Source organism: Labrenzia sp. THAF35 (assembly GCF_009363595.1).
Lineage (GTDB): Bacteria > Pseudomonadota > Alphaproteobacteria > Rhizobiales > Stappiaceae > Roseibium > Roseibium algicola.
Window position 1 is genome coordinate 3074738 of record NZ_CP045380.1, and the last position, 114341, is coordinate 3189078.

110 protein-coding genes (2 of these 110 running past the window's edge) are annotated in these 114341 nt (G+C 58.6%); 60 read left to right on the plus strand and 50 right to left on the minus strand.

Features of this window, described 5'->3' with window-relative positions:
• The 6 genes in view from FIU93_RS13985 to FIU93_RS14010 are tightly spaced (at most 22 nt apart) and all read right to left on the minus strand, a layout consistent with a single transcriptional unit that may run on beyond the window.
• Window positions 1-1267, minus strand: the 5' portion of a protein-coding gene (locus tag FIU93_RS13985) for a TRAP transporter large permease subunit (protein WP_152505917.1). It extends 32 nt beyond the left edge of the window; 1267 of the gene's 1299 nt are visible here — the first part of the coding sequence; it begins with the start codon at window positions 1265-1267; its stop codon lies off the left edge, out of view.
• Window positions 1257-1787, minus strand: coding sequence for a TRAP transporter small permease subunit (locus FIU93_RS13990; RefSeq protein ID WP_209010364.1), 531 nt, complete (start codon window positions 1785-1787; stop codon window positions 1257-1259). Before FIU93_RS13990 ends, FIU93_RS13985 begins: the two co-directional genes overlap by 11 nt.
• The gene (locus FIU93_RS13995; RefSeq protein WP_152505918.1) at window positions 1787-2812 is read right to left on the minus strand and encodes a phosphotransferase family protein; all 1026 of its coding nucleotides are present in this window, start codon (window positions 2810-2812) and stop codon (window positions 1787-1789) included. Before FIU93_RS13995 ends, FIU93_RS13990 begins: the two co-directional genes overlap by 1 nt.
• Entirely contained in the window at window positions 2805-4379 is a 1575-nt protein-coding gene (locus FIU93_RS14000) for an AMP-binding protein (RefSeq protein WP_152505919.1), read from the minus strand. The genes FIU93_RS13995 and FIU93_RS14000 overlap by 8 nt, the downstream gene beginning before the upstream one ends.
• Before the next feature lie 22 nt (window positions 4380-4401).
• Window positions 4402-5610: an acyl-CoA dehydrogenase family protein gene (locus FIU93_RS14005; protein ID WP_152505920.1), complete on the minus strand. Its 1209-nt coding sequence runs from the start codon at window positions 5608-5610 to the stop codon at window positions 4402-4404.
• Window positions 5611-5620: 10 nt separating this feature from the next.
• The gene (locus tag FIU93_RS14010; RefSeq protein WP_286202432.1) at window positions 5621-6394 is read right to left on the minus strand and encodes an SDR family oxidoreductase; all 774 of its coding nucleotides are present in this window, start codon (window positions 6392-6394) and stop codon (window positions 5621-5623) included.
• Between the two features lie 164 nt (window positions 6395-6558).
• Between FIU93_RS14010 and FIU93_RS14015 the strand changes: the two genes are divergently transcribed.
• The 4 genes from FIU93_RS14015 (at window position 6559) to FIU93_RS14030 (ending at window position 10896) form a co-directional block, all read left to right on the plus strand.
• Window positions 6559-7293 (plus strand): TetR/AcrR family transcriptional regulator, encoded by a 735-nt coding sequence (locus FIU93_RS14015; RefSeq protein ID WP_286202433.1) that lies wholly within the window; start codon window positions 6559-6561, stop codon window positions 7291-7293.
• Window positions 7294-7311: 18 nt separating this feature from the next.
• Complete coding sequence (bktB, locus tag FIU93_RS14020; protein WP_152505921.1) at window positions 7312-8496, plus strand: beta-ketothiolase BktB; 1185 nt, start codon at window positions 7312-7314, stop codon at window positions 8494-8496.
• 195 nt (window positions 8497-8691) lie between these two features.
• On the plus strand, window positions 8692-9699 hold the full coding sequence (locus FIU93_RS14025; RefSeq protein ID WP_152505922.1) for an NAD(P)H-quinone oxidoreductase: 1008 nt from the start codon (window positions 8692-8694) through the stop codon (window positions 9697-9699).
• A gap of 63 nt (window positions 9700-9762) precedes the next feature.
• Window positions 9763-10896: a 3-hydroxyacyl-CoA dehydrogenase gene (locus tag FIU93_RS14030; protein ID WP_152505923.1), complete on the plus strand. Its 1134-nt coding sequence runs from the start codon at window positions 9763-9765 to the stop codon at window positions 10894-10896.
• 130 nt (window positions 10897-11026) lie between these two features.
• Here FIU93_RS14030 and FIU93_RS31580 read toward each other — a convergent pair whose 3' ends face one another.
• Genes FIU93_RS31580 through FIU93_RS31420 form a run of 3 tightly spaced genes read right to left on the minus strand, consistent with a single transcriptional unit; the run spans window position 11027 to window position 12647 of the window.
• Window positions 11027-11464 (minus strand): hypothetical protein, encoded by a 438-nt coding sequence (locus FIU93_RS31580; protein ID WP_209010127.1) that lies wholly within the window; start codon window positions 11462-11464, stop codon window positions 11027-11029.
• Window positions 11461-12219: a helix-turn-helix domain-containing protein gene (locus FIU93_RS14040; RefSeq protein WP_152505924.1), complete on the minus strand. Its 759-nt coding sequence runs from the start codon at window positions 12217-12219 to the stop codon at window positions 11461-11463. The genes FIU93_RS31580 and FIU93_RS14040 overlap by 4 nt, the downstream gene beginning before the upstream one ends.
• Window positions 12216-12647, minus strand: a complete 432-nt coding sequence (locus FIU93_RS31420; RefSeq protein ID WP_173017325.1) for a hypothetical protein — start codon at window positions 12645-12647, stop codon at window positions 12216-12218. Before FIU93_RS31420 ends, FIU93_RS14040 begins: the two co-directional genes overlap by 4 nt.
• 277 nt (window positions 12648-12924) lie before the next feature.
• Here FIU93_RS31420 and FIU93_RS14050 point away from each other — a divergent pair, with 277 nt between their 5' ends.
• From FIU93_RS14050 to FIU93_RS14060, 3 genes are all read left to right on the plus strand, one after another.
• Window positions 12925-13788 (plus strand): glycosyltransferase, encoded by an 864-nt coding sequence (locus tag FIU93_RS14050; protein ID WP_173017326.1) that lies wholly within the window; start codon window positions 12925-12927, stop codon window positions 13786-13788.
• 62 nt (window positions 13789-13850) lie between these two features.
• A complete protein-coding gene (locus FIU93_RS14055; protein WP_152505927.1) occupies window positions 13851-14978 on the plus strand; it encodes a hypothetical protein in 1128 nt (375 codons plus the stop codon).
• A gap of 5 nt (window positions 14979-14983) precedes the next feature.
• The gene (locus FIU93_RS14060) at window positions 14984-15805 is read left to right on the plus strand and encodes a hypothetical protein (protein ID WP_152505928.1); all 822 of its coding nucleotides are present in this window, start codon (window positions 14984-14986) and stop codon (window positions 15803-15805) included.
• On the opposite strand, the gene FIU93_RS14065 is transcribed toward FIU93_RS14060, so the two are convergent.
• The 9 genes from FIU93_RS14065 to FIU93_RS14105 all read right to left on the minus strand — a co-directional run bounded on the left by FIU93_RS14065 (window position 15796) and on the right by FIU93_RS14105 (window position 26083).
• Window positions 15796-16245: a hypothetical protein gene (locus tag FIU93_RS14065; protein ID WP_152505929.1), complete on the minus strand. Its 450-nt coding sequence runs from the start codon at window positions 16243-16245 to the stop codon at window positions 15796-15798. The genes FIU93_RS14060 and FIU93_RS14065 overlap by 10 nt on opposite strands.
• Window positions 16246-16248: 3 nt before the next feature.
• Window positions 16249-18432 (minus strand): glycosyltransferase, encoded by a 2184-nt coding sequence (locus tag FIU93_RS14070; protein WP_152505930.1) that lies wholly within the window; start codon window positions 18430-18432, stop codon window positions 16249-16251.
• A 47-nt stretch (window positions 18433-18479) separates the two neighbouring features.
• The gene (locus FIU93_RS14075) at window positions 18480-20456 is read right to left on the minus strand and encodes a caspase family protein (protein WP_173017327.1); all 1977 of its coding nucleotides are present in this window, start codon (window positions 20454-20456) and stop codon (window positions 18480-18482) included.
• Window positions 20457-20476: 20 nt separating this feature from the next.
• Window positions 20477-21070, minus strand: a complete 594-nt coding sequence (locus FIU93_RS14080) for a hypothetical protein (protein ID WP_077292291.1) — start codon at window positions 21068-21070, stop codon at window positions 20477-20479.
• 593 nt (window positions 21071-21663) lie between these two features.
• Window positions 21664-22827, minus strand: a complete 1164-nt coding sequence (locus tag FIU93_RS14085) for a M20 aminoacylase family protein (protein ID WP_152505932.1) — start codon at window positions 22825-22827, stop codon at window positions 21664-21666.
• Window positions 22828-23643 (minus strand): ABC transporter permease, encoded by an 816-nt coding sequence (locus tag FIU93_RS14090; RefSeq protein WP_062487980.1) that lies wholly within the window; start codon window positions 23641-23643, stop codon window positions 22828-22830.
• Between the two features lies 1 nt (window position 23644).
• Complete coding sequence (locus FIU93_RS14095; RefSeq protein ID WP_023000374.1) at window positions 23645-24373, minus strand: ABC transporter permease; 729 nt, start codon at window positions 24371-24373, stop codon at window positions 23645-23647.
• A gap of 80 nt (window positions 24374-24453) precedes the next feature.
• Window positions 24454-25233: a transporter substrate-binding domain-containing protein gene (locus tag FIU93_RS14100; RefSeq protein ID WP_023000375.1), complete on the minus strand. Its 780-nt coding sequence runs from the start codon at window positions 25231-25233 to the stop codon at window positions 24454-24456.
• A 76-nt stretch (window positions 25234-25309) separates the two neighbouring features.
• The gene (locus FIU93_RS14105; RefSeq protein ID WP_031269084.1) at window positions 25310-26083 is read right to left on the minus strand and encodes an ABC transporter ATP-binding protein; all 774 of its coding nucleotides are present in this window, start codon (window positions 26081-26083) and stop codon (window positions 25310-25312) included.
• A 299-nt stretch (window positions 26084-26382) separates the two neighbouring features.
• Here FIU93_RS14105 and FIU93_RS14110 point away from each other — a divergent pair, with 299 nt between their 5' ends.
• Genes FIU93_RS14110 through FIU93_RS14120 form a run of 3 tightly spaced genes read left to right on the plus strand, consistent with a single transcriptional unit; the run spans window position 26383 to window position 29835 of the window.
• Window positions 26383-27027, plus strand: coding sequence for a TetR family transcriptional regulator C-terminal domain-containing protein (locus FIU93_RS14110; protein WP_152507593.1), 645 nt, complete (start codon window positions 26383-26385; stop codon window positions 27025-27027).
• A gap of 10 nt (window positions 27028-27037) precedes the next feature.
• Window positions 27038-28231: a pyridoxal phosphate-dependent aminotransferase gene (locus FIU93_RS14115; RefSeq protein ID WP_152505933.1), complete on the plus strand. Its 1194-nt coding sequence runs from the start codon at window positions 27038-27040 to the stop codon at window positions 28229-28231.
• Complete coding sequence (locus FIU93_RS14120; protein WP_152505934.1) at window positions 28222-29835, plus strand: 5-guanidino-2-oxopentanoate decarboxylase; 1614 nt, start codon at window positions 28222-28224, stop codon at window positions 29833-29835. The genes FIU93_RS14115 and FIU93_RS14120 overlap by 10 nt, the downstream gene beginning before the upstream one ends.
• A 22-nt stretch (window positions 29836-29857) precedes the next feature.
• Here the strand turns inward: FIU93_RS14120 and FIU93_RS14125 are convergent, their stop codons facing one another.
• The gene (locus FIU93_RS14125) at window positions 29858-31885 is read right to left on the minus strand and encodes a sensor histidine kinase (RefSeq protein ID WP_152505935.1); all 2028 of its coding nucleotides are present in this window, start codon (window positions 31883-31885) and stop codon (window positions 29858-29860) included.
• A gap of 51 nt (window positions 31886-31936) precedes the next feature.
• Here FIU93_RS14125 and FIU93_RS14130 point away from each other — a divergent pair, with 51 nt between their 5' ends.
• The 3 genes from FIU93_RS14130 (at window position 31937) to FIU93_RS14140 (ending at window position 34202) form a co-directional block, all read left to right on the plus strand.
• Entirely contained in the window at window positions 31937-32590 is a 654-nt protein-coding gene (locus FIU93_RS14130) for a response regulator transcription factor (protein ID WP_077292299.1), read from the plus strand.
• A 101-nt stretch (window positions 32591-32691) separates the two neighbouring features.
• Window positions 32692-33345 carry an SH3 domain-containing protein gene (locus FIU93_RS14135; protein WP_173017328.1) on the plus strand — a complete coding sequence of 218 codons (654 nt, stop codon included), beginning with the start codon at window positions 32692-32694 and terminating at the stop codon, window positions 33343-33345.
• A gap of 83 nt (window positions 33346-33428) precedes the next feature.
• Window positions 33429-34202 (plus strand): hypothetical protein, encoded by a 774-nt coding sequence (locus tag FIU93_RS14140; protein ID WP_152505937.1) that lies wholly within the window; start codon window positions 33429-33431, stop codon window positions 34200-34202.
• 420 nt (window positions 34203-34622) lie between these two features.
• Here the strand turns inward: FIU93_RS14140 and FIU93_RS14145 are convergent, their stop codons facing one another.
• Both FIU93_RS14145 and FIU93_RS14150 read right to left on the minus strand, forming a co-directional pair.
• Complete coding sequence (locus FIU93_RS14145) at window positions 34623-36461, minus strand: VWA domain-containing protein (protein WP_152505938.1); 1839 nt, start codon at window positions 36459-36461, stop codon at window positions 34623-34625.
• Between the two features lie 123 nt (window positions 36462-36584).
• On the minus strand, window positions 36585-36995 hold the full coding sequence (locus tag FIU93_RS14150; RefSeq protein WP_075282626.1) for a hypothetical protein: 411 nt from the start codon (window positions 36993-36995) through the stop codon (window positions 36585-36587).
• A gap of 343 nt (window positions 36996-37338) precedes the next feature.
• Between FIU93_RS14150 and FIU93_RS14155 the strand changes: the two genes are divergently transcribed.
• A complete protein-coding gene (locus tag FIU93_RS14155; protein ID WP_152505939.1) occupies window positions 37339-38922 on the plus strand; it encodes a PAN domain-containing protein in 1584 nt (527 codons plus the stop codon).
• A gap of 69 nt (window positions 38923-38991) precedes the next feature.
• Here the strand turns inward: FIU93_RS14155 and FIU93_RS14160 are convergent, their stop codons facing one another.
• The 6 genes from FIU93_RS14160 to FIU93_RS14185 all read right to left on the minus strand — a co-directional run bounded on the left by FIU93_RS14160 (window position 38992) and on the right by FIU93_RS14185 (window position 46185).
• Window positions 38992-40419, minus strand: coding sequence for a carnitine 3-dehydrogenase (locus FIU93_RS14160; protein ID WP_023000387.1), 1428 nt, complete (start codon window positions 40417-40419; stop codon window positions 38992-38994).
• Entirely contained in the window at window positions 40416-41180 is a 765-nt protein-coding gene (locus FIU93_RS14165) for an SDR family oxidoreductase (RefSeq protein ID WP_152505940.1), read from the minus strand. Before FIU93_RS14165 ends, FIU93_RS14160 begins: the two co-directional genes overlap by 4 nt.
• A 1-nt stretch (window position 41181) precedes the next feature.
• Window positions 41182-42099, minus strand: a complete 918-nt coding sequence (locus tag FIU93_RS14170) for a 3-keto-5-aminohexanoate cleavage protein (protein WP_031269089.1) — start codon at window positions 42097-42099, stop codon at window positions 41182-41184.
• Window positions 42100-42211: 112 nt separating this feature from the next.
• Entirely contained in the window at window positions 42212-42994 is a 783-nt protein-coding gene (locus FIU93_RS14175; protein ID WP_152505941.1) for a carnitinyl-CoA dehydratase, read from the minus strand.
• Window positions 42994-45021: an acetate--CoA ligase family protein gene (locus FIU93_RS14180; protein ID WP_152505942.1), complete on the minus strand. Its 2028-nt coding sequence runs from the start codon at window positions 45019-45021 to the stop codon at window positions 42994-42996. The genes FIU93_RS14175 and FIU93_RS14180 overlap by 1 nt, the downstream gene beginning before the upstream one ends.
• 3 nt (window positions 45022-45024) lie before the next feature.
• Entirely contained in the window at window positions 45025-46185 is a 1161-nt protein-coding gene (locus tag FIU93_RS14185) for an acyl-CoA dehydrogenase family protein (protein WP_023000392.1), read from the minus strand.
• Window positions 46186-46262: 77 nt separating this feature from the next.
• On the opposite strand from FIU93_RS14185, the gene FIU93_RS14190 reads away from it, so the two are divergent.
• Complete coding sequence (locus FIU93_RS14190) at window positions 46263-47210, plus strand: helix-turn-helix domain-containing protein (protein ID WP_152505943.1); 948 nt, start codon at window positions 46263-46265, stop codon at window positions 47208-47210.
• 67 nt (window positions 47211-47277) lie between these two features.
• Here the strand turns inward: FIU93_RS14190 and FIU93_RS14195 are convergent, their stop codons facing one another.
• A complete protein-coding gene (locus FIU93_RS14195; RefSeq protein WP_152505944.1) occupies window positions 47278-47640 on the minus strand; it encodes a hypothetical protein in 363 nt (120 codons plus the stop codon).
• 374 nt (window positions 47641-48014) lie between these two features.
• Here FIU93_RS14195 and FIU93_RS14200 point away from each other — a divergent pair, with 374 nt between their 5' ends.
• Complete coding sequence (locus FIU93_RS14200; RefSeq protein ID WP_152505945.1) at window positions 48015-48494, plus strand: sigma-70 family RNA polymerase sigma factor; 480 nt, start codon at window positions 48015-48017, stop codon at window positions 48492-48494.
• A 15-nt stretch (window positions 48495-48509) separates the two neighbouring features.
• Here FIU93_RS14200 and FIU93_RS14205 read toward each other — a convergent pair whose 3' ends face one another.
• Entirely contained in the window at window positions 48510-49412 is a 903-nt protein-coding gene (locus tag FIU93_RS14205; protein ID WP_152505946.1) for a LysR family transcriptional regulator, read from the minus strand.
• Window positions 49413-49500: 88 nt separating this feature from the next.
• On the opposite strand from FIU93_RS14205, the gene FIU93_RS14210 reads away from it, so the two are divergent.
• Both FIU93_RS14210 and FIU93_RS14215 read left to right on the plus strand, forming a co-directional pair.
• Window positions 49501-50070 (plus strand): NAD(P)H-dependent oxidoreductase, encoded by a 570-nt coding sequence (locus tag FIU93_RS14210; RefSeq protein WP_152505947.1) that lies wholly within the window; start codon window positions 49501-49503, stop codon window positions 50068-50070.
• Between the two features lie 8 nt (window positions 50071-50078).
• On the plus strand, window positions 50079-50501 hold the full coding sequence (locus FIU93_RS14215) for a DUF6220 domain-containing protein (protein WP_152505948.1): 423 nt from the start codon (window positions 50079-50081) through the stop codon (window positions 50499-50501).
• A 125-nt stretch (window positions 50502-50626) separates the two neighbouring features.
• On the opposite strand, the gene FIU93_RS14220 is transcribed toward FIU93_RS14215, so the two are convergent.
• Both FIU93_RS14220 and FIU93_RS14225 read right to left on the minus strand, forming a co-directional pair.
• Complete coding sequence (locus tag FIU93_RS14220; RefSeq protein ID WP_152505949.1) at window positions 50627-50950, minus strand: hypothetical protein; 324 nt, start codon at window positions 50948-50950, stop codon at window positions 50627-50629.
• Window positions 50951-51162: 212 nt separating this feature from the next.
• Window positions 51163-51891, minus strand: coding sequence for a S24 family peptidase (locus FIU93_RS14225; RefSeq protein WP_173017329.1), 729 nt, complete (start codon window positions 51889-51891; stop codon window positions 51163-51165).
• 178 nt (window positions 51892-52069) lie between these two features.
• On the opposite strand from FIU93_RS14225, the gene FIU93_RS14230 reads away from it, so the two are divergent.
• The 5 genes from FIU93_RS14230 (at window position 52070) to FIU93_RS14250 (ending at window position 54181) form a co-directional block, all read left to right on the plus strand.
• A complete protein-coding gene (locus tag FIU93_RS14230) occupies window positions 52070-52417 on the plus strand; it encodes a hypothetical protein (RefSeq protein ID WP_152505951.1) in 348 nt (115 codons plus the stop codon).
• Window positions 52417-52833 carry a hypothetical protein gene (locus tag FIU93_RS14235; RefSeq protein WP_077292312.1) on the plus strand — a complete coding sequence of 139 codons (417 nt, stop codon included), beginning with the start codon at window positions 52417-52419 and terminating at the stop codon, window positions 52831-52833. Before FIU93_RS14230 ends, FIU93_RS14235 begins: the two co-directional genes overlap by 1 nt.
• The gene (locus tag FIU93_RS31585; protein WP_152505952.1) at window positions 52830-53153 is read left to right on the plus strand and encodes a hypothetical protein; all 324 of its coding nucleotides are present in this window, start codon (window positions 52830-52832) and stop codon (window positions 53151-53153) included. The genes FIU93_RS14235 and FIU93_RS31585 overlap by 4 nt, the downstream gene beginning before the upstream one ends.
• A gap of 86 nt (window positions 53154-53239) precedes the next feature.
• On the plus strand, window positions 53240-53623 hold the full coding sequence (locus FIU93_RS14245; RefSeq protein WP_023000401.1) for a DUF6362 family protein: 384 nt from the start codon (window positions 53240-53242) through the stop codon (window positions 53621-53623).
• 264 nt (window positions 53624-53887) lie between these two features.
• Window positions 53888-54181, plus strand: coding sequence for a hypothetical protein (locus FIU93_RS14250; protein WP_031269092.1), 294 nt, complete (start codon window positions 53888-53890; stop codon window positions 54179-54181).
• Window positions 54182-54238: 57 nt separating this feature from the next.
• Here the strand turns inward: FIU93_RS14250 and FIU93_RS14255 are convergent, their stop codons facing one another.
• The 5 genes from FIU93_RS14255 to FIU93_RS14275 form a co-directional block, all read right to left on the minus strand.
• Window positions 54239-54787: a GNAT family N-acetyltransferase gene (locus tag FIU93_RS14255; RefSeq protein WP_286202356.1), complete on the minus strand. Its 549-nt coding sequence runs from the start codon at window positions 54785-54787 to the stop codon at window positions 54239-54241.
• Window positions 54784-56007 (minus strand): hypothetical protein, encoded by a 1224-nt coding sequence (locus FIU93_RS14260; RefSeq protein ID WP_152505953.1) that lies wholly within the window; start codon window positions 56005-56007, stop codon window positions 54784-54786. The genes FIU93_RS14255 and FIU93_RS14260 overlap by 4 nt, the downstream gene beginning before the upstream one ends.
• A gap of 64 nt (window positions 56008-56071) precedes the next feature.
• Complete coding sequence (locus tag FIU93_RS14265) at window positions 56072-56599, minus strand: tail fiber protein (protein WP_023000405.1); 528 nt, start codon at window positions 56597-56599, stop codon at window positions 56072-56074.
• Between the two features lie 10 nt (window positions 56600-56609).
• A complete protein-coding gene (locus FIU93_RS14270) occupies window positions 56610-57128 on the minus strand; it encodes a tail fiber protein (RefSeq protein ID WP_152505954.1) in 519 nt (172 codons plus the stop codon).
• An 18-nt stretch (window positions 57129-57146) separates the two neighbouring features.
• On the minus strand, window positions 57147-57659 hold the full coding sequence (locus tag FIU93_RS14275) for a tail fiber protein (protein WP_023000407.1): 513 nt from the start codon (window positions 57657-57659) through the stop codon (window positions 57147-57149).
• Window positions 57660-58268: 609 nt separating this feature from the next.
• Between FIU93_RS14275 and FIU93_RS14280 the strand changes: the two genes are divergently transcribed.
• Window positions 58269-63152: a choice-of-anchor D domain-containing protein gene (locus FIU93_RS14280; protein ID WP_173017330.1), complete on the plus strand. Its 4884-nt coding sequence runs from the start codon at window positions 58269-58271 to the stop codon at window positions 63150-63152.
• Between the two features lie 54 nt (window positions 63153-63206).
• Here the strand turns inward: FIU93_RS14280 and FIU93_RS14285 are convergent, their stop codons facing one another.
• The 7 genes from FIU93_RS14285 to FIU93_RS14315 all read right to left on the minus strand — a co-directional run bounded on the left by FIU93_RS14285 (window position 63207) and on the right by FIU93_RS14315 (window position 70982).
• Entirely contained in the window at window positions 63207-63959 is a 753-nt protein-coding gene (locus FIU93_RS14285) for an ATP-binding cassette domain-containing protein (protein ID WP_152505956.1), read from the minus strand.
• Complete coding sequence (locus FIU93_RS14290; RefSeq protein ID WP_152505957.1) at window positions 63956-65167, minus strand: alanine racemase; 1212 nt, start codon at window positions 65165-65167, stop codon at window positions 63956-63958. The genes FIU93_RS14285 and FIU93_RS14290 overlap by 4 nt, the downstream gene beginning before the upstream one ends.
• Window positions 65168-65181: 14 nt before the next feature.
• Window positions 65182-66135 (minus strand): ABC transporter permease, encoded by a 954-nt coding sequence (locus tag FIU93_RS14295; protein ID WP_152505958.1) that lies wholly within the window; start codon window positions 66133-66135, stop codon window positions 65182-65184.
• Window positions 66136-66202: 67 nt separating this feature from the next.
• A complete protein-coding gene (locus FIU93_RS14300) occupies window positions 66203-67270 on the minus strand; it encodes a substrate-binding domain-containing protein (protein WP_055655587.1) in 1068 nt (355 codons plus the stop codon).
• 137 nt (window positions 67271-67407) lie between these two features.
• Window positions 67408-68463, minus strand: coding sequence for a substrate-binding domain-containing protein (locus FIU93_RS14305; protein ID WP_077292318.1), 1056 nt, complete (start codon window positions 68461-68463; stop codon window positions 67408-67410).
• A 24-nt stretch (window positions 68464-68487) separates the two neighbouring features.
• A complete protein-coding gene (locus FIU93_RS14310) occupies window positions 68488-69768 on the minus strand; it encodes a M20/M25/M40 family metallo-hydrolase (protein WP_152505959.1) in 1281 nt (426 codons plus the stop codon).
• On the minus strand, window positions 69768-70982 hold the full coding sequence (locus FIU93_RS14315; RefSeq protein WP_082444494.1) for an ROK family transcriptional regulator: 1215 nt from the start codon (window positions 70980-70982) through the stop codon (window positions 69768-69770). Before FIU93_RS14315 ends, FIU93_RS14310 begins: the two co-directional genes overlap by 1 nt.
• Window positions 70983-71511: 529 nt before the next feature.
• On the opposite strand from FIU93_RS14315, the gene FIU93_RS14320 reads away from it, so the two are divergent.
• The 4 genes from FIU93_RS14320 (at window position 71512) to FIU93_RS14335 (ending at window position 74714) form a co-directional block, all read left to right on the plus strand.
• Window positions 71512-71994 (plus strand): hypothetical protein, encoded by a 483-nt coding sequence (locus FIU93_RS14320; protein ID WP_152505960.1) that lies wholly within the window; start codon window positions 71512-71514, stop codon window positions 71992-71994.
• Window positions 71966-73546, plus strand: coding sequence for a terminase (locus tag FIU93_RS14325; RefSeq protein ID WP_152505961.1), 1581 nt, complete (start codon window positions 71966-71968; stop codon window positions 73544-73546). The genes FIU93_RS14320 and FIU93_RS14325 overlap by 29 nt, the downstream gene beginning before the upstream one ends.
• 44 nt (window positions 73547-73590) lie before the next feature.
• Window positions 73591-74022, plus strand: a complete 432-nt coding sequence (locus FIU93_RS14330) for a hypothetical protein (RefSeq protein ID WP_152505962.1) — start codon at window positions 73591-73593, stop codon at window positions 74020-74022.
• Between the two features lie 74 nt (window positions 74023-74096).
• Entirely contained in the window at window positions 74097-74714 is a 618-nt protein-coding gene (locus FIU93_RS14335) for a hypothetical protein (protein ID WP_023000419.1), read from the plus strand.
• On the opposite strand, the gene FIU93_RS14340 is transcribed toward FIU93_RS14335, so the two are convergent.
• Both FIU93_RS14340 and ftrA read right to left on the minus strand, forming a co-directional pair.
• Window positions 74711-76327, minus strand: a complete 1617-nt coding sequence (locus tag FIU93_RS14340; RefSeq protein WP_286202357.1) for a radical SAM protein — start codon at window positions 76325-76327, stop codon at window positions 74711-74713. The genes FIU93_RS14335 and FIU93_RS14340 overlap by 4 nt on opposite strands.
• A gap of 335 nt (window positions 76328-76662) precedes the next feature.
• A complete protein-coding gene (ftrA, locus tag FIU93_RS14345) occupies window positions 76663-77664 on the minus strand; it encodes a transcriptional regulator FtrA (protein ID WP_152505964.1) in 1002 nt (333 codons plus the stop codon).
• 80 nt (window positions 77665-77744) lie between these two features.
• Between ftrA and FIU93_RS14350 the strand changes: the two genes are divergently transcribed.
• The 27 genes from FIU93_RS14350 (at window position 77745) to FIU93_RS14480 (ending at window position 102410) form a co-directional block, all read left to right on the plus strand.
• A complete protein-coding gene (locus tag FIU93_RS14350; RefSeq protein ID WP_023000422.1) occupies window positions 77745-78143 on the plus strand; it encodes a rhodanese-like domain-containing protein in 399 nt (132 codons plus the stop codon).
• Window positions 78144-78368: 225 nt separating this feature from the next.
• Entirely contained in the window at window positions 78369-78848 is a 480-nt protein-coding gene (locus tag FIU93_RS14355; protein ID WP_152505965.1) for a hypothetical protein, read from the plus strand.
• Between the two features lie 102 nt (window positions 78849-78950).
• Window positions 78951-79439 (plus strand): hypothetical protein, encoded by a 489-nt coding sequence (locus FIU93_RS14360; protein ID WP_152505966.1) that lies wholly within the window; start codon window positions 78951-78953, stop codon window positions 79437-79439.
• A 108-nt stretch (window positions 79440-79547) separates the two neighbouring features.
• Entirely contained in the window at window positions 79548-80018 is a 471-nt protein-coding gene (locus FIU93_RS14365) for a hypothetical protein (RefSeq protein ID WP_152505967.1), read from the plus strand.
• Entirely contained in the window at window positions 79901-82429 is a 2529-nt protein-coding gene (locus FIU93_RS14370) for a hypothetical protein (protein WP_152505968.1), read from the plus strand. Before FIU93_RS14365 ends, FIU93_RS14370 begins: the two co-directional genes overlap by 118 nt.
• A gap of 325 nt (window positions 82430-82754) precedes the next feature.
• Entirely contained in the window at window positions 82755-82976 is a 222-nt protein-coding gene (locus tag FIU93_RS14375) for a hypothetical protein (RefSeq protein WP_006936041.1), read from the plus strand.
• A complete protein-coding gene (locus tag FIU93_RS14380; protein WP_152505969.1) occupies window positions 82976-84679 on the plus strand; it encodes a portal protein in 1704 nt (567 codons plus the stop codon). Before FIU93_RS14375 ends, FIU93_RS14380 begins: the two co-directional genes overlap by 1 nt.
• Window positions 84666-84980, plus strand: coding sequence for a hypothetical protein (locus FIU93_RS14385; RefSeq protein WP_055655554.1), 315 nt, complete (start codon window positions 84666-84668; stop codon window positions 84978-84980). The genes FIU93_RS14380 and FIU93_RS14385 overlap by 14 nt, the downstream gene beginning before the upstream one ends.
• 2 nt (window positions 84981-84982) lie before the next feature.
• A complete protein-coding gene (locus FIU93_RS14390; protein ID WP_152505970.1) occupies window positions 84983-85894 on the plus strand; it encodes a hypothetical protein in 912 nt (303 codons plus the stop codon).
• A gap of 137 nt (window positions 85895-86031) precedes the next feature.
• A complete protein-coding gene (locus FIU93_RS14395; RefSeq protein ID WP_139314135.1) occupies window positions 86032-86817 on the plus strand; it encodes a hypothetical protein in 786 nt (261 codons plus the stop codon).
• Between the two features lie 278 nt (window positions 86818-87095).
• Window positions 87096-87542, plus strand: coding sequence for a hypothetical protein (locus FIU93_RS14400; RefSeq protein ID WP_139314136.1), 447 nt, complete (start codon window positions 87096-87098; stop codon window positions 87540-87542).
• Between the two features lie 14 nt (window positions 87543-87556).
• A complete protein-coding gene (locus FIU93_RS14405; RefSeq protein WP_075282661.1) occupies window positions 87557-88465 on the plus strand; it encodes a hypothetical protein in 909 nt (302 codons plus the stop codon).
• 378 nt (window positions 88466-88843) lie between these two features.
• On the plus strand, window positions 88844-89881 hold the full coding sequence (locus tag FIU93_RS14410; protein WP_139314137.1) for a hypothetical protein: 1038 nt from the start codon (window positions 88844-88846) through the stop codon (window positions 89879-89881).
• Between the two features lie 211 nt (window positions 89882-90092).
• Entirely contained in the window at window positions 90093-90431 is a 339-nt protein-coding gene (locus FIU93_RS14415; RefSeq protein WP_062488068.1) for a hypothetical protein, read from the plus strand.
• A 21-nt stretch (window positions 90432-90452) separates the two neighbouring features.
• Window positions 90453-91040 (plus strand): hypothetical protein, encoded by a 588-nt coding sequence (locus FIU93_RS14420; RefSeq protein ID WP_152505971.1) that lies wholly within the window; start codon window positions 90453-90455, stop codon window positions 91038-91040.
• A complete protein-coding gene (locus FIU93_RS14425) occupies window positions 91037-93469 on the plus strand; it encodes a hypothetical protein (RefSeq protein ID WP_152505972.1) in 2433 nt (810 codons plus the stop codon). Before FIU93_RS14420 ends, FIU93_RS14425 begins: the two co-directional genes overlap by 4 nt.
• Before the next feature lie 3 nt (window positions 93470-93472).
• On the plus strand, window positions 93473-93973 hold the full coding sequence (locus FIU93_RS14430) for a hypothetical protein (protein ID WP_152505973.1): 501 nt from the start codon (window positions 93473-93475) through the stop codon (window positions 93971-93973).
• Complete coding sequence (locus FIU93_RS14435; RefSeq protein WP_152505974.1) at window positions 93906-95525, plus strand: hypothetical protein; 1620 nt, start codon at window positions 93906-93908, stop codon at window positions 95523-95525. Before FIU93_RS14430 ends, FIU93_RS14435 begins: the two co-directional genes overlap by 68 nt.
• Window positions 95526-95614: 89 nt before the next feature.
• On the plus strand, window positions 95615-97567 hold the full coding sequence (locus tag FIU93_RS31700) for a collagen-like protein (RefSeq protein WP_152505975.1): 1953 nt from the start codon (window positions 95615-95617) through the stop codon (window positions 97565-97567).
• Window positions 97567-98208, plus strand: a complete 642-nt coding sequence (locus FIU93_RS14445) for a hypothetical protein (protein ID WP_152505976.1) — start codon at window positions 97567-97569, stop codon at window positions 98206-98208. Before FIU93_RS31700 ends, FIU93_RS14445 begins: the two co-directional genes overlap by 1 nt.
• A gap of 67 nt (window positions 98209-98275) precedes the next feature.
• Window positions 98276-98491 carry a hypothetical protein gene (locus FIU93_RS14450; RefSeq protein WP_152505977.1) on the plus strand — a complete coding sequence of 72 codons (216 nt, stop codon included), beginning with the start codon at window positions 98276-98278 and terminating at the stop codon, window positions 98489-98491.
• Window positions 98481-98945, plus strand: a complete 465-nt coding sequence (locus FIU93_RS14455; protein WP_152505978.1) for a lysozyme — start codon at window positions 98481-98483, stop codon at window positions 98943-98945. Before FIU93_RS14450 ends, FIU93_RS14455 begins: the two co-directional genes overlap by 11 nt.
• A complete protein-coding gene (locus FIU93_RS14460) occupies window positions 98945-99298 on the plus strand; it encodes a hypothetical protein (protein ID WP_152505979.1) in 354 nt (117 codons plus the stop codon). Before FIU93_RS14455 ends, FIU93_RS14460 begins: the two co-directional genes overlap by 1 nt.
• 7 nt (window positions 99299-99305) lie before the next feature.
• Window positions 99306-99533, plus strand: a complete 228-nt coding sequence (locus tag FIU93_RS14465) for a hypothetical protein (RefSeq protein WP_286202358.1) — start codon at window positions 99306-99308, stop codon at window positions 99531-99533.
• Complete coding sequence (locus tag FIU93_RS14470; RefSeq protein ID WP_023000448.1) at window positions 99530-99784, plus strand: hypothetical protein; 255 nt, start codon at window positions 99530-99532, stop codon at window positions 99782-99784. Before FIU93_RS14465 ends, FIU93_RS14470 begins: the two co-directional genes overlap by 4 nt.
• Before the next feature lie 132 nt (window positions 99785-99916).
• Window positions 99917-100516 carry an NAD(P)H-dependent oxidoreductase gene (locus FIU93_RS14475; protein ID WP_152505980.1) on the plus strand — a complete coding sequence of 200 codons (600 nt, stop codon included), beginning with the start codon at window positions 99917-99919 and terminating at the stop codon, window positions 100514-100516.
• Between the two features lie 748 nt (window positions 100517-101264).
• Window positions 101265-102410, plus strand: coding sequence for a DUF2336 domain-containing protein (locus FIU93_RS14480; RefSeq protein WP_055655513.1), 1146 nt, complete (start codon window positions 101265-101267; stop codon window positions 102408-102410).
• A 6-nt stretch (window positions 102411-102416) separates the two neighbouring features.
• On the opposite strand, the gene FIU93_RS14485 is transcribed toward FIU93_RS14480, so the two are convergent.
• Complete coding sequence (locus tag FIU93_RS14485; RefSeq protein WP_152505981.1) at window positions 102417-103043, minus strand: LysE family translocator; 627 nt, start codon at window positions 103041-103043, stop codon at window positions 102417-102419.
• 98 nt (window positions 103044-103141) lie between these two features.
• On the opposite strand from FIU93_RS14485, the gene FIU93_RS14490 reads away from it, so the two are divergent.
• Together FIU93_RS14490 and FIU93_RS14495 are read left to right on the plus strand one after the other, a co-directional pair.
• A complete protein-coding gene (locus FIU93_RS14490) occupies window positions 103142-103930 on the plus strand; it encodes an extensin family protein (RefSeq protein ID WP_173017331.1) in 789 nt (262 codons plus the stop codon).
• A gap of 73 nt (window positions 103931-104003) precedes the next feature.
• The gene (locus FIU93_RS14495) at window positions 104004-105224 is read left to right on the plus strand and encodes an alanine racemase (protein WP_152505983.1); all 1221 of its coding nucleotides are present in this window, start codon (window positions 104004-104006) and stop codon (window positions 105222-105224) included.
• 170 nt (window positions 105225-105394) lie between these two features.
• On the opposite strand, the gene FIU93_RS14500 is transcribed toward FIU93_RS14495, so the two are convergent.
• Window positions 105395-105835 carry a BA14K family protein gene (locus tag FIU93_RS14500; RefSeq protein ID WP_062488097.1) on the minus strand — a complete coding sequence of 147 codons (441 nt, stop codon included), beginning with the start codon at window positions 105833-105835 and terminating at the stop codon, window positions 105395-105397.
• 183 nt (window positions 105836-106018) lie between these two features.
• Between FIU93_RS14500 and FIU93_RS14505 the strand changes: the two genes are divergently transcribed.
• Together FIU93_RS14505 and FIU93_RS14510 are read left to right on the plus strand one after the other, a co-directional pair.
• Window positions 106019-106783, plus strand: a complete 765-nt coding sequence (locus FIU93_RS14505; RefSeq protein WP_152505984.1) for a DUF2470 domain-containing protein — start codon at window positions 106019-106021, stop codon at window positions 106781-106783.
• 357 nt (window positions 106784-107140) lie between these two features.
• Window positions 107141-107743, plus strand: coding sequence for a DUF1062 domain-containing protein (locus FIU93_RS14510; RefSeq protein ID WP_228872737.1), 603 nt, complete (start codon window positions 107141-107143; stop codon window positions 107741-107743).
• Between the two features lie 115 nt (window positions 107744-107858).
• Here FIU93_RS14510 and FIU93_RS14515 read toward each other — a convergent pair whose 3' ends face one another.
• On the minus strand, window positions 107859-109403 hold the full coding sequence (locus FIU93_RS14515; protein ID WP_209010128.1) for a methyl-accepting chemotaxis protein: 1545 nt from the start codon (window positions 109401-109403) through the stop codon (window positions 107859-107861).
• A 432-nt stretch (window positions 109404-109835) separates the two neighbouring features.
• The gene (locus FIU93_RS14520; protein WP_152505987.1) at window positions 109836-113420 is read right to left on the minus strand and encodes a hydantoinase B/oxoprolinase family protein; all 3585 of its coding nucleotides are present in this window, start codon (window positions 113418-113420) and stop codon (window positions 109836-109838) included.
• 202 nt (window positions 113421-113622) lie between these two features.
• Between FIU93_RS14520 and FIU93_RS14525 the strand changes: the two genes are divergently transcribed.
• Window positions 113623-113865, plus strand: a complete 243-nt coding sequence (locus tag FIU93_RS14525) for a hypothetical protein (RefSeq protein ID WP_152505988.1) — start codon at window positions 113623-113625, stop codon at window positions 113863-113865.
• A gap of 2 nt (window positions 113866-113867) precedes the next feature.
• Here the strand turns inward: FIU93_RS14525 and FIU93_RS14530 are convergent, their stop codons facing one another.
• Window positions 113868-114341, minus strand: the 3' end of a protein-coding gene (locus FIU93_RS14530) for a glycosyltransferase family 39 protein (protein WP_152505989.1). The gene runs 978 nt beyond the window's last position; 474 of the gene's 1452 nt are visible here — the last part of the coding sequence; its start codon lies off the right edge, out of view; it ends in the stop codon at window positions 113868-113870.

Genomic DNA, 114341 nt, shown 5'->3' on the forward strand with positions numbered 1-114341 from the left:
CGGGAAACACGAAGAACGCTGCTCCGGTGAAAAGCATCAGCAACAGAAAGGGGAACACGGCGGTATATATTTTTAGTATTGGCGTGTTGGGGCTGAGTGTTTTCAAGTAGAAAAGGTTGTAACCGAAGGGTGGGGAAATATAGCCAATGCAAAGGTTGAGCTGAAAAAGAACGCAAAACCAGATCGGGTCGTATCCCAGTTGCACGACGATCGGAAAAAATATCGGCAGCACGAGAAGAATGATCCCGACCGGATCCAGAAACATGCCCAGAACAAGTGTCACCACCTGCATGAGCAATATCGTGACCCAGGGCGCGGTTCCCATTGAGCTGAGCATGTTCTGCATGAACGAAATGCCACCACCGCTGCCGTAGATCGAGGTGAAAGCAGACGCTCCGAAAACGATCCAGATGACCATCCCGGTCACCGAGGCGGTGGTGTAGCTGACGTCCTTGACATAGCTCCAGGTGAGTTCCCCGCGCACGGCAACAGCAAGCGTAACCGCCGCGGCCCCAATGGCGGCCGCTTCCGTGGGCGTGGCAATCCCTGCAAAAATCGAAACAAGCACGGCAAGGATAATGAACAACGGCAGGATCACCGACTTGAGCGACGCCAGGCGTTCTTGCAGCGGAGCCCTGGTTTCGATGGTCGGTGCGAGAGATGGGGAAAGTAAGCTTCGAATGGAGACGTAAACTATGAAGACGCTGAGCAGGAACAGGCCCGAGACCATGCCCCCCAGGAAAAGCCGGCCGATCGATTGACCCGTCTGCATCCCGATAAGAATGAGTGTGATCGAAGGTGGGATGAGGATACCGAGGGTTCCGGACGCTCCAATCGTGCCCAGCACGAATTCCCGGTTGTATCCTCTCTTGTCCATGGCGGGGATACCGACCATTCCGGTCGTGATGGTCGATGCGGCGCAGCTCCCGGTCATCGCCGATAGCGTTGCGGCAAAGCCCGACGTCCCCAGGAGCAGCCCGCCAGGCATTCGTCCCGACCACAGATAAAAGGCGTGGTAGAGGTCACCGGCAATTCTGGATTTCGCCAGAGCGACCCCGATGAACGTAAACAGTGGGATCGAAGAGAGCAGGATCGACCACATCCCTCCGAAGGTTGCCGAAACAACCGAATACATGCCGTTCGAGCCATAGATCAGGTAGCCGAAGACAACCGCGGTTCCACCCATGGCGAACGAAAGTGAGACGCCGCTAAGAATGGCGATCAGCACCATTCCGAACATCCCCAGGGTCAAGAATTCAGGCGACATTGTTCGTGGTACTTTCCGTGACGATGTGAGGAGCAATAAGTCTCAGGGCTGCTTTCACGGCCTCAATGACGGCCTGGACTGTGATCAGGAAGCTGCCGGCGAACAGAGCGAGTTTCGGGGGCCACATCGGGTGTCCCAGAACACTGTCGTCCAGTTCGTTGAAGGCCCAGGAATCGTAGAAGAAATTCCAGCCTTCGTAGGTGAGCACCGCCCCCCACAGAAGCAGGAAGGCGAGGTTGATCAGATCCAGGAATGCGTTCCAGCGAACCCTGCCCGGTAGCAGTAGGATGTCTACCCGAACGTGTTCACGTTTGATCAGGGTGTAAGCGCCAACGAGAACGAAGTAAGAGCCGAAAATGCGCTGGGTGTAGCCGTGTGCCCAGGTCGTCGGCTGACTGAAGCCATAGCGCGCGACAACCTCGAAACAAAGGACCGCTATCCCCGCCCAGATCAGAAAACTGACGCACTTGCCGATCGCAATGTTCAGGTCTTCGATCAATTGAAAAAGCTTCTTGAACATCACTGAACCTCCTCGTTGTTGTGTTCGAGGATGGTCAGCGCCCGCTCAGCAAATCTTTCCGCGAGCGGCCCGAGGTGCTCGGCTTCAGCGGCGGCAGCATTGCCAGCTCTTGCTCGGTCGGCGATCCCGACAAAGATGGCAGCGAACCGGAAGAGGGCAAATGCCATATGAAACGGAGCGAGTTCCGATACGGATTTAGCATTTGCCTGATACTCGGCAACGAACTCCTCAACGGAGGGAATGCCAATTTCTGACCAGCTTGTTCCAAGGATGCCGCCGTACTCGTCCGGCGAGGTGTTCCAGGGCATGACGCAAAAGCCGAGGTCGGCAAGAGGATGTCCGAGCGTGGAAAGTTCCCAATCGAGAATTGCTATCACTTTGGGTTCAGTCGGATGGAACATCATGTTCCCGATCCTGAAATCACCGTGACTGATGGAAATCAGTCCGTCGTCTTCGGGACAGGTCTCGCTGACCAGTCTTGAGAGACTGTCCAGAGCCGGAATGCGAGGGCCGGTCGTTTCGTCATACTGTCGTGACCATCGCGATATCTGCCGGCGGAAATAGTTGCCAGGCCGCCCAAAGTCCTCCAGACCGATCTCGGCCGGTCTGACAGCATGAAGACGGGCGAGGGTTCTGGCGGTGTCGAGATACATTTCACGGCGATGTTCGCGGCTTACCCCCGGAAGGGTGCAATCGGAAAACACGCGACCGTCTACCCAGTCCATGACGTAGAAAGGCCTGCCCAGGACGCCGGGATCGTCTTCGAGCCAGAGCGCATTTGGAACCGGCACGCCGGTATTCCCGAGCGCTTTCATCACGCGGAATTCCCGTTCCACCGCATGCGCACCGGGAAGGACCGGTCCAGCCGGTTTTATCCTCAGAACGAGCCTTCGGGAGCCCCATTGCAGACTGTAGGTCGGGTTCGACTGACCACCCGAAATCTGCTCGACGTGGAGAACGCCTTCGCCTGGTATTTTTTCCGCAAGCCAGTTTTCGAGGGCATTCAGATTCAGACCGTTATTCACTTGCCATCTCCTTGACCCTGTCACGCAGGGCAAATTTCTGGATTTTCCCGGTCGCCGTTTTGGGCAGTGTCCCGAACACGAACTTTCTTGGCCGCTTGAAGCCGGCGAGACGGGAACGGCAAAACTCCTCGAGCGATTTGGGATCCGGCGTTCGTCCGTTCTTTGCTTCAACAAATGCCCATGCGGTCTCACCCCACTTGGGATCGGGGGCGGCAACGACTGCGGCAATCAATATGTCCGGGTGCTGGTGCAGGATGGTTTCGACTTCGAGACTGGAGAAGTTCTCACCACCCGAAATGATGATGTCCTTCGCTCGGTCCTGTATCTCGAGGGCGCGGTCCGGATGGACAACCGCGAGATCACCGGTTCGGAAATAACCGTCCTTGAGCACAGCTTCGGTCGCGTCCGGATCGCGGAAATATCCCGCCATCAATGTGTTGCCGCGCACAGCCACTTCGCCAATGGTGACCCCGTCACAGGGAACGTCGGTGCCAAGCTCGTCGACAACGCGGACCTGACCAGTCGTCTCGTGGCGAAAACCCTGACGCGCCAGGATTTTGGATCTTTCGGCCAGGGCGAGATCCGGATCAAATATCGGATCGTTCATCGTGACCGGACCGTATGTCTCGGTGAGGCCATACAGATGAACGAGGTTAAACCCGAGTTTTTCCAATCCGGAAAGCAGGGTAGGGGTCGGCGCGGCACCTCCAGTTCCCACTCTCACGCGTCCCGGAGCCGGTTCTTTCATGTGATCCAGCAGCATGTACAGGACGACCGGAGCACAACTCATGTCAGTAACCTGTTCACACGCGATCGTGTCGACGATGAGTTGAGGGTCAACCTTGTCGAGGCAAACGTGTACGCCTCCCGCGGCCGTGACGGCCCATGTGTGCGTCCAGCCATTGCAATGGAACATCGGAAGTGTCCAAAGGTACCGCGTCTGGCTGGTAAATCCTGCCGCTATCACATTTCCCAGCGCATTCAGGTAAGCGCCGCGGTGGGTATAAACGACCCCCTTCGGGTTGCCCGTCGTGCCTGAAGTGTAGTTGAGCGAAATCGGCCCTGTTTCTTCGCCAACCTCGAGCCGCGTATCCTGCTCATCGAATTGACCGTAGAAGAAGTCCAGCCCGGTTCCGTCGCCAGGGGCATCGCATAAACGGAATACAGGTATGGAACTGTCCGAGAGCTGTCCGACAGTCGTCCCGTCTGCGATCATGAGACGGCTGCCCGCATGTTCGAGAATGTAGGAAATCTCGGCAGCGTTGAGGCGGGTGTTGACAGTATTCAGAACCGCGCCAATCCCCGGCACGGCGAAGTGCGCTGCCAGCATTTCGGGACGATTGTTCAAGATCACCGAGACGACATCGCCCGGCCGCACACCCTGCTTCTTCAACCAGGAAGCCATCCGGAACACCAGGTTTCCGAAGTCTCGATAGTTCCAGCGCAAGTCCCTCCAGACGAGCGCCGGTTGGTCGCTGTGAATTTCGAGGGCTCGCCTCAAAAAACTCAATGGTGTCAGCGGCACAAAGTTCGCAGAACAAGCTGCGAGATACGGTTCGCCAAACATTTTGTCCCTCCCGAAAATGTCCTCAGTCTTCGCTCATCGGCCACGACCAGAACGACGGGCCGCTTTCAGCCTGCAAGCGATTGAGAACCATCTGGTGGACTTCATCCGCACCATCGACGAGCCTTGCTTGGCGCGCGTAGCGGTAAATCCATTCAAGGACCGTGTCCGTGGAATAGCCGCGTGCTCCATTGATCTGGATTGCGGTGTCGGCGGCCTTGTGAAGGAGGTTGGCGACGTGAATTTTCGCCATGGAGACTTCTTTTTTTGCAAAGTCACCCTGATCGAGCGTCCATGCGGCCTTCATGACAAGCAAACGACCGATCTCGATACCCATGGCAAGATCCCCCAATTTGATCTGGGTGCTCTCCCGGTTCGCCAGCCGAATTCCAAAGCCTTCCCGTTCACAGGCGTATGTCCGGGCGATTTCGGTGCATCGCTTCGCAAGACCCAGCCAGCGCATGCAATGCGTGAGCCTTGCAGGGCCGAGGCGCATCTGCGTGATTTTCAGGCCCTTGCCTTCGCCAAGAAGCACACGATCCGCGGGGAGAACCATGTCTTCGTAGACGATTTCGCAGTGTCCACCGTGTTCCTCCGGGCCCATGATCGGAATTCGGCGTTCTATCCGCCAGCCGGGCTCGTCGCGATGGTGAAGAAAGGCGGTCAGACCATGCCGCGGGTCGTCAGATGTGCGTGCGATCGTAATGAAATGAGAAGCATTTTCTGCGCCGGTAATGAACCATTTCCTGCCTCGCAGGACATAGGTGTCTCCACGCTTTTCCGCTGTCGTCAACATCATCTTGGGATCTGAACCTGCGCCAGGATGCGGTTCCGTCATGGCGAAGGAAGAGCGCACCTTGCCTTCGACAATCGGCTTCAGCCAACGTTCCTTTTGCGCGTCTGTCCCGGCTTGCTCCAGGACCATCATGTTTCCGTCGTCCGGTGCAGCGGAGTTGAAAACGACAGGACCGAAGATCGACCGGTTCATTTCTTCGTAGCAAACCGCCATCCCGACCTTGTCCAGGCCTTGGCCCCCGGTTTCCTTTTGCAGCTGCAGGCACCAAAGTCCCTCGGCTCGGGCTTTTTCCTGCAAGGTGAAAAGAGCGGTATGGCCGATGTTGCCATGGCAATCCCATGCGTTCCGGTCGAGTTCTACCGGAAATATTTCCTGCTCCACGAACCGCGCAATTCGCGAACGATAGTCTGCGACGCGAGCTGAAATTCGAAAGTCCATTTGACCTCACCTACAAAGAAGAAACGAGATGTCCGCCGTCGACGACGATGTCGGCGCCAGTCATGAAGCGGCCGTAATCGGACAAAAGAAGAAGAAGCGGTCCGTCGAGGTCTCCGGGGCGGCCGAGGCGACGCTGCGGAATACGCCTGACCAGTGCCTGTCCTGGCTCAGAGGCAAAGAAGTCACTGTTCAGGTCCGTTTCGATGTAGCCGGGGCTCAGCGAATTGACGCGAATTCCGTGTCGCGCCAATTCAAGTGCCAATGCGCGTGTGAGCTGAATGACCGCACCTTTTGAGGCAGCATATGCAGCAACATTGCCGGCAACCCGCGAGCCGAGGATGGAAGCGACGTTCACGATGACGCCACTCCGGCCGTTGGCTTTCATTTCGGCGGCGGCGGTCCGGGCAACGTGAAAGACGCCTTTCAGGTTGGTGTCTATGACGCGATCGAGCGTGTCTGGGTCATGGTCAAGAGCCGGGGCGGAATTCGAGACCCCGGCATTGTTGACGACCAAATCGAATATTTGTCCCGACATTGCCTGCGTGACGGACGTTGACGAGGCGACGTCCATCTCGAGCGGCGTGATCGACGCGCCTTTCTCCGTGAGGTCGGCACATAAGCTTTCCAGGCGGTCCAGGCGACGTGCAGCCACCACAACCTGAACGCCTTGAGCGGCCAGCAAAGCGGCGAAATGAGCCCCTAGTCCAGAAGAGGCGCCGGTCACCAGCGCTTTCTTGCCTGCCAGCCCGGGCCAGGTCTCTCGTTTTCCCAATTCCGTGTTCAAGTGCCCTATTCTCCTATCGAGCGCTCGTTCATTTTCTATCTTTCGAATTCCAACTTGTCAATCGAGCGCTCGCTCGATATATAGATTTGGATCGAACGCTCGTTTTATGCGATTTTTGGTGTGCGCAATCGCATTAACGCCAACGAATTCATGCTGGAGGCATCGTGCCAGTTACAAGTAGACGCTCACCTGATGATCTTTGCCGGTCGATGCTTGAGAGGAATGCCGACGTCATTTCCGTTCAAAAGCCGGATGTTGCACTCAAGAAACTCAAGCTCATCATTTTGGCGGCTCTCAAACTTTCGAACCGCAAAGGCTTTCAGGCAATGTCCCTGCGAGATCTGTCGAAAGAAGCTGGCGTCTCGATGGGTGGTCTCTATGCCTATTTCGATAGCAAGACGACGCTACTGAACATGGTTCTGACCGAGGTTACGAGCTCCGTTCAAACGGTTCTTGGAAATCCGCCGGCAGAAGTGACCGCAGATCCGATCGAACATCTGAAATGGCTTATCGAAGCTCATATCCGGCTGACCGATGACATGCTTCCCTGGTTCAGTTTTGCCTTCATGGAGGCCAAGAACTTTCCGGCAAAAGAGCGCGAGATGGCCGTTGATAGCGAGGAATTGACGGAAAAGTTCTTCGCCGATGTGACTGAGCGTGCGAAGGCCGAAGGAAGGTTCCGAACCGGTGTTACGCCTCTTTTGCCGACATTGATCAAGCCGCTTCTGCAGGACTGGTACGTGAAACGGGCAAAATACAGACGGCGCGGTGTCACGGTCGACGAATATGTCAGGACTGTTCAGAACATCGTTCTGTCGGCCTGTCTTCCAATTGATCAGATTTCTGATCTTACACACACCGACCCAACGGGGGCTGACGCTTCAGGTTCGGCGGGCTAACTCAAACAGGTACTGGTAATGGCTAACAACGCAGTAATCGTCTCTGGCGTAAGAACCGCCATCGGAACCTTCTCAGGTTCGCTTTCCGGGATGTCTCCCACCGATCTCGGTGCCGCCGTGGCATCTGAAGCGATTAGGCGTGCAGGTATTGCCGCGTCGGAAGTCGAGCAAACAGTGTTCGGAAACGTCATCCATACGCAGCCTCAAGACATGTACCTGAGCCGGGTCGTTGCAATGAACGCGGGCGTACCTGACAGCTCCCCGGCCCTTACTCTCAATCGGCTCTGCGGCTCCGGGCTTCAGGCCGTCGTTTCCGCAACAGAACAGATCCTACTCGGTAATGCCGAAGTCGCGCTCGCAGGCGGGGCGGAGAACATGAGCCGGGTGGGGCATCTTCTGACGCAGTCGAGGGCGGGCCAGAAGATGGGTGATGTCGTCGCCACGGACATGATGATCGGAGCGCTGACCGACCCGTTTGGAAACGGCCACATGGGTGTAACCGCAGAAAACATTGCCAAAAAACTCGGTATTGACCGGATCTCGCAGGACACGTTCGCAAGAGACTCTCATCACAAGGCCGCTGCAGCGATTTCCGAAGGCCGGTTCAAGGAACAGATCCTCCCTATGACGGTGAGATCCGGACGGACCGAGAAGACCTTCGAAGTTGACGAGCACGTTCGCGAAAACGTTACCATGGAGGACCTCGCTCGCCTTCGCCCGGCTTTCAAGCCGGACGGCACGGTGACGGCTGGCAACGCGAGCGGGATCAATGACGGTGCGGCCGCACTTGTTTTGATGAATGAAGATGCCGCTCAATCCAGGAATGCCCAGCCGATGGCCAGGATCGTGGCCTACGGACTTGGAGGAGTGGATCCGGCTTTCATGGGGCTCGGACCGATCTCCGCGACAAAGCAGGCCCTGAAACGGGCGGGATTGACGGTCGGCGATCTGGATGTGATCGAATCCAACGAAGCCTTTGCTGCCCAGGCATGCGCTGTTTCATCGGAACTCGGATTGGCATCGGAAAAAGTCAATCCGAACGGTGGGGCGATCGCTCTGGGTCATCCGGTCGGAGCGTCGGGCGCGATCATCCTGGTCAAGCTGCTTTACGAACTGAAACGTATTGGCGGCAGATACGGGCTCGCTACGATGTGCATCGGCGGCGGCCAAGGCATATCCCTCATTGTCGAGAATGCTCGCTAGACTGAAAGTTTCCCGGCTGGAGTAACGCGGCGCAGGTCGCGGGAAAACCATTTCTCACTGAGGTTCTGTGCGGAACCGCTTCTGACGCGGTTTTCCGGCCGGTCTCTTGCGCCTTGCAATCCGGGCTTGAACGCGCCGTCGCCTCCATCTCCCGGCGACGGTAGAAAATCTTCAACATTAAAATCGGAAACAAACATGACCATTACATCGCAAGACCTCATGAAATGTGTCGAGATCAAAACTCCGGGAGCGCCTTCGGTTCTGACAACGGCTTTCAGGGAACGGCCAGTTCCCGGTCCGGGTCAGGTGGTTATCAAGGTGATGGCTTCCGGTGTGAACTACCCCGATGTCTTGCAGCGCCAGGGACGCTACAACGTGCCGCCCGGTGCAAGCGATCTTCCTGGGCTCGAAGTCGCGGGCTATGTCCATGAAATCGGCGAAGGTGTTGACGGTTTCAACGCAGGCGATGCGGTATGTGCACTCACGCCGGGAGGCGGGTACGCCGAGTATTGCCTCGCACCCGTGGAGCAATGTCTGCCTCTGCCGGAAAACGTCTCGATGACCGAGGCTGCGACATTGCCCGAGGTCTATTTCACGCTCTGGTTCAACCTCGCAATGCAGGGCAACCTGCTGAGCGCCCGGAGCCTGCTGGTGCACGGCGGCAGCGGCGGGATCGGAAGTGCGGCAATACAGCTCGCCTCGAGCCTGGGTCTCGACGTCTATACGACAGCTGCGGACGGTCCGGCTTGCGAGTTCTGTGCCGGTCTCGGTGCGAAAAGGGCCATCAACTATCTGGAAGAGGACTTTGTCGCGGTCATCAGAGGGGAGACGGAAGGCCGCGGTGTCGACCTGGTTCTCGACATGGTCGGTGGAGACTATATCCAAAGGAACATGGAGTGCCTTGGCCAGAAGGGTCGGCTCGTCAATCTGTACTATCTGAAGGGCAGCAAGGTCGAAGTCGACATGATGCCGGTGCTGGTGAAAAACCTGACGCTGACAGGCTCCTTGCTGCGCCCCCAGCCTCTTTCCGTCAAAGCCGAAATTGCTGCCGGTCTCACGGACGTGGTGTGGCCACTCTTTCAATCCGGGAAAATTCGCCCGGTCGTGAACAAGATCTTTTCATTGGATAGGGCGTCTGATGCGCACACCTACATCGAGTCTGGCCAGCATTTCGGGAAAATTGTTCTGCAAGCGGATCTCTAGTCATCATTTTTCTATCGAGCGCTCGTTTTTACAGCGTGATCAGGAAATTCGGGAGATACTCATATGAAAATAGAAACGATTGCAATCGTCGGTGCCGGCACCATGGGCGGTGGTATCGCGATTACCTGCTTGATGGCAGGCCTCAGGACGACCGTCGTCGATTTGAGCGAGGAAAATCTGCGCGCGCTGTCGATCAGAATGGACAGGCATTTTTCCAGATTGGTCGACAAGGAAAAGATGACTGCTGATGAGGCACGTGATGCTAGATCATGCCTTTCACTGACGAGGGCTCTCTCCGATGTTGCTCGGAGCGACCTGATCATCGAAGCGGTTTTTGAAGATCTGAGCCTGAAGCGGAAAATATTCTCGCAGCTCGCAGGGGAGTTGCCTCCCAGGTCCATGGTTGCCACGAACACCAGCACACTGCGGCTTGCTGACCTTGCCGATGCGCTTCCCGACCCATCAAGATTTCTGGGGCTGCACTATTTCAGTCCGGCGGAGCATAATCCTCTAGTCGAATTGATTTCCGGTGACCAGACTAAGCCCGAGGTCCTCAGCGCTGCGCAAGAGTTCTTGAAAAGGACAGGCAAAACTCAAATTCTCTGCTCGGATTCAACCGGTTTTGCGATCAACCGCTTTTTCTGTCCCTATACCAACGAAGCCGCTCGATTACTGGTCGAGGGTGTCGCGACAACCGGGCAGATAGATGACATAGCGCAGCGGGCCTTTGACCTCGCACTCGGCCCCTTCGCTGTGATGAACATCGTCAAACCAAGAATAAGTCTGAACGCTGTCGAAAACCTGGCGGCACTCGGCCCGTTCTATGAGCCAGCTCAACCCCTGCAAAAAGTAGGCTCTACCGAGGGCAGCTGGAATATCGAAGACCACGTGCAGCCCGTTCATTCGAGCGTTGAGGATATTGTCGTCAATCGGCTCCAAGCAGCGCTTTTTTTCCCGATTCTTGAAGCTCTGGGTGAAGGCGTAGCCCAGGTCGAGGCTTTCGACCTTGGTGCACGTCTGGCCCTGCGCTTCGGCAAATTGCCGATCGCTACGATGAGAGAAATAGGTCGCGACGCAGTAGAACTGGTTTTGGAGCCGCTTCTTCAAACGTATCGCGCATCAATGCCCAAGGCCGGCCTGAATCGTGTTTTTGAGCATGACTCAGGGAACGGCCAACAAGAACTCGTCTTGGCCTGATGAGGGGGCACGGGGGCGCAGCATGCGAGTTTGGGCCGAAAGCTACATCCTCACAGTTTACCGGGAAAGTCTGCTTGGAAACTTTCGCGCACAAAACCTGTCAGTACGGTTCCGGCCCCATTCCGGTCATTCACAAAAGTCGCAACGGTTCAAAATTTTTATCGTAAAGCAAACGATCCGTTTCGAAGAAACGTCTAGCCTTCAGCGATCTCGTGGGAAAACGTTGCCGATTTTGAGATAGGCACTGCATCGCTCGTCCACTGGTCCACTGAAAGTCTCCAGCGTACTGAAGTTCAACCAGCAACACACTGAAAATCTTCAGTGCGCTGATGGACTGGTCGAATAACGTTTCGAACTCGCGCAACAGATCCGAGACGGAGAATTTGTCCGCGGCGGCGCGACGCTTGAGATTTCTCTTTTCCTCCGTCGTACAGCGCATAACAATCGTCTCGGCGAGGCGGGCCGTTTGCGGTCCGGAGGGGTTCGAAGGGGAGGCCTGCCGCCCCTCGCAAGGTCCTGTGTCGTATGACACGGGTCGCCTTGCTCTTGTCAGATCCGCCGCAGTCATGCTGCTTGCCTGTAGGCTGCTTGCGAGGCCGTTTGGTGCGCGATTGCTGGCAGTCTGTTCAAGAAATAGGACAGGCAGTCCTGCTCTTTGTCCGAGCCATCTTCCGGTGGCCATCGTCCTGGAAGCTGGTATCCGGACGAGCCGTTGACGCTGGTTGTGAGATTGAACCGCGCCAGGTCGGGCAGGGTCTTTTCGGCTAGCCAGGCGTTCCATTCATCGACCTGCTGAGTCTGGATCGTCGGCAGGATGACGACGGGAATGGAGCGGCGGGAAGCGGCCTTCGCGTGCGCCTCACGCGTGTTAGGTTTTTTATTTTTTTCTTTCTCTAAGTTTGGTGGACAGATTTGACCGCCTTCGCCGGACACTTCTGACCGTCTTTCGGGACAGATCTGTCCGCTTTCAGATGAGGCAAGGGGGACAGATTTGTCCGTCTTTTCTCGAAGCTCAGAGGCCTTTAGGATCGAGGCGTCGGTAGGGCAATACTCCGTGTTGTGCCCGACGCCATTCCCGCGTTGAACGCTGAGCCATCCACCGACTTCGAGATCCCGGATGGCGCGTTGGATGGATTTGACACTCTTGCCGGTTGCTTCGGCAATGGTCTTGTAGGACGGCCACGCCTTCTCGGTGTGGCCGTTCACATGTGCGGTCACGATATAGAATGCAACGCACTTCGCATTGTCGTTGATATTGGCATCACAGCTCAGCAGACGCAGCCACTGAAGCTTCACTTCCCGGAATGGACGGCGCTCGGTCATGCGTGCCTCCAGAGACCCGCCTGAGCAGCAATTTGGGGTAAGGCAGCGCGGCAAAGCGGTGGGACAATGGCTTTTGTAAACCATTGAATTCCTTCAGGTAGGTGTTTTGTCCCACCCTTCGCTAAGCTATTGATTTTCTTCAGTTTGGCTAGGCCCTCCGGGCCCACCATTTTTCTTTTCTCCCACTCGCATTTGCCGGCCAAAGAAAGCTGGTCCTCTTCTGCTGATGTGCGGTCCCGAATTTGCTCAAACACCGGCGTCTGCCTGGCGCTGTTGCGGCATTGGGGAGGACCGGCAGTTCGCCGTTCTCGATCACTGGAGCGGCGCTGGACCGGGATGTGGCGCTTGTCGATGCGGGGCTGAATTTCGGTGTGACTGACAACCTCAATATCACTGCCGACTACACCGGCTCCTTCGGTGAGCGCCAACAGGACCACACTTTTGCTGCGAAACTCAGGGCAAGGTTCCAAGGAGGCAGGCATGGGTTTATGCGGTCTTGTCGATCCCGTTAGAAATGGCTGACGGGAACGAAAGATGCCCCGCGATGCTGGACGAGGCCATATTAGGCGCTTAGCTTTAATCGGACGGCCTGAGGGAGCCCCACGGGGGCCACATCGTCGATCAAGTCAGCCACGTGCTGCAACGATGAACGGATGTGTACACACTCGACGGGCTTCATGATCGGGCATGAACGGGAACGTGAGTTTGGCTTCCTACACGCAGGCAACAGGGCATTTCGAGAACGGCGAATTTGCAAAGGCGCAGCATGCCGTTTCCGCCTGCCTGCAGGAGATCTACGCGAATATTCATCGCTTCGTCCTGACAGAAAACCTTCAAAACATATATGGCACGAAGGTTTCGGTGATTGTCGTTTCCCATCGGAGCGGCCTTGAGGTCTGCGAGGTTGGCCGGGGTATCGAAGATTTCATCCGCCGTCCGGACGTTGAATTGATTTTCGTCGGCAATGGGCCCGGAGCCACTGAGGGGGCATCCGGCCCGTATGCCGACAAGGCGCGGCTATTCGGCTTGCCGGAGAATATCGGCTGTTCGGCGGCGCGAAACGTCGGTGCCTACGTGGCGCGGGGGAGCTGCCTTCTGTTTCTGGACGATGATGCATCGACGGGCGTTGCAGATCTTGATCTGCTTGCCGGCACCTGTATCGAGCGCGGGGCCATGGCCGTGCGCGGACGCATTGCGCCGAAGTCCGGTGCCGGATTGACGGGCAACCACTACAATCTCGGTGACAGTCTGAAACCGGCACCGCCGACAACGGAGGGGTTTTCCGCCTGGCAGGCGTCAGCCTTCGAAACATACGGCGGATTTGATCCGCTTCTGGCGGGGCACGAAGGCATGGATCTTTGTTGCCGGATGCTGGGCGAGACGGATGCGAAGCAGTTCCTGTATCAGCCCGGCGCAGTGATGCGTCACGACTATGCCGGAGACGACCGGCAGCGGTTGCAGAAGGTGGAGAAGCTTCAGCTTTCTGACAGGTATCTTGCGTTCAAGGGGATAGACAAGGACCGGGTTGCCGCCGCCTTCAAGGAGGTTGAGAAGGCGGATGCTGTCTGACACGTCAACGAATCCGCCATTCGCACGCGGGAACGCGATCAAGACCTTTCAGGGCAAACTGCATGGATAGGCCTGACGACACCTGGCTGAGCCAGCGCTTCTGTTCCAATCCGTTCGAGCGGATCGAAACCCAGCCGAACCAGGACGTTCACTTCTGTCCCGCAGCCTGGCAACCGGCTGCAATCGGCAGTCTGTCTGACGATCCTGAAACCGCCTGGAACTCGCCCAAGGCCCAGGAAATACGGCGATCGATCCTTGCGGGTGACTTCTCGCATTGCTCCCATCTTGAATGCCCGCGTATCACTGGGGGTGATCTTCCAGCGCGCGAGGAGATCCTGTCGGAAAAAGACCCGTCTCCTGCGGTGGCCTACTATCGGGAGATCATCAAGACTGGCAGGACCCGGCTGGACAAGCCTCCAGCGTGCGCCAGCCTCGGTCACGACCTCAGCAGCAACACGGCCTGTTCTTCGCGAGGGACAAAACCGGTTCAACTGAAAAAATACGATGCCGACCGGCTCGACTGGATCTTCAACGAACCGTACGCGCGCTTTCTGTCCAAAGCTGACCGAATAACCATCGGCCGTGAAGGCGAACCTTTTGCCAGCCGGCATTTCCTGAACTTTCTGAAGACCTATTGCACGGAGATAGAGCCGAGAAAGGCGCTGGACCTCCACACCAATGGCCTGCTGCTGACGGAAGCTGTCTGGAACCGGCTCGATCTTTGGGGGCATGTCGGCAGCGTTCATGTGTCCGTCGATGCCGCGACACCGGAAACCTATAATGAACTGCGGCCAGGCAGGCAGTTGGTTCAGCTCATGCCCAATCTGTCATTTCTCGGCCATTTGCGCAGGCTGAAAGCCATAGACACCTTCCAAATGAAGTTTGTCGTCCGGCAAGAAAACTACACAGAGATGCCGGACTTTGTCCGTCTTGCGCGCCGGGTCGGGGCAACAGGTGTTTTGTTCCAACGGGTTCGCGATCAGCAAGTTCGGGAGGAAGGTGAATGTCCTTCGGTCGACATTGCGGACCCTCGCCATTCTGATCATGAAGCGTTGCAGTTGATCCTCGAAGACCCGGTTCTGAACGCGCAGGACGTCGAATTGGTTGATCTGAAACCTGCCCCACGGCACAGGGACGTTTCCGGGGCAGCGTGCTCAGGCGCAACGCCTGATCAGGTTCGGCAAGGCTGAAGTCCATGGTGCATCATCTCATCCTGCTTTCATCGGGAAGAAGCGGCACGCATCTGCACCAGGCCATGATGCGGAACGGACTTGAAAAGGCTGTCGTTCTTGGCGAGCTATTCAACCCGTCGTCCCCGTATGGTCTTGAAGCCCAGACGCCGGATTTCATCGCAATGCTGGAAGAAGAAAGCGGCATTGAGGTCGACCCGGGCAAGGCGAGAGCGCTGGCCAACTTTTTCAGGGACGATCCGGTCTTCATGCTGAGTGCCCTCGCCAGAGTTTGCGACCGCCTTGGGCATGACTATCTGTGCTATTCGATACTGCCGAAGCAATTGGCCGGCAGGTCGATCGAAGACATTCTGTTCCGGTTTGACTGCTCCTGCACCTTTCTCACAAGGCAGAGGTTTGCCAGATATGTCTCTCTCGTAAAGGCGCGGCAGCTCGGGGCCTGGAAGTGGGTCGATACGACGTCCCTGAAACCGGAAATAACGATGGAAGGGTTTCTGGAAGATGCCAGAGCCACTGACGACTGGTTTCAGTTCCTGTCGGAAAAGGCGCTGACTGCGGGGCTGGACGTTCGCCATCTTTCCTATGGCGCTGATCTCAACCAACCGGCCCGGACCGCCTTTTACAGCCTGCAGCGGAAGTATGAGGGCATCTGCGAACTGTCCGCCTTCGATTTCAGCCTGATCCCGGATTTCAAGCAGGAACGGGAGGCCGATCCTTTCCGGTCGATTGGCAACGGCGAGCACATGCGGGACGCTCTTCATCAAGCCTCCTTGCTCGATTATGCCTTTGCCGAGCCCGCCGTCTTTTCAGCGGATGGTTATGTCTGATCCCCTTTCGGCAGCGATTGAACATAGCCTTCCGGCGAAGTGCCGATGGTGAACTCGAAATCCGGCGACCAGCTCTCCCGGATGCGGGCTATCCGGCGTTCGAGATAGAGGTCCCAGTTGGCCGAGGCACCATAACGGGGAAGATCCGAAGACATCGGCAGGGTTTCGAAAAAGAGGCCTCTGCTTCTAAGTGCGGAGAAGTACCTGGGCGGGCACACGACGACGATCGTTTCAAACTCCGCGAGCTTCTCCAACTGGCTTTTCAGCGCGTTGGACAGGTGATCGTCTGCCTCATCGAGCGCCCAGACAAGCGCGACTGTTCCTTGTCTGCGGTGTTCCGACAAAAGGGCGGCGCTGTGCTTGGTGTTGGTTTCAAGTTTCCGGATGCTGCCGAGGGCAACCCGTAGTCCGATCTTGCGAAGGCTGCGTTTGAAAGACACGGTTCAACGCTCCTCCAGAGGATTTGCGGGAAGCTGAGCGACCGCCTGCAACAGATGCGCAGTCTGCTGCGCACCGTTCCACCAGCCGGACTTTCTGAGGCACGACCGAGCCAGCGATTGGCGGAAATCGGGATCGAGCATCTGCACAAGCTGCTCTCCGATTGCGTATGGATCCTCGGCAGGTGAGGTGAGGTTCCACCCTGCGCGCGCGCCATATTCTGCGCGGGCCTCCTGCACATCCATGATCGGGTTGCTGTTCGGAATGAAAATTGACGGCAGCGCGGCTGCAATGTTTTCGTGAAAGGTATTGTATCCGGCCGCGCAGACGGCAAAGTCGAAGGCTTTCAGATACTGCCCGAGCGGATAGACCTTCCGCATCACCAGGCGCTCATGGAAATCCGCGTGCTCCTCGAAATGAAGCGGGGATCTGACGTCGACCGCGATCACCTGCGGGTGCCTGTCCAGAAACTCCAGCAGACGTGCCCGGGGAAGGGACATGTCGAAATTTGCTTCCGAGCCAAGTTGCACGAGACAAAGGATCGCGTCGTCCGGCAGGTTCAGCGCCCGCCTTGCGGTGGTTCTGTCAAAGAGCTGATCTCTTGGTGTCATCAAAACCGGATCGACCCGTGTGACGCTGTTCGGGTTGGGGCGTGAATAGCCTTCGTCCAGAGGCGCGCAGAGTTCCCCGGGTTCGATGATTGCGTCGAAAAAGCCTTCCCGGGAGATGCTGTTGGGCTGGGGCGTGCGCCAGAGGCCGCGCCGGATCCAGACGCTGGTGGCGCGGCCGTAGCTTTCAACCGCGTCCACGAAACCTGCGTACGGCAAGTTGCCGTCAAACAGTGTGAGGCAAGGCTTGTAGTGGCTGAGCGCCTCGCGCATTTCCTGAAAGAAATAGCTGTTCCAGGCTTTGAAATCCAATTCCAGTCTCTGCCGGAAAGGCCGGAATTCGGCTAGGTATCCCATGGATCTTGCAATTTCGATTGCTTCGGAAAGCGAGAAGAAAACGACATTCGCACGCGGGCCGATCGCCCTGGCGATGGCAAGCTGCCGGGAGAGATGACCGAGGCCGACGCCGTTGGAAGTGATCGTAAGGACGACCGGGGCAGGGGCGGGGCTGCGTGTTTTCGGGGCGGGCAGGGCGGCGACGGAGGGTTCGGCGATTTTTTCGAATTTCGCGGTGAACTGGTCCAGGCCAAACCGCTCCTCCACAAATGTACGTGCCTTTCGGGAGGTCGTTTCATAGAGCTGAGGATCCGTACGAAGCTGGTCATAGACCAATGGTGCTTCGTCCGGCTCGGCATAAAGGCAGGCATCGGAAAAACTGGTTTCCATATAGCGTGGAACGACACAGGGCAGTCCGGTGGCAAGGGCTTCGAGTACACAATATCCGAACGCCTCGATCAGCGCTTTGGAATGGAAATAGCTGTAGATGTCGAGCCCTTGAAGAAATCCGGAAATCGGTCCCTTCGAGAACGGCAGAACCTGCCAGTTGGATGGCAGCTCCTCGAACTGGTCCACGAAGCTCTGCGGCACGCCCATCATGTGGAAGGCAAAGTCAGTGGATTGCGGATAGCAGGTCGTGGCAACCGATAGAGACGGCCATTTGTCGGCGCTGGGGCGACTGTGGCGGCCGATGACCAGAGGGGATTTCGGTTCCCGGGATTGTTTCTCCGGATAGTTGGCCAGATCGATCAGATTGGCCCAGCTACCCTGGTGAACGGCGTGGGACAGGCCGTTCATCAAAAGGTCTTCGCGCACGATCTCGCTCACCGGCAGGAGTTTGAGCGAGTGTCCATACCAGTCGGAGATGAGCGCCGACCAGTGATCTGCCGGAAAGGCACGTTGTCCGTCCCGGTTTCGTATCGTCTGGTGCACGACAAGGTAACAGACATCCGCATCGAAACGGGTTCGGCATTGCACCCGTTTGTCCAGCAAGGTCGGGTGATACAAAAGCGCGACCCTGGACCGCGGTCTTTCGTTCTGCGGAACAATGACGGTGCCGGTAGCCCTGATCTCGGCGAGCACGGATGCGTTCAAGGTCCGGTTTCGGGAAAAAAAGGGGGAACACAGCGGTATGATACCGGCTTTCAGCCCGGCTTGCTTGCAGGCGCGAAGATCATATTTGAGCGATGTGGACGTCCCGCCGGGAAAGCGCAGGTCGGCCAGGTAAAGGACGTCAAATTCCATGTGCCGGTCGGCCCCCCAGGAAATCCATCAATCGATCTTGCCGGAAATCACGATGGGGAGCCACCATAGAGCCGCCAGGACTCCAGTCCGCGGTTGAACAGAGGGCCAGGAACACCATCCAGCGTGCCCTCGTAGTATCCGGCAGACTGCAATCTGGTCTGGATCTCAAGGATGGTATCGCGCGACCAGCTGCGGGCGTCGGAGGAAATCTTCGCAAGTGTTTCGCCGCTGTCCACCGTCAATGCGGACAGCAACAGTTCCGATGCCTTTTGTGGTGATTTGTCGGTGTGGAATCCTTCGTCGTAAATCGCAGCGGCGGCAAGGGCGCCTTCCGCGTATCCCTGCTGCGCGGCCAGTTCGAAATAGGCCGCTGCGTCTTCGGGGGTCTTGTAAATGCCTTCCTTGGCAAAGACGCCCAGATTGTAGGTCGCTCTGGCGGCGCCTTCCGAGGAGGCATATTCCAGAAGGGTAATTGCACGCGGAACGTCGCGCGCGCCACCTGTGCCGTTATAGAGGGAAACTGCAAGGTTGATGGCCCCATCGGCGCTGCCGTTGGCATAGGCGCGTTCGAACAATTCGCGGGCTTTCAGCAGGTCCTTGGGCAGCCCCTGGCCGAGTTCGTAGAGGAGGCCAAGGCTGACGAGTGCCCTTGTGTCGCCTGCAGCTGCTGCCTGCTGATAGAGATCGACGGCAATCTTGGTATCGCCGGCGGCTGCCCGTGCCCGCGCAAGCAGGGCCTTGTAGTGCGGCACATCCGGATAGTCCTTGACGGCCTGCTCGCAGGAATGAATGGCCGCCCCGGAGTTCTTTGCCAGAAGGTTGAGAGAGACGCCCCGGTAGATGACGGTTGAATCGTTCGGGTGTGTGGCGAACCGCCTGCACAGTTCGGATTGCGTCAGATTGTTCGGATTGTCGGGCATCATCTGGGTGACAAGCGTTTTGGCCTGCTCCAGATACTGCCCGTCCGGAAATCGCTCGATGTAATATTGCAGCAGGGCCCGGTTGCGGGAGGCCAGGGCGTTGGACCAAATTTCCTCTTCCAGACTTGCGAGGCCGACCGATGGCGTCGGCAGGACGCCGTTCGTGTCCTTCAGCGCTCTTTCGAGGATCGTTTGCGCTTCATCGACAAACCTGCCTTCCGGATAGCGCTGCAGGTACAGCTGGATCAGCCTTGGATCTTCCTGCTGCACCGACAGCTTCCACAGGCCCGCTTCCAGGTCTCCATCCGACTCCGGGCCCGGCTTGAAATAGAAATCGGGTTTGACCGAGAACTGCACGTAAGGCACCTGGGCGCCACCGGTTTCCTTGCGTACGTTCTGGTTCACGTCTGCCAGCACGGACAGGACCTCGCGGCCGGAGGAGTGCATGTAGGACAGGAGCGCCGTCGCGTAGGGACTGTTGTCACCCGCGCCATCATAGGCAACCTTGCCCGGTTGTGTGGCGTAGCCGATCAGAAACCCGCTGACATCCGGCGGTGGTGCCAGGCCCACTTCCAGGCTCTTGATGCGATCCTGAAACGGGTTGTTCTGGCAGGCGTCCAGGAAGACCATCTTGAAGGCGCTGCTGCGCCCGACAAGCTTGAGCAGCTCATCGAAATGAATGCTGTCGCTGACAAGCGTATCGATGTCACTGATCCGTGAATCAACCGGAATGAGATAGTTCTTGCCCGCCAGTTGAACGCCATGCCCGGCGTAATAGACCAGCACGACGTTCGCGTTGCGCTGGATGGTTGCCTGGGAGAACTCTTCGGCCTTCTTCAAGAAGTCCTCCTGCGTTGCATCCAGGATCAAGGTGACGTCGAAGCGAAGGGTCTGCAGGGTTGCAGCGATACTCTCCGCATCATTACGCGCATTGGGGAGTTTCTCGCCATTGTAGTTGGAATTGCCGACGATCAGCGCCATACGCGTGTCGGGTACAAGTTGCTGGGCTCGTGAGGTTTCAGGTAAGGAAACCGAGACAACGAGTATCAGACCTGACAGAAGCAGGACCTTCTCGAGAAGTTGCCGGACCAAATGCAATTTCATGGTTTGGAACCGCATTCCGCTCAAATTGAAATCATGGACGCCAGATTGACTTCGACCGCCGCGATGGTCTCGGTCAGGACAGCTCGCTGTTGCTGCTGCAGGTTCGTGATCACAGTGTCCTGGGACCGGACGATCTGAATGCGCTGAACCTTGCTGATGCCTTCGCGGACCGCTTCAAGAGCTGCTTCGCCACTTTCGGCCTGCTCGACTTTGACGACCATTTCGCGAACAATCGGCAGGGCCGACTGTGCAACGGCGCTTCCGTTTTCCGCTTCGCGCGCCAGCCGATTTTCCAGATCCTGCAGAACTTCGGTAATGCATCGAACGGGTTCGATACCGCGCAAAACCTTCTGCTTGCAGCGTTCACAGGCGTTGTTGACCCGAACACGGTTGTTCAGGAACCGCTCGAGAATGGCTCGTTCCCGGGCCACGGTTGTCGGTTCTCCATCGCCTTTCGGAATCAAGAAAAACGGTCTGACCGCTTCCTTGCCGGAGCCTGCCTTGACGCTTGGGGATTCGCTTTCGTAAGCGGCGATGGTGATCGGCTTGCCGTTTGGATTTTCCAGCTTGCTGCCTGCGGCTGACGGGTCAAATGACTCATCAAAGGGCAGCATCGTGCTCCTTGAAAAAATCTGCTGTGCGTTCGAAAGCTGCCAGGACGTATTCTTGACAGGATCGTTCAGGGCCTGCGTGCCAGCCTTGGCCGAACTTGTCGCGCCTGTTAGCCAGGCCACCAAAATTGACGCAATAAATGATAGGAAACCGAGCATCTTACGCTTGGTAATCTCTGCCATACTTCACCGAATTTTTAAAACTGACTTAGCGTTCTATGACACTTTCATCAGATAATTGATAAAATTTGCATTGTCGGCGACACACTACATCCTATCAAGTGCAGAGGTTTAGTGAAGCAAAAATTCGCGCCACCGCCTGCCTTGCGATCGGGCTTCCCGCCCAATGGGGCTACTGTGAGAGCTTTAAAGCCGTGGTGACGCGACGTGTGTGCGTTTGAATTTCGCAGGTGAAGCGTATTGCTCCGGCCGAGACGGGTTTCCTATCGCGAAACAACGGGATAGGGGCAGGCCAGGTGACCTGCCCGCTATTTTCGGAATTTTCGTCCGGTGGCAATATGAAGGCGTCTGGCCGGTGAAATTTCACCAGACGCTCCGTTTGCAGGCGGGTTCAAATTGTGGTGATTGCCCCTGCTTTACCTGCTCGACAGGAAATCTTCCGCCAGCTCCACCCAGAAACTCGTGCCGATAGGCAGTATGTCGTCATTGAAGTCGTACTTGGGGTGATGCAGGGGCGGGTCGCGATCGGTTCTGGCAGTGCCGAGCATGAAGTAGCAGCCGGGCCGTTCTTCCAGGAAATAGGCAAAGTCCTCGCTGCCCATGAACGGACGGGTAAGGTCTGTGACTTTTTCCTCGCCGGCAAAGCGCCTGGCAAGGTCACGCAGGTAGCCGGTCTCGGCCGTGTGGTTGATCATCGGCGGATAACCGCGCTCATAATCGACCTCGGCCCGCATGCCGTAGCTGGCGGCCTGTCCTTCGGCGATCATGCGGATACGCCGTTCCAGCTCGTCGCGCACATCCGGTTCCAAAGCTCGAACGGTCAGGCTCATTTCCGCCCGCTCGGGGATCACGTTGCTGGCGATACCGCTGTTGAAGGCACCGACCGTGATCACGGCGGACTGCAGCGGGTGGATGTTGCGCGCGGCGATGGTCTGCAGTGCCATGATGATGCTGGCGCCGCACACGATCGGGTCGGATGCCGCCTGCGGTTCTGCGCCGTGGCCTCCGTGGCCGACAACGGTAATCTTGCACTCGTCGGCAGCCGCCATCATCGGGCCGTCCCGGAAGGCAAATTGGCCGAAGGGCAGGCTCGGGTCATTGTGAAGGCCGAATACGGCATCGCACGGGAACCGCTCGAAAAGCCCGTCGTCCATCATCAGCCTTGCGCCGCCGAAGTTTTCTTCCGCCGGCTGGAAGATCAGATGCACCGTTCCGTCGAACTGCCTGCGTTCCGAGAGAATTTTCGCGGCGCCGAGCAGCATGGCCGTGTGGCCGTCATGGCCGCAGGCGTGCATGACGCCGGGATGGGTGCTGGCATAGTCCGCCCCGGTTTCCTCCAGGATCGGCAGGGCGTCGAAATCCGCACGAATGCCGATGCTTCTCGAAGACGTGCCATTGCGCAGGGTTGCGACAATGCCGGTTTTTGCCAGGCCACGCGTAACCTCGTAGCCCATCGCAGCCAGTTCATTGGCGACGTAGTCCGAGGTCTTGAATTCCGACAGGCCGATCTCGGGGATCGTGTGCAGATGGCGCCTTGTGGCGACGATTTCGGGAAGGAAGTTGGACGACTGAACGGTCATTTACGCACCACGGCTGGGGATACGGTTTTCCAGGAAGCGGAACAGCAATACCAGAATCCCGGTGAGACACATATAGATCAGTGCAAGCAGCAGCAGAGGCTCATATGTGAGATATGTATCCTGCCGAACTCTTGAAATGATCGCATAGACATCGACCACCGTGATGGTCGCGACAAGCGGTGTCGATTTCAGCTGCAGCACGGTTTCGCCGCTCAAGGTCGGCAAGGCACGGTAGATGGCGCGCGGTAGCCAGATGCGGCGGAACATGGTGAAGCGGCCCATGCCAAAGGCACGCGCGGCTTCCAGTTCGCCCCTTGGCACACCGGCAAACGCTCCGCGCATCACTTCCCCCTCATAGGCGGCAAATGACAGCATCAAGGCCGTGAAGCCATACGGCCAGGCCTGGCGCAGATAGGGCCAGAACATCGACTGCCGGATTTCCGGATACTGCGCGAACACCGAGCCGAGGCCGTAGTAGAGCAGCCAGAGTTGCAGAAGCAGCGGTGTGCCGCGGATCAATGTGCAGAAACCACGGGCCAGCCAGGCGAGCGGTCTTGGTCCGGTGACCTGGACAAGGCCCAGGCCTATGGCAAGGAGAAAGCCGACGGCTGCCGTCGAAAACAGCAGAAACAATGTTTCCCAGATGCCGTGGAGGAGCTTCCATTGGTATTTCGGCAACCAGTCCCACCGCAGGAACCAGATCGCGCAGAAGACGATGCCTGCGAAGACGGCAAGCAGGAAGATCCTGTGCGGTTCCAGGAGCCGGCGTGGCGGCGGCGGAACATAGGCGGGCATTGTGATCTTGGTTTCGCTCATCTCACACAGGCCCCGCAATGCCGCGCCTTGCGCGTTTTTCGATATGGGCGATGACGCGGTTCGAGACCAGCGTCAGCGTGAGATACATCACGCCTGCGGCGCAATAGAACAGCATGTAGGCCTTGGTGCTGCCGGCTGCCTGGCGGGTCACAAGCGTCAGTTCCGAGAAGCCGACCACGGCCAGAAGGGCAGTATCCTTGGTGGCGATGAGCCAGAGATTTGAAAGACCCGGAATGGCATAGGGCAGCATGGCCGGCAAGGTGATGCGGCGCAGTGTCTTGAAGGGCGACATGCCGTAGGCACGGGCTGCCTCTATCTGTCCGGGCGGTACTGCCTTGATGGCACCACGCAGGACTTCGGTCGAGTAAGCGCCCTGGACGACGCCGATGACGAAGATGCCGGCGGCTAGGCCGCTGATGTCGACCCTTGGCAGACCGACCAGCATCAGCAGCGAATTCACCGCGTCTGTTCCGGCGTAATAAAGCAACAGGATGAGGACAAGCTCGGGAACGGCTCGGATGACGGTGGTGTAGACCTCAAGCAGGTCGCGCAGGATCGGGCCACCGTAAAGCTTTCCGAAGGCGCCGCCGATACCGATCAGCAGACCCAGGCCAAAACCGCCGACGGCGAGCTGCAGCGAGGCTGCGAAGCCGGCGAGTAGAACTCCGCCCCAGCCCGGTGGCGACAGGGCGAGCAGATCGAGATTGAGAAATCCGGAAGGGGCAGCCATCGGCAGCGGTCAACCTTGCTTTGAAAGTGTCCGCCCGCGCCCGAGGGCGCGGGACGGTTTCCTAAGGGTGATCCGGCCGCTTAGCCGCCGTAGATGTCGAAGTCGAACCAGTTCTTGGAGAACGTTTCATAGGTCCCGTTCTCGCGGATCGCCTTGATTGCGGCGTTGACCTTGTCCTTCAGTTCCGTGTCGCCCTTGCGCAGGCCGACGCCAACGCCGGCACCGAGGATCGCCGGATCGTCCTGGACGTTGCCCTTCAGTTCGCAGCAGGCACCCGCATCGGACTTCAGGAAGGCGTCGAGCGCGATGGCGTCTGCCTGGACGGCGTCGAGGCGGCCAGCGGCGAGATCCTGGTTGGCTTCATCTTGGGTCTGGTACTGCTTGATCTCGGCAGCGCCTTCGCCGAAATACTTCTCGGCATAGTCGGCATGAATGGTCGAAACCTGAACGCCGATGATCTTGCCGGACAGGCCTTCCGGAGTCGCGTCGAAATCGTCACCCTTGGCACCGATGATGCCGGTCGGAGTGTTGTAGTACTTGTCGGAGAAATCGATGGTCTTCAGGCGCTCTTCGGTGATGGACATGGAGCCGATGATCATGTCGATCTTGCCGGATGTCAGGGCCGGGATGATGCCGTCCCAGGCAACTGGCGTGACGACGCAGTCGAGTTTGGCTTCCGCGCAGATCGCGTCCATGAATTCGATTTCCCAACCGATCCACTTGCCGCTGGAATCGGGAGAGGTGAACGGCGGGTAGGGCTCGGCTGCGACGCCGACCTTTACTTCCTCAGCCATGGCGCCGGTGAACGCGGTGGTGGCCAGTGCGGCGGCTGCGAATGCTGTCTTCAGAATATGTTTCATGCTGTTCCCCTGTTTTTTAGACTTCTCATGCCGGACCTTCCGGCAGGACCTCCCCGCGAAACGTCTGCGGGAGGGTCTAGTTGATCGAGCTGATGAATTTCTTCAGCCGCTCCGATTTCGGGTCACCGAACACCTGGTCCGGCGGTCCCTGTTCCTCAATGATGCCGTTGTGCAGAAAGATGACGTGACTGGCGACTTCCCGCGCGAATTTCATCTCGTGGGTAACCAGGATCATTGTCCGCTGTTCACGGGCCAGATCGCCGATGACGCCCAGGACCTCTCCGACCAGTTCCGGATCGAGAGCGGATGTCGGCTCGTCGAACAACATGGCGAGCGGCTGGACGGCAAGGGCGCGGGCGATGGCTGCACGCTGCTGCTGACCACCGGACAGGAAGGCCGGATAGGCATCCTGCTTCTCGTGCAGTCCGACACGGCGCAGCAAGGTTTCGGCGATGCCGACGGCCTCGTCGCGTTTCATGCCCAGAACGTGGATAGGCACTTCAATCACATTTTGAAGCACTGTCATGTGCTGCCACAGATTGAAGCTCTGGAAAACCATCGCAAGCTGGCTGCGAATGCGCTCGATCTGCCTGCGGTTGGCAGGGCGCAGGCCATGGTGGCCGTCGTTTTTCAGGTCGATTGTCTCACCATGGATGGTGACCGACCCGGCGCTGGGCATCTCAAGCATGTTGATGCAGCGCAGAAAGGTTGATTTGCCGGAGCCCGATCCGCCGATGATCGCAATCACGTCGCCCTGCCGGGCCGTGAGCGAGACACCCTTGAGCACCTCAAGAGCTCCGAAACGTTTAAAGAGGTCGCATACCTCGATGGCTGGCGCCGCTGGTTCCATCCTACCGCCATTGCCCGGCCTGAGCCGGTGCACTGTTGTTTCTGTTCCCCGCTGACCTCGTCTTTTTTGCCGGTGCGGCGTCAGCTCTCCGCCCGGTAAGTGTTTTCAGCTTTGCACTTGTCTCGTAATTATTCAACCGTATAATAACGAAAAAATCGATGCCGGTGCGTCAGGCGACCGGAGATCATGGCGGAGGACACAAGAATGGCGCGGGAGGCGAAAGCGATGGCTGCAGCATGGTGCCTGACTTCGCCTGCGAACCCGTCAGTGCGCGGGTTTCTGCCGGTCCGGAGCCTGTCATGAGCCGTCGTCCGTTCCATCGCGCAAGTGAGGCCGAGCGGCGTCAGGATCTTATCAGGGCGACGCTGGATTGCATTTCCGAATTTGGTCTGCGCGGCGCGACCGTTCGTGAAATCGCGGCACGTGCCGGTGTCACTCCCGGCCTGATCCGCCATTATTTTTCCAGCAAGGACCAGATGCTGCAGGATGCCTATCGGGAAGTCATGACCGGAATGACATCCACTGTGGCGGCAGCTGCCGATGGTGATCAGCAGAGCCCCAGGGCACGACTGCACGATTTCATTGTGGCCAACCTGACGCCGCCGGTTGCCAACGCAAGAACATTGTCGCTCTGGGCTGCGTTCATCAGTCATGTGCGCGTCGATCCGGCCTTTGCCGAAATTCACCTTGAGAGCTATCTCGCGTTTCGGTCTGTGCTGGAAACCCTCGTCGCCGAGGTGCTGGCCGAATCGGGTGAGCTACCCGATGCAAAGCGGTGCCGGGAGCTGGCAATTGCGATCAACGGCGTGATCGACGGTCTGTGGATCGAAGGCACGCTGGTAGGTCACCTCTTTTCCGAAACGCCCCTTCCGGGCGTTGCCATCCGGTCCGTCGAGGCATTGCTTGGCGGAATAAGCCTTGCCGCCAAACCACACTCAAACTGAGAGACCGACTATGCGTTATGCGTCGATCACCGACCGCCTTGCCCACCTGGGCTCGGGAAAATGGACTGTCCACATCAAGGCGCGCGAAATGGCGGCTGCGGGCGTTCCCGTTATCGAGCTGACGATCGGCGAGCCGGACATCCTGCCCGACGAAGCCTTGTTCGAGGAAGCCAACCGGGCGATGAGGGCCGGCCGTATCCGTTATTCCAACGGTCGGGGCGAGCCGGGTATCGTTGCTGCATTGACGGAAAAATATCGCAAGCGCCGGCCTGACGTGAACGAGCAGAACGTCCTGTGTTTCCCAGGCACGCAGACTGCCCTTTTTGCGGTGATGCTGGGCCTTGTGGAGGCAGGCGACGCCGTTCTGGCAGGTGATCCGCTCTATGCCACCTACGAAGGCGTTATTGCCGCGACCGGTGCGCACATGGTGCCGGTGCCGCTCCGCCCTGAAAAGGGTTTCCACCTTCAGGCGGAAGATCTTGAGAAGGCAGTCACTCCGGACAGCCGGGTGCTCCTGCTCAATACGCCGCACAATCCGACCGGGGCGACGCTGACGGCTGAGGAAATTGCCGCCATCGGTGAGGTCTGCATCAAGCACGACCTCTGGATCGTCTGCGACGAGGTGTATGAAAAGCTGATCTTTAAGGGAAGTTTCGCTTCCCCCTTCGACCAGCCGGCGCTGGCGGACCGGACCATCGTGGTGTCCTCTATCTCCAAATCTCACGCCGCCCCCGGCTTCCGGTCCGGCTGGGCAATCGGTCCGGAAGAATTCTGCACGCGGTTGCTGGCGGTGTCCGAAACCATGCTTTTTGGCGGACAGCCGTTCATCGCGGACATGACAGCCATGGCGATTGCCGGGAATTTCGATACTGCCGAGCGCATGCGGGAGAGTTATCTGCGGCGGGCGAAGCTCATCATCGGGCATCTTTCCGGACACGGCGCCCTTAAGCCCATGATGCCGGAAGCCGGCATGTTCCTGCTGGTGGATGTCAGTGCAACGGGACTGGATGGTGCCACCTTTGCCGAAAGGCTGCTGGAGGAAAAGCTGGTCGCGGTGATGCCAGGGGCCTCCTTCGGCGATCAGGCGACGAATTTCATCCGGTTGTCGTTGACGGTAGCCGATGAAACGCTTTCCGAAGCAACGGACCGCATCGCGGCCTTTGCGGACAGTCTCGACGACGAGGAGAGCCGCAAATGGGCGTAGTGACCAAAACGGTCGGTGAGGCCCTGATCGATATTCTTGAGGCCAATGGCGTGGAAGCCGTCTTCGGGATTCCGGGCGTGCACACGGTCGAGCTTTATCGGGGGCTGGCTGCCTCCGAAATCCGCCACATCACCCCGCGCCACGAACAGGGGGCCGGGTTCATGGCGGACGGATATGCCCGCGTGACCGGGAAACCCGGTGTCGCGCTGGTGATCACCGGCCCGGGCCTGACCAATACGATCACCGCGATGGCACAGGCCTATCAGGATTCCGTGCCGATGCTGGTGATCTCGGGGGTCAATGCACGTGCAAGCCTTGGCCATGGTCGGGGCAAGCTGCACGAGTTGCCGGACCAGCGCGCCATGATGGCACCGCTTGCGCTGATGACACACACGTTGCTGGAGCCCTCGGATCTTCCGGCTGTCATGGACCGTGCCTTCGCGATCCTGCAGTCGCGGCGTCCGGGGCCGGTCCATATTGAAATTCCAACCGATGTGATGGTGGAAAAGATTGCCGTTGGCGACCTGCGCCCCTCAAAGGCCCGCGGCCCGCGGGCGGCTCAGGCACAGGTGCTGGAACTTGCCGAGAAATGCCGCAAGGCCCAGCGCCCGGCGATCCTGTGCGGCGGCGGTTCCGTTGCTGCCGCAGTCAAGATCCGTTTGCTGGCGGAGCGAATTGATGCGCCGCTGATCACCACGGTCAACGCGCGGGGTATGTTTGCGGGGCATCCGCTCTCCGTTCCGGCCAGCCCAAGCCTTGCCGCCGTCCGCAACCTGCTTGCAGCCTCCGATCTGGTGATTGCGCTCGGCACGCAGATGGGACAGACGGATTACGACATGTATGCCGATGGCGGCTTTCCGGAGCTAGCCGATCTGGTGCGGGTGGACATCGATGCAGACCAGCTTGCCCGGGGGCCTGAGGCTGCGCTGCCGGTCCTCTCCAGTGTCGACCAGTTGCTGGACGACCTTCTGCCGCTGCTTGAAGGTCCTGGTACGGAGGCGGACGGTGCTGCACGGGCCAAGGCTTGCCGAGAGGCGGTTTCAACCTGGTTGAGCCCCAAGATGCAGGCGGAAATCGGCGTTCTGGAGACGATCCGCGAAACGCTGCCCGGCTGCATCATCGTCGGCGACAGCACGCAGGCCATCTATTCCGGCAACTTGTCGTTTGAAGCAGGCCGGCCGCACGGCTGGTTCAACGCGGCAACAGGGTTCGGTGCACTTGGGTATGGTCCTCCGGCCGCGATAGGTGCCAGCATCGGCGAACCTGAAACGCCTGTGATCTGCCTTGTGGGTGATGGCGGGCTTCAGTTCTCGCTTGCCGAAATCGGCTCAGCCAGGGATTGCGGAGCCAAGGTGATTTTCCTGGTCTGGAACAACGACGGTTATGGCGAAATCCGCACCTACATGCTGGATTGCGGGATTGAACCGGAAGGCGTGACGCCATCAGCACCCGATTTTGGCAAGATCGCCGACGCCTATGGTTTGCCGTCCGTGCGTCTTGATGACGTTTCGGAGCTCGGGGCCGCTCTGAAGCGGTTTTCAGACCTGTCGGGACCAAGCCTGATCGAAATCCACGAAACAGGCACGCGCGGGGCGGCCGCCTGACGTGAGACCCTGCGGGCTTTGCTCAGCTTGAGGCCGGCAAGGACAGCCTGAATTGCGTTCCCCTGCCTTTTACAGACTGGCAGGTGAACGCAAGCCCGTGTTCACGCGCAAGGTCGTGACAGACCGAAAGACCAAGGCCATGTCCGCTGGACGTGCTGCCTTTCTTGTAGGCCTTCAGGAAGGTTTGCTGTTCTGTCTCGGTCAGGCCTGGTCCCGTATCGAGCACACAAAGCTCCAGGGCCTGTCCACGGTTACGGACGCCAATCAGGACCTTGCCTTTTTCGGTGTATTTGACCGCGTTGGAGACCAGATTGCTGGCGATGCGCATCAGGACCATGGGCGGCACGGCGGTCTTGCGGGTTGATGTAACCCGTCGCAACTTCAGGCCTTTTGAGATCGCTTCCTCGCCAAACATCTGCTGGACCGTGTCGAGAACAAGCGAAAGTTCGTAGCTTTCGGTTTCCGCCGGTTCTGCGCGGGTGATGGCGATGTCTTTCTTGGCGTGGTCTTCTTCGCCGGTTGGATCGGAGCTTTCGGCTGTCTCTGTGCCATCGTTCCGCGGTGCCGTTTCCGCCAGGTAGGAATTCGACAGGGCCTCCATGTAGTCGAATGCCTCTGCAAGACGTTGGCGAACCGGTGGTTCCATGTGGTCGGCAAGATGGTCGAAGCTGAGCCTCAGTGAAGTGATCGGCTGTTTCAGATCATGGGAAGCGGTCGCCAGTTGCCGCTGACGCAGGCTGGCCAGATCGCGGGCATGCGTGTAATTGCGCTCGGCCACGAGCAGCTCCCGACTGCGCTTTGCTTCCGCTTCAAGGGCAGCGATTTCGGCCTGAACGGCATTTGCGTGTTTGTGGCGCAAGGCAACGATATGGGCGGTCAAACCGGTCATGGTGGCAATCAGCAGGCAGGAGAAAATACCCTTGACCGTGCTCGCAACTGGCAGAATTTCGGTTTCAAGGCCAACGACCATCAAGGCAATCAACCCAACGACCAGCACGGTGCCAAAGGCTGAAACCAGTTCCGAGCTGACATGTGCCGCGCCTTCACTGCGTCGCCAGCTGCGGCCTGCCAGGAAAACGGAAATGAACATCAGCGCCAGCAGCACATAGCCGAAAAACGCGACATAGGTGCCGGGCGAAAAGAAAGACAACCCGAAACCGGCGATCGATAGGGCGGAAAGGGCTGTCAAGCCGATGGAGAGCCTTGTCTCGCGGCCCGCGGTGGAGACAGAGCTGCCGGAGATGACGAAGCCGAGGCCGGATAGGGAGAACAGCAGGAAGAAGCCTGTCGGAGACTGGAGTTCTGGTCTGTCGGGAAAGAAGAACCGGAACCAGAGGCCGTCAATATAAGCGATGAAAGCAAGCCCGAGCCCGAACTGGACGGCGTAGAGCATGCCGATCCAGTTTTTCATGGCCAGATGAAAGCCGAAGAAGAAAATCAGGCAGGAGATCGTGAAGGCGTAGAACGCCGTATGGGTGATGCCGGACGCAAAGGCTGAGGCTTCAAGCTCCACTGGTGTTTCCAGCGCCATCTTGAAGGACTGGAAAGGCCCGAACTTGAAATTGACCAGGAGGGTGACCCGCTCTTGCGGCGCGATGTCGAAGACAGGCGTGCGCAACCTTGTGACCGAGTGGTCTTCCGGTGCGAAGGGTTCGAAAATCGAATAACTGATCAGGCTTTCGGTAAAGCCGCTTTCGCGGATGACATAGGCGTCCAGTTCGCTGACCAGCGGCAGGTCGATCGTCAGCACGAAAGGATCCGGCGCACGGCCATCGTTCAGTGTTGCGTTGACGATCTCGACAGCGGCCCAGGCTTCCGGCGCATAGTTGGTTTCCAGCAGAGAGGCCTTGAGGGTCGGGGAGAATTTGCCGGAGCGGAACCGGTTCAGGATGTCTGCAAGAGATGCTGACGGATCGCTCTCATAGACCAGATGCGGCTTCAGGTCGCCAATCCCCTGGCCGGGCTCGAGGCGCACAGTTTCTGCCCGGGCGATGCCGGTCACGAGAAGGCTGAAAAACAGAAGGGCCCACAGGTGCAGAATTCTGGTCATTTCCCCAAAGGCATGTCAGATAGAAGGACTGCAGCTGCTGGATCGAGAGCCGTGAAAGATCAAAGATATAGTGCCATCATTGCAGACGATCACGCAATCGTTCGCTCGGGTTTGCGCGACGCTCTGGAAAAACCGGGCCTGATCGAACCGGAGGGGATCAACGTGCTGGCGGAAGCCGGCGACGGCCTCAGCGCGATAGCCGAAGTGCGCAAGCAGCGGCCAGACCTCCTGTTGCTGGATGTCTCCATGCCGATGGCGGGCGGCGTGGAAGTGCTGATCGAGGCAAGGCGCTGGTCGAAGGAAACGAGGGTGGTCGTACTGACTGGAATTTCCGCTGTCGGGCTGATATCGGATCTCATCGAGGCCGGGGTTGATGGCCTGTTCTCGAAGGCGTCGGACAATGCCGAGTTCTACCAGAAACTGCCGGGTATCCTGCGCGGACAGCGGCATATTTCGGATGTGTTCCTGAAGATCCTGGAAGAGACGCCCGCGCCGCCGGTTCTGACGGACCGGGAGCGGCAGACGCTGAACCTGATCCTTGCCGGGCGATCCAACAAGGAAATTGCCGAAGGACTTGGCATCAGCGTCAAGACCGTCGACAAGCACCGCACCAGCCTGATGCAGAAGCTGAACGTGCATTCGGTGCCGCAACTGATGGCCAAGGCGCTGAAGGAAGGCATGATTGATCCATCGCGGGAACTTTGACCGGAGAATGCCTGTTCTGGCCGGAATGGGGGATCGGCCCCATGGCCGGCAGTCAGCCGCCATGCGTTACTGCTGCAAGTGACCCGCAAAAGGATTGTGCCATGCGCCCCTGTTTCAGACTTTCAGCCACCTCGCTTGCCGCGATACCCGTTGCCAGCATGCTAATCACGGGCTCGGTCCAGGCGCAGGATGACGGTTTTCGCGAGATCCGTGTTGCTCCCGGCACGGCGGTCGCCGCCAATTTCATGGATGTGCTGATGCCGTTTCTGCAAGGCCATCCGGAGAGTGACGAAGGCAATGCAGCCCTCGACCTGAAGGTGCGCAAGGCTGACAGCGGCTACAGTGTCGATATCGTCATGACCGGATATCTTGATGACAGCCTTTCCGGTGAGCATTACAGGGGCACCGTTGTTCACACGGCGACGGGCGAATGGGAGCTTCTGGAGATGAAGGTCAAACCCTTGTGCGCGCGTGGTGTGAATGTCGGCGGGACATGCACCGCATCAGCAGCACCACCTGCCATGTTCCGGTCTTCCGAAGCCGCTGACGCCCGGTTGATGTGCGTCAGCATTGCGCAGGACGACGTTCTGAATGTACGGCAGGGCCCCGGAACACGGCATGCCGTTACCGGCGCTCTTGCGGCGGGAACCTGTAATGTGGAACTTTCCGAGAGCTGTGAGGGAAGCTGGTGTGAAATCCGTTCGGGCGTGGTGTCCGGATGGGTGAATACCCGCTACCTTGAGCCCGCCAATTGAAAGACATATCGACGAGCCCCATGCCGGTCAGAAATCAGCATCAGCGCAGATCTGCCAAAAGCCTTTTCATCGGCGGCTTGCTGATGTCTTGCGCAACTGTCGCGGTTCTGGCCAGCAGCTTGCCGGAGCCGACATTCCTGGAAAGCGGCAGCAACGACCTGATCCGGTTTCAGAAAGGTGAGGTGCCTGCACCGCCGGTTACGCTGGAGGCCGCCCCTTCAGCTGCTCCGGAACCGGTAGAACCTGCCGAGATGCATGCGCCCGAGCACCGGCTGATGGACAGCGAGGGGGCTGCCGCCGAGATTGCCCCTCCGCCGTCAGCGCGGCCGCAGCCACCGGCGCTTGCACCTGCACCCTCCGACGCCCCATCCTGGACCGACCGCATGAGTCCGGAGTTAGATCGGGCCATCGACCGGACTGCCCCCCAGAGGGAACGGGTTGCGCCAGCTGCAGCGCCGAAACAAAATTCGCAAAAACGGGAAGCCACTGGTGCGGACACTCAAGGCTTGAACTCTGCCATCGAAAAGTCCGCCGCAAGGCGTGCGCAGGAACCGGCTCCACTGGAGGAAGCCGCAGATGCCGATGATGCGATTTCCGCGCGGCTGGTGACGGTCTGCCTGACCAATCCGGACAATGCCAGCGGCGCCAAGGGCTTTGATATCCGGCGAGATGGTCCGCCGCGCTATGTTGCCGATGTCGGCGCGACGGCCTGTGCCCGCTTCGAGCCGACACGCCATACGATCTATCTCTGGAAGACCAACGACCTGGGCGCCCTGTCGCTGATCCTCTCCAGCCGTCTTGATCTGGTCGAGGCAGACGGGACGCAAGTGTCCCTGGACTGGTTGCGGGACCGGTAACCCGCCCGACAGCGCAAACGCGCAGCCACCAGATTAATTCTCGAATGTGTCAGTCGTCCGCAGGGCTCTGGGAATGAGTGGATCCCGGCTCTCGCTCCGCTTGGCCAGGATGACGAGGGAGAAGTTCCCCGAATGTCATCCCGGGCGAGCAGCGCGAGACCCGGGATCGGGGAGGCACAGGCTTCTTTTGTTTTTCGGGTACCCATTTCGCTGACCCTCGGCTCCCCGGTCCCGGATCTTCGCTGCGCTGCGTCCGGGATGACGAACGGAGGGGTGACCATTGGGGGCCATTCGGGGGCTGACCAATTGAGGGCTGTCCAATGGATGGATGGCGAATGGAGAGATGGCCAAGGGAGGGGAGAATAACAAATGGAAACCGGCAGGCGGGCCTGCCGGTTTCTGTGCGGGCGGTGGGGGAGCCTAGCGCTCGGCGACGTCCGCGAGACGGACGAGGGTCAGGAACTCAGACCGGTAGCCGAAGCGATCAGCGCCCTTGTTCTCACTGGCGAGTTTTTCAATCGCCTTGAAATCCCAATCTCCCAGGTGATCGGTGCCTTTCAGCTTCTGCCCGAAGGCGGCAACTGACGCGGCAAAGAGGGTTTCCGACATCGGTATACCGCTTGTATCTGCCATGACCGGCGTTTCGATCAGGGTACTTTCCTTGTCTCCGGGCAGCTTGTAGCGCAGCTTCACGAAGGCGAGTTCACCCGAATAGGAAGCGCGAACAGGCTCGATCTTCTCCTTGGGGCCGTAGCGCAGGTCCGAGAACTTTTCCGCCGGCGAGCCGACAGGGGTGATTTCATAAAGGGCCGTGACGTTGTGGCCCGCGCCGATATCTCCCGCATCGACCTTGTCGTTCCTGAAATCCTCTGTTCTGAGCGCCCGGGTCTCGTAACCGATCAGGCGGTATTCGGCGACAGTTTCCGGGTTGAACTCGACCTGGATCTTGACGTCCTGGGCGATCATGGAGATGGAGCTGACCACCTGGTCCACCAGCACCTTGCGGGCTTCGGACAGCGTGTCGATGTAGGCGGCAACGCCCTGTCCGTTCTGCGCAAGGGTCTGCATCAGTTCATCGTTGTAGTTGCCGCGGCCGAAGCCGAGAACGGAAAGCGCCGTGCCGTTTTTCCGCTGTTCAGTGACATACCGTTTCAGGCTGTCCGGGTCGGACAGGCCGACGTTGAAGTCGCCGTCGGTGGCCAGGATGATCCTGGTCTGCTCGCCGTCGCCGGTCATTGTTTCGGCCAGAGCGTAGGCTCCTTTCAGACCTTCATGACCTGCCGTTGAGCCTCCGGAGGTCAACGCGTTGATCTTTTCCAGGATCCGGCTCTTTTCGGTAACCTTGGTCGGTTCCAGTAGAACACCGGAGCTGCCGGCGTATGTGACGATCGCCACTTCGTCCTCGTCGCGCAGCGTGGACAGCAGCAGGCGGAAGGATTGCTGCAGCAGCGGCAACTTGTTGGCATCGGCCATGGAGCCGGAGGTGTCGATCAGGAACACCAGGTTCTGCGGGGGAAGGTCATCGAGCGGCACCTTGTAGCCCTGGATGCCGACCTGCATCAGCCTGGTGTGTTCGTTCCACGGGGTGTCGACCACGGAAACATTGGTGGAGAAGGGGTGACCGCCCTTTTCGGGCACGGGGTAACTGTAATCGAAGTAGTTGACCATTTCTTCCACACGCACGGCATCCGGGTTCGGCAATCGGCCGCCGGACAGCGTGCTGCGGACATAGGAATAGGAAGCGGTGTCGACATCGACGGAGAAGGTCGATACCGGGTCCGCGCTCGTGCGTTTCAGCGGATTGACTTCCGCGGATGCAAACCGTTCCCGGTCGGCAGGCTGAACGGCTGGCATTGCCGGTGGTTCGGACTGAGCCACCTTTCTCGGGGCAGAGCCGCCACTGCCGGAGGAAAGCGACATCAGGCCACCGGTGGCGGCCTCCGAGCCAATCATTAGTCTGTCCTGAAAAGCCGGGGCCGGGGCCGGGGTCGGGGCGGGCTGGGGGGCTACGGCCGGACGGGAGATGTCCGCGATGACGGAGTGGCTTTCCTCCTGTTTCCTGCGCTGGGTTGTCGAAACCGAGGCATCATCGTCTCGCTCACCTGCAATGTTCATCCGGCCGGCTTCTTCCGCCGGGCTTGTGAGCTTTTTCCCGAGCTCCTGCCAATCGATGGTTTGCGAGGCGATGCCGGCGAAGGCGATTGTCATCAGCGAAGCGGAGCTGATCAGCAAGGTTCTGGGCATGTGTTTGCCAAACATGAGACAAATCCTTTTCGTCGCCCGGAGGAAAGGTCCGGGTGTCGGGGTGATGGGGAAAGGTTGGGTAATGTGCCGGGCAAGAGCCGCGCCCTCACGGCGCGGCCTTGGTGTGTTTGCCGGGTGTTACCGGAACACGATGCGGTAGCTTGCGCCCTTGCGGCAAACCGAGGTGCTGGAGTCCGCGTACCAGGTTTTGAGGAGGTTCCAGCGGCCGTTGGACTTCAGCTTGCGGAACTGGACCCGGACAAAGGTGCTGGCGTTGTTCACGCCTTCCAGGTTCCGGGTGACCTTGTAGGTGCCGCCGTGGGCGATGACGCGGTTGGAAATGTTTTCCGAGCGCCAGCGGTTGGAACCGAGGTCACGGTAATCGAGATCGTAAAGCTGGATCGGCTGGCCGGTGTTGTTCTTCACCGTGATGTTGACCTTCTTGCAGATGTCGAACAGGGCGGCGGCCGGGGTCACGGCTCCGAGGGAGGCAACGCCTGCAATGGCAAGAACGGTGGCGGCTGCTGCGGTTTTGGCAAGGGCTTTCATTGGTCAATTCCTTTCTCTTGAACAATCTCCTTTCGGAGGGGGTATCGATCTTTCGATGAGAGAAAGGTGCCAGAACGAGCGGGGTGTCAGTATGGGGTCGATACCCCAATCGCGCGTCTGGTGAGGCACCTGAAAGCGGGCCGGTCACCGCAACCGGCGGGTTGAAGACACGCTTCGATATTTGGTCTATTGCTGCTTCGTCGCCTGTTTTGAAAAACGATTTCGAGATGACGATTTCATTCCCGGACCGGCCGTACCGGTCGACCTGAGGCCCCGGTTTTTTCGGGTGCCCGATCAGCCCTACCAAAACTATTAAAACGGACTGCCTGGAGAAGGAGTGCCCATGATTTCGAGATGCCTGGTGTTTATCCTGTTCTGTCTTGCCGCAACGGTGGCGAAAGCGGCCGACGTGTTTCCGTCGAACGCGGAAGGCTGCGACTATCATTTGCGGGGTCAGATCGTCTCGGGGGATGCGGAAAAGCTCAAGGTTCTGCCGATCAACTCGCAAGGCATCACGCTGTGCCTCGATAGCCCCGGCGGCAGCTTTGCCGAAGGAAAGCGGCTGTTCGACACGATCTGGGACCAGGATATCGCAACCATGGTGCGTTCGGGAGAACGGTGCGAATCCGCCTGTTCGCTGGCTTTCCTTGGTGGCAGCATGCGGATCGGGACAGCCGTGATCCGCTTTCAGATGCGCTCTTTGCGTCCAGGGGGCAAGCTCGGTTTCCATTCGCCCAGCCTCAACCTGCCGAACGAGAACAGTTACCCTGCCAGCGAAGTCCAGACTGCCTTTGCGATTGCGCTGAAGGCTGCCGAATCCTTTTTCGATATCAAGCTGAGCGAAGAGCACGACGTCGAGGCCATGACGGATTTCCTGTATCAGCGGATCCTCGGCACGCGCCCCGAAAACATGTTCCACATTGAGAGCATCGGCGATGCGGTGCTGGCCAATATCACCGTCACCGGACTGACACCGCCAGCCTCGATTACGGAACGGGAAATCGCAAATATCTGCGACAACGCCTATGCGGCCAATCTGATGGATGGTCGGCCGGGATATACGACCAGTTCACAATACTACGACGAAATCCTGATCGGCGATTCGGATGGAGACCGGAAAGTTGTGCTGACAAGGCAGGGAGAGGACCTGGTCGGCAAGGTCTTCAATTATGATACTCCGAGCAAATTCTCTGCGCTTGGCTGTTCGGTCCGGATTTCTGACGACTGGAAACGGTTCTGGGATACCGATTACAGTCCGCTCAGCGTCCGTTTCGAGCAGTATTCCGTTGGTGACGATTTCGGTGACGGGGAGGCCGAGGAATTTTCCGCGCCTTACTGGTATCTGCTGCCGGCTTCTCTGAAGCTTGACCAGCAGGCCGAAAGAAACGTTGCCGGACAGAATGCAAGTGCACCCGCGTCTGCGCCTGCTGCGTCAGGCGAGGGCGGTTTCGTTCGCCTGAGCGGCTATGATCTTTATGGCGGAGATCTGCCGGATGGCGTGCTCCGCAACATGAGCGCTGAGGACTGTATCTCGTCCTGTAGCGCCAGAAGCGGCTGCGATGCCGTGACCCATGACCGATGGAACCGGATCTGCATTCAAAAGTCCGTCGGTGACAGCAATGGCAGGCTTTATCTTCTTTCCAAGGCCGACACCTATGTGCAGCGGGCTGCCGCCGGGTCTCTCAAACCCAATCTGAGCGTGCCTGTCCAGACGTTCACCAAACAGAACAAGGGCTTTCCCGGACAGCCGGATGAAAGCCTGCAGGCGGGATCGGCCGGCCAGTGCGAGACGCTCTGCACGGAACGCACCTGCCTCGGGTTCAACTGGTCTGCCGGGTCGGGAAGATGCGATCTGTTCGCGCGGCCGGGTGTCTATTCCGACGCCGAAGGTATCGTGGCCGGGTTCATGGTTCAGCCGGCCCAATAGGACCACCCAGTAGGACCGCCCAACAAAACAGGCCCGTCCGCGGTTCCGTTGACCGCGGACGGTGTCTGATCAGACTGCTTTCTGTCCGACGAAGCGGCCGGCACCTTCCGGAAAAGGCAGGGCCTTGTGGGCGTCGGCGAAGGCCTTGAGCTTCTCGCCGACTTCCGCTCCCGGCAGGGAACTGGCGCGGGTGTTGAGATCGACATGGAGCAGAAGGGTCTCCATGGTTGCGGCAAGTTTGCCGTCAGCGTTTTTCAGGAAGTGGAACAGCTGCATCTTCTTGCCTTCCCCCTGGAGCACCTGGGTCGTGACGGTCAGGCGTTCACCCGCCAGAAGCTCGTCCAGGTAGCGCAGGTGATTTTCAACGGTGAAGTAGCTTTTGCCGGACGCGATGTAGTCGGCATCGGCGCCGATCAGCTCCATGAATCGGTCGGTTGCGGCAGCACCTGCTTCCAGGTAGTGAGCCTCGTTCATGTGGCCGTTGTAGTCGGTCCAGCTCTGCGGAATCTGGCGGTCTCCCGTGATCGGCAGTTCAGCCTCCGCCGGTGCCGCCAAAGCCCGTTCATGGGTGTTGAGAACGCCGCCTGCACCGCTGCCGCTTTTCTTTAGCGCTCGCATCATGCCGACGAGATTGTCGTCGCGCAGGCGTTCCAGCTCGCGAATGGAGCGATGGCCGGACTGGGCATCGGACTGACCGGCGATCAGGTCGACCAGCTCGTCGGTGAACTCCGGCACGTCCATCAATTTGGTCCAGGGCCAGGAGAGGCATGGACCGAACTGGGCCATGAAGTGCTTCATGCCGGCTTCCCCGCCGGCGATACGATAGGTCTCAAAAAGGCCCATCTGTGCCCAGCGCAGACCGAAGCCCATGCGGATTGCCTCGTCAATTTCTTCGGTCGTGGCAATGCCGTCCTTCACCAGCCAGAGCGCCTCGCGCCAGACAGCTTCCAGGAACCGGTCGGCAATGTGGGCGTCGATCTCCTTGCGGACATGAAGCGGGAACATGCCGATGCTGCGCAGGACCTCGGCTGCGCGAGCGGTTTCGGCCGCATCACCGACAAGTTCCACCAGCGGAAGCAGATAGACCGGGTTGAACGGGTGGGCGACGACGGCGCGCGCGCCTTCGCTGGTCAGTTCGGACGGCTTGAAGCCGGATGTCGACGAGCCGATGACGGCGGTCTTGGGCGCGAGCTCCGTCAGGCTGCCCAGGACCTTGTGCTTGAGGTCGAGGCGTTCGGGAACGCTTTCCTGCACCCAGTCAGCACCAGCGGCTGCCTCGGCAAGATCTGAATGGAACGACAGTTTGCCTTCGTCCGGCAGGCGCTTGTCATAGAGCGCGGGCAGGCTGCGGCGCGCATTGTCGATGACTTCGCCGATCTTGCGTTCGGCTTCCGGGTCGGGGTCGAAGACGGCAACGTCCCAACCGTTCAAAAGGAAACGGGCGGCCCAGCCGCCACCGATCACGCCGCCGCCGACGATGCATGCTTTTTGGGTCATGGTGCAAGTGTCTCCGTGTGGCCGTCGATGGCCAGGATCTGTCCTGAAATGCGGGCGCCTGCTTCGGACGCCAGAAAGTGAATGGTGTTTGCTACATCCTGGGCAGTGACCCAGGTCTTGAGTGAAACACCCTTGACGTAGCTCTCTCGAATGGCCTCTTCGGTCTCGCCGCGCGCCCTGGCTTCCATCGCGACGACCCGATCCATCCGCTCCCCTTCCACCGCGCCCGGGCAAACCGCGTTGACGCGAATGCCGTGGGGGCCGAGCTCCATTGCGAGCGTCTTGGTGAGGCCGACAATCGCCCATTTGGCGGAGGCGTAGGGCGAGCGGAACGGGTAACCGTAAAGTCCGGCGGTCGACGAGGTGAGCGTGATCAGACCGTGCCCCTGAGCTTTCAGCACTCTGGCCGCCCAGCGGCAGGTCAGGAAGGCTCCGTGGAGATTGGTCGCGACGCAGCGTTGCCATTCCGCGTAGTCCAGCGTCTCGATCGCCCCTGCAGGACCGCCGGTGCCGGCATTGGCGCAAACGACGTCGATGCCTTTCCAGCGGTGTTCGAGGTCGTTCAGGAACGCGGACATTTCCGCTTCGCTGGTGACATCGGCAACAGCAGCGATTGCGTTGCCATTGGCTTGCGAGAATGCGGAAACGGCTGCAGGATCCGCATCACAGATCGCGACGTCGTCTCCGTCTGCCAGGAAGCGTTCCGCAATGGCGCGGCCGATCCCGGACGCTCCGGCCGTGACGAGGACCCTGCGGCTCATGTCAGGCGCTCACCGGCGCGCGTTTGGTCAGGCCAAGTTTTTCACGAACGGCCTGCGGGCCGATGATCTTGGCGCCCATGCCTTCAACAACGCCGACGGCCTTCTCGACCAGCTGTGCATTGGTGGCAAGCACGCCTTTTTCGAGGAAGATGTTGTCCTCGAGGCCAACACGGACGTTGCCACCGGCCAGGATGGAGGCCGCCACATAGGGCATCTGATCGCGGCCGAGGCTGAAGGCCGACCAGGCCCAGTCATCCGGAATGGCGTTGACCATGGCCATGAAGGTGTTGAGGTCGTTCGGCGCGCCCCAGGGCACACCCATGCAGAGCTGCACCAATGCCGGAGAGGCAAGCGTGCCTTCCTTGACGAGCTGCTTGGCAAACCAGAGGTGGCCGGTGTCGAAGGCTTCGATTTCCGGCTTCACGCCAAGTTCGGTCATCATGGCCCCCATGGCGCGCAGCATGCCGGGGGTGTTGGTCATGACATAGTCGGCTTCGGCGAAATTCATGGTGCCGCAGTCGAGTGTGCAGATTTCCGGAAGGCACTCGCGAATATGGGCCATGCGCTCCGTTGCGCCGACCATGTCGGTTCCCTTTTCAACCAGCGGCAACGGGCTTTCCGTGGACCCGAACACGATGTCGCCGCCCATGCCTGCGGTGAGGTTCAGGACCACATCCACATCGGCGGCGCGGATGAGATCCGTGACTTCCCGGTAGAGGTCAAGCCGGCGGGAGGGGGTGCCGGTTTCCGGATCGCGCACGTGGCAATGCACGACGGCTGCCCCCGCCTTGGCGGCGTCGATGGCGCTGTCGGCGATCTGCTTCGGGCTGCGCGGCACATGTGGAGACTTGTCCTGGGTACCGCCCGACCCGGTGACGGCGCAGGTGATGAAGACTTCGCGGTTCATGGTCAATGGCATTTGGTTCTCCTGGATCAGCGACAGTTCAACCGGAACCGATTGAACTGCCGGAAACTGATTGTTTTTAACGTGTCAGGTCATCTTGATGGCGTTCATGCCGACGCAGGATGATCTAGCGGCCCTTCCAGACCGGGTCTCGTTTTTCGGCAAAGGCGCGGGCGCCTTCCTTCTGGTCTTCAGAGCGATAGAGCTTTTCGACCGTTTCGAACTGGCTTCCGGTGATGCGGTTGAGCGCGTCCTGGAATTTCATGTTTTCTGCCTCGCGCACGATTTCCTTCAGCGCCGCATAGACAAGCGGGGGACCGGAAGCGAGCAGCTCGGCCAGTTTCCAGGCTTCCGCCATCAGGTCCTTTCCAGGATAGATGTGGTTGATCAGGCCCCAGCGGGCGGCTTCCTCTGCTTCGATCCAGCGGCCGGTCAGCAGCATCTCCATGGCGATGTGATAGGGAATGCGCTTCGGCAGCTTGATGCTGGCGGCATCGGCCACGGTGCCTGAGCGGATTTCCGGCAGGGCGAAAGAAGCGTGTTCGGCTGCCAGGATAATATCGGCAGACAGGGCAAGCTCGAGCCCGCCGCCACAGCAGATGCCGTTGACGGCAGCTATGACCGGCTTGTTGAGGCCGCGCAGTTCCTGCAGGCCGCCGAAGCCACCCTTGCCGTAATCTCCGTCGACGGCATCGCCACCTGCGGCCGCCTTCAGGTCCCAGCCGGGGCAGAAGAATTTTTCCCCGGCACCGGTCACGATGGCGACGCGCAGGTCCGGATCGTCCCGGAAGTCGGTGAAGACGTCTCCCATAATCCGGCTGGTCATCAGGTCAATGGCGTTGGCCTTCGGCCGGTCGAGCGTGACAGCCAGTATGTGGCCGCGTCTTTCGGTCTTGATGGGGTTTTCCATCAGTTCGCTCCCATTCTTACCAGTGCATCGGCGGCGACGGCAAAGTCCGCACCGCAGAGCAACGGGTTGATTTCTACTTCTTCGACCGGTGCCGACAGAACAAAGCTCTGCACTGCCTGCACAGCTTCAACAATCGCTTCCAGATCGCAAGGCGGCTTGCCGCGATATCCGGTCAGGACACGGCCGATCTTCAGATTTTCAAGGGCCTTCTTGATCTCGTCCTCGCCTGCTGGAACGATCAGCGAGGTGCTGTCTTCCAGAAGTTCGGTCAGGATGCCACCTGCTGCGAGCGTCAGGACGTAGCCGTGAGCCGGATCCCGCACAATGCCGACCAGCAGTTCGCCAAGGCTGGCAGTGATCATCTCTTCCACCAGAAACGACGAGGCCGGCATCCCGCTTGCGGCGGAGTGGACCTCGCATGCCGATTGCAGATTGAGGGCGACTGCTCCGGCTTCGGTCTTGTGGGCAATGCCGGTGCCCTTCAGCACCACCGGGTATCCGATATCTTCGGCAGCCCGTGCTGCCGCTTCCGGACCTTCTGCAAAAGTGCTCGCGGGAACCTTGAGGCCATGCTTTTGCAGCAAGGCTTTTGCCTCGTGCTCGGAAAGAAGGCGGGGATCCGCGACAGCTTGAGGAACCCGGATCGGTTCCGGCGAAAGTGGTCTTGCCAGAAAGGCAGCCGCCTCAATGGCCGTCAGTGCATCGTCCAGCCCGCAGAGAGGCACGAGACCACGCTTCATCAGATCGGCTGCAAAGGTTTCCGGCATGGTTTCGGGGAGCGAACTCAGGATCGCCATCGGTTTGCCGGAAGCTTTCATCGCCGCTTCCACCGGCTCGATCACCTTCAACCAGTCTTCCGGGTCACAGCGATCCATTCTCGGAATATCGAGAATGACGATGCCAAGGGCGATGTCCGCCTGCATCATGGCAGCGTAGCACCGGGTCATGGCCTCGCCATCACCCCAGATGTAGGTGTGGTAGTCGAGTGGATTGGCGAGAGCGACCTTGGGCCCGAGGGCCTCTGACAGCGCGGTTCTTTGCGCGGGAACGAGCGGCGGGAAAGTGATCTGACGGCCGACGGCGGTGTCGGCAATCAGGCTGGCTTCACCGCCCGAGCAGGACATGGACACGATGTTGGTGCTCGGCAAAGGGCCTGCGACGTGGACCAGCTTCAGGGTTTCCAGAAGGGCTGTCAGGCTGCCGACCCGGGCAATACCCAGCCGGTTGAAGAGCGCGTCGGAACCTGCCGTGCTACCGGCAAGGGCGGCCGTATGGGAGACTGTTGCGGCCTGGGCGGCCTCGGATCTGCCGACCTTGACGGCCACGACCGGCTTGCCGAGTGCGTGCGCCTTGCGTGCGAAAGCCTCAAAGGCGGCAAGATCATCGAGCCCTTCGATGTGCAGACCGATGGCGGTGACCCGGTCATCGTCCAGGAGGGCGCTGCCAATGGCGGACAGGCCCGTCTGGGCCTGGTTGCCGGCGGTCATCAGATAGGCAATCGGCAGGCCGCGTGTTTGCATGGTCAGGTTCAGCGCGATGTTGGACGATTGCGCGATGATCGCAACACCGCGGTCGACCGGGGTCAGGCCATGCTGATCCGGCCACAGGGCCGCACCGTCGAGCGCGTTGAGAAAGCCATAGCAGTTGGGGCCGAGGATCGGCATCTCGCCTGCCGCCTCGATCAGGGCGGCCTGAAGATCCGCGCCGTCGGCAAGCTCCCGGATTGCTTCGCTGAAACCGGAGGCAAAGCAGATGGCACCACCGGCGCCGAGGCGTGAAAGCGAGCGGACAATCTCGACCGTCACGTGCCGGTTGACGCCGATAAAGACCGCGTCGGGGGCGGTGGGAAGATCTTCCACGGTGGCATAGGCCCTGCAGCCGTCGATCTCTTCACGGCTCGGGTGGATCGGCCAGAGATCACCCTCAAAACCGGCCTTGCGGCATTCCCTGAGCACGTTCCGGCACCAGGAACCGCCACCGATAACAGCGACCGTGCGTGGCCGGAGCAGGCGTTCGAGTGAGCGCATGGATCAGGCTCCGAGCGGGCGGAAGATGTCGCGGCTGATGATGTGGCGCTGGATCTCGCTGGTGCCATCCCAGATCCGTTCCACGCGAGCGTCGCGCCAGAAACGTTCGATGGGGAAGTCGTCCATCAGACCCATGCCGCCGAAGATCTGCAGCGTCGTGTCGGTGACGCGCGCCAGCATTTCGGTCGCGTAAACCTTGGCACTCGCAATCTCGCGGTTGGCGGGCAAACCCTGGTCGAGACGCCAGGCTCCGGCAAGCGTCAACCAGTCAGCGGCATCGATCTCGGTGATCATGTCGGCCACCTGGAAGCTGACGCCCTGGAACTTGGCGATCGCCTGGCCGAACTGCTTGCGCTCGGCGGCATAGTTTACCGCATAGTCGAAACAGCGGCGGGCGCGGCCAACGCTCATGGTGGCAACCGTCAGACGCGTGGCATAAAGCCATTCGTTCATCACCTCGAAGCCACCGTCGACCTCACCGAGGACCTGGCTGTCCGGCAGGCGGCAATTGTCGAAGTAGAGAATGCAGTTTTTGTAGCCCCGATGACTGACGGAGCGATAGCCGTCGCGCACCTCGAAGCCGGGTGTGCCCCGGTCGACCAGAAAACAGGTGATGCGCTTCTTGGGGCCTTTTGGTGTTTCGTCAACGCCGGTCGCCACAAACACGATGAAGAAATCCGCGTGTTCGGCGCCGGAGATGAAATGCTTGGAGCCGGAGACCACCCAGTCTCCTCCGTCGCGCACCGCCTGGCATTTCATGCCGCGCACATCCGAGCCGGCATCGGGTTCGGTCATGGCCAGCGCGTCCATCTTCTCACCGCGCACGGCCGGCAGAAGGTAGCGCTCGATCTGCTCGCCCTTGCAGGCCATCAGGATGTTCTGGGGACGGCCGAAAAAGTGGTTCAGCGCCATCGATCCGCGCCCCAGTTCCCGTTCCACCAGGGTGAAATCAAGATGGCTCAGGCCGGCGCCGCCCACTTCTTCCGGGAAGTTGCAGGCGTAGAAGCCGAGATCGATACATTTGCGCTTGATCTCCTCGCCGAGTTCGGCGGGCACCTGGCCCGTCTTCTCGACAAGTTCCTCATGCGGGTAAATCTCGTTTTCAACGAAGGACCGGACCGTGGAGACGATCATCTCCTGTTCTTCGCTCAGCCCAAAATGCATCGGAATCTCCTCTTGCCTCAGGCCGACGAGAGTGAGACAAACGGGCTTGCTTCATTGTGCAATTTTGGTTTGAAATCATGCCGATTTCACAAAAATCGAATTCGGTTCGAAAAATCTGCGTGCTGTTGTTCGAAAGCTTTTCGAACCACTGCCTGGCGAATGCGATCGAGCCGTTCCGGGCAGCAAACACGATTGCCCGAAAGCAGCTCTATTCCTGGCAGCACGTGAGCCTTGCCGGAGGGACCGTCACGTCATCCAGCGGTCTGCCGGTGGCGACGTCTGCCTGGTCGGAGGCAAAGCCTGGTGGCGATTATCTCTTCATCATGCCGAGCTACGGTTTCGAGGCTTTTGCAGGTCAGTCAACCGTGCGCGCCTTGAAGGCCGCAAGGCAACGGTTCGGCACGTTGGTCGGCATGGATACCGGCGCATGGCTGTTGGCGGCCGCCGGTTTGCTGGAGGAACGCAAGGCAACGATCCACTGGGATGAACTGACGGGATTTGCCGAAAGATTTCCGGATGTCGATGCAGTGGAGGACCGTTTTGTGCTTGATGGCAACATCTGTACCTGTGGCGGGGCGTCGACCACATTCGAACTGGCGCTGGAACTGATCAAGCGGCATCACAGCCCGATGTTCGCGCTCGAGGTGGCAGCCCTGTTCATGTATGGCGACAAGCTGGACATGCACGATCCGCACAAGCGCCTGTCGGCGGATGCCCTGGTGCGCAGCGCGACTGCGCTGATGCGGCGGACCATCGAGGCACCGATGCCGATTGAAGATCTTGCCCGGCAGCTGAAGGTGGACCAGCGTACCCTGGAGCACCGGTTCCAGCGGGAAATGTCGATGACGCCACTGGGGGTCTACAAGGCGATCCGCCTGCGCGAGGCGCGCCGGCTTGTGGAATTGACCATGCTGGGGATTGCCGAAATTGCAGAGCGTTGCGGCTATCGCAACGCGAGTGCAATGACCCGGGCCTACCGGCAGGAATTCGGCCAGTCGCCGCGCGAGCACCGGCGACGCAGGTAGTTCCGGCTGATAAACGAGAAAGGCCGCGCTAAACGCGCGGCCCTTTCTTCGAAGGTTTGAAAAGACCTTACTTGTGCGGGAAACCGGCTTTTGCTGTACCGTTCCAGTCGCCCTGGAAAGGCAGGATATGCAGCGGCTTCTTTGCCCTGGCGCCCTGTGCCCTTGCACCGGCGACCTGCTGCTGGGGAACTGTCAGCCGCTCTTCGCCATTGTAACTGCCGACAACCGGCAGGATCAGCAGATTGCCACTGCGTGCTTCAGCCAGAGCCTTTGCATTGACGGTCTGCTGGATGCGGACGGAGACAGGCTTGTCGCCATTGAGATCGCCGCGGGTGTCGTCCGGGTCGATGGCGAAGGCGTTGCCCGCCAGTGCGCCGGATACAAAGGCTGCAGTCAGCAGGGTCGACAGAATTTTCTTGGAAGTACGCATGATCTTGCTCCATGTGTCTGTTTAAACTCATGAATGACTGCAGAGCGCTGTTTGCCCCGCAGGCTGTTCATGCCGGGAACAACGACACGAATGCTGATCGGTTGCGGCGGTGGCGGTAATAACATCAACACAAAAACATGAGGCCCCGTGAGAGGGTTCAAGCCTTGCGAGCCGCGTGTTTTGACACCACGCACGCGTTCATCATGATCATTCGGCAAGCGGTGCCCGGCTCACCGACCCGTGAAAGGCGTGGGAGCTGAAGAGGCCGTTTTGCATCTGTTTTTCAAACCGCGATGACAAGGTCTTGAGCGCGCTTCTGCCAACACCGTCACGTCTTACATCTCGTCCAGAAACAGCAGAACAGGAATGTCACGATGGCCTGCATCAAGGACGACTTCACCAGAGACCTTCAGAGCGAAATCCCGCATCTGCGCAGATACGCCCGCTCTCTTACGCGAAACCCTGAAGCCGGTGATGATCTGATGCAGACCTCGCTGGAAAAGGCGCTGCGGCATCACGCCAGCTTCCACTGCGGTACGCAGCTGCGCCGCTGGCTTTTCACGATTGCCCGCAATGCCTATCGCGACGAAAGAAAATGGCTTGCCCGGCGGGGTGACCACCTGCCCATCGAGGACTGGCTTCAGGAAACCCAGGCAGCGCCCGCTCAGGAAAAGCATCTGGAGCTGGAAGACGTTGCCAGGGGCATCGCCGGACTTCGGCCGGAAGACAGGGATGCTCTCGAATTGCGGGTGTTTTCGGGCCTGTCCACCGGGCAAATTGCCAAGCAGACGGGTGTGGCCGTCGGAACGGTGAAAAGCCGGCTCTCCAGGGCGCGGCAGTCATTGTCCGTGTAAGGCAAGCCGCTCCGTTTAGTTGGCGGAAGCATCGCCCAGGAGATCGACAAGAAGCTTTGCGACATGCTGCAAGCCGGTGTCGTTGGCGCGACGCCGGTGCCAGGCCAGGTGCAGGGGAAACCCTGAAACGGGGATCGGTGGCGCGAACGAGATCAGATCGCCTGCGAAGGGAAGAATGCGTGAGGGTAGCATGGCAATCATGTCCGATCCGCGCAGGAGATCGGGCACCATCTGGAAAGATGGCACCACTATACCTACCCGGCGCGTGCGACCAATGCGCGCCAGCTCGCCGTCGAGCGGTGTCCTGATGTCTCCCTTGCCGGAGACAAGTACATGCGGAAAAGCCAACCAGCTATCGAGATCGAAGTTGCTTGCCGCAGGATGTTCCTGTCGCATCGCAACGCGGTAACTTTCATCAAAAAGCTCTTCCCGGTGGAGCTCTTCATCCTCTCCTGGAAACACCGAGACCGCGATATCGGTGTTTCCATCGAGAAGGGCGGTCCGTGCCGCCGGAGCACCACGCCAGGGCTGGAGGACCAGATCGATACCAGGCGCGGTTGCCTGAAGCTGCCTTTGCAGTGAGCCGATGACATAGAGCGCCGGAAAGTCGGTCATGATTATGCGCAAGGTCTGGCGTATGTCCTTCAGCGGAATTGTCTTCGGTGTCAGGAGGTCATCTACTCCTGCCAACAACGACTTTAACGGCGCGCGCAGGGACACCGCCTTTGGGGTCAGGCGCATGGTGCCGTGCCCGCGCTCCAGCAGCTCGTCCGCGAACAGGTGCCGGCAGCGCTGCAAGGCAGCAGACATGGCTGGTTGGGACAGACCTATCCGGCTGGCAGCGCGGCTGACGTGTGCTTCGTCCAGCAGCGCATCAAGAGCGACAAGGAGGTTGAGATCGACAGAACGTAAATTCATGAAATCAATAATATCATAGATCAATTATCGATTGGATCGATTTTCTTTCCTCTCTCATTGTCCGTTGGGTTCAACAAGAGGAAAGAAAATGGGCAAGACACTCGTACTTCTGTTTCATCCGAACATGAAACGCTCCAGGGCAAATGCGGCTCTGGCGTCAGCAGCGGCCGACCTCGATGACGTTGATGTCGTTGATATGCAAGCCGTTTTTCCGCAGGGGGTGGATCTCTTTCGTGACGCTGAAGGAGAAGCAGCCCGGCTTCTGGAAGCGGAGCGGATCGTTCTGCAGTTTCCCGTGCAGTGGTATTCCACTCCGCCGCTTCTGAAAGCCTGGGAGGACGCAGTTCTGACGCGGATGTTCTACATCGCCTATGAGGAAGAGGGACTGAGACTGGAAGGCAGGCCATTTATGCTTGCGGCGACCGCAGGCAACGTTCGGGAGGCCTACCAGCCGGGTGGTGCCAATCTCTTTTCCATGGACAGCCTGTTCGCACCGTTGAAGGCGACCGCGCATCGCTGCGGTCTGGTCTGGTACGAGCCCTTTTTACTCTACAGGGCCGACAAGCTTGGGCCTGACGAATTGAAGCAAGCTGGAGCCGATTATGCCCGCGCGTTGTCGACCTGGATCAAGAAAACCCCGGCAAGGGAGGCCGCGTGAAACGGATCATGGCTTACAAAAGATTTGAAGGCCTCAAAAGCAGTGTTCCCTGGTGGTATTCCATCAGTGCACGTGCCTTGCCGTGCGGGATTCTGTTCCAGTTCCTGACGGCGGGGCTGTCTTTGTTTCGCGATGACAGCCTGTGGGCCTTGCATGAAGTTTCGGGTCTCATCCTGGTGGTGTTTCCCGGTATTCTGCTTGGAGGGAGCCTGTTGGTATCCCGGCTCGGGCGCTTTGGCTGGTGGGCGGGCCTTACAGGTTTGCTTTACCTGTTTCAGATCGCACTTTCGGCCGGTGCCGAGCCGGAGTTGATCGCGTATCATCCCTTCAATGGGGCACTGTTGCTGACGGCCAGCCTGATCCTTCTGATGAAGGTTGAACGGCGTTTGGGGAAGGCAGCTTCCGGACAATCCATCAAAGACCCCGTCTGAATAATCGCTCTCCGTCTTTTGGGCCGTTTGCCTGGAACACCCGGCTACGGAGTTCTTTCACGTGCCTGCTATCTGTCAGGCTTAAAAATGGCTGCTTGTCTCGCCCTTGTGAGGCAGACCAAACCTCAGGCCGCGACCCTGGCGGTGACACCGGCAAGCCGGGCGGTCAGACGTTCGGTTCGATAGTCCGACCAGTTTTCCGCGGTTTCCTCCTCGTCTTCCCCGATCTCGGGGAAGGCGGCGGACAGGACCGCGCTGGTGATGTCGTTGCACCAGCCTTCCGCGGGATTGAATTCCAGAACCGCCTGAACCTTCTCGAGTTGCCCGGCCTGAAGATCCTCGATGATCCTGTGCAGGCTCATGTCTGCCAGATCGGTTTCCGGCGTGTAGAAGCAGTTTCCGAGTTCGCAAATCACTGAATAGAACGACATGTCGAGGTTCAAAGCCAAAAAAGCCTCCATCTAAAAAACGTTGAAAGCGTATACGCAAATTGCGTACATGTCAAATCTTCGTTAATCGGCTATATGACAAAAGCGTATGGCCGCCCTGAAGTGTCGGCGTCGCGTCAAGACGTGATCGGTCGCAGCAGGCCGGTTGCGCGAAATGCGCGAAGGCGGGCCGAGTTTCGGCCTGAGAAGAAGTGGAGGCGGGGTCGGCGGCGCTAGACGACCTGCCGGATGACGCTCAATACCTTGGCTATGATGCGGACTTCCGTTGCTTCTTCATCGTGCTCGTTGAAGATCACCGGCTCCTGAAAGCGCGGATCGTCGGATTCCGGTTGCAGTTCTATCTGGCCGTTCCGGCGAATGATCCGCTTGGCGGTGCGTTCGATGGTATGGCCACCGTCTCTGGTCCGCTCCACGACGGCAAGGTCTCCCGACTTGATCTCAATGCCGGCTTCCAGATAGTCGACGCACAGGATCAAATCGCCGCTCCAGGCGATCCGGTTGAGGCTTTCGCCATTGATTTGCAACAGATATTGGCTTTCGCTCGGAAAGCGAAGGTCTCCCGCGAAACTGGTTTTCTTGGTGGCGTCCGTCTCGAACAGTCCGGACTCCATCCAGAGGCCGGCAGCCACCTGGCCCTTGATCTCCAGAGGTGTGGCGGCTCTTGAAGGTGCACTGGAGGCATCCAGATCGGTGATGGAATCGGGGGCGAGCGCAAGAATGTCTTCCCGGGTGATCGGTTGCTCGCCCTTGCCCAGGAGGACAGGAAGAAGCTTCGCCACGAAATCCGACGGCAGTGCAGGTTTCAGGTAGTCGGCGCTGAAGTAGCGCTGGATGGAAGAGGCATTCTGATAGCCCATGGCCCGTGCGATGGCGCGGATCGACAGGCCGCTGCGGTCCTTCAGGTCTACAAGCTGGCGGGAGACTGCAGATTGTTCGTCCATATCCATAATTCGGTCACCAGGTCACGTAAGATGCATACGTGTTAGCAGTAAAAACGTACGGAGTCCAGTTGACATACGTACGCAATAAGCGTACGAAATTTGAGTCATCAAGTGAATGCGTGGGAGTGACGATGGAAGCTCAGACAATCCTTCGACAAATGGCAGAGGAGACCGGCCGATGAGGGACCTGAAGGACGAAATTGAAGAAGCGCAGGCAAAGGTTGCGCATCTGAGGATCAGGGCGGAACGACCGAGTGCCCGGCTGGAAGACGAGTTCGCGTTGGAAAAAGCGCGCAATAGGTTGCTGACTCTGGAGTTGCGGAACCTGAAACAGGGCAGGGATGTGCGCGGCAGTTCCAGCCCGAAGGGCAGTCCGGGTGTTGTCGGGAGCAGGCAGCACATGAGACAAGCGCCCTTCGCAAAAAGAACAAATAGTGAACATTTGCCGCGTACGGCCAGGGAAAAGGCAGAAGCGGCTTTTGCAGCGGTGCAAGGTATCGCGGTGGAAAAGAAAGGTCGGGTCTGATGGCTTCGGGAGGACTGGTCGACAGGATCGCTGCCGAGTATGGCGTTCATTTCATCAGCCACACCAGACGGGTGCAAGGGCGGCACCAGTCGAAGGCCCGCAGAACTTGCCAGACCCTGCTGACGAAACACGGGGCGGAACATCTGCGCCTCGTCTTCGGTCTGATCAACACCGCCGAGAACCGGGGGAACTGGTCTGCGCCATGCTTTACTGCCGTTTCCTGGCTTGTCTTGAACAAGCCGGACTGGGTGGAGCGGCGAGGTTTTCTGGACCAGTTCGACAGGATTGATCTGGAAGAGTTGCTTGGCAGTGCAAGACATATAAACCCATCCGCTCCGACCCTTACGCTCGCCGTGCTGCTCTCCTACGAACTTGACAAACTCCTGGAAACGGGCCGGGAGGGGATCGCTGCATGAGCACTATTGTCAGTTGGTGTCGGTTGATTACACTGCGGCCGTCAATCTTCGGCTGTATTGAGTCGCTCAGGGATTGCACGCTTGGCTTGCTGCGCTCGGGGGAGGCGGCGCCGGACGGATCTTTCACCGGTATTTTGAGAGAAGGGGGTTTGAACATGAACGGTTACCTGACGAAGGCGCAGATTTTTGCCTTCGAACGCGGAGCGACCGCGTGCCGGGAAGGCAAGTCCCGTGAGGACAATCCTTATCCGCCGAAGGCCGATTATTTCGGTTTGTGGGAAGAGGGCTACCAGAAAGAGCGTGAGGGCCAGGGCAAATAACCGCCTCAAGCCTGCATCTTTGCTGCCGCGGGGCCATTTGAGCGGCCGCGCGGTTCTGTGCCCACTACAGTTTCAAGAGAGACGATATGGAAACAAGCGTACCTGACCAGATCCTGGCCCGGTTGACGGAGGCTGTCGAAGTGATTGCGGTAACCGGCAAGGGTGACGGACCGCGGGCGGTCCTGGCAAGCTGGCCTGAATGCCAGGGCAAGATCGCCCGGCGTCGGCGCACCTACCCGCCCCGGGCGATCAGCCGGGCTGAAGAGGCGATCACCTGGTTCTCCCTGATCGAGGACCCGGATGCGCGCCGCGCTCTGCAGTTCGAAGTGATGTGCAAGGCGGGCGGCGGCAAGTTTTCCCGGATCTGCGAAAAATACGGCTGGAAACGCTCGACGGTTACCAGCCGCAACAAGGCCGTTCTGCGCCGACTGGCGAAAAGGCTTGGTGAGGAAAGCCCCGTCGATCACTGAACGGTACGACTTCGGACTGGAGGCGGGCTGGTGCCTTGCTGATCCGGGAATTGGCTTTTGAAAGAAGATGTCATTCCTCCTGCGTTGCGCGAATGCAGGAGGAATGCACGGCTTGAATGGCGGGCTTCGCCCTTGTTCTCAAAAGGTTTGCAGCAGGTTTTGCAATCGCCCCTTTACGGTTGTTGGATGTTTGAACTACAACTTTTTAATTGCTCGTCCCCGCGTCGACGCCGGGACATTTGGATAGATGGTTTGGAGAAATTGATGACCGACTTGAAAACACTGACCCTTCACGACTTTGAAAAGCTGCTGGATCAGGTGTTCGAGGTCAGGTCGGTTCCGGCTGATATCCAGTTGTCCCTTGTGGAGGTCAAATTGATGGGCTCCGGCGAGCGGCAGGGAGGGGCTTTTTCCACGTTGTGGCAAGGTCCGCAGGAGCCATTGCTGGAGCAATCCATCTACAGGCTCTATCGGCCGGATTTCGGCGAGCAGGACGTGTTTCTGGTTCCGGTCGCGCAAAAGGAAGCCGGCATTCAGTATGAAGCGGTGTTCACCTGATCGTACACTGTCTCACAGGCCGGTGGCCGCCGCAGTCTGGTGGCCGGGCTCGGTGCTTCAGGTTCGGCAGGGGTGTTCCATGAGGTCATACACGCCCTTGTCTTCCCGCTTTTCGAAGCCGAGGCGGTGATAGAGCCGCATGGCAGGATTTTCCTTTTCGACATGAATGGAAAGCGCTTTTCCTGCTTCTCGCGCCTCATCTATCAGGTCCTGCAAAACGGCGCTGCCAAGGCCTTGTCCCTGTACTTCGGGTATCAGGGCGATGTCGATAATCCGGTGTTCGCGGGTCCAGCGTTCCAGGTAAAGCCTGCCAACAGGTCTGGCGTCTCGTTCTATCACCAGCCAGAGGGCATCAGGATAATGCTCCTGATAATGTCTGTGCTGGGCCTCGAATTGCATCGCGATAAAGGCCTGCTTATCGGCTTCCGTCCACGGAGTGCGCGCAAGCTCGGCCTCGCGCGTCGAACGGTATAGGCTTGCCAGGAACGGAAGATCGCCCGAATGCAAGGCTCGGTAGGTGATGCCCCGGGCCGCCGCGCGTGCGCGCGGGGCCAGGCACTTGTCTGTCTGCGGCATCGGCAGATCGATCGCAAGCGCGGTCGTCATTCGGTGTTCGGCGTGACGTCCCGGGTCAGTGCGCTTACGGAAAGCGGTCCGCCCAGGGAAGTCCAGGTCGCCGACCAGTGATCAAGCGATATCTGCGGCAGGTAGGAAGCCGTGTTTGACGCCGGATCAAGGGCGAAAAGGCTCAGGAGCGTATTGGCGTTCGGCTGAAGTTTGAGCGTGCTGCCACCATCCGCATGGGCGATGACCCGTGGAGCCGTCCAGGAGGTTTCCACGGAACTGGTCTGGTAGCTTGCGAAGACCGGACTGTCGGCTCCTGAGACAGTCAGCGCAACCAGATAAATTCCTCCGTTGGAGGAGTTGGAAGCGGCCATGCTGCCGACAGGCGCATCAAACGTTGCAAACAGTGCCCAGTCGGAGAAGTCGAGTGAACTGACTTCGTCCTGAGCTTTCATGTAAATCTTGTTTCCGATGCGGGCAAAGATGTGAACGAGCGCATTGCCGTCGATGCAAAGGACAAGCTGTTCGAAGCCGGTCAGGCCGCCACTGATATCTTGCCAACCTTCCCAGCCCTCCGGCAGAAGCGGCCTGTCGGTGGACTGGAAGTTCAGATAAGGCACGCTGTCCGAATTGATGCCGGTGAGAATGATGCGGCCATCGGCATTCTGGGTTGCAGCGAGGCTCCGCAGTGCCCCGGCCATTTGTTGCCAGTCCGCCCAGGGCTGGCTCGGTGGAATTTCGACCGGCACCGTAACTTCAATTGGTGTCGTCGTGCCCGGTGGCACTACCGTGATGGTTTCCATCTGTACGGTGTTGTTGTTCTGGAAGCGCCACCAGATGGCGTTGTCCGGCGCCGAACTTGTGACGAAAATGTTCTGCCGACCGGTGACGCCGTTGATCAGCAACGTATCATTGAAACCTGGAACGCCGGCCGGTTTGCCGAGATCAAGCGGGTCAGCAAAACGCTGTGGTGCGTTTTCGTCCCGGTTTTCCCGGATATAGGCCAGGTTTCCAGACCCGCTGTCTTGCGCAAGCAGGGCAACGTAGCCTTCCTGGGTCACGGATGCGTTGAGCCGTTCGGTGGCAAAGCTTGCATTCGTTAGCTGAGTAAAGGAGGCGCTGAAAGCGCCGTTTTCAGACGTCTGATCCTTGTACTCAAGTGCCCCGTCCGGTGTGACTGCGGCAAAGAAAATCCGGAAATAGACCGGATCGGCCGTCACGTTCCCTTCAAATTCCTCGGGAACTGCTTCTTCGACTGACATGATGCGTTTCCTCTTGCTGATCTGAAGCCGGCGGCCTGGCCTGTCCGGCAACGTCCTGCATTGGTTAGCCGCGGGAGGGGTAAAGCCCCTGGAGCGCAATAATGAAGTTCAGCGTCAGATACGGCTGAACATTGTCGTGTGACTGGCTGCCGCCGGTGGCGGACAGCGTTTCCATGGCCATGTCGACCTGGTTCGTCTGAGTGTCCGTGTGGTAAAGCGAATCCAGGCCGGAGCTGGAAAAGGACGTCGATGACGAGGGGCCGGGAACGCCGCCGCTGCCACTGGTTGCTCGTGCCGTATGAGAATGTGAGGGGATCTGCGCTTCCGTCAGGGTGACGGTCGTAACACCAACCTTTTCCCCCAGTCTGCGGGATGTGAGGCCAGGGCCTCTGCCTGGATGCATTGGGGCACGGCCCTGCAGATCCGGCAGACCCATGGTGCTGCGTCCATCGCCTCCGTAGGTCGTTCCAATAAGCGAGAACAACGCCGTGTTCTGGGAGATGGGAAGGAGCTGGCCGTCACAAAAGGCCCAGCTTCGAGGGGCGAAATTGCCTGCGAAAATTCGGATTTCAGCGATAAAGGGTTCCGACATGGTTCGCCTCCTAATGCCTGCTGGGGTAAACGCCGTAGAGCGCGATGATGAAATGCACGCATATTGTCGGCATCAGGTTGGTGTGCGACCGGGAGCCGCCAGAGTTTGAAATCATGTCTTGCGCCATGGAAATGTCCTGACTGGCATCGGCGTAGAAGCTCACGCCTGCACCGGCTGCCGGAACATGCGTCGCGGGCGACGTCTGGTCGGCCAGGCCGGTGTTGGCATTGAAGCCGTGCGAGTGACTGGCAAGCTGGTTGACCGTGAGCGTTTCCTTTTCCGACCCGCTTTTGGAGCCGAGCCGCCGCGGGCTGAGGCCGGGGCCCGTGCCCGCGTGCAGTGGAATTCGTCCGCGCATGTCCGGCAGACCGAATGTGGTTCGGCCATCTCCGCCGTAGATGGTTCCAAGGAGTGAAAACAGGGCATCGTTTTGGGAAACTGCCAGCAGCTGACCGTCGCAGTAGGCCCAGCCGCGCGGTGCGAAATTACCCGCAAACATGCGGATTTCACCGACGAAAGGTTCAGACATTCTATGTCCTTTCGGAGATTAGTTGCGGGACGGAAACAGGCCTTGAAGGGCGATGCAGAAATTGAGCGTCAGGTAGGGCTGCATGTTGTTGTGCGCCTGCCCGCCACCTGCGTTGGTCACGGTCCCTGATCTCATCTGCGTCATCGTGCCGACTTCGTAAGGCCGATAGGCCTTGTCCGGTGCGATTTCGGATCCAAACAGGGCCATGTTGGGCGTTCTGCTGTTTCCTGCGGTGGAGACCGCTTTCACCGGGTGGGAATGTTCCGGGATTTCAGCTGCCGTAAGTGTGACAGTTTCCGCTCCCCCCTTCTGGCCGAGTTGATATCCGGCGCCCTCGTGGATCGGCGTCCGGCTGCGCAGGTCGGGCAGGGCGAATGTCGTCCGCCCATCTCCGCCATAGGTCGTGCCCAGCAGCGAATAGAGCGACTGGTTCTGATTGATCGGCAAAATCTGTCCGTCGGTAAAAGCCCAGCCGCGTGGCGCGAAATTGAAGCCGACAATCCGTATTTCGGCGAGAAATGGTTCTGACATGTTTCCTCCCGTTGCTTCCGAAGGAAGTTTCGGTCTTGCAGATGTTGTCTGGATTTCCTGCTCTTGCGAATCACAGGTTGCATGAAAGAGAAATTGGACTCAAATTACGTTACAACCTTCACACACATGTATTTCAAAATGCAATTATAAAATTCCGAAATCAGTTCCTGAATTGTTGAGTGTTCGTTACTGGAAATAGTGTTAAAGATCGCCAAACTCTGCAATTTTTAAGGGAATTATTCGCCTTAAAGAGGATGAAAGCCAATTCTGACCAAATCTTTCAACCATAGTTAGAATTTGTCAGAATTGAATCCTTTTTCCTGACGCAGATGTGGTCAGTCAAAAATGTGATCGGATTTGCGCTTGAATTCTATTTAAGTTTGAGCGTAGTAGAATTTAAACCAAAGATTGTTTTGATAAAAATCACGTTATAGTTGTGTTTGGCAGCTAACAAAAACCGGGCCTTCGAGCCTTGGCTCTTTCTTTTTGGGGTGCAGCGACCGTGGTTCGCTCTGTGGTGATTTGATGATTTGTGACGTATGGGGAGCCAGGCTCAGCAAAGCCGCGCGCGCAGGCGTCTTGTTGCGCTTTGTACAGCTGGCGTTTCTGATGCTTTTTCTGGGAGCCGTACCTGACGACGCGAAGGCGGCCTACACAGACTGTCCAAGCAATTCTGTCCCGCTCGATCCTCTCGTGTTGAACCTCACGCTGGATGAATGCACGCGGGAAAGTGGCATCGGACCTACGACGGCGGACGACGACTGGATATTGATCCAGGATCAGGGTTCTGGAAGCAGTCTCACCAATTTCGATATCAACAATGGTCCAAACGACCCGGGGAATGTACTCTCGTATTCCGTTACCAATGGAACGGATACCATCAACGTAACGTCGCCTGGTATTCAGACGATCGATTGTACCACGACATGCACAATCACCGGATCCTACGGTGCTACAGGCATTAATTTCACCTATCTTGATGCCGGTTCCAGCGGCGAAGTTACTCCACCGACGACGCCTCCAACATTCACCCAGGCATTCGCCCCCAGTACGATCGTGGCAAACGGCACCTCGACCGTCACATTCACGATCAACAACTCTGCGAACGGTGTGGACGCGACATCTCTCGATTTCACCGACAACTTGCCTTCGGGAGTGACCGTTGCCTCTCCGTCGAACGCTGCCACAACGTGTACCGGTGGCACACTCACGGCGACCAGCGGATCGGGTGTAATCAGTTACACTGGCGGAACCGCTGGGGCGGGTGCGACTTGTACCGTCAGTGCCGATGTGACGTCTGCAAGTGACGGAAGTTACGTCAACACCACAGGTGATCTCACATCATCGCTGGGAAATTCCGGGACGTCATCTGCCACGCTGACGGTTGCCTCTCCTGAAATCAACGTTCAGGGCAACGGGGTAAGCATTGCCAGTGGGGACACGACCCCTTCGGCGGCAGATGATACCGAATTCGGCAGCGTCTCTGTTTCGAGCGGTACAAATCCAAATACCTTCACAATCCAGAACACGGGTAATGGAACGCTCTCACTGAGCAGTGTGACGTCCTCTGACAATGCACAATTCGCTGTGTCGGGGACAACGGCCGGTTCGATACCGTCTTCGGGATCTGTAACCTTCACGGTCACCTTCGATCCGTCCGCGACGGGCTTGCAAACGTCAACGATTACGATCGTCTCGAGCGACGCGGACGAGAGTCCCTATACGTTCAGTGTTCAAGGAACAGGCATTGCACCCGAGATCGACGTCCAGGGAAACGGTGTCAGTATTGCCAGCGGGGATACGTCTCCGAGTGCGGCGGACGATACCGACTTCGGGAGTGTTGCGGTTTCGAGCGGATCTGTGGCGAATACGTTCACCATCGAGAGCACAGGAACCGACACGCTGACGCTTACAAGTGTAACGTCGTCGGACAACACGCAGTTCGCCATTTCCGGAACGACAAGCGGTTCGATCGCATCTTCGGGATCTTCGACCTTTACCGTCACTTTTGATCCCAACGCCGGTGGGAACCAGACTGCGACGATCACCATCGTTTCCGATGACATCGATGAAGGGACTTACACGTTCACGGTACAAGGGACTGGTATCGCGCCAGAGATCAACGTTCAGGGGAACGGGACAAGTATCGTCAGTGGCGACACGACGCCGTCCGCAGCGGATGATACCGACTTCGGCAACGTTTCGGTTGCGAGCGGATCCAACGCAAATACGTTCACGATCCAGAACACCGGAACAGATGCACTGACGCTGACGAGCGTGACATCTTCGGACAACACGCAATTCGCGATATCCGGCACGACCAGCGGCTCGATCGCCGCGTCGGGGTCTGTGACCTTCGCGGTCACTTTTGATCCCAATGCCCTGGGAACGCAGACGTCGACAATCACGATTGAATCCAACGATCCCGACGAAGGAACATACACCTTCACCGTGCAAGGCACGGGTGTGGCTCCGGAGATCAACGTCCAGGGGAACGGCACGAGTATTGCCAGTGGTGATACGACGCCGTCGGCTGCCGACGACACCGACTTCGGCAGTGTTTCAGTTTCCAGCGGAACCAATGCGAATGTCTTCACGATCCAGAACACGGGTACGGACACGCTGACGCTGACGAGCGTGACATCCTCGGACAATACGCAATTTGCGGTGTCCGGCACGACGAGCGGTTCGATCGCAGCCCTGGGGTCGGTGACCTTCACGGTCACCTTTGATCCCAATGCTCTGGGGACCCAAACGTCGACAATCACGATTGTCTCCAACGATGCCGACGAGGGAACCTACACGTTCTCGGTACAGGGCACGGGAACGTCCACTCCGAGTTTCACGCAGTCCTTTGCTCCAGCGACTATTCTGGCAGGTGGAACCTCGACGGTTTCCTTCGTCATCAACAACTCCGCCAATGCGGTCGCGGCGACCTCGCTGGATTTCACTGACAATCTCCCCGCAGGATTGACAGTAGCCACGCCTGCAAACGCCTCAACCACCTGTACCGGGGGAACGATAACGGCGACGACAGGTTCTGGTGTGATTTCCTACACGGGGGGCACCGTTGCGGCCGGGGGCAGCTGTTCCTTGAGCGCGGACGTTACCGGCTCCACAGATGGTTCCTTCGCGAACACAACTGGAGACCTGACCTCCAGCCTTGGAAACTCGGGAACGTCTTCAAGCACTCTGACGGTTGCTACACCCGAAATCGACGTGCAGCGTCCTGCAGGAAACTCTATTGCGGATAACGGTACGGATGCTCAGGGAACAGTAAACGTGGGAGACCAGCAAACACTGGTCTATACGATCGAAAACACGGGTACCGCGACGCTTACCCTGACCGGAACGCCGACCAGTGCCTCGGCAAGCAATGTTTCGGTCGATTCAATCTCCGCGCCAGGGCTCACAACGCTCGCAGGCGGCGCATCGACTACCTTCACTGTTCTCTACACGCCGAGTGCAATTGGCAATTTTTCGTTCGAACTCGATATTCTCAGCGATGACGCCGACGAACCCACGTATGACATCCTGGTGAGCGGTACCGCGATTGGCAGTCCGGAAATCGAGGTTACATCGTCGACAGGCAATGCTGTATCGGACGGGGGGACAGACACCGTTCCCGGAATTGTCATGCCGGGAACAACGTCAACCATCACCTACACGATCACGAACACCGGGTCGGCCGTCCTGAACCTCACAACTCCAACGGTTGGTGCGAATGTTACCGGCACAAGCAACGTCACAGTCAACAGCTTCACATTGAGTTCCAACACCGTAAGCAGCGGTGGTGGAACGGCGACGCTGGCTGTGGCCTATACGCCAACAGCGCCTGGAGCGTTCGGGTTCGACTTCAACTTCGCCAATGACGATGCGGACGAAAACCCCTTCAACGTATCGGTGAGCGGGACGGCAAGCGGGGCGGCGGCGGCGCTGTCGGTCGTGTCGGGATCCGGGCAAAGTTCCGAAGTTGGAACCCGGTTCGAGGCAGTTCTCGTCGCGAAAGCGACAGACGTCAACAACAACGCTGCTGCAGGTGTCAGTGTAACATTCACTGCGCCAGCTGGTGGTGCGTCACTGACATTTGCGAGCACGGGCACCAACACGGAAACGGTGACCACCGCTGCGGACGGAACGGCGACCAGTTCCGTCATGACCGCAAACGCGGTTGCCTCGTCCTATAACGGCGGTGGTGCTCTCACGCCATATGCGGTGACGGCGAGTGCCACGGGGCTGAGCAGCGTCAGCTTCTCTCTCACCAATGACCGGGACGCATCGGCCGATATCCAGAAAACAAAGGAAGTGATTGCCTCCTTCGTGACAAACCGGGCCAATGCGATCGTGTCCGGACAGCCTGATATCGTCTCGCGCCTGACCAGCGGCCCCTTTGGGCGGCAGCGTGGGCGCAACGGGTTCAATTTCGACGTTACGCCCACCTCGCAGTCCGGAAACTTCCAGTTCTCCCTGCGCGCCTTTGCCAATTCTCTTCAACAAGGTGGTGGCACTGGAAACAATGCGGCAATGGCAGGAGCCGGGAGCGGCGTTCGCGCGGAGAATGCCGAGCCGGAACGGTACGCGGTCTTCGACAATTTCACCTCCTCCGGCACGATGAGTTACACGGCCGTCGGTCCGCAGGTGATGCAGGACGATACCCTCGCGATCCTGAGCGGTACCAATGGAGATGCACCTTCCGGCGGCGAGGATAGTGCCGAGTGGCAGTCGGGATGGGACTTCTGGGCCCAGGGAACGTATGCAATTACCGACAACAACAGCAGCAACAGCAAGACCGGGCTGTTTTTTGCCGGGGTCGACTATCGCTACAAGGACCGGGCCGTTCTGGGCTTGTTGGGGCAGCTCGACCTGACCGAGGAAAGAAACGGTGCCGCCGATACCTCCGCCGACGGCGTCGGCTGGATGGCTGGCCCTTATGCTGTTCTCCGGGTTCATCAGAATTTCTACCTGGATGGCCTGGCGACGTATGGCCAGTCCTACAACACCGTGAACGCGCTTGGGCTTTTCGAAGATGATTTCAGAACGCAGCGGTTTCTGTTGCAGGGCGGTTTGACTGGCGACTTCAAGCTCAGTGAAACGACCAGGGTCAGCCCATTTGCCCGCATCACCTACTACTACGAAGAACAGGAAAGCTACACGGACACATTGGGGCGGCTGATCCCGTCGCAGGATTTCGATCTGGGGCGGCTCGAGTTCGGACCAAAGGTCTCCTGGGACCTGCAGTTGAACGAGCTGCTGTTCTCGCCGTTCCTGTCGCTCTCCGGGATCTACGACTTCAACAAGTTGCAGGACGATACCCCGACGGATGCGACGCTTGCCTCTTCCGATGAAGATCTGCGGGCACGTGTGGAAGCTGGCGCGGGCCTGCTGGTGCCCGGCCGTAACATCCAGATTTCCGGGGAGGGCTTTTACGACGGGATCGGGACGTCCGACTTCCGCTCGTATGGTGCGACGCTTAACGTCACGATTCCGTTCTGATGTGAACAATCAGCCTCCGGCAGTTGCCGGAGGCTGATTGTTCTGGTTGAAGGTTCAGGCTGCCTGGCCGGAAACGCCGGTGATCATGGAGACGATTTCGTTCTTGTCTGTCTCGCTGGTCTTGCGAACGCCGATCTGCTGACCACGGCGCAGGACGCAGATGCGGTCGGAGAGGCGGAAGACCTGATCCAGGCTGTGGCTGATGATCAGGATGGCGAGGTTCTTTTCCTTCAGCGATGCGACGAGCTGTTCGACCTTGGCCGTTTCCGCGACGCCGAGGGCAGCTGTCGGTTCGTCCAGCAGAACCAGCTTGCTGGCCCAGTGGGTGGCCCGCGCAATGGCTATGCCCTGGCGCTGGCCGCCACTGAGGTCTCGAATGACAGAGCCGGCGGAGGGGATGCGGACATCGAGTTCGTCGACCAGCTCCTGGCATTCCCGGCGCATGCGCTTCTTGTCGAGCAGCCCGAGCGGCGGCTTGGTCAGTTCGCGGCCGAGGAACATGTTCATGTAGACCGGCTGCTGGTCGGCAAGGGCAAGGTCCTGGTAGACGACCTCGATGCCGAGACTGCGGGCCGAGCTGGCGTCGGAGAAGGATGCCGGCGTGCCGTCCAGCAGGATGTCACCCGAGGTTGGCTTATGGACGCCGGAGACGATCTTGACCAGCGTTGACTTGCCGGCGCCGTTGTCGCCGACAAGAGCAACGATCTCTCCCGCGTGAAGGTCGAGTGAGAAGTTCTCGATGGCGACCACGCCACCGAAGGCCTTGTGGATGTTCTTCAGGGACAGAACGGGATTGTCGGCGGTCATTGCTGGAACGCTCCCGGCCAGGAGACGGCATCTCCGAAGCCATTTTCGATTGTGGTGACGGCAGGCGTGCCAGCGCTGACGCCGGAAATGCCGACGACAAGCGCCCGTGTGACGAAGGCCTGACCGCGGAAGCCGAAGACCACCGTGTCACCGGCGCGCATGGGTTTGGGCGAGGTGGCGTCGATCATCGCGTAATAGTCGATCGCGGAATAGTCAGGTATTTCGACCTCAAGCAGATCAGACTGGCGGGACGTCGGCTCCGAGGAGACGAGGGCCTTGACCGGGTACTTCGGGAAGACCGGATCGATGTAGAGGCCACCACCGAAGCAGTAGGCCTTGCCGCCGTGGTGGTGAGAGACTTCCGAGAGATAGAGCACGGCCGGATCTTCCGGCAGGTCTTCCACAGCATGAAGAGGTGTCGTGCCGTGGAGACCGTTGCCCGGTTCGCACTGGGTGGCACCGGCTTCGGCAAGGGCGCCGAGCACTGCGGAGGACGTGGTGCCAGGAGCGTTGATCTCGATACGGCCGCGACCTGCGCCTGCCAGTGCTTCGGCGGCGCGGGCGAGGGTCGACAGGTTCGGCGTCGGCTTGACCTTGCGCGTTTCCAGATCGAAAAGCAGGGTGGGGAAGGTCGTGATGCCGGCAAAGGCTCCACCTTCCAGGGCATCAAGCTGTTCTGCCACGGCGACAATGTCTTGCGCGTCGAAGCCGCCTTCATGGCCACGATAGAACGTGTCGCCCTCTGTCTGGATCCGGGCGAGCAGGTTCTGTGTCCTGCCGGCGGACTTGGCGGCAGCGGCAGCTTCCTGTGCTTTCTCAGCCGAGAAGACCGTCCAGTAATCCGGTTGCAGTTTCGCGCCGGCGAAAGCTGCTTCCTGCCTCGGAACCTGGACCAGGTGGCCGAGATGTCCGGTCTTGAGGCCAGCCCGGTCGCAGGCGAGGGCGCAGGCCATATCGACTGCAACGGATCTTTCGATACCGCCGCGCATGACCGCCTGGCAGAAACCGGAATGGCGTCCGACCTGTTTGGTCATGGCGAAGGTTTTCAGGCCGTGCTTGTCGGCCTCTCCCTTGAAAAGGCGAGCGTTGCGTTCGACCGCGTCCAGATCGAGAACATAGGCATTGGCAGGGATCTTGCCGGCCTGATGCAGCGCCATGGCGGCTTCGATGAAGGCCGGATTGCGGCGCATGAGAACGTCGAGAAACATCGTGGTCCTCCAGGTTACCGGCTGGTGTCGCGCAGGGAGACGGCGACTGCGACGAGAATGATGAGACCGCGGACGATCATCTGGTCGGAGACATCAAGCCCCATCAGGATCAGTCCGTTGTTGAGCATGCCCATCAGCAGCGAGCCGAGCAGGGCGCCGATGACGGAGCCCTTGCCGCCATTGAGGGCGGTGCCCCCGACGATCACGGCGGCGATCACCGTCATCAGGTCGCTTTCGCCGAGCGTGTATTTGGCAGCCTGAAGGCGGCCGGCGTAGAGCAGGCCGGCAAGCCCGGCCATGGCGCCGCACAGCGTCAGCACGCTGAGGCGGATGCGCGGAACCTTGATGCCGGAAACCTGGGCGGCGCGGGGATTGTCGCCCGTTGCCACCACATGGGCGCCAAAGCGGGTGTTGCGATAGACGATGTGGCCGATGACGACGGCAGCGATGGTCCAGATGACCAGCGAGGGGATGGAGAACAGGCTGCCGGAGCCGAAGATGCCTGCGAAGGTGTCATTCAGCACCGGGATCGAGCGCAGGTCCGTCATGGAGCGGGCGATACCGGCGAAGAGGCCCATGGTGGCCAGCGTCACCAGGAAGGACGGCAGGCGCAGATAGGCGACAAGGATGCCGTTCATGGCGCCGATCAAGGCACCGGCACCGATGCCGGCGATGATGCCGACGATCATCGGGTAGCTTTGCAGTGCAAGCGCTGCGGCGAGAGCCGAGACAGCAACGACTGAGCCGAAGCTGAGGTCGATTTCCCCGGCGGACAGCGCGAAGACCAGACCTATGGCCATGATCGTTGCCGGTGCGGTCTGCAGAACGATGTTGGTCAGGTTGCGGGGCGACAGGAAGCCGACGTCGTGAAGGGTGAGAGCAAAGAAAAGAAAGATTCCGAGAAACCCGAAATAGATCACGCCTTGCTTGTAATCGAGTTGTCTTAGTCTCGAAACCGCCTGGGTCATGGATTGCCTCAAGTTCGAAGAGGTAGGTGACGGCAGGCCGCAAGGCGCGGCCTGCACGGAAAGGGATTTACTTGGCTGCTTCGGCAACGCTTTCGGGCGGATCCATCTTCATGGACTTGTTCCAGCCTTCGGTGACATTATCCGTGCCAACCGTGATGGCGTCGACCACCAGGAACGGATCGACGGACTTGCCGAGAAGGCTGGCCGCAGCGGACCGGGCGGCGTAGACGCCGATGCTGTAGGCTTCGTCCGCGATGATTGCCGCGGTGTTGCCACCCTTCAGCATGTCGAGGGCAACCGGCTCGTTGAGGTCGATGGTGACCACCCTGGTGGTGTCGTTGCCCTGCTGGCGCAGAACCGAGAGGACGCCGAGGGCTGGTTCTGCCCACGGCGTATAGATGCCGCCAAGATCCGGGTTCCGCGACAACATCGCCCGGGCGATGTCTTCGGCGTTTGCGGGATCGGTCATACCGGACTCGATGGCGATTTCCATGTTCGGAAACTCGTTTTCGATGGTCCATTTGAACGCCTGGTCACGCTGGTTGGTGACCGGGAAATCCGCATCGTGGAACATGTAGCCGACCGTACCCGTCTCGCCCATGGACGCAGCGAGTGCCCGGGCGGCCTTTTCGCCGATCTGAACCAGGTCGGCGGAGACGACGGTGACATAGTCCTTGCCATGGGTGAAGCCGTCGACGGCGTTGTCGACGAAGACAAGCTTCACGCCGGCATCGCGGGCAATGCCGTAAACGGTCTGTGCTGTGGTCGGGTCGATCGGCAGGGATACGATGATCGACGGCTGGTTGGCCATGATCGTCTCGACGTCGGACTTCTGGCGAGCTGAGTCAAAGCCGGCGTCGGTCTCGGCAACGACCTTGATGCCGAGCCGTTCGAACTCGTCCTTGGCGCCGCGTGCGACCGCGTTGGACCAATCGTAGAGCTCGTGCCAGGCAAAGGCGGCCGTGTAGTTGCCTTCGGCCACTTTCGCGACTTCGGCATCGGTCAGTTCGAGCGTTGCGACCGGGGTCGGGGCTTCGCCCTTCGGGCCAACCGTTTGCGGGCGGTCAGCAGCCGAGGCCAAGGCGGTCATGCCGACCAGCAGTGTCGACGCCAGGAGTGTCTGTAACTTGAACATGCGACTTCTCCGTAAGGTTCGGTATTAACCGTCGGAAAGACGGTGTTGCTTCTCGGAGGTCCGTGCGGGTTTTTAGAATTGTTGTGAGGACCTGTTGGCCGGCAGGCTGTGATGGGGCAGCCTGCCGGAATGCCGGGTCAATTCGCGGAGGTAACGCTTGCCGGCGGGTCGATGTTGAGGGACTTCTTCCAGCCCTCGGCAACGTTGTCTGCAGTCACGGTGATGGCCGGTGCCGCGATGAAGGGCGGAACGTCCTTGTCGACGAGGCGCAGGGCTGCGGCAGCTGCCATGGCGCGGCCGAGTTCATAGGCTTCGTCCGCAACAATGGCTGCAACGTTGCCGCCGCGGACCATGTCGAGAGCTACCGGCTCGGACAGATCGAGCGTGACGATCTTGGTGTCCTTGTTGCCGTTGGCACGCAGGGCTGCGAGCACACCTTCGGCCGGACCGGCCCAGGTCACATAGATGCCGCCGAGATCCGGGTTCTTGAGCAGCATGGCGTTGGCGATTTCCTCGGCGCGAGCCGGGTCGCTGATGCCTTGTTCCGCAACGATCTTGATGTCCGGATAGTCGTTTTCGATGGTCGACTTGAAGGCGTTGTCACGCTGGTTGGTCACGTAATAGTCGGCGTCGTGGAAAATCCAGCCGACGGTGCCCTTGCCGCCCATGGCGCTGGCGAGCGCGTCGGCAGCCTGTTTGCCCATCTGGTAGAGATCGTCGGTCACGATGGCCGCATAATCGCGCGGGTGCTCATAATCGGCGGGCAGGTTGGACAGGAACACCAGGGAAACACCGGCATCGCGGGCTTCCTTGAAAGCGGCGGCGGATGTGACCGGGTCAAGCGGTAGCGACAGGATGATGTTCGGTTCCTTGGCCATGGCCGTTTCAACGTCGCTGCGCTGCTTGGCGGCGTCAAAGCCGGCGCTGGTGGTTGCGACAACCTCGATGCCCAGGCGCTTGAACTCGTCCGTTGCACCGGCTGAGACTGCGTTCACGAAATCGGATTGGTCGTGCCAGAGCAGGGCGGCCTTGTATTTTGCGTCCTTGATGGCGGCGACGGCATCGTCGGGAACCGTCACCTCGGCGGAAAGCGTCGCCGCTTCGCCCTTGGGACCGACCGTCTGGGCCATGGCGGAGACGGACATCAGCCCGAGAAGGGCGGATGTCGCCAGATGTTTGACTAGCAGTTTCATTTCTAACCCTCTGTTATGTTTGGTTCAGTCTGCTTCTTCTTCCAGGCCGCAATAGTCGGCCACGAACAGCGCGAAAGCCCTGACGGCTGCCAGATAGCTTTCCACCTCGATGCGCTCTTCGAATGTGTGTGCGACGCTGATGTCCCCAGGCGCGCAGTAGACCGCGGGACACCCGATCTCGTTGACAAGAAAGGGAGATTCCGACCAATAAGGTGCGCCGCCGATGGCGCCGCCGGATAGGTTCTGGCCGTTCGTGGCGACCTCGACGCAGCGGGACAACTGCAGGGCGGCGGGGGTTTCGCGGGAGATCTCGACGGGTGAGCCGCCGAAGCGGTGATCACGGCCGGCGGGGTACGCAATCCCGATGCCGATGCCGTCGGCCACTGGAGCCGAACGGACGACCGCTTCAAAGGCGGCGACCGCCTCATCCAGGTTCTCGCCGGGGCGGAGCTTGCGGATCAGGGAGAGCTTGCACTCGCCCGGAACGGCAATATAGCCGCCGCCATTGATATGCGTGACGAGGATGGAGGAAGCGCCGACCAGATCGTGCTTCGGTCCTGCTGCCAGTTCCGCCTCATGTTGCCAGAGGTTGCCCAGAATTGCGTGGGTTGCCTTTAGGGCATCGACGCCAAGCTCCGGCGTGCCGAAATAGGCGGATTTGCCGGTTATGGTGATATCGGCAATGAAGAAACCGATCTGGGCCGTATAGACATCCAGCCTGGTCGGTTCGACATAGACCGCGAAATCCGGCTTTGCGATGGTGCCGTCCTTGACCCTTTTGACGAGATCGTGCGCGCCGGCGCTGACGCCGGTGCCCGGTTCGCCGCTTTCCTCATCGCCGATGAAAGCGAAGGAGAGGCCGCCGGCGGGACGGTAGCCTGCCTTCTGCAAGAGCCTGAGGCCGCCAAGTGCGGCGCAGATGCCGCCCTTGAGATCGCAGGCGCCGCGGCCCCAGATCTCACCGTCTATCAAGGCGCCGCCGAAGGGACTTTCCTGCGGCTTGCCCTGCCAGGCTTCCTGCCAGCCGCGCACATGCACGGTGTCGGTGTGGCCGACGAAGAGGAGGTGGGGGGCATCGTCACCGGTGACCGGCTGGTGCTGGCCCCAGACGTTGAGGCGGCCGGGCAGGAATTCGCCGGAGCCGGTTTCAAGACCGAGCGTTTCCATTTGCGACTTCAGGAAGGTGGCAAAGCCGGTTTCGTTGCCGGTGACGCTGTCAATCGACAGTGCGCCGCGAAGCAGGTCGATGTCGGCGTCCCGGTCCTGCGTGGCCAGCAGCTTTTCATGCAGGTTTGAGGAAACCATCAGGCCGCTCCCTTCTTGAAGGTTTCGATGGACGGCGGCGGAACGGCGATTTCAACGCCCTTGAGGCCTTCGGTGAACAGCGACAGGTGCAGGCGGGAGAGGGCGACGGAGGCACCGCCGGCAAGAGCTGCGTGATTGCCGAGGGTCGACTTCTCGATCAGCACCGGACGCGGAAAGCATCTGGAAATGAATTTGCGGACATTGCCGAAGAGCTCGTCCCGTGTGCCGATGGAGCCGCCGATGACGATGCAGGACGGGTCCATGACCGCTGCCAGCGCTGCCATGACGCGGGCGACCTGGCGGGCGATCTCTTCCAGCGTTTCTGTGGCGGCAGTGTCGCCTGTGTTTGCGGCGTCGAAGATGTCCGGCACGTCCAGTGTTCTGCCGGTCTTGCTTTTATAGAGATCGGTGATGGCGTGGGTGGCGGCGACACGTTCCAGGGCACCGACTTCCAGGCTTTCCGGTTCGAACGGATCAGCGCCGAAGGGCAGGTAGCCGATTTCACCGGCAGCGCCGTTCATGCCCCGGTGGAGCTGGCCGCCGATGACGATGCCCGCACCGATACCGGTGCCGATGGAGACGTAGATCAGGTCGTCCTTGTCGCCGCGTTTGGTGAGCCAGTGTTCGCCCAGGGCAGCAAGGTTGACGTCGTTTTCGATAAAGACCTCGATGCCGAGGATCTCCCGCCAAAGACCGGGGGCGTCGATGTCGCCGATGCCGGGGATGTTCGGGGCCATGCGGATGTGGCCGGTAGCCGGGTCCGGAGCGCCTGGAACGCCAATGACGGCGACACGAGGCAGCTTGAGCGAGGGGCTGGCTTCGGTCGCTGCCCGGCGGATGAGGTCCGCGACCTGATTGACGACGGCAATGCCGCCCTGCCTGTCGGTCGGCTCCACCAGCTCCGAGACGACGGCCCCGGTCAGGTTGCAGATGGCAACACGGATCTTGGTGCCGCCGAGATCGACGCTGGCAACGGATGCCGCATCCGGCACGATTTCATAAACCACGGCACGGCGGCCGATATGGCCTTCGGTCTGGCCAACCGTGCGCACCCAGCCTTCTTCTTCCAGATTGCCGACGATTTCCGAAACCGTCTGTTTCGACAGGCCGGTGATCTTGGAGACGCTCGCCCGGGAGATCGGGCTGTAGCTGGCAATCGCCTGGACGATGGCACTCAAGGACATGCGTCTGGAGATGTTCGAGGGGTCTGCCAAGGCTACGCTCCATTAGTTCGTTCTGTCACCGAACTAATTAGATTTTGAGACACGAGTCAAGCGGTGCATTGAAAAATCGGGAGAGATTGAAAGCAGGTTGAGGGGGGGCGGCGAGAGAAAAACGATGTCTGAGTAATCGAAAAGACAAGCGAGTGAAGGCAGTTGCGGGTGGGGCGGCAAGAGCCGAAAAAAATGATCCGATGCGCACAACGGAGGCAGTCACCAAGTTCCTGTTTGCAAGGGTGCTTTTGAAAAATGCGGTCTAAACAGTGGCTTCAGACATTGGGGCGACGTGGACAGCTTCGACAAAACCGGGCAAAAAGGGGCTTCCTTATTTTACCGTGGATCAGTGTGCCCAAGAGGCCTGGTACCGGTTTTCCGCTTCTTCCCAAAAATCAAAGACAATTTCAGCAAGGCGCAGGCTTTTTGCTTCTGGTGCTTCGAACGCCGGGGCCAAGGACCGGCGATGGGGAAGCTGCGGACCGTGTCTTGAACTGACCTCCAGACGACTTGCAGGAAAGTGCGACCCATGACTTTGCCAGAAGGGGGCGGCAACGCGCTGAAGTGGCCGACAGCCAGAGCGCGCCGGAAGGTGTGCGCGGAGTTTTGCGCGCATATTGCCGCCGGATATTCGATCGACAGTTTTCCGGACGCCGACCGCCGGACGATCCGCTATTACGCTGAACAGTTTCCCGAGGACTTTCCGCCCGCAAGGCTGGAAGAAGCCGCCCGGCGCGGCCTTCTGGAGTGGGAGCGGATCGGCAAGGACGGCGCAAGGGGAGAGCTGGCGAAATTCAACGCCAGCGCCTGGACCTTTGCCATGAAGAACCGTGCCGGCTGGCGGGACCGGACGGAGCCGGAAGCATGGCCGGTCTGGAGCGGGCCGGAAGACAGCCAGACACTCGAGACATTGAAACCGCGCAGCTCGGAGGAAATCGCTCTGGGCGTGATGGCATTGCTGACCGGAAAGGATATGCCAAAGGATGGCGACCGCCCTCGAAACGCTGATTGACCACATCGACCGGATGCCCGCGGACGAGCGGGTTGCCTTGCAGAAACAACTGGATGAGGCGGGCGTGCTGGACCAGTTTTCCGTCTGGCGGCCTCAGGCCGGACCGCAAACGGAAGGTTATTTCTCAAAAGCCGATCTGACGCTTTACGGCGGCGCGGCGGGCGGCGGCAAGACGGACCTGATTGCCGGGCTGGCGCTGTTTGCCCACCACAAGGCAGCGATTTTCCGTCAGTCGCTCAAGTCTCTGAAGGGCTTGAGCGAACGCATGAACGCACTGATGCGCCAAGCGGGCATGGGCAAGATTTCCGGCAATCCGCCAAGGTGGACCGGGCCCGACGAGCGGCTGATCGAATTCGGGCATCTGGGGCTGCCGGGGGCGGAAGAGGACTGGCAGGGGCGCGACCATGACCTGAAAGCCTTCGACGAGGGCGCGCAGATGGACCCGCGCAAGATCATCTTCGTGCTCGGTTGGCTGCGCACGACGCGACGGGGCCAGCGTTGCCGCGGTTTGATTGCCACCAATCCGCCGCTGGGCGGGCAGGGGGATTACCTGAGCGACTGGTTCGCGCCCTGGCTCGATCCGCTGCATCCGCTCTACGGCAAGGTGCAGCCGGGCGAGATCCTGTGGGCGGTGTTCATTGACGACGGCGATGCCATTCGCACGGTGTGGGTGGACGGGCCGGAGCCGGTGGAGATCGAAGGCGAAGTCCGCACCCCAAAGAGCCGGACCTTCATTCCCGCGCGGCGGCAGGACAACCGTTTTCTGGGAACGGACTACGATGCCCAGCTCGACCAGATGCCCGAGCCGATGCGCACGGCGCTGAAGACCGGAGACTTTCTGGCAGCCCGGCAGGACCACGAGTGGCAGGTGATCCCGTCCGACTGGGTGGACCTTGCCTTCGAGCGATACGACCAGCGCATCGATCGGGACGAACCGATGACGGTGCTGGCGGTGGACGTTGCCCAGGGCGGGAAGGACAGGACGGTGCTGCAGCCGCTGCATGGCCGGCGCTTTGAAACCAACATCGTGCGCAAGGGCACCGACACGAAGGACGGTGCGGATGTCGGTTCGCTGATCATCCGCGAGCGGCGCGACAATGCGATGATCGTGGTGGACTGTACCGGTGGCTGGGGCGGGGACACGGTTGGCTTCCTGAAGCGGGAAAACAACATTCCGGCGGAAAAATGCGTCTTCTCCGCCCAGTCGGGCGAGAGCGCGAAGGACAGCAGGATCCCGTTCTACAACTTGCGCGCCGAACTTTACTGGCGCTTGCGCGAGGCCTTGCACCCCAAGAGCGGGCTCGGGCTGGCAATCCGGCGTTCGGCGACGGTGAAGGCGCAGTTGACCGCGCATCGCTGGAAGATGCGAAACGGAAAAATCCTGATTGAGAGCAAGGAAGAGATCAAGGAACGGCTGGGCTCTTCCCCGGACGAGGCGGATGCGATTGTCGAGGCATTGGGATGGAAACAGAAAGCGGAGCTGAAGAAGGTTCTGAGAACCGAGGCCGAAAGCCGGATGGCGCCACTGGGCGACCCGCTGGACGGTTTCTGATCCGCGACCTTTGCCTGCGGGATGCCAGCTTCATTGCGGCCAACATGCGCGATCAGGACCTGCGCGAGATCGCCTGTCTGTGGAAGGAATGGGACACGCGCGCGCTGGCGGCCTGCGCGTTGCGGACGGCGGTGCCGGGCATGGTGTGGTCGCTCTGGTACGACGGCCAGCCGGCGGCGGCCTATGGCTTCAGCCGGGCATCCGCCTTCGATCCGGACCACTGGCAGGCCTGGGCCTTCGGCACGGACCGATTCCGCCGATGTGTGCCGGCGATCACACGGCACTTGCTGGATATCCGGCAGATTGTGGAACGGGATTGCCGGCGGCTGCAGGTGATTACGCTGGAAAATCATGACATTGCCCATGGCTGGATTGAGGCGCTGGGCGCAACACGGGAAGGGCGGCTGAGAGCCTATGGCCGGGGCGGCGAGGACTTTTATGTCTACGCCTGGGTAAGGGGGGACAAGCGGCCATGAGCGTTGTTCGAAACCGGGAAGGCTGGTAGCGTCCGGCCATTGCTATTTTGACGTTTTTATCTGGAGGCTCAGCCTTGTCTTCATCCAAGGACGATCTGCCCGTCGGGCAGATGACGAAACATTTCGCAGGCAATATCTCTCAACTGAATGCCATCGTTCTGTCCGATTATCGCAGGACCGAGGAAAACATCGGTTATCACAAGGGCCGCCTGGACCAGGGTTTCAAGCTGCTGGTCCTCAAGCACTTGCCGTTGCCGGAAGTGTTCGAGTTTCAGGGCACGACCTTGCGATCAGGCGGGCGGTATGGCCTGCCGGAGGAAACGCAGGAGGCGGACAGGCGACGCGCGACCGTGCATGACGGCATTCTGGCGGACCGCGGCGCTGCGGGATACCGCGATCTGCAGACACGCGCCCTGAGCCTTGCAACCGTGACCGGGCCGAAGCGGCTGGTGAAGGTCATGCCCACGATCCGGCATGACGAACATATGGCCCCGCGCGATCAATATCCGATGGGCGGCGGTTTTCTGCAGTGGGACCTGAAGAAGCCCGGCTTGCCGTTTTTCTGCGCGGCGCATTTCAAACCGGGCGGCACGGTGGTGACCGTGGACGGCATATTTCAGGTGAACTCGGACAACTTCCTCGCGGACTATCCGCAACGCGAGAAACTGCAGAAGTATCTGCAGACGATTTAAGCTTTTGCCACCTTCGTTCCGCGCGCGCGCTGCTTGATGCCTTCCATTTTCCGATGGGTGGCAACTGCCTGACGGCCGCCGCGGGTCGCGGTGTAGAGTTCCAGCGTTTCGAACTCGGCCTTTTCCACCGATGCAATTGCCTGATCGGAATAGGCGAAGCGGTTCGGATCTGACCAGAGTTTCCTGATGAAACGCAGATAGCGCCAGCGGGTGGCAGTCAGGATGGCAAGGTTCCGCAGGGTTTCGAGATAATATTTCGGATAGAAGACCAACGGATTTTCCAGAGGCAGACCCTGGCGGCGGTCCTTGCGGTATTTCAGTCGCAGAAAGCCACCATCGAGCGAAAACACATTGTGCAGCCGGGACGCGGTTCCGTAAATGATCAGCCGATTCATGGTGGCGATCTTCTTGTTGCTGCCGAGGGCGGCAGCCCGGCGCAGTATCGTGCGGCAATGGTCCGGTGAATAGAAGCTGGCCCAGGCATCCAGATAGAGCTTGTCCAGTTCCTCCCCGGGCAGGTTCGGATGGCGGATGACATTGTGTGTGAGGTCGTACCGGTTGAGGTCCGGATGGATCCAGGTGCCGGCGGCGACCGCATCGCGGTGATCCTCCGAGCCGGGCAAGGGCGTCAGGATGGAGAGCGACAGGATATCGACGGCAAGCTCCCGCTTGAGGACGTCGATATCGTGAAGGACCGAGGCGCGGGTGTCGTTGGGAAAGCCGATGATGTAACCGGCGGTCAGGATGACCGGGTGTTTCTTCCAGGCCAGGAACATCTCCCGGTAGTCGGTGATCTTGTTTTGCCGTTTCTTGGAGCCTGCCAGATTGTCCGGATTGATGTTTTCCAGGCCGATAAAAACCTGATCAACACCGGCACGTACGCATTTCTCGATAAAATTCGGGATCTTGTGACAGAGGGTGTCAACCTGGATGATCAGCGTGAATGTGTGACCTTCGTCTTCCCGCATGCGGATGAGCGTGTTGAGAAAGGCTTCCCAGTTGCGATTTCGGGCGAAATTGTCGTCGGTGACAAAGAACTTGGTGACCCCGATTCTTGCGTGGTCGCGGATGATATTCTCCAGATCCTCCGTCGATCGGAACCGGCTGCCGCGCCCCTGGACGTTGATGATGCAGCAGAAGCTGCACTCGAAGGGGCAGCCACGGCCGAGATCGAAACTGCCATAGCCAAGAGTCGATTTTTCGACCTGCGCCCGATCGACAACGGGCACCGGCTCACCGGGCAGGGACGGCAAGTCCTTCAGGTGATCGTAGATGGGTTTCAGCTTGCCTGCATAGGCGTCGCGCAGGACCGGGTCGAACCGGCCGCCTTCGGCCTCGCCCAGAAAAAAACTGATGCCGAGATCTGCGGCTTCGCGCATATCGGCAGGCATCTGCGGCAGCATGGCCATGCAGCCGGTGATGTGAAAGCCGCCGATGCAAACCGGGAGGCCGGCCAGGAGAAATGGGCGAGCAAGATCGACAGCTCTCGGAAACTGGTTGCTCTGGACGCCGGTGAAGCAGATGAGGGCCTTACCGCCCCGCCGCTGAATACCGGCGATCAACTGATCCGGTCGGATGCGGCTGTTGCCTTCGTCAATTGCCTGGATGATCATTTTCACCTCAGGCCCCAGAACCTGCCTATGTTCGCAATCCCTGGAAATTCCGAGAAGACAAGAAAGTGAATTGGCCGGTATCGAAGTTTTGTGCCAGTGAATCGGATAGCCGTTGTCGTCATATTTCGTTGGCCTGATAAGAACCAGGTGAAAAATATCCGGTTTCATGGCTTTCCCCGCCGGTTGAATTATTCAAAATCAGGCTAACAAGGATCCGGTTCGGAGGAAATACTTAGATTACGTTTGGGAAGGTTCTCGCATTCGGGAAATATGTCCATGGTCCGCCGCTTTGATAAGTCTGCTGGGACAATACTCCTGGGGCAAGGCCGCTGGCATCAGGCCGTGCGAGCAGCGAAGCGGATGCGGTAGTCGGTTGGGCGCAGGCCGAGTTTCTTGCGGAAGTGGTGGCGGAGCGCGTGGGCGCTGCCGAAGCCGACGCGGGCCGCGATCGTTTCCATGTCGTCGTCGCCCCGGCTGAGGATCTCCTTGGCGGCCTCCAGACGCTCCTGAACCAGCCACTCGCCCGGTGTCAGCCCCGTTGCTTCGGTGAAGCGGCGCTGGAAGGTGCGCGGGCTGAGGCGGCAGAGGGCCGCCATGGTTTCAATGGTCCAGGCCGTCTGCAGCGCCTGCCTGACTCGCTCCAGAATCGGTGCGATTTCGTTGCCCTCGCGATGAGCGACGGGGCGTTCCAGGAACTGAGCCTGGTCGCCGGTGCGGTGGGCGGGAACGACGAGGCGGCGCGCAACGGAGTTGGCCTTGTCTGCCCCGTAATCCTGGCGGATGATTTCGATCATCAGATCGATGCCGGCGGCGCTGCCCGCAGACGTGTAGATCCGGTTTTCCTGACGGTAGAGCGAGGCCTCGTCGACGGTGACGGCGGGGTGCCGCTCGCGCAGCTTGTCCGCGTAACGCCAATGGGTGGTGGCGGAGCGACCGTCGAGCAGACCGGTGGCTGCCAGCACGAACGCACCGGAACAGATGGACACGAGCCGCGCGCCCCGGCTGTGTGCCTCGCAAAGCCGGTCGGCAAGCGCTTGGGGAACCGGGTAATCCGCCCCTTTCCAGCCGGGCACGACGATGATGTCCGCCTCGGCTATGCGTTCCGGGCCATGGTCTGGCAGGAGTGTCAGGCCACCATGGGCGCGTAAGGGGCCTTCCTCGACCGGGCAACTGGCGAAGCGGTACCAGTCGGTGCCGAATTCGGGGCGGGCCAGACCGAATATCTCGGCGACGATACCGAACTCGAACGTGCAGAGCCCATCGTACAGCAGGGCGACAACAAGCGGCCCTTCCAGAGCTGAGGGGGCCGCGGTTTGAGGGACTGGATCTTTTGTCATGATATTTACGTATATAGTCAATCGCGCCAATTGCCAATCGGCGTTCATACGGGCGACAAACAGCGGGAAAGGAGACCTTCATGACCAACAATGTCACCGCTGTTCCGGCCGCACCGAGCGATCTCGCCAGGGAACATTTTGCCGCTGAATTTACCTTCGAGGCCGATTGCTGGGATGTGCACGACGCCCTTCAGGGCGAGCCTGGCTTTGTGTTGCTGGATGTGCGCAGTCCGGCGCTGTTCGAAAAAGGCCATGTGCCCGGCGCGATCAACCTTCCCCACGGCAAGATCATCCGTTCCAAGATGGCCAGGTGGCCGGAGGAGACATTGTTCGTGACCTATTGCGCCGGCCCGCATTGCAACGGTGCCGCACGGGGGGCGTTGCGGCTTGCGGAACTGGGCCGCCCGGTGAAGATCATGGCAGGTGGCGTTACCGGCTGGATCGACGAAGGTTTTGAGCTGGCAACCGGTAATTCATGAGCTGAGCCGCAGCAAGAGCCCCTGCCAGCCCGACCCTGCCTGCTTTGGCCGGTCAGGCGGGGGCATTACCAGCAGCATCGGTCGAAGAGAAACGATAGCCAGGGCCGCGGCAAGGGAAGCCTTCAGGAAAGCTCCAGCGGCAGGTTGCAAAAATTCACTGGATCAACCACAATCCTCCCAGGAACAAAGAATGAACATTTTTTAGGGGATTTGGACGCAGGACCCATGGCGGATTTTGAAGACATTACCGGCTGGCGGGAAGAATTGCAGGCATATTACGAAGAAGGTGGGCAAGAGGCGGTCGATCATATCTATCGACAAGATCCAGAGGTCTTCCTTGTGAGTACCAGGCTCTCCCAAGTGCAGCATTTTGCTGAACTTCTGCTTAAAGACCCGGAACTTAGAGATGCGACTACTCAGCAAATGGAATGGTTGAAAGTTGTTGACGCCAACGGAGGTGCTGTTGGCAGGGGGGATCCGGATTGGGACAACCGGCCACTAGAGGCTCACATACTCATGGGAGACTTTTACGAATGGTACTGCCTGAAATCCGGGTATCCTCACGAAGCCAGGCATCTTTATAGTTTTGGTATGTTTACTGCCTGCGATGTCCTTGCGGGAAAATACGAATCTGTTCGCTCAAAAGCGTGTGTCGAACTTTTGCTAGACAGTGATTACATCGAACAAGACGAAGGAGGCTTGTGATGAGCAAGCAAACAGTCGTTGCACTCGACCATGCCAAGGTCGGGGCGTTTTCAGCCCAAGTTCGTTGATATTCTGACGTAAGACATTTTTGACGCAGGACCCATGGCTGATTTTGACGACATTACCGGCTGGCGGGAAGAGCTGGCCGCATTTGAGAAAACGGAAGAAGGCAGGGCCTTTTTCGACAAATACAGTTCGTGGAGCCCAACAAGACCCCGGGCACCCAAATTGCCATATGAAACAATCCTCCATTTCGCAGAGTTATTCCTCAGGCATCCGGAAGTTCTTGAGGCGCTGAAGAAATCAGGTGCTTGGCGCGATTATCTGAATGCCAATCCGGATTTTGGCCGGGATGATGAGGGGTTTGATGAGCTTTGCCCGTGGGCGGACAACGAAACCGTGTACGACTTCGAACGCTGGTATGCGATGAAAACGCAGATCCCCTATGACGGTAACCTCGATCCCGGCCGGCGCTTAGCCTACAGGGTTGCGATCGGAGAGCTTCCATCCCTGGCGGCTCCGGAGACCCGGGCTTACGCTGAAAGAGAGCATTCGACGGATATCGCCTTTTCAGACAAGGGGGCGAAATGAGAGAGAAGGTTAGTTTTCCGGACGTAAGCAGGCGCAGTGCTTCTGTCGTGTGCAAGAGTGTTTCGGAACAATTAGTGAACAATTGAGATGAATTTGGACATAGGACCCATGGCGGATTTTGACGACATTACCGGCTGGCGGGAAGAGCTGGCCGCATTTGAGAAAACGGAAGAAGGCAGGGCCTTCTTTGCCGGCAACAAGCGCTACGGTGGCATCAAAGTTCCATATGAGAACGTCGTGCAGATGGTTGAACTGATCCGTGGTGATGAAGAGCTGTACGAGGCTTTACGGAAGAAAATCTGGTTTGCGGCCTATGCCGAAAAGCATGATCTGGAAGTTCACGATGATGAGTTTGTAGAGCTGAACCCGCTCGAGGCTCATGACACCATTATCGATTTCAGGAAATGGTACCTGATGAAAGCTCCGGTTCGCTTTGACAAAAGGGACATGATCGTTGCGACATGGCTGGCCATCGATTTGGAGGAGGGCAGGCTGACATCACTCAGAACTGGACAGGCTCGAGACTTCATCAAGGAAAATTATGCGCGCTATATCTCCTTTCCGGGCGAGGAGGCTTGATGGAGAAGATCGTTGCGATAGATGCCAGTGAAATCAGCCCGATCATGAAAAACTTCGGGTTGGAAGGATTGATCGCCACCGCAAAGCGGGGCGATCTTTTTTTTTACAGCAATGATTTTGAACAGGAATTAGAGCGCGCAAGGTTTTTTGAAACAAAGAACGGCACGCTTTTCCGAGATTGGATTCGAGACCAGAGGAACCCGCCTCCGGGTTACACTCCTGACGTCAGAATCGTTGAAATTGACGACGTATTAGATGAGGAAAAAAACGATTATGACCCCAACCGGAAAAGGTTGACCAAAAAAGGAGGATTTGAAACCTGGGATATGTCGATCCGCAAGCGGATGAAGAAACATCCTGATTTCGACTATGAGATCATTTCCAGAGAAAAGGACTTTTTCGAAAACAAGAACAAGAATATCTACGATCCAGTCACCAAAAAACATGCGAAGATTGTGGATGTCCCGTTCCGTTATACATCCGTCAAAAAACTGGCTTCAGAATTGGTTGTGGATCCGACTCTGAATTTGTCGAGGGAACAATACGAGAACATTTACAGGTTTAAAGATACGAGGTTTGGCGAGGTGAAGGGCCTCGACCAGGGGCAAATTTTTTTCCCAGAGACCTATGAAGAGGTGTTGCGGCAACGTGGGATGCGCGCAAAGCCCAAAGGGGCACCGCTGCCCGAAGTAACGGGACAGCTTGGTGGCCGCATGAGCGTGTTACCGGACGAGGCTGCAAGGCCAGTTCCGATGCTTTCTTCCGGAATGCCGGTTGATGACTTGTCCGGAGCACAACTTGGTCAAAACTCGGGGATCAGCAGCAAGGCCACCGGCTCGCTGTGGGACGAGGCCACCATTAGTCGGCGGTTCATGAAGCTTGCGCGTCGAGGCGCGCCGGTTTTCGTTCTTGGTCTTGCAGCCGTTCCGGTTTTTTCAATGGTTCAGGCACGTGCGGACGAGCGGAACATACCGTTTGCGCAGGCGGCAAGAGAGCTGGGGCTGGAGTTTACAGAGGACGATCTGAAGTCCATGGCGGCGGAGGCGGGCCTCGACCTGGCCGTTTCGCTGACGCCTGTCGGGCCGTTGAAAAAGGCCTGGGACGTTTTGGGCAATCTGGACGACATTATCGCCTTGACCCAGCTTTATGGCGAAGCCTATCCGGACAACCTGGTGATCCGGAAAATGGCCGAAATTGCGACAACCGTCGAAGGATCGGAGGCATTTGGCGCTTACGTTTATGGCCGGGACGCGCTGACAGGCGCGGTGGGCAGCGCAATCGACTGGGCGTTTGCCGGCAGCGAGGATGAGGAAGAGGCCTTGCAGTCGCTGCAGGGGATACAGAACGCGCTTGAGGCCGGCGGAGCCGTGGAGCAGGCCGCAAACCGCGGCGCAACACGCGAAGAATTGACTGAAACCCTGACGAGAGACGCAGAGCTGCACCGGGGACAGGTCAGGCAACTGTTGTCGGCGGCCCCGGTGGCGGCGACAGATGCGCCGCTTACGGCACCGCGGCTGGAGGACGGCAGTCTTTCTTCTGAAACCATCCTGATGGATGGCGGGCAAGTGCCATTGGGCGAGAAGCCGGTTCTGCCAGGCTCTTCCGCCATTCTGGCCCCTGGTTTTGAGGAGGCGCGCCAAAACGGCGTGTCTGAGGGCAGCGTGTCTGGAGCCGGCGCAGTTGGGGCCGAAGTGGGCACCGGCAAGCTGGACGGCGTGAGTGCCACAACGGCGGCCGATGTTGCTGACGCCTCGGCCGGTTTGGCTGCATCTGCTGATCTGGCCCGGAAAAGTTCCTATGACCGATATCGGCAGATCGGCAGAACTGCCGCCGAAGAGGCGGAAGCGCTTGCGGATTACGAAAGGCTGTTCAGGCAAAGCTATGTCGAACTGGGCGGCCACAAGGAGGCTGCCCGGGACTATGCGATTTACCGGTTCAAGCAGATGTGGGGTCTTTCGGCCTTCGCGCCGGAGGCGGCAGGAACCGTATTGAAATATCCGGTCGAGACAGCCTATCCGGATCTTGAAAAAGACGGCCATGGTTACGTGCGCAAGGACGTTGAGGACCTGCTGAAAGCACAGGGTGTGCGCGCCGCGAAATGGCATCTGATGCCAAATGACAAGACCGGCCGGGACAGGCAGCAGGCCCCGGCGGACGAGGACGGCTACGGCCCGCGCATGACATTGACCTATGACGACGAGACCGGAAAGCGCCATTTGCTGACGGAAGACTTTCAGGCAAATGTCGGCCGGGTTCGGGACAGGGCGTGGCAGGCGCACATCCCAAACAACAGCAGGCGGGCCGCGCGGCAGGCCCCTGCCGCACCGGCTGGAAACGTTCCGGCGGCGCTGGCCGCCGCAGCGCCCGGTAAAGCCGCGCCGCTGGATGGAGCTTCCACCGGGGCGCGGTGAAAAAACACCGCTTCGGGCGCACAACCGGGAAGCTTCAAAATGCCTTTGAGTGGCAAGAGCTTTCCGGAAATGCGTGTCTGAACAACAGGTTCAGACATCTGGCCTTGCTGGACGCTTCGTCAAAACAGGGCTAAAACAGACCTCATACCGGTACTTTGGAAAATTGCGGCTTGGCCGGCAGGAACGCTTTGGCGCTGCCGGATACGTCCGTTCGATCTTTTTCCGGCCGCTTGCGCGGACCGGCCTTGAGGCGCTGCCGCCGTGCCGGCAGGCGGCGCCGATTACACGTTTTCAAGACATTGAGAGAAAGGGACCACCCATGTGCATGTTTGGTGGGGGAGGCTCCAAGCAGCCGGACCCGGAACCGACACCGCCGCCGCCGCGCGAACCCGACCCGCAGCGGCAGGCGCGCAACCTGCAGGAAAACGGGCGCCGGCGCCGGGCCGCCGCCTATAACACCCGGGCCACCAACCTGACCGGCCCGCTGGGCGTTGCCGATTACGGCAGTGCCTCGCGGCCCGGTGTCACACTTTTGGGGCGTGCGTGATGGGAGTTGTCGACGATCTGAAAACCGAGCTGCAATCGGCCCGGGCGGAGCGCCAATGGGTGGAGGCGGACTGGCAGGACTATGTCACCTATACGGCGCCGGACATGGAGCGGGCCTTCAACCGGCCCGGCGGCGTGAGCGCCCGGGATGGCATGAGCGCCCTGCGCGGGTCTGCCGCCCGGGACCGGTCACGCAAGCTGTACGACCCGACCGCCGTCTGGCTGCTGGACAGGCTTGCCTCCGGCATCGGCTCGCTGACCATGCCCGAGGGCTTTCCCTGGCATGGGGTCGGCTTTGGCGATCCGTTTGCGCCGGCGCCCAGCCAGGCGGACGAGGAGTTTTTCGAACTGGTGCGCGATCACCTGTTCCGTGTGCGGTATTCGGGGCGTTCCGGCTTTGCGCTGGCCAACCGCTCGCGTCTGCTGTCCACCGTGAAACTGGGGACGGGTGTGCTGTTTCCGGTCGAAAACGAGGACAGCCTGGCCGATATCCGCACGCCGGTTCACTACCGCTATGTGCCGCTTTACGAGATTTACCTGGTCATCGATGCCCAGGGCAACGATTGCGGGTTCTTTCGGGTGCGCACGCTAAAGGCGTGGCAGGCGGTGAAGGAATATGCCGGCAAGGTGTCGCCCAAGGTGAAGGAAGACGCGGCCGACGCGAAGCGCAAGAACACGGACTACACTTTCGTGCATGCCTGCTTTGTGCGCGAAGGCGGTCACGCCCAGGCAACCGACACCAGGAAATCCCGGTTCGAGAGCATCCACTTCGAGGAAGACAGCGGGCATATCTGCCGGCGGGGCGGCTTCTTCGAATATCCGCTGGTGATCAGCCGGTGGGACCGGGACGGGCTGTCGCCCTATGGCTCGCCGCCGCAGGCAAAGCTGATGAGCGACATCAAGAGCCTGCAGAGCCTGGCACGAGACGGGCTGATTGCCAGTTCGCAGGCGGTGCGCCCGCCGATCGCCACCCATGCGCAGGAGCGCCAGCTTGACCTCAACCCCGGCCGGATCAACCCCGGGCTGATCGACGAACAGGGCCGGCCGCTGTTCCGGCCGATGATCGACACGGTGAACCCGGGCGCGGCGGATGCGCAGATCGAGACCATCCGCGAGAAGCTGCGGGTAGGGCTTTATGGCGACCTGTGGCAGACGCTGCTGGAAGGCAATGGCCGCACGGCAACGGAAGCCAATATCCGCCGCAAGGAAATGGCCGACATGATCGGGCCGTTCTCCACCAACATCATGGCCGGAAACGAGGCCTTGTTCGAACGTGAGATCGGCATTCTGGGACGAAGGGGCGCTTTTGCCCCCGGTTCGCCCCTTGCCCCGCCGCAAAGCGTGCTGGAGGGCGATGTGACCCTGACGCCGACGGCGCCCATCGACCAGATGCGCGAGGCCGGGCATTTCGAGGCGATCATGGGCTTCCAGGAGTATCTCGGCATCGCAGCGGGGGCCGATCCCTCCATTCTGGATCTGCACGACCGGGAAGCCGAATACGACCTGACCCGCCGCGCGCTAGGGCTGCCCGCCAAGCTGAGGCGGCGGCCGGAAGAGGTGGAGGCACTGCGGCAGGAACGGGCGGCCGAGCAGCAGCAACAGCAGCAGCTTGCGACCGGCGAAAGCATGGCGCGGATCGCCCGCGACGGGGCGCCGCTTCTGCAGGCCCTGGGCGGCGAGGGAGGGCTGGATGGTCTGGCGTAGCCTCAAACGAGCCGCCCGGCGACGCCGGGAGCGGGCTGGAATGCTGGAACGGGCCTATCGGTCCGTTTTTTTGTGCCCGGACGGCGAAATCGTGCTGGCGGACCTGGCTGCCGAATGCGGCATCTACCAGGCGCCGCCGGTGAACCTGGAGCCGAGGGCGGGCGGTTATCTGGACGGGCGCAAGGCACTTTATGCCCGCATCCTGTCGATGATCCGCATTCCGCCGGAAGAGCACGCCGCGCTGCAGGAAGCCGCCCGGCTGGAAATGCTGCCCGAGTTCGAAACTGACGAGGAATATTGACGATGTACGACGCGATTGAGCCGGCAGCAGGACCGGAGGCCGGCGGGCACGACGGTTCTGGACACGATGGTATGGGGCATCACCCTTCGGAGGGGGGAGGTTTCATCGACGGCCTGAGCGATGCCGACCGGGACATGGCCGCCAACCATGGCTGGCACGATACCGCCGGCATTCTGGAAAGCTATCGCTCGCTGGAAGACAGACTGTCCGGGGCGCTGCGGGTTCCGGGCGAAGATGCCGGTAGCGAGGAGCAGGCGGCCTTTTATGCCGATGTTTCCAGCCGCTGGACACCGAAGGGCGGCTATCGCTTCAAGATGCCCGAGGCGCTGCCGGAAAACTTTCCCTACGACCAGGCCTTTGCGCAGGAAGCCGGAGACTGGTTCAAGGAGGCGGGGCTTCACCCGGAGGCAGCGCAAAAGCTGCACGACCGGTGGGTGGGCAAGATGGCAGAGCAGTTTTCCGCCCATGAGGAAGCGGCTTTTGACGCAGCGCAGAAACAGGGCGAGGCCGCCGAGGCCGCGCACATGTCTCTGGTCAGGGAATATGGCGAACCGGACAGCGACGGCTATCAGAACGCCATTGCCAAGGCCGACCGGGCGCTGAGCACCTTGAAGACGGCCGGGGTGGACCTGACAGGATGGTTTGCGGAAAAAGGCGCCCTGACCACGGCTGGCAGCGACGGTTTGCAGCAGGTGACGGACCCCGTGGCGGTAAAGCTGCTCGCCTTCATCCACGACAGCGCCTTTGCGGAAGACGGCCTGAACGGTCTCGGCGCGGGCGGGGAGGGCGGCAACCCCTTCGAGACCGGCAATCCGGACCTCAGGCAGCAGTCGGATCTTCTGGAAAACAACCCCTTGCGGGCACGGCAGATGATCGTCGCAGCGGGGCGGGATCCCAGATTGTTCGGTCTCTGAAAATGCCGCCGATTTCGGAAGAGGTTTTCGTGCCGATTTCAATTAAGGGTTGATCTGGAACAAATAATGAACATATTCTGATTGTTCAGCGTTTCGACGCTTTTCTTCGCGAGCGATCATATTTTGAGGGATCCGGAATGAAAACAAGCACCTTTCGTTGTTTCAAAGGATTAGGGGCAATTCTCAAAGTGACCGGGATCATTGTTCTCCCGTCGGTTTGCCTGGCTGCAGATGGTTCCGCCATCCCGTGGGAACAGCAGCCTGAAATTCTTCGATCGGAGATTGAGGGCTATGTCAAATCAAGCCTCGATCCCGCCACGTTCAAGGTGCGGGTCGCGGAGGACGTCCGCGTGGTTTATCTGGGCTTCTCGCCTGAGGAAATCGACCAAAATGCGGAGCAGTTTCCGGATGTCCCGGGGCATCGCATTTCGCACCTGCCCTATGGACGGAATGACTATTACAGCATTCCGGTGGATGTGTTGGATTACCAGCTTTCCAACACGATTACCGTTCTCAATGTCGATCTGGCCAAGAAGCCGGGGTCGGGAGAAGGTAGTGGCGAGAACAGCACGGAATTGACTGAAGTCCTTGCACCGAAAGGAGAGTTCTTTCAGTCGCTCGGATTATCGATTTTTGAGTTGATGAAGGTCACGGACGGTCGAGGCACCCTCGTCGAATTCGGGCCGCCAATGACGAAGTTCGGCGATTTCGAGTTTTCCTTTCGGGACAAGGTTCTCGAAACGCCTTGCACATCGGTCTTCGAGTTCGCCGGGTCTGACGACGGCGGACAGGAAAATACCATGGTTGTCTATTCCGGCGCCGAACCCGGTTCTGCCGACCAGCTCCAGTGCCTGAAGATGCAGTCTTTGGTCTTCCTGCGGCCTGCGAGCCTACCACTTTCCACAGCGCTCGAAGAGAGATGAAACTCGCTGGCAGGTGTCGGTTTATTGCGCATTTCCATAAACCTGCACAAGCTGACACCTGCCTGCAAAGTCGTGCTGTGCCATGAGCAATCGTGCCAACTGATGCCAGCAATCCGTCTGTGGAGCAGGTCAGACACCCCGGCAGAAAAATCTGGCGATCTTTTCAGTCTCCGGTGCGAAGGCCTGGCTTTCTAACCGGATGCAATTAATGGTTGTTTTTTGGAACATATCATGAACAATATGCCGGTATCAAAAGATCGAAATCGGAGAGTTCGATTGTGAAACTATCAAGACTATCGGGCATTTTGTTGGGCCTGTTTCTCGTTGCCTGTGCGTCAGATGAAGAGAGAAATTTATCAGGTGCAAACGGGAAAACGGTGGTTTCGGCCTGTGATCCCGGACCGATTTTCGAACGGCTTGAGAAAGAAATGAAAACCGGTCTTGCTGGCGCGGATCAGGAGAGGATTTCTCGCGTATACAACGAATATTTTCGAATAGTGAGAATTTGCGACAAAACTCAAGATATGACTTATGTCGTGAAGCAAGAATATGCCGACAAAAGAACCGCCGCATTTCTCGGTTTTCCACCGCCTCCCCCGTATATTTATACGCAAAAAAAATCCCGAAAAGGTGAGCTTTGCCTCAGTCGGGAGGGCTCGGAAAGTTCGTTGATTTCCGCACCGAAATGGTATTGCGAAAAGGGCGGTTGGTCTGACAACATTTAGATAAGGGCCAAGTAATGGATAATCACGGACAGCAAACGATACGTATCGGTGAGTACAAGCTGTTTGGAGTTGCCTCACATATTGTCATCACAGCTCATGATGAAACCGGCAAGCAGATCTGGGAAGTCAACGGACTTTCACATGACAGGCAAAATAATATAATTCCAATAGGAAAACCCTGGGACGGAAGCGATACGATCAAAGGTCACTTGGATAATTTTTCAAGGATGGGGCATCTCGTCGACAACCAGACAACAATTATCGCGGGGACGCCGGCTGAAATCGAGGCATACAGGATAAGAGCTCGCAGGGCTATTGATCGGATCAATGCTCAAAACCTTGATTACAGAATCGACAACCAAAATAGCAACAGCGTGGCGGGGACGGTCCTGAAGTCTTTCGGGATTTCGCCACAGGAATTGCTGAATTCAACAAGGCATCAATTTGAAAAACCAGTCCCAGGCTTTACCGAAGATCTGATCGGCAACAAAGATGTCTTACCTGCAGGATCGGCGCAGTCAGATCCTGAATTGGATGGTCAGTCGGCGCATGGCAACAGATTACGAAACCATGTTGCTGCTCCGTTTCCGATGCCGAGACCTCATTTGGCAGCGGATGACAACCGTTCGAGGGATAGTCAGCCCGCGTTGCGTGGCGAAAGTGATATTCCGCCGCCATCCTTGAGCGAACCGAAGAGCGGTGAGGCTTTTGAGAACGGTCCCATTCCGAGCGCCAAACCGAGTAGAGCTCGCTCTATGCTCCAGCCTGATAATCTGAAGAATGCAAATCCATTCGACGTGAGAAAACCCGACCTCAAACAGCAGGCCTTCCTTTTGGACCATCAGCCGACGAAGGCGAAGCAGCTTATCCTTTCTGCTGGACGAAACCCGGAGTTGTTCGGGTTCAAGGGTGTTGTCGTTTAACTGAACGACCCCTCAAATTTACGTGGTCCGATGCATTACCTCACAAATCGGATCCATCAGACGCCAGATCCTTGCTCACTTGCGAAGTCCTTTGTGCGCTTTGCCGTCAAAGCAACGCAGGCCTGTGACTGTCATCGCGATATTGCCACCTCGGCTGAGCGATCTTACCCGCTTTGAGCGATTTCTGCCCCGTTAATCGAGGAAACGGAAGTCCTCCAAAACTGCGTATTTCTTTTTTCAACCGGAACGTTGCTTCAGCTACTTCAAAATTGGAAGGGGCGACTTTTTGGCAAATTGCCTGCGGCCATGGCGAGGAAACGTGCGCCATCGACAGCAGTCCGTTAGAGCCGGAAAATTGTCAAAATCAAAGGAAATTCAATGACATCTCAAATTTCAGACATCGTCGTCCCGCGTGTGTTCACCCCCTATATGGCGGAGAACAAGCCGGCCAAGCTGATCATGCTGGAAAAATCCGGCATTCTGGCCGGTCCGGCACCGGAAATCGGCAAGCGCTTCAAGGCCGGTGGCAACCAGATTGAAGTGCCCTATTGGGAAGACCTCGACGATGCCGAGCCGACGGTGATCGACGACAGTGATAACAAGATCGGTGTCAGCAAGATCACCGCCAGTGACATGAAGGCCTACAAGCACCGCCTGGCCAAGAAATACGGTGCCAAGACGGTGGCAAGCTATGCCGCAACGGGGCGAGGCGACAGCGCCATGAACCGGGTGGCCGAACGGATCAGCGCCTACTGGGGGCGCCGCAAGGAAGAGCGCATCATCGCGACGGCAGAAGGCGTGATCGCCGACAATGTGGCCAATGACAGCGGCGACATGGTCTATTCCATCTATTCCGATGTCGGTTCGCCGACGGCCGCCAACCGCATCAGCTATCAGGCGATCAACCGGGCGCGCCTGACCATGGGTGAGAACCTGGACGACCTGCGCGTGATCGCCATGCACAGCTTCGTTTACGGCACGCTTCTGGACGACGAAAAGATCGAGTTCAAGAAACCGTCCGAAGCGCCGTTCGAGGTGCCTTACTACGCTGGCATGATGGTGGTGCATTCGGAAATGATGCCGGTGACGGCCGGGGCCAATTCGGACGAATATTCCTGCTTCCTGTTCGCGCCGGGTGCTTTCATGCATATCGACGAAGTGCCGAGCCGCTCGACGATCTACGGCAACGAAGGCACAGAAATCACTCGTGATCCGGACATTGGCGACGGCGGCGGTGCCGACTATCTGACCACCCGCCGTTTCGAGCTGATCCATCCGGCCGGAATGGATTTCACGGCGTCTTCTCTTGCCAAATCCCAGGGAGCGAGCCTGGCCGAACTGCGCAACGCGGCCAACTGGGACCGGAAATACAACCGCAAGAACGTGAAGCTGGCCTGCCTGAAGGTGAACATCTGACAGCGTACCCAGCGGGCAGTCTGGAGGCGAGCGACCGCAGACATCCACCCCAACGTTTTTGGACCGATCGACGTTTCTGCCCGTAGCCTTTCCTGCGGGCTTTTTGTTTGGTCGGTTCGACCCCTCATGGGCCTGATCAAGTCAGGGCCTGCCAAACTTCTTCGGGCGGCGTTTGCCGCCCTTTTTCATTTTCTCGAAAAAGAGGCCAGACATGGACGAGATCATCATGCGCCGCTTGCGGCATCTCCAGCGCCTGGAAGAACAACACGAAGCCGATTTTCTGGCCCGGTGCGCCCCACCCAAAACCGAGGCCGAAAAGCGGCAGGAACACCTGGCGGATGCGCTGGCCGCGGACTGGAACCGCAAGCAAAGGGCAGCAAGGCAGCCACAGGCCGAAAAGCCGCTGCCCAAAGGCTGGCGCAAGGAGCACTGGAAGACCCAGCAGGCCATGGCCGCGGATTATGCCGGCGTGAAGGCCGCCAACAAATACGAGGCTGTTCAGGCGCTTGCTGCCTATGAGGCCAAAGCCGGCGATCTTGCCGCCGCCTGACCCTTTCAAGGAAACTATTTCATGTCGGGAACCGTCAACACAGCCGTTGAGATGGCGAACCTTGCGCTTGCGCATCTGAAGGAAGCGCCCATCCGCGACTTCGATTTTTCCTCCGTGGCGTCGCGCTGGTTCAGGAACCATTATGCAGCGCACCGGGATGCCTATTTGGCCATGCACGACTGGGACTTTGCCATCGAGCTGGTGAACCTGCCTGCGGAAACCGAAAAACCGCCGTTTCGCTGGGCCTACCAGTACAAGCTGCCAGCCGGCACGCTTCGCATTCCGCAGCAGAGTGTTGGCGGGTCGCCGGGGGGGACGATCATTCCCTTCGAAGTGGTGGGGCAGCGCATCATGTCGGATCATCCACCGCCGTTTCCGCTTCGCCATGTGCGCCGGGTGGTGCGGGAGGCCGAATTCGCCCCGCTGTTCGTGAACGGGTTCGCCCTGTTTCTGGCGGCGGGCTGCGCCCATTCGATCACCGGAAAGAACAGCCGTGCGGAAGCCTTGCGCCAGGCGGCGCGGGAAGCCTTCGACCAGGCCGGAACATCCGACGCCCTGCAGGGCACGCCGCTGCCCATGATTGACCTGGATATCATTGCAAACAGATGAGCTATCACCTTCAAGCCACGTTCAGCCGGGGCGAACTCGACCCGGAGCTGATCTATCGTTCTGACCTGGAGCTGTTCCGGTCCTCCCTGGCCGAATGCCGGAATTTTCTGACGCTGAAACGCGGCGGTCTGCGCCGGCGCGGCGGCACCAAATTCATTGCGGAACTCAAGGACAGCAGTCGGCAAGGCTGGTTGATCCCGTTCGAGTTCGGAAACGGTCAATATTACATGCTTGAGTTCGGCGACCACATGTTTCGAATATTCACCAGCGAGGGGCGGGTCGGCACCGTGGAGGTTGCGACGCCCTATTCCTTCGAGGTTCTGCCGCGGCTGAAATTCGTGCAGTCGACCGATACGCTGTTCATTGCCGGAGGCGGCGTTGCTCCGCAGGCGCTCAAGCGGTTGTCGGAACTTTCCTGGGCGATCGAACCGATGGCGTTCAGGGATGGGCCCTATCTGGATGTCAATATCTCGCCGACGAACTTGAAACCGGCCGGCACGGGCAATGCTGTTCCGAAAATGACATCGAACACAGCCCCGAGCGGAGTGGTGTCTGCCTCCAACGGCAGCGCTTCGGCGTGGCAGGTGTTCAGCCGGTCGGAGGGCAAGACAGTGCTTTCATCCGGCGCAACGGGTTGGGTGCAATACCAGTTCCCCGGCAGCGTCGTGATCGATGCCTACATGCTGCAGGCGCCAAACGACAACAGCCAGAACGACGACATGCCCTGGCAGTGGAACATCGAGGCGTCGAACAACGGCTCCGACTGGACAATTCTGGATACGCAGGACGGTCAGGATACCTGGGCCTCCAACGAATGGCGGGCATATGATTTTCACAACGAAACCGCCTTTACCCATTACCGGCTGAGCTTCACGCAAGGAGGCGGATCTGCTTCGGACAATTCCGCCATCGGGCAACTGGTGTTTCACCAGGCTGGCAACGATCAGAACCCCTTCACGCTGACCGCATCAGGCACTGCAGGGATCAATGGAGGTGCCGGCTTTCAGTCGTCTGACGTCGGGCGGCATATCCGGTTTCGCGGGTCGGACGGGTTCTGGCGCTGGTTCCGGATCCACAGCCGCCAGTCGGCAACCTCGGTCAAGGTGCAGCTTTTCGGCCAGGCGCTGCAGGACACCAAGGCACAAAGCATCTGGCGGTTGGGGGCATGGTCCGGCACGACGGGATGGCCGGATACGATCGGCTGGCACAAGAACCGTCTCGCCTTCGCGGGCACCAGCGAGGAACCACAGAAGATATGGGAAAGCCAGACGGAGGACTTCACCAACTTTTCCGTTTCCCATGTTCTGAAGGCATCCGACGCGGTGACCGCGGGCATTCTTTCCGGACAGGTGAACCGGATCCAGTGGCTGGTCGACGATAACGACCTGATTGTCGGCACGACCCGCGCGGTGCGTGCCGTCGGCAAGGCGACCGATCAGGACCCTTACGGGCCGGAGAATGTCGACCAGAAGCCTGAAACGAATTTCGGCGCCAATGACGTCAGCCCGATCAAGGTGGGGTCGGTGCTGATCTACTACGGCCCTTATGGAACCGACATGCGCGAAATGGCCTATGACTTCGGCTCCGATGGCCGGGTGTCTCAGGCGGTGAGCGAGGTGCAGTCGCATCTGTTTCAGGATGGGATTTCCGGGGCCTGCTACCAGCAATATCCCGATAGCATCATCTGGCAGTGGGACCAGAAAGGCCTCGGGATCGGCTTCACCTATGAACGCCAGCAGCAGGTTTATGGCATGCAGCGCCACGATTTCGGTGGTGTGGTGGAATGTATGGCAGACCTTTCGGGCGCTGGAGCGGACACCGTCTGGATGATCGTGAAACGGACCATCGACGGACAGGTGCGGCGGTACATCGAAATCATGCAGCGGCCGTTTCCAGGTGGAATGATCGAGGATGCATGGCATCTCGATTGCGGAGCGCGCTACGAAGGCCTGCCGGCAACCACGGTCTCGGGACTTCAGCATCTGGAAGGCGAAGAGGTGATCCTTTATGCCGATGGGACCGACTATCCGGCAACTGTCACCGCCGGAGAAGCGAGCCTGCCGAATGGCCAAACAGCGGAAAAGATCCTGGTCGGGCTGAATGTTTCGGCGAGGGCGAAGACCTTGCCGTTTCCCGTCAATGCGCAGGATGGCTCAGCCATGGGCCGCAAGATGCGCGTGGACAATTGCAGCATCGCGGTTCTGAACACCGGAACCCTGAAGGCCGGGTCAGACGAGACCTTTCTGGACGAGCTGATCTACTACCGTGCGGGAGATCCTGCCGGAGAGCCGGCGCCCTTGCGCACTGGGGTGCTCGACCAGCCAATCGAAACGCGATGGGAAGACGGGGGGCAGCTTACGCTGGCAGCCAGCGGCGGCAAACCCTGCACCATCCTGGCCGTCAATTTCGGCCGAGACGCGGAGCCTTAATTCATGTGTCACCCAGCAATATTGGCTGCGGTCTCCGTTGCGGGATCGCTGGCCGGCGGCGCTGTGCAAGCGCAGGGCGCGCGCCAGCAGGCAGATGCCCAGGCAAAGGCGGAAGAGCGCCGTGCAGAACTGGCCGACCGCCAGAAGGCGGTCAACCAGACCCAGGCTTCTTTTGAGCGAAAACGAACCCTGGACAAATACGAAAGGGCACTCGGCTTCAACCGGGCTGCCGGAGCCGAACGCGGGCTATCGCAAACCGGTTCGCTGACTGATGTCGCGGACGACAATGCCTTTGAAGCGGCACAAAGCATCGAGGCAATTCGGTATGGCGCGGAAGGCAAGCGGGACAATCTGACCTTCGAGGCGAAAACGGCCCGGGAGCGGGCACATTCGAGCCGCCGCGCGGGGCGTATCAGCGCCACCGGTGCCATGCTGGGTGGTGTTACCCAGGCATTCACGACGCTTGGCAATGCTGCCTACAACGGCGCTTTCAAATTCAGGTGACAAAACGGTACTGACAATGGCGAGATTGCAGAAATTCAATGGTGCCGATAGCCTTCCGGGCTTTGGCAGTCCGCAAGTTGTCGCTGACACCGTGGTTGGAGAAGCTGCGGCAGGGCTGGGACAACAAATCCGCCGTTCGGCAGGGGCTTTCGGTGATCTTGCCGAGACCGCTGCTCAAAGACGCAGGCGAATTGAGGACTTTCAAGCTCAAATGGCTCAACGGGAATTTGACGCCAGGTTGAAGGAAAGGGCTGCGGAGGAACAGCGGCAGGCGCAACCAGGCGGCTTCGGCTTCACCGAGGCCATGATGGCTCATCTTGAAAAGTCTAGAGAGCAGGCGCTCAAGGAACTGCCTGCAGGTTCAAGAGATGCGTTCAACCGCCACGTGGAGGCACAGCGCGACCGCTATATCAACGGCTTTGCTGCAATTGAGGCGGGGGAAAACGAACGCTATTTCCAGCAGGGTTTGGAAGAAGAAGGCATCCGGCTGGCATCAGAGGTGAGCGAGAACCCGGATGGTCTCGAAGAAGCATTCGAACAGGCAAGAACGTTGCTGTCGGCTGCTCCCTTGCCGGCCGTAGGCAAAAAGGCAGCCTATGCGAAAATAAGCGAGACACTGGCAGAGGCGTGGGCTGAGACAAGACCGCTTGAAGAACTGCTACCAGCAATCGGCGACGAACTTGCAAGGCGAGAGTTTGCAGGACCGGAAGGTTTAGGAAATGAGCTCGAACAGGTGGGTGAGATCGTCAATGGTCCCGACAGGCCGGAGGCGTTTGCGGACGAAAGCCAGGTTCTGGCAGAACGGCTGAAACTGCTGCCTGGTGAAACACTGGGCCGAATGCAGGTAAATGCCGTTAAAAGCAGAGCGGCGATTGCTGCTGGGGAAGTTGGCAAGATCGAACACCGCATCGAGGCGAGTTTTGGCCAGTTCGACAAATCCGAGATCGAAGCAAACGGTTTGCTTGACCCAAGGCAGAAAACACGACTGATCGGCCAGCTTGAAGTGGCAAAAAAGGAGCATATCGCGAACATTGAAGCTGCGAACTGGCTCTTGTCTTCTGAAGAAGGGGATCGGGGCCCGCAGCGCCAGAAGAACGCGAACCGGGCGTTCACCTTTCTGGATAATGGCGAAATCGACCGGGACACACTTGCACTCAAGATTGTGGAAACGAAGGGCGTTGTTCCGGAGGGGTATGCCGCCGCCTTGAGCAAGGGAACTCGGAGCAACGAACCCGAAGTCATTTTACGAGCATACGAAAACCTCGCAAAGGTTCTGGCGTTGGCACCGCAGTCGGCTGTGTTGGCAAAAAGAGAACGCAATCTTGTCGACAGGTTTGAAAAGTGGACCCTTTTGACAAAAGGCTATGGCCTGAGTCCTGAGGAAGCCGCGGAGACGCTGGCGAAAGGCAATGATTCTGGTTCTGCGCACAATCTGGAGGAGGCTTTTGACCGGCAGTTTCCTGATTGGGAAGGGAAAGACCTCGGCAGCCAGACCTTGAAAGAGTTGCTGAGACCTGCAGATACAAGATTTCCAGAAGGATCTGGCGGATAAACGTAACAGGTCAATCCGGCGAGAGCCTTTTCGAGCCGCCAATGTGACCGTGGCTCAATTTCTGATCTCAAATTTTACCAGGGAACTCCATGACAGTAGCAGCCTTGACCGAAGGCCGCGCCCAGATCACGGGCGACGGCGTGACGGATCGTGTCGACTTGCCATTCCAGTTTGTCGACCAGAACAACCTGCAGGTATCGCACCGGACAACAACCGGCGTGATTACCGTTTGGCAGTATCAGCAAAGCCCGGGCAACTGGCACTTTACCGGCGGCAACTTCGGCACCGGTACCGTGCTCTTTGACGCCAGCGCATTGCAGGCAGGCGAAACGCTGACGGTTCTGCTGGTGAGCAAATACGATCAGCCTTACAGCCTGGCGGGCGGTGAGATTGACCCCGCAGTGATGGAACGCGCCATGGACCGGACGGCGATCAACATGCAGTCGGTCGCCACTCGGGCGCTGATCGAGGTCAACGGCGGCTTTGACCTGAAAGGCCGGCGGATGATCAACGCGCTTGATGCGGCCGACAATCAGGACTTGCCGACGCTGCAGCAGGTTCTTGAAATCGCTTCACTGCCGGGGGCTCAAGGGCCAAAAGGCCCGGTCGGCAACCAAGGCCCCACGGGTCCGGCTGGTCCGCAAGGCCCTGCCGGTCCGCAGGGACCACAGGGGGAACGCGGCCCGCTCGGCTATGAAGGTCCGCGAGGCCCAACCGGCTATCAAGGTCCGGAAGGTCCGCGCGGTCCCGAAGGGCCATCCGGTCCGACTGGCTCACAAGGTCCGATTGGGCCGCAGGGTCCGCAAGGGCCAGAGGGGCCGATTGGCAAGTCATTTGACCCGGATTTCACCGGCCTGACAGCCGACCGTGCGGCCTATGACGCTGAACCCAAAGACACGTCGTTTCTCGATACCGAGGCGGGGATTGTTTATTGGAAGCTCTCCAACGCGGTCGGCGCCTGGTCGACGGGTGTTAACTTCGGGCGCGGACCGCAGGGCTTGCAGGGGCCACAGGGCATTCAAGGCCCGGCCGGTCCTGTCGGGCTGAACCACCGTGGAACGTGGAACGTGGCAACCGCTTACGTTGAGCGGGATACGGTCAGCCATGACGGGTCTTACTTCATCTGCGTGGCGGCTCATACGGGGGTCACCCCGGAAGATGTTGCCGCAGAGTGGGACATTGTTGCGGCAAAAGGGGAACGCGGTCTGCAGGGTTTGCAGGGCATTCAGGGTCCGGAAGGGCCGCAGGGTGTGCAAGGTCCGGAAGGCATCCAAGGCCCGAAAGGTGATACCGGCGCGCAGGGGCCAACGGGTGCGGAAGGTCCGCAAGGCCCACAGGGCGACCCCGGGTTGAGCTATCGCGGTGTCTGGACTTCTGGCGATACTTACAATTCTGACGAAACGGTCACCTACAACGGATCTTCCTATATCTCGTTGCGAGTGAGCATCGGTCAGAACCCGAGCATTTCGCCGGATGATTGGGGCCTGCTTGCTGCCAAGGGTGATGTGGGTCCGGTTGGTGCAACGGGTCCGGAAGGGCCGCAGGGTTCAACCAGCTACGACGCCGGGACCGTCGGCGGTCTGACGTCGGGCCAGCTTCTGCGGTCTGATATCGGGGGCACGATCAGCGGTAGTCTGACCGTCAACGGTCACGTCTACGCCACCGGCTACGTTTACGTGAACACGGACAATAGCGGCGACGCTTGGATCGTTTTCAAAGATGCGAACAGCGGTGGTGCAGACCGTCTTTTGGGATGGGACGACAGTGCGAACGCACTCGTTGCTGAAGAGAACGACGGCGGCATTCACAAGGTTGGATTGGTCTATGATGGAAGCTCATCGGGTGAAACAAACTATCCGATTGGCACAATGGTGCTTGTTGCACACGGCACGTCTAACACGACCATAAACGCGGCTTACACCGTTCGGCGCTTCGACCAGTACGATTTTTCGATGAGTTCCGGCTCTGGATTGTCCGGAACCTGGCGCGCTCGTGGTCGTAGCTACAGCAATCAGAACCAAATTTTCCAGCGGGTGGCATAATGGAAATTCTCCAAATCCTTGGCATCGAAGCCCACGCAGATACTGACCACACAGTGACAGACGTTCAGCAACTGAGTGCAATCATAAAGCTTCGGGTTCAGTGGCCCGATGGGGGAATTGAAGAGATCCCCTATGGTATTAATCCAAAGACAGAAGCGCAAAAGGCTGCTTTTCAAAAGCAGGTGAATAAGGCCTGGGACGAATATTCGCAGCGGTTGAGAGCTTGGGAGGTGGCATATTCTGTTGGCGAGGCCGCACTGAAAGGCAAGCCTGTCTATCAAGAGCCAAAAGACCTTTCGCACGAAAATTTGGTGAGGATGGCCGTTCGCAACTGGCTTGATGCCGGCAATGCTGTACCTGCATGGGTGCCGCCGACGCCCGAAGAGCTTCGCGAACAGCTGCCTTCGTTGACCGCTCGGCAATTCCGTCTTGGCCTTCTTCAGTCCGGACGTTCTCTTTCTCAAGTGGAAGCGGCGATTGCGGCCAGCGCCGACCCTACCGAACGTGAAAAGGCGCAAGTTGAATGGGAGTATGCGGCGGAGTTCAACCGAACGCACCCGCTTGTCGTGTCTCTTTCCGCAACCCTCGGGTTCACGCCTGAAGAAGTTGACACGCTTTGGCAGAGTTCCTTGCAGCTCTGACCGGATCGACCAGCATGAAACATGCACCGCTCTTGAGGCGGTTTTTTTATGCCTGAAAGGCAGTCCAATGAAACTGGTTTCAGACTGGCGCGCGATCCTGCAAAGGGCTTGGAGCGTGCGCCTTATGCTGCTTGCTGCGCTGCTCTCTGGTGCGGAAGTGGCGTTGCCCTTTCTGGGCGACTTCATTGCGCCGGGCTTACTTGCAGCCCTGTCGGCGCTCACGGTGTCGGCCGCGTTCGTGGCCCGGCTTCTCGCACAAAGGAACATGAACAATGGGACGTAAAACCCGCCTTGTCGGCGGCATCGGCGCGGCTGCTATTGCGCTGGTTGGTGCCTGGGAAGGTCTGCGCCTGACGGCATACCGGGACGTTGTAGGTGTTCCAACCGTCTGTTACGGCGAAACGCTCGGGGTGAAGCTTGGGGACAAGCACACAAAGGCCGAGTGTGACGCAAAGCTGTTGGCCTCGTTGCAGCGGCATGAAGCCGGAATGAGAAAGTGCCTCAAGCGGCCGGATGCCATTCCCGCAAAGTCCTATGTCGCGTTCGTCAGCCTCACCTACAACATTGGGGTAGGAGGCTTTTGCCGGTCGACTGCGCGCAAGCGTCTCGATGCCGGGGACGTGCGCGGCGCCTGTAACGCAGCCAAATGGTTCAACAAGGCAGGCGGCCGGACGATCCGAGGACTTGTGAACCGCCGCGCGGCCGAGCATTCGCTTTGCCTGGAAGGGCTGAGGTAATGCCGGTGATTGCCTGGATGCTCCAAAGCCGCACCGCGTGTGCTGCCCTCGCCATTGCCGCCGTTCTGGGCGGCTTTTTTGTTTGGCACAAGGTCGACAAGTCGAGCGCGGTTCGCCGGGCCGTTGTCGAGTATGTGGCCGACGCGGAATTGACCGCAGCCCGGGTGCAGCTTGAAGAACTGAAACGCCGGAAGGTTGTCACGGAACGGGCAAACCGGCGTTTTCTCTCTCTTATCGATCAGGCCAACGCGGAAGCGGAAGCCGCAGCACAGGAGTTGGAACACTATGTTTCGACCGTTGGGGATGGCTGCACTTTGCAGCCTGATCTTTTTGACCGCTTGCGCAACCAATGACGAGCGGTTGCGAACTGCCGCCGCATTGTCGGCACAAGTGGAAGTCACCAAAGAGCTTCCGGGTTATCCGGAAGACTGCCGGCGGAAAGAAGCGTCCGGCGTTCAGATCGGGGAGCCGCTGGACGTAGCCTTGATCCGGACAGACCAGGCGCTTGGCCGCGCCAATGCCCGCGTGATGCGGTGCGGCCGGTGGTACGACGAAATCAAACAGGGCTTCGCAGGGGGCGTGCAGTGAACGAAGATCAGATGCGGGAAATTGCCCGTGAAGGTGGCAAAGAAGGCGGTCGGGAAGCAGCCCAAGAAGTGCTCAAGGCGCTCGGCGTCGATATCGAGAACACCATCGAAGCGCAGAAGGACATGCACTTTCTGCGTGATCTGCGAAAAGGAACGTCCAGCGTCAAAGGCAAGGTGATTAACACAGTGGTGGGGGCGTTGGCGTTGGCTGGCCTCTACAAGCTTCTGTCGGGAATTAGATGGGGGGCTTGAATTCTCAAAAAGGCATTGTTCGTTAACTTGACATACTGTTCACTATTTTGATGCTAGTTATTCGAAAATATCAAAACTATCTCCAATTAACGAACAAACGCCGATGCCGGTTTTGAAACTTTGGAGATCAAGATGTCCTCACCGTTGAAATCAATTCTGCATGTCAATGCCTCAGCACGTACCGTCGGTTCAGTGACGCGTGACCTTGGGCAGACCTTCGTGACTCGTTTGCTGGCAAAATCACCAGATGCAAAAGTCCTTACTCGCGATGTTTCCCAAGGGGTACCGTTCCTGAGCGAAGAGTGGATTGGCGCGACTTTTACAGATCCTGCTGCACGGAGTGCAGAACAAAAAATGGTGCTTGCTCTGTCCGACACGCTTGTTGGAGAATTGAAGGAGGCAGACACCATCGTAATTGGGACGCCTGTTTACAACTTTTCTATTCCGGCTACGCTAAAAGCCTGGGTTGATATGATCGCGCGAGCAAGAGAGACGTTTCAGTACACTGAGAACGGACCTGTCGGTCTGCTTCAGGGTAAAAAGGCTTACGTCATCATTGCCTCTGGTGGAACCAAAATAGGATCAGAGATCGACTTTGCCGGAAATTACCTGAAGCATATTCTTGGCTTTATCGGCATCTCCGATGTGACAATGATCGCGGCAGATCAATTGATGATCGAACCGGAAAACCGTGACGCAGCACTGGCTCAAACGATAGAGTTAGCCGCATGAGCGGAACCTGTGTTGAGGCCTGATATTCCAGTGTATGAAATTGCGGAATGCAACAGGCTTCCTGCGAAGTGAAATTTTTGGTTGTGTCTGGGCAGCTGCGGCAATTGCCCAGTCTCCAGTACGATCGGGCGCTATTTCTCAACCTCGACACCCGTACGGGCGATCAATTCTGGAATCAGCACAGCGTCTTCGGCGGCTGCACCTTCTGGTGCAGCCGACTACGCCGGGAATCTAAAATTGTTTGTTGAATTGTCCTGCTGTCTGCTCGGCGCAGCTCGTTTTCTTTGATTTCTTGCCGTTTGGTTCAGATTGCACCAACTACAATTGCAGCCAAAAACGCAAAGGCTGCTAGGAAGGCAATCATGTTCAGGTTCCGTACAAGGGTCATATGTCCGCTCCCGATTACCTCTTTCTGACGGGGTGATACTAAGTCAGCATAATGCCGAAGCGAAGCAAAAAAGATGCTGCAGCGCAGCGGAGAATTGCATTCCAGGGTTGTGTTTGTTGAGGAAGCATTAAGTAAAGCCTTGATTGGAAACGTTCACTGCCTTTTGCGAAAAAACAGAACTAATTTGTCCTGGAGGCGCGATCCAGGGTTGTAAATAATTATTTGGCGCGTCGAATTATTTGTGGGGAGGCCTTCCTGCTGCTGGCCGTTTCTCCAGGTTATGCGGCAATCAACGGTAGCTTAATGTTAAGGGCCTGCTGATAATGTCGAGGCTTACGCGACTGTCGCGCCGGAGTGTCGATGATCAATCTTGCAAAACTTGCTGATCTGGCGAGGGACACAAGTGCTGGAGGGCGCAAAAGCCTGGTCAGCATGCTGACGGACCTGTTCGTGAACTCCGGTGACGACCGTGACGAGCAGATCAGCCTGCTATTTGGCGACATTGTTCTCAAAGTTCTCGGACAGCTGGAGGAAGAAACCAGGATCATTCTGTCCAAACGAGTTTGCAAGGAGAAAGACGCTCCTCGTGAACTGATGGTGAAGCTCGCACAGGATGAATTTCCGGTTGCCGGCCCGGTTCTGGAAAACTCACCTGCACTCACCTCAGCAGACCTGGTCGAGATCGCATGTTCTGCGTCGATGGAGCATCTGGGGGCAATTGCCGGGCGTGAAACCGTCGACAAGGCAGTTACCACTGTATTGGTGGATCGGGGGGATACGGCGGTTTTAAGTAAAGTCGCTGAAAACCAGGGTGCAGAGTTCGCTGATGCATCCTTCCTGAAATTGGTGGAAAAAGCCCGATCGAGTGAAGCAATCCAGGCTGCCTTGATCAACCGCACCGACTTGCCGGATGCAGCTGCTCATGCCTTGCTGCCTTTCTTGACAGAAGAGTTGAAAGAAAGGGTCAGTGCACTCGGTGCCGACAGCACGCTTGTTCAGCTCCTGGCTGAACGTGCCGCTACCGAAGTGGCCGCTCGTGCGCACAAGCTTGAAGAGGCACGTGAACAATCCAACGCATTGATCCGTGACGTGGTGAGCAAGAAGACCAAAATCGATGATGCCGTGACCTTGTTCGCCCGTTCGGATCGAACAGCGGAGCTGGGGATGTTGCTTGCTAAGGTAAGCAATCTGCCGCCCAGTGCGGTATCCCAGCTCTTGTTCAGCGCAAGCGACAAGCCATTGATAATTCTTTGCAAGGCGAACGGCGTTACGGCCGAAGCCTACAAGGATATCCTCACGATGAGGGCCAGGCGGTTGCGCATTGGCGGATTGGAGCTGAATGCTGCCATCCAGCGTTATGCAGCGCTTAGTGAAGATGGCGCACGGAGATCACTCGAAACCTTGAAGCAATCCGGTGCTAATTTCGGTTTGAAAACTGAAGAAGAAAAAACCGAAGCGGAAGCCGTACGGTCGAAAAAGAACATTCCCTTCGCATCAAGTCGCTGATTTTTTTCAGTTCGCAGATCTCTGCAATGTTGCTGTCATCGCCGCAGCGGAGATCAGGAATGCGCCGCCCACCTTGTTTACCAGTCTAAGCAGGGAAGGACTTCTCAGTTTTTGACCGAGGGCTGCTGCTGCATAGGCGTAAACAGCTGCATTCAAAACACCCAATGCGACGAAGGTCGTTCCCAGAAGTGTGAGCTGCGGGACAACTGGGGCGTGAGGTGCGATGAAGTGTGGCAGGAAAGCCATAAAGAAAACAATGCCTTTTGGATTGAGCGCTGTGACCACATATGCATGCCAGAATATTTTTCTGGGGGGAACATCGGCAACCTGATGCGGCCCAAGTGCAGTTGGCCGGCTTCTCCACATTTTCAGACCAAGCCAGACCAGGTAGATCGCCCCTACCCATTTGAGCACGGTGAATGCTGTTGCAGACGTCGCCAGAATGGCACCGAGACCCATCAGCGACGCAGCAGCTGCTGTCGCGTCCCCCAAGCCAACACCCAATACGCTGGCAACCGCAGACTTGCGTCCCTGGGTCAAAGCATAGCTGACAACAAGCATGATCGTCGGACCCGGGATGGCGAGGACGATCAATGTGGCAATCACATAGGCGAAAAAGAGTTCTAAAGTCATGGGGAGCCATCCACTTTTGGGGTCATGCAACCATAGACGCAGGACAAGCGTTGATCAATCATGAGGGGCGCTGGCAAGTACAATGTGCGGAGTTGGGAATGCACTTAAACGTCGTGTCGATTTGTACTGCTCTCGCGTTGTGTTGCCTGCTGCCTTTGGATGTTTACGCAAATCCTCCATTGCCGCAGGAAAAGCCGCTTCCAGGCCTCGGTAATTCGCAATTCATCGAGGGGGTGGATGTGCCGGCGATCAAACCAGCTACTCTTCCGGAAGAGCTTTTGGCAGGGCCGGACGACAGTGGCAGAAAAGCTTCTGCGGGCGAATTCTCTACACCGGCAACTTGCGATATTCCGGGTGCTACGTTTGAACAACTTGCTCCCATGCAAGGGGATCAAGGTGATGAGGAATGCGGGATCACCGTACCTGTCAACCTTTCTGGGTTACGTGGCGAGGATGCCGAAGTGACCTTCCCGATGAAAGCCACGCTATCGTGCGGTTTTGCGACGTCACTTACAGCGTGGGTGATTGAAGATGTCTTGCCCATTGCACAAGCACAGTTCGGGAAACCAGTGTCCGAGTTTCTCACAGGCCCTGGATATCAGTGTCGCCGACGAAACAATCTTCCAGATGGAAAGCTCTCCGAACATGCGCTTGGCAAAGCCATTGATATTGTGGCCTTCCGATTAAGTGACGGTACTGAGATCTCAGTTGAAAAGGATTGGGCGCGCAACACGCAGAGCGGAAGCTTCCTGTCCGCCATACACAAGGCGGCCTGTAAAAGGTTCACCACCGTTCTCGGCCCCGATGCAGACCCAAATCACAAGTCTCACTTCCATCTCGATATCGGATGCCACGGCAAGAGCTGTAATTACATTATCTGCCAATAACCCAATCCCGGCTTGCAAATCAGCCTCAAGCTTGTTCCTTTCTATTCGATGACTTCTAACGCCGGAAGGACTGATGGAACGTTATAAAACAGCTATTGACGCCGCCTTGGATCTTCGTCCCGATCAGCCTGTGTATTGTTTCCGGCCGGACGTGCTCAGGCATGACGCACAGCAATTCCAGTCGCTCTTCCCCGGCAAGACGGCTTACGCGGTCAAGACGAATGGTGAGCCATTTGTCCTTGAGGCACTGGCAAAGGCCGGGATCAGTTGTTTCGATGTCGCATCGCCTGCAGAGTTCGCCGCGGTGAAAGAGGCAGCGCCGAAGGCTGAGATGCTTTACATGCATCCTATCAAGGCACAGTCGGACATTCGGCTAGCTTTGGAAACCTACGGTATTCGAACCCTTTCGCTCGACCACGAAGACGAAGTCGCGAAGATCCTGCGTGTTGTTAGGGCCCTTGATATAGATCCTGGAACGATCACACTCTTCGTTCGTATCGCCACCAAGGGGCATGCTGCTTACGAGTTGTCGAAGAAGTTTGGCGCGGCTCCAGGTCACGCCGTTGAGTTGCTGCAACGGATCGACCGTATCGGGTTCAAATGCGGATTGTGTTTTCACGTTGGAAGCCAGATCGAAGAACCGGAAACCTATGAGCGAGCGCTGGCTTCTGCCGATTGGATCAGGTCACGTGCTGGCGTTCCCGTTGTGGAGCTTGACGTTGGGGGAGGGTTTCCGGCCGTTTATGGTCACGATCCGCGCCGCAAAGCGCCTGAGATGCCCTCGCTCGTGGAATTGATGGGGCAGTTGAAAGCCGATATCGCTGATTGGCAATTTGATGACCTGCCGCTTGTCGCCGAGCCAGGCAGAGTGATTGTGGCCCGATCGATCTCTCTCATTGTCAGAGTGCTGTTGAAGAAGGGGCGGCGCCTTTACATCAATGATGGCATCTGGGCGTCTCTTTCCGACAGTTGGACCGGAAAGATAACGCTGCCGGCTCGTTTCATTCCGGACCCGGCTCGCAAAACACGGGCTGGTCAGCCCGACAAGATTGTTCCCTTCAAGGTCTGCGGCGCAACCTGCGACAGCGTTGATATTCTTTCCAGGCCTTTCTGGCTGCCAGAGACTGTCGACACGGGAGACTGGATCGAGATTGGCCATATCGGTGCCTACAGCTTGTCGCTTCGCACAAGGTTCAATGGATTTTATCCCGACAAGGTCATTGAAGTCGAAACGCCGTTCGATTTCGGTGCTGCGCCGGAAGGCTTCGCTTCAATTGAAACCATGGCGGATTGATGCAAACAGGCTGATTGAACGAAACAACCTGGTTGCACTTGCCCACCGAGGCTGTTCAGTTCCCTTGGAGCATGACCCTTCTGAAAAGAATGACAACAAACGGGTGACCGGTTCGGCCGGTCGGTCGTTTGTTGCCACGAGTTCTTCAGTACCACCAGGCGGGCGCAAGCTTATTGGCAGAAACGCTGTTCACCCTGGTAGGTGGTATAGGTACCGGTCGACGGGTTGAACGACCGGTATTTCGAAGAGCAGTACTGGTACCAGGCTGGGCTCCACGGCTGATAACCGATGGCCGTGTTGACGCGACCGGGATAGGGAGCCGGCGGGTAGTGATTTACCGGCGGCGGGCCTGCGTAGCTCGGCTGGCGGGTAGCACCCAGCAGAATTGCTCCTGCAGCGAGGCCGATGACACCTGCCGCGACAGCCGCGCCAAGATTATCATTGTTTTTGTGTCGGTTATGATTTCGATTATTGTGTCTCTGGTTATGGTGGTGGCCGCCACGGTGGTCACGCCAACCGTTGCGCGAGCCGGCTTCAGCAGCCGCGAAGGTCGGCAAAAGAAGGGCGCCCGTGAGGGCGGCGGCAACAAGACGTTTGCTCATGGTCTTCATTGGTTTTCTCCAAAGGCAGGCGCTGTTCTCGATTGGCGCCGTATCTGATGGTGAGACAATCGCATAGGCGCCCTGAACCGGTTCTGAGATGTCTGTTCATCTGACGTTCAGAATTCGGGGGGAAGGCGAAAACCGTGGAATGCAAATTGTCTGCGCCGACAGAAAACAGAACTTGGAGGGGCCGTGAGCCTGGAAAAAGAACCGAAATCAGTAATCCGGCCGACCGATGATCAAGCCAGAAGATTGGCCAAGGAGTTGATCAGAACCGCGAGGTTTGGTGCTTTGGCGGTGCTCGAAGCCGAAACGCGGCATCCACTTGCCAGTCGGGTTGCGGTGGCGACCGATTTGGATGGTGCACCTGTCATCCTCACAAGTACATTGTCCGGACACACGGCGGCAATTCTGGAGAACCCTTCATGTTCGCTATTGTTGGGCGAACCTGGAAAAGGCGATCCGCTCGCTCATCCGAGAATTTCTCTTTTCTGCAAGGCACTGAAGATATCGAGAGGAAGTTCGGATCATGAGCGGTTGCGCAACCGTTACCTCTCTCGTCATCCCAAAGCCGAACTTTATGTCGATTTCGGAGACTTTTCCTTTTTCAGGTTGGAGCTCTCCAGGGCCAGCCTGAATGGAGGCTTTGGCAAGGCTTTTGAATTGGAGGAAGAGGACTTATTGGCAAAAGTTAGTTCGCCTGGTGACTGGTCTTCAATGGAAGCCGGAGCGGTTGCGCATATGAACGCAGACCATAGGGATGCGGTGAAACTTTATGCGCAGAATTTGCTGAAGGCCGGAGAGGCCAATTGGCGGCTTGCCTGTCTGGATCCCGAAGGCGTTGATCTTGTGGCTGGAGATAAGGTTGAACGTCTCTGGTTTGCAGATCCATTGGAAGATCCGTCTGAACTGAGGCCTGCACTGGTCGCTCTGGCTTTGCAGGCGCGCAACACCTGAACACAATTCAAACGACGTCTCGTCGAAACTCCAAGTTGAGCTTGCTTGTCATTTTCGTAAGCGCTATCGAGGCTCATCTGTTTCAATTTGGACGTTTGTTTTGCCAACACTCTGACCGGTCATCGATCCCGCCATGCATTCGCTCGAATGCGTCATGAACTTTGTTCGTCCTGGCGGCGGATCGGGGCCGGTGTGGCTTGGCCATGCGCATCTGATCCTGTTTCGGTTCACTGCATACATTTCGAAAAAGCTTCCAGCCAGACTGAGTGCCGATAGCTGACGCTGTCCGGCCGTCCCGACTGCCTGTGACGGACTTCCCGTGCGAGGAAGACCCACGGAATGTCGTCTATATTGAACATGGAATGGTCCGTTGTCCGTTCTCAGACACCTAGAATAAAGCGTCCCTGCCAACGATGCGGATTTGTGAAGCCTTTTGGTTCGACGGGCAAATTCCGGTTGAACGCGAATGGAAGCCAGCTTGACGCCTGGCTGATCTATCGTTGCGATGTCTGTGGAAGCAGATGGAACAGGGCCATTTTTGAACGTCGAGCCGTGAGCAGCCTTTCGGCAGAACTCATGGAAGCCTTGCAGCGGAACGATGAGGGAGTGGCGAGCACCTTCGCCTGCAACACCAAAGGGAGAGGCGGAGGCAAGGGGGGCACTGATTTCAGCCTGAAACGACGAATGGTTGCCGGCGATTGTGCAGATGCCTGCACTGTGGCACTGACAATCCTGAATTCGGATCACGTCCAGGTTCGTCTGGATAAGGTCCTTGCAAAAGGGCTTGGTCTCTCGCGCAACCGCGTTCTGCTCCTGGTGGAGCAAGGGTCGCTGAGATTTCCCATGAACAATGTGAAGATCTTGAAGAGACGGGTTCCCGAAAAGATCTGTATCGAGCTTTGCATTGGTCCGGCAAGCGACAGATCGGTCTTTTGGAATTATCTGGTCTGCACGGATTAACCGCAGGAACGGGAGTTGGAACCCGGATGGTTCCAGATCCCCGTGTCCGCGTTGCGGACACGGGGCAGCGGTCAGTCGTTTTGGCTAGTGTTCCGGAGAGCGTGGCAAGCAGTTGTCAAGCTGCGCGCAGGTGACCGAGAAAATCGCCCAACCCGTCGCGAATTGTCGTTATCTGGGAGGAGATGTTCTGAATGCCTCCCACGACTTCCTGCACCCTGTCGCCGGATACCTGCGCTGCCTGGTTCACTTCGGAGATATTGAAGGTAATGTCGGCACTGCCTTGCGCGACCTGATGCGCGTTTTTGGCTATTTCTGACGTAACTGCGTTTTGCTCTTCAATCGCAGAGGCAATTCCGGAAATCTGTTCGCGAATTTCCATCATGGCTTTGACAACCGTGGTAATTGCATCAGAACAGGTTGCCGCCCCGGACTGGACACCGCTCAGCTGTGAACCAATCTGATCGGTTGCCTGTCCGGTTTGCGTGGCAAGCGCCTTTACTTCAGAAGCCACGACGGCAAATCCCTTGCCTGCTTCGCCAGCTCTCGCTGCTTCGATAGTTGCGTTCAAGGCCAGCAGATTGGTCTGGGCAGCAATGTCGCTGATCAGTTTCAGGACATCCGTGATCTCCTCTGCCGATGTAGACAGTTTTCCGACTGTCTCTCCGGAAACTTCAGCCTGTTCAGATGTACGAGAGGTGGAGGAATTCGCGAGTGTAATCTGGCGGCTGATTTCGTGAATTGAACTCGCCAGTTCCTCAGACGCGGATGCAACAGATTGGACCGATGCTGTGGCCTGTTCGGCTGCAGCGGCAACCGTGTTGGACCTTTCAATGGTCTCATGACTGTTGCGCGCCAATTCGTCGGCACCGGACGCAAGTTCACTCAATGCAGAAACCGCTGTGTCGCAGCTGGTCATCAGGAGCCTTTCAAGCTCGTCGGCCAACCGCAATCTTGTATCGCGACGATCCGCTTCTGCCTGCATTTCTTCTTCGCGAGCCTGTTCCTGCAGGCGCTTCATCTCGATCGTGTTTTCACGGAAGGTTTCGAATGCGCTTGCCACCTGACCGATTTCGTCATTCGTGCGTACATTGACTTCCACATCCGTGTTGCCTCTAGCGAGCTCCAGAAGGCCTGCGGTGACCTGGTGCAAGGGACGGGAAATCAGATATCTGGCGAAAAGGACTGAGCCGACAAGGCACAAAATCAAAGTCAGCGCCGCGGTGATCGCGATTTGCTGAAAGGCCTGTTTCTCATGTTCTTCTGCAGATGACGCTGCTGTTTGCGTAAAACGCTCGATCTCGGTGAGTAGCGACACCAGTTCATGGTCGAGGCGAGTCTGTTCCTTTTCCAACTCAACGAGAAGGGTGCTCGCATCAGAGAGGTTGTTCTGTTCGATCTTCGCCAAGATACCAGCTATTTCTGCAGAATAGGTTTGATACTCATTCTCGATGCGTTTGAGCTGTTCGAGCGTTTGGGAAAACTCGTCCCGTTGCGTGTCGGATGCCGACTTTTCCAGCGCCGAAAGGGCGAGTGCTTCCGCTTTCAGAATTTCATCGGAAACCTGTTCGTTCAGTGCGGCCAAAGTGGATTTCAAGGCAGCGGTTGATTCAGCATCTTCGCCGGAGGTCAGGCCGGACACGCGCATGATCCGTTCAATCACCGCTGCCTGCTGTAGTTGATGATTGGCAACCTGACTGATTGCTTGCGTGAGTGGAATATCCTTATCCGCAATGTTTTGAAGTTCCTTCCCGATTAAACCCATCTGAATGATGGCGACTGTGGCCACAACAAGCAGGCCAAGACTGAGGAAGGCAACCAGTGCTAGAATTTTCGCGGCAACCGAAGTTGCAATGGGATTTGATGCAAACATATCTCAAAAGCCCGAGTTTCTCGTCGCCATGGGCAGCGGCAGAGTTGAGGTTGTGTCAGTTTAGGCGGACTCAGATTGAAAAAACGGTAAACTTTGTCCCTGAGAGAAAGAATAATTCTCGTATAGGTAGAAGTGACGATGTGCAAACCTGCGGCGGAGCAACAAAAAAACGGCCACCCAATCAGATGGCCGTTCTTTTTCTTCGATCTATTGGAATTTGGATCAGGCGTGGCCCCAACCACCCGCCGTGGGCGTGATGACGGTGACCGCTTCTCCTGCCTCGAGAACCGTCTGATCACAGCCCTCCAGTTGTTGGATCTCGCCATTCAGCCGCCGAACTTCGGTGCGGCCGAGTTCGCCGTCGCTGCCACCGTCCAATCCTTTCGGCGGAACAGTACGGTGGGACGCCAGGATCGCACAGTCCATTTTCTCAAGGAAACGCAAGGTCCGCTTGGTGCCGTCACCCGCTGACAACTTGCCTTTGCCACCGGACCCCTTGCGGATGTGGAAATCCTCCAGGAGAACCGGGAAACGGAACTCCAATACTTCTGGGTCGGTTAGCCGGGAGTTGGTCATGTGGGTATGGACACCATCCGTACCATTGAAGCCAGGCCCTGCCGGCGAGCCGGAACAGATGGTTTCATAGTACTGATACGTGTTGTTGCCAAATGTCAGGTTGTTCATCGTTCCCTGAGCATTGGCCATGGCACCAAGAGCTGCGAAGACGGCATTGGTGACATGCTGGGACGTTTCCACGTTGCCCGCCACGACCGCAGCCGGATAGGAAGGCCGCAACATGCAGTCATCCGGAATGATGATGTTGATCGGTTTGAGACAGCCGGCGTTCATCGGAATGTCGCCGTCTACCATCACCCGGAAGCAATAAAGGATTGCCGCACGGGTCACAGGTTCCGGCGCATTGAAGTTGTTCGGCTTGACGCCCGAGGTCCCGGTAAAGTCGACCGTTGCCTCGCGCTTTGATTTGTCGACGGTAATCTTGACCTTGATTACAGAGCCCTGGTCAGTCGGGTACTCGTATTCGGAGTCCTTCAGCGCCTCGATCACGCGGCGAACGCTTTCTTCCGCGTTGTCCTGGACGTGCCCCATATAGGCCTGGACCACGTCCAGTCCGAAATGGGTGACCATCTTCCGAAGTTCCTGGATACCCTTTTCGTTTGCCGCGATCTGTGCGGACAGATCGGCGACGTTCTGATGCGGGTTGCGGGCGGGGTAGGGATGGTTGGTCAGAAGCTCAACCAGTTCCTGTTCGCAGAAACGTCCTTCGTCGACGATCTTGAAGTTGTCGAACAGAACACCTTCCTCGTCCACGTTGGTCGCGCGCGGCGTCATGGAGCCAGGGGCGGAGCCGCCGACATCAGCATGGTGGCCACGGGACGCCGACCAGAAAAGGATCTCCTTGCCTTCATCATCGAAGACCGGCGACACAACTGTGATATCCGGTAAGTGCGTGCCACCGTTGTATGGGGCGTTCAATGCAAACACGTCGCCCGGCTTGATCTTGCCCTTGTTGAGCTTGATGACCGTTTCCACCGAACGGTCCATGGACCCCAGATGAACCGGCATGTGTGGTGCGTTGGCAACCAGGGCGCCATCTGCGTCGAAGACGGCACAAGAGAAATCAAGACGTTCCTTGATGTTGACCGAGTATGCGGTGTTCTGAAGGGTGACCCCCATCTGTTCCGCGATAGACATGAACAGGTTGTTGAACACTTCGAGCATGACGGGGTCAGCGTGCGTTCCAATGGCTTCTGCGCGTTTCAACGGCACGATACGCTTCAGGATCACGTGATCCTTTGAATTGATCTCTGCCTGCCAGCCGTCTTCAACCGCGATCGTGGCATGTGGTTCGATGATCACCGCAGGTCCGGTCACCTTCATGCCCGGTTTCAGCACTTCGCGTTTGAAGATACCGGCCTTGTGCCAGGTGCCTTCGGAGTAAATGCTTGTGGAGGTTGCCGGGGAGGGCGTCCCTGTGGCCAATGTCAGATCCGGCTCGGTGAGACCGGCGCCGCCACCGGCCGTTTCGACTTCCAGTGCTTCAACGACGACCGGCTTTTTCTCATAGGCAAAGCCGAACTGTTTCTTGTGTGCATCCTCGAAGGCTGCCCGCATTTCAGAGACGGACCCGAGGGGGACCGGTAGCGGCGTGTCCGTGCCGTCGTAACGCAAATGCGCGGTTGCGGTCGTGCGGCGCGCGGCGGCAGTGATCGACTGCCTGTCGAGTTCCGCTTCCGTCTGGCTGGCAAGCTGATCACGAAGAGCCTGCAGTTCAGGGATCAAATCGTCCGTAAGTGTCTTGACGACGGCCTGTTGCCGGTCTGCGCGGATATCAGCCAGTCCCATGCCGTATGCCGACAGGATGCCCGAGAACGGGTGCAGAATGACGGTCTTCATGCCAAGACTGTCAGCAACGCGGCAGCCGGTCTGGCCACCAGCGCCACCGAAGCAGGTCAACGCGTATTCGGTCACGTCGTAGCCGCGTTGGACCGAAATCTTCTTGATGGCATTGGCCATGTTCTCGACGGCGATTTTCAAGAAGCCGTCTGCAACATCTTCCGGGGTGCGTCCATCGCCAATGCGCACAGCCAGATCCGTGAAACGTTTGCGAACTACATCGCCGTCAAGCGGCTGATCCTGGTCCGGGCCAAAGATCTTCGGAAAGAATTCCGGTGCCAGTTTGCCTGTCATCAGGTTGGCGTCTGTAACGGTGAGAGGCCCGCCGCGTCGGTAACAGGCCGGACCCGGATTTGCCCCGGCTGAATCGGGGCCCACCTGAAAGCGGCCGTCGGCATAATGAAGGATCGAACCGCCGCCAGCTGCAACCGTATGGATCATCATCATCGGAGCGCGCATGCGCACACCGGCGACTTCCGTTTCGAATGCGCGTTCGTAGTCGCCGTCGTAGTGACAGACGTCTGTAGACGTGCCGCCCATGTCAAAACCGATGATCTTTTCGAAACCGGCCATACGTGAGGTTTCGACTGCGCCGACAACACCTCCGGCCGGGCCGGACAGGATTGCGTCCTTGCCCTGGAAGAGGTCTGCAGCGGTGAGACCTCCGGAAGACTGCATGAACATCAGCCGCGGACCTTCGCCCAGTTCTTCCTGTACCTGGTTCACATAGCGGCGCAGAATGGGTGACAGATAGGCGTCGACCACAGTGGTGTCGCCGCGTCCCACCAGCTTCATCAGCGGTGACACTTCATGGGACACCGAGATCTGCGGGAAGCCGATGTCTTCAGCAATCTTTTTCAGAAGTTGTTCATGGGCCGGATAGGCGTAAGCGTGCATCAGCACGATTGCGATGGAGCGAATGCCGTCATCCCAAGCGGCCTGCATTGCACTACGGGCCTGTCCTTCGTCCAGTGCGAGTTCCAGTTCGCCATCGGCGCGGACACGTTCGACGATCTCGTGGACGCTCTCATAGAGCAGCTCAGGCTTTATGATTTCCTTGGCAAAAATATGCGGTCGCGCCTGGTAGCCGATCTCGAGTGCATCCCGAAAGCCTTTCGTGATGAACAGAGCTGTTCGCTCACCCTTGCGCTCCAGAAGTGCGTTGGTGGCAACGGTCGTGCCCATCTTTACGGTCGCGATCTTGTCCGAGGGAATAGTCGCGCCTTTTTCCACACCAAGCAATTCCCGGATGCCTTGAATGGCGGCATCGCGATAGGCTTCCGGATTTTCGGAGAGCACCTTGTGCGGATGCAGCGTGCCGTACGGTGACCTGCCGACGATGTCGGTAAAGGTGCCGCCACGGTCGATCCAGAAATCCCACTTGGCTGTCATGATCTTCCCTCTGATGCTGCCGGCTTTAAGGAACACGCGATTCCATGCCGATAATTAGCGTTTTGATAGCAAGTGAATTTATGCTGACATTTTATCGATAAAATGTCGATGAAAAAATCTGAATGGGTTGTTATTTGATCTTTTTATCGCCTGCGGTACCCCCATATGACCTTGTGGTAAAAGGGAAAACTGAAAGCTGGCGATGTCGGAAAACGATAAATCAGAAGAACGGGATCCGTTTCTGCTGCGTCTGGCGGAGGCTGTCGACTTCACAATCAGTATACTGACAGCAGACCTCTGGTTCGTTGGCATCTTCCTGCTTGTCGCCCTGCTTCTCGGCGTTTCCCTGCTTGGGCTTTTGCTGGAAGTTGCAATTGGTGCAGGGGTACTTGCGGCTATTGCTGTCTGTTTCTGGTTGTTTTGCGACTTGCATCCAGGCGAGTGAGATTATTCGACAGGGCCTCGCTCCAAAAGTGTCAGGCCACTGGCTCCCCAGCCAAAGCGCCTGGCTGCCGGAGTGCCTTCCCGCGGGGCAAAGGCTTCTTGCGCTTTGCTTAGTTCCTCACTGCTTGTGTGGACGATCAATAGCCATCGGGCATCAGCGGTGCCCTTGTTTATTTCGGCAATTGTCTCAACTGGCGTGAAGGTGTTGGGGTCGCGCAGGTAATAAGACAGCGCCGGTGCGGCAAATCCCTTGAACAGCAAGAGATGATCGCCATCGGCTTTCTGTTCCAGATAGTCCCGTGCAATCAGGCGCCATTCGGGGCGTATTCTCTCCAGCAGCGTGAATTTCAATTCGGGGAAACTCAACCATATCGCGGCAGCAAACAATGCGATCGGTGCAACCTGCGGCGCCAGGCGCTGGGCTGTTACCGAGGCGAGCAGGACAAGCCCTGGCCATGCCGCGATCAGGTATCGATC

Excerpts from the sequence above, each read along its gene's own strand:
- FIU93_RS13990 (WP_209010364.1), bottom strand. The coding sequence starts at position 1,787 with ATGTTCAAGAAGCTTTTTCAATTGATCGAAGACCTGAACATTGCGATC.
- FIU93_RS14000 (WP_152505919.1), bottom strand. The coding sequence starts at position 4,379 with ATGTTTGGCGAACCGTATCTCGCAGCTTGTTCTGCGAACTTTGTGCCG.
- FIU93_RS14005 (WP_152505920.1), bottom strand. The coding sequence starts at position 5,610 with ATGGACTTTCGAATTTCAGCTCGCGTCGCAGACTATCGTTCGCGAATT.
- bktB (WP_152505921.1), top strand. The coding sequence starts at position 7,312 with ATGGCTAACAACGCAGTAATCGTCTCTGGCGTAAGAACCGCCATCGGA.
- FIU93_RS14025 (WP_152505922.1), top strand. The coding sequence starts at position 8,692 with ATGACCATTACATCGCAAGACCTCATGAAATGTGTCGAGATCAAAACT.
- FIU93_RS14030 (WP_152505923.1), top strand. The coding sequence starts at position 9,763 with ATGAAAATAGAAACGATTGCAATCGTCGGTGCCGGCACCATGGGCGGT.
- FIU93_RS31580 (WP_209010127.1), bottom strand. The coding sequence starts at position 11,464 with ATGACTGCGGCGGATCTGACAAGAGCAAGGCGACCCGTGTCATACGAC.
- FIU93_RS14040 (WP_152505924.1), bottom strand. The coding sequence starts at position 12,219 with ATGACCGAGCGCCGTCCATTCCGGGAAGTGAAGCTTCAGTGGCTGCGT.
- FIU93_RS14055 (WP_152505927.1), top strand. The coding sequence starts at position 13,851 with ATGGATAGGCCTGACGACACCTGGCTGAGCCAGCGCTTCTGTTCCAAT.
- FIU93_RS14060 (WP_152505928.1), top strand. The coding sequence starts at position 14,984 with ATGGTGCATCATCTCATCCTGCTTTCATCGGGAAGAAGCGGCACGCAT.
- FIU93_RS14070 (WP_152505930.1), bottom strand. The coding sequence starts at position 18,432 with ATGGAATTTGACGTCCTTTACCTGGCCGACCTGCGCTTTCCCGGCGGG.
- FIU93_RS14075 (WP_173017327.1), bottom strand. The coding sequence starts at position 20,456 with ATGAAATTGCATTTGGTCCGGCAACTTCTCGAGAAGGTCCTGCTTCTG.
- FIU93_RS14080 (WP_077292291.1), bottom strand. The coding sequence starts at position 21,070 with ATGCTGCCCTTTGATGAGTCATTTGACCCGTCAGCCGCAGGCAGCAAG.
- FIU93_RS14085 (WP_152505932.1), bottom strand. The coding sequence starts at position 22,827 with ATGACCGTTCAGTCGTCCAACTTCCTTCCCGAAATCGTCGCCACAAGG.
- FIU93_RS14090 (WP_062487980.1), bottom strand. The coding sequence starts at position 23,643 with ATGAGCGAAACCAAGATCACAATGCCCGCCTATGTTCCGCCGCCGCCA.
- FIU93_RS14095 (WP_023000374.1), bottom strand. The coding sequence starts at position 24,373 with ATGGCTGCCCCTTCCGGATTTCTCAATCTCGATCTGCTCGCCCTGTCG.
- FIU93_RS14100 (WP_023000375.1), bottom strand. The coding sequence starts at position 25,233 with ATGAAACATATTCTGAAGACAGCATTCGCAGCCGCCGCACTGGCCACC.
- FIU93_RS14105 (WP_031269084.1), bottom strand. The coding sequence starts at position 26,083 with ATGGAACCAGCGGCGCCAGCCATCGAGGTATGCGACCTCTTTAAACGT.
- FIU93_RS14110 (WP_152507593.1), top strand. The coding sequence starts at position 26,383 with ATGAGCCGTCGTCCGTTCCATCGCGCAAGTGAGGCCGAGCGGCGTCAG.
- FIU93_RS14115 (WP_152505933.1), top strand. The coding sequence starts at position 27,038 with ATGCGTTATGCGTCGATCACCGACCGCCTTGCCCACCTGGGCTCGGGA.
- FIU93_RS14120 (WP_152505934.1), top strand. The coding sequence starts at position 28,222 with ATGGGCGTAGTGACCAAAACGGTCGGTGAGGCCCTGATCGATATTCTT.
- FIU93_RS14125 (WP_152505935.1), bottom strand. The coding sequence starts at position 31,885 with ATGACCAGAATTCTGCACCTGTGGGCCCTTCTGTTTTTCAGCCTTCTC.
- FIU93_RS14135 (WP_173017328.1), top strand. The coding sequence starts at position 32,692 with ATGCGCCCCTGTTTCAGACTTTCAGCCACCTCGCTTGCCGCGATACCC.
- FIU93_RS14140 (WP_152505937.1), top strand. The coding sequence starts at position 33,429 with ATGTCTTGCGCAACTGTCGCGGTTCTGGCCAGCAGCTTGCCGGAGCCG.
- FIU93_RS14145 (WP_152505938.1), bottom strand. The coding sequence starts at position 36,461 with ATGTTTGGCAAACACATGCCCAGAACCTTGCTGATCAGCTCCGCTTCG.
- FIU93_RS14150 (WP_075282626.1), bottom strand. The coding sequence starts at position 36,995 with ATGAAAGCCCTTGCCAAAACCGCAGCAGCCGCCACCGTTCTTGCCATT.
- FIU93_RS14155 (WP_152505939.1), top strand. The coding sequence starts at position 37,339 with ATGATTTCGAGATGCCTGGTGTTTATCCTGTTCTGTCTTGCCGCAACG.
- FIU93_RS14160 (WP_023000387.1), bottom strand. The coding sequence starts at position 40,419 with ATGACCCAAAAAGCATGCATCGTCGGCGGCGGCGTGATCGGTGGCGGC.
- FIU93_RS14165 (WP_152505940.1), bottom strand. The coding sequence starts at position 41,180 with ATGAGCCGCAGGGTCCTCGTCACGGCCGGAGCGTCCGGGATCGGCCGC.
- FIU93_RS14170 (WP_031269089.1), bottom strand. The coding sequence starts at position 42,099 with ATGCCATTGACCATGAACCGCGAAGTCTTCATCACCTGCGCCGTCACC.
- FIU93_RS14175 (WP_152505941.1), bottom strand. The coding sequence starts at position 42,994 with ATGGAAAACCCCATCAAGACCGAAAGACGCGGCCACATACTGGCTGTC.
- FIU93_RS14180 (WP_152505942.1), bottom strand. The coding sequence starts at position 45,021 with ATGCGCTCACTCGAACGCCTGCTCCGGCCACGCACGGTCGCTGTTATC.
- FIU93_RS14185 (WP_023000392.1), bottom strand. The coding sequence starts at position 46,185 with ATGCATTTTGGGCTGAGCGAAGAACAGGAGATGATCGTCTCCACGGTC.
- FIU93_RS14190 (WP_152505943.1), top strand. The coding sequence starts at position 46,263 with ATGCCGATTTCACAAAAATCGAATTCGGTTCGAAAAATCTGCGTGCTG.
- FIU93_RS14195 (WP_152505944.1), bottom strand. The coding sequence starts at position 47,640 with ATGCGTACTTCCAAGAAAATTCTGTCGACCCTGCTGACTGCAGCCTTT.
- FIU93_RS14200 (WP_152505945.1), top strand. The coding sequence starts at position 48,015 with ATGGCCTGCATCAAGGACGACTTCACCAGAGACCTTCAGAGCGAAATC.
- FIU93_RS14205 (WP_152505946.1), bottom strand. The coding sequence starts at position 49,412 with ATGAATTTACGTTCTGTCGATCTCAACCTCCTTGTCGCTCTTGATGCG.
- FIU93_RS14210 (WP_152505947.1), top strand. The coding sequence starts at position 49,501 with ATGGGCAAGACACTCGTACTTCTGTTTCATCCGAACATGAAACGCTCC.
- FIU93_RS14215 (WP_152505948.1), top strand. The coding sequence starts at position 50,079 with ATGGCTTACAAAAGATTTGAAGGCCTCAAAAGCAGTGTTCCCTGGTGG.
- FIU93_RS14225 (WP_173017329.1), bottom strand. The coding sequence starts at position 51,891 with ATGGACGAACAATCTGCAGTCTCCCGCCAGCTTGTAGACCTGAAGGAC.
- FIU93_RS14230 (WP_152505951.1), top strand. The coding sequence starts at position 52,070 with ATGAGGGACCTGAAGGACGAAATTGAAGAAGCGCAGGCAAAGGTTGCG.
- FIU93_RS14235 (WP_077292312.1), top strand. The coding sequence starts at position 52,417 with ATGGCTTCGGGAGGACTGGTCGACAGGATCGCTGCCGAGTATGGCGTT.
- FIU93_RS31585 (WP_152505952.1), top strand. The coding sequence starts at position 52,830 with ATGAGCACTATTGTCAGTTGGTGTCGGTTGATTACACTGCGGCCGTCA.
- FIU93_RS14245 (WP_023000401.1), top strand. The coding sequence starts at position 53,240 with ATGGAAACAAGCGTACCTGACCAGATCCTGGCCCGGTTGACGGAGGCT.
- FIU93_RS14250 (WP_031269092.1), top strand. The coding sequence starts at position 53,888 with ATGACCGACTTGAAAACACTGACCCTTCACGACTTTGAAAAGCTGCTG.
- FIU93_RS14255 (WP_286202356.1), bottom strand. The coding sequence starts at position 54,787 with ATGACGACCGCGCTTGCGATCGATCTGCCGATGCCGCAGACAGACAAG.
- FIU93_RS14260 (WP_152505953.1), bottom strand. The coding sequence starts at position 56,007 with ATGTCAGTCGAAGAAGCAGTTCCCGAGGAATTTGAAGGGAACGTGACG.
- FIU93_RS14265 (WP_023000405.1), bottom strand. The coding sequence starts at position 56,599 with ATGTCGGAACCCTTTATCGCTGAAATCCGAATTTTCGCAGGCAATTTC.
- FIU93_RS14270 (WP_152505954.1), bottom strand. The coding sequence starts at position 57,128 with ATGTCTGAACCTTTCGTCGGTGAAATCCGCATGTTTGCGGGTAATTTC.
- FIU93_RS14275 (WP_023000407.1), bottom strand. The coding sequence starts at position 57,659 with ATGTCAGAACCATTTCTCGCCGAAATACGGATTGTCGGCTTCAATTTC.
- FIU93_RS14280 (WP_173017330.1), top strand. The coding sequence starts at position 58,269 with ATGCTTTTTCTGGGAGCCGTACCTGACGACGCGAAGGCGGCCTACACA.
- FIU93_RS14285 (WP_152505956.1), bottom strand. The coding sequence starts at position 63,959 with ATGACCGCCGACAATCCCGTTCTGTCCCTGAAGAACATCCACAAGGCC.
- FIU93_RS14290 (WP_152505957.1), bottom strand. The coding sequence starts at position 65,167 with ATGTTTCTCGACGTTCTCATGCGCCGCAATCCGGCCTTCATCGAAGCC.
- FIU93_RS14295 (WP_152505958.1), bottom strand. The coding sequence starts at position 66,135 with ATGACCCAGGCGGTTTCGAGACTAAGACAACTCGATTACAAGCAAGGC.
- FIU93_RS14300 (WP_055655587.1), bottom strand. The coding sequence starts at position 67,270 with ATGTTCAAGTTACAGACACTCCTGGCGTCGACACTGCTGGTCGGCATG.
- FIU93_RS14305 (WP_077292318.1), bottom strand. The coding sequence starts at position 68,463 with ATGAAACTGCTAGTCAAACATCTGGCGACATCCGCCCTTCTCGGGCTG.
- FIU93_RS14310 (WP_152505959.1), bottom strand. The coding sequence starts at position 69,768 with ATGGTTTCCTCAAACCTGCATGAAAAGCTGCTGGCCACGCAGGACCGG.
- FIU93_RS14320 (WP_152505960.1), top strand. The coding sequence starts at position 71,512 with ATGACTTTGCCAGAAGGGGGCGGCAACGCGCTGAAGTGGCCGACAGCC.
- FIU93_RS14325 (WP_152505961.1), top strand. The coding sequence starts at position 71,966 with ATGGCGACCGCCCTCGAAACGCTGATTGACCACATCGACCGGATGCCC.
- FIU93_RS14330 (WP_152505962.1), top strand. The coding sequence starts at position 73,591 with ATGCGCGATCAGGACCTGCGCGAGATCGCCTGTCTGTGGAAGGAATGG.
- FIU93_RS14340 (WP_286202357.1), bottom strand. The coding sequence starts at position 76,327 with ATGATCATCCAGGCAATTGACGAAGGCAACAGCCGCATCCGACCGGAT.
- ftrA (WP_152505964.1), bottom strand. The coding sequence starts at position 77,664 with ATGACAAAAGATCCAGTCCCTCAAACCGCGGCCCCCTCAGCTCTGGAA.
- FIU93_RS14350 (WP_023000422.1), top strand. The coding sequence starts at position 77,745 with ATGACCAACAATGTCACCGCTGTTCCGGCCGCACCGAGCGATCTCGCC.
- FIU93_RS14355 (WP_152505965.1), top strand. The coding sequence starts at position 78,369 with ATGGCGGATTTTGAAGACATTACCGGCTGGCGGGAAGAATTGCAGGCA.
- FIU93_RS14360 (WP_152505966.1), top strand. The coding sequence starts at position 78,951 with ATGGCTGATTTTGACGACATTACCGGCTGGCGGGAAGAGCTGGCCGCA.
- FIU93_RS14365 (WP_152505967.1), top strand. The coding sequence starts at position 79,548 with ATGGCGGATTTTGACGACATTACCGGCTGGCGGGAAGAGCTGGCCGCA.
- FIU93_RS14370 (WP_152505968.1), top strand. The coding sequence starts at position 79,901 with ATGGCTGGCCATCGATTTGGAGGAGGGCAGGCTGACATCACTCAGAAC.
- FIU93_RS14375 (WP_006936041.1), top strand. The coding sequence starts at position 82,755 with ATGTTTGGTGGGGGAGGCTCCAAGCAGCCGGACCCGGAACCGACACCG.
- FIU93_RS14380 (WP_152505969.1), top strand. The coding sequence starts at position 82,976 with ATGGGAGTTGTCGACGATCTGAAAACCGAGCTGCAATCGGCCCGGGCG.
- FIU93_RS14385 (WP_055655554.1), top strand. The coding sequence starts at position 84,666 with ATGGTCTGGCGTAGCCTCAAACGAGCCGCCCGGCGACGCCGGGAGCGG.
- FIU93_RS14390 (WP_152505970.1), top strand. The coding sequence starts at position 84,983 with ATGTACGACGCGATTGAGCCGGCAGCAGGACCGGAGGCCGGCGGGCAC.
- FIU93_RS14395 (WP_139314135.1), top strand. The coding sequence starts at position 86,032 with ATGAAAACAAGCACCTTTCGTTGTTTCAAAGGATTAGGGGCAATTCTC.
- FIU93_RS14405 (WP_075282661.1), top strand. The coding sequence starts at position 87,557 with ATGGATAATCACGGACAGCAAACGATACGTATCGGTGAGTACAAGCTG.
- FIU93_RS14410 (WP_139314137.1), top strand. The coding sequence starts at position 88,844 with ATGACATCTCAAATTTCAGACATCGTCGTCCCGCGTGTGTTCACCCCC.
- FIU93_RS14415 (WP_062488068.1), top strand. The coding sequence starts at position 90,093 with ATGGACGAGATCATCATGCGCCGCTTGCGGCATCTCCAGCGCCTGGAA.
- FIU93_RS14420 (WP_152505971.1), top strand. The coding sequence starts at position 90,453 with ATGTCGGGAACCGTCAACACAGCCGTTGAGATGGCGAACCTTGCGCTT.
- FIU93_RS14425 (WP_152505972.1), top strand. The coding sequence starts at position 91,037 with ATGAGCTATCACCTTCAAGCCACGTTCAGCCGGGGCGAACTCGACCCG.
- FIU93_RS14430 (WP_152505973.1), top strand. The coding sequence starts at position 93,473 with ATGTGTCACCCAGCAATATTGGCTGCGGTCTCCGTTGCGGGATCGCTG.
- FIU93_RS31700 (WP_152505975.1), top strand. The coding sequence starts at position 95,615 with ATGACAGTAGCAGCCTTGACCGAAGGCCGCGCCCAGATCACGGGCGAC.
- FIU93_RS14445 (WP_152505976.1), top strand. The coding sequence starts at position 97,567 with ATGGAAATTCTCCAAATCCTTGGCATCGAAGCCCACGCAGATACTGAC.
- FIU93_RS14450 (WP_152505977.1), top strand. The coding sequence starts at position 98,276 with ATGAAACTGGTTTCAGACTGGCGCGCGATCCTGCAAAGGGCTTGGAGC.
- FIU93_RS14455 (WP_152505978.1), top strand. The coding sequence starts at position 98,481 with ATGGGACGTAAAACCCGCCTTGTCGGCGGCATCGGCGCGGCTGCTATT.
- FIU93_RS14460 (WP_152505979.1), top strand. The coding sequence starts at position 98,945 with ATGCCGGTGATTGCCTGGATGCTCCAAAGCCGCACCGCGTGTGCTGCC.
- FIU93_RS14475 (WP_152505980.1), top strand. The coding sequence starts at position 99,917 with ATGTCCTCACCGTTGAAATCAATTCTGCATGTCAATGCCTCAGCACGT.
- FIU93_RS14480 (WP_055655513.1), top strand. The coding sequence starts at position 101,265 with ATGATCAATCTTGCAAAACTTGCTGATCTGGCGAGGGACACAAGTGCT.
- FIU93_RS14485 (WP_152505981.1), bottom strand. The coding sequence starts at position 103,043 with ATGACTTTAGAACTCTTTTTCGCCTATGTGATTGCCACATTGATCGTC.
- FIU93_RS14490 (WP_173017331.1), top strand. The coding sequence starts at position 103,142 with ATGCACTTAAACGTCGTGTCGATTTGTACTGCTCTCGCGTTGTGTTGC.
- FIU93_RS14495 (WP_152505983.1), top strand. The coding sequence starts at position 104,004 with ATGGAACGTTATAAAACAGCTATTGACGCCGCCTTGGATCTTCGTCCC.
- FIU93_RS14500 (WP_062488097.1), bottom strand. The coding sequence starts at position 105,835 with ATGAAGACCATGAGCAAACGTCTTGTTGCCGCCGCCCTCACGGGCGCC.
- FIU93_RS14510 (WP_228872737.1), top strand. The coding sequence starts at position 107,141 with ATGGAATGGTCCGTTGTCCGTTCTCAGACACCTAGAATAAAGCGTCCC.
- FIU93_RS14520 (WP_152505987.1), bottom strand. The coding sequence starts at position 113,420 with ATGACAGCCAAGTGGGATTTCTGGATCGACCGTGGCGGCACCTTTACC.
- FIU93_RS14525 (WP_152505988.1), top strand. The coding sequence starts at position 113,623 with ATGTCGGAAAACGATAAATCAGAAGAACGGGATCCGTTTCTGCTGCGT.